Genomic DNA, 115,343 nt, shown 5'->3' with positions numbered 1-115,343 from the left:
TAGCAATAGCATATAAACAGACAACTGTACTCTGCAAACAATAAACACTATTAGCAGGGCCCCAAGTGAGAATAATAAATTAACACAGCCACTTGTCACCTTGGCAAATGTGAATATATATTTAGGAACATACGTTTTCTTTAGTAACGCTGCATTTCCTGTAATTGACCAAATAGCCTGATTTGTTGATTCAGATAGAAAGTTAAAACATACTTGTCCTGAAATTACATAAGCGGGGTAATTTTCTATAGTGTACCTGAACATATGTTGGAAAACCGCCACCATAATCACCATAATCATAAGCGGGTTTAACACACTCCACAAATACCCAAGAAAGCTTCTTCTATATTTTAATTTAATATCTTTCTCCACGAGCTGAATCAGCAAATCCTTATATTGAGTGAATGCTCTTAGCCTGACACTAAATTTTTTCATAATTTAAAATCCTTCTTTTTTCTTTTATAGCTGTCCTCATATATCGGAAAAGCTGTAATAAACTTATATTTAACCTATACCATAACCGTACTGGATATCTAATATAAGTAATTACGCCATATGGCCAAAATATATTATCTATAGGAGTATTATCCATATGAATCATTTTGCCAATGATTTTAGGTATAAGCATATAATTTTTCAGTTTTGACAACATGTCTTTTTGAATAAGAGTACTCATATTATCTTCGGAAACGTCATCACTAAACTTAAAAATACTAAATATCTCTATTTCATCTTTGGTCGGATATATCACTGCCCTTTTTAAAACTCTATATGTCCTTTTCACAGAGTCTGTACATTTAAGTTCTGAATGTTTTTCCACTTCCAGAGCGTATTTTATAGCACCCGAAATCTGACATTGAATAAAATCGGTTAAATCTGCATTCATATTACTCTTTAATATTGGCTGATATCTTTGACCATTGAATGAAAAACCAATAGTCATACCATGAGGAGCAGAAAGCAAGCACTCAAAAAAAGTATTATCAAAGTAAACCTTATGTTTCATATTGGTAAATGCATTAAAGTAATATGTTTCATATTCTCCGTCTGCCACTTCTTTTGGTTCATTATACATACCAAAGTAAAATCCAATAATTCTCCCTTGATATCCCTCCTTTTCAAGTAGTTGGCGCAATGATCGCTGCATGCTTCCCGACCATCCGCTATCTATTATTGCAATTTGTAAATCATCAAATAACCCCTCCTGTTTAAAATACCCTATAGTATTATCATAGGATTCAGTTGATTTACGATACATGAATTCTCTGTAGGTCTTGCTTTCTCTGACGCTTTCTATTAGTTTATTAAATTCCACCTGCGTTAATGGATTATGTTCTTTTATTACACCAATCTCTTTATATATCTGTACTCTTTCCTCTGAATTCAAATTCAAACGATTCATTAACGTATAAGGTGTAATATGATATCCTCCCTGTAAGAGTAAATCATATGCTTCATCTCCAATAAAATGGTATGTTGGCATTCTAAGAGCCATACGGGAACAATATAGATACTTACATTGAATATGATAACCATATTTTTCACATAAAGCTTCTGCCATCTGTTTTAACAAATATCCATCTCTTGCAAGAAAATATAATTTATTAAGATTTCTTTCCTGAGCCCGCTGCAAAATCCATGAAATATACTCATACATAATTGGACCAATCACTTTATTCCCATAATCTTCTGCATTTATCATACTATACTACATTTCCCTTCCAGCCCGGCTTGTAAACCTCATCGACACCTAAAATTCCATGTCTCGCATGATCAAACGCTCTTTTAGTCATTTCATTTAAAACTTTATTTTTATGATACTTTATATAATAATATAGTCTTTGAAAACCGGATTGTAATAAACCAAAATGAAGATAATAGCTATAAATTTTATTTCTTAATGCATAATATTTCTTCCATGTAATAATATCTTCTGCTGATTCTATAGAATCGTGAATAACTTTTGCCTCAGGTAAACACATTATTCTTCCTTGTTTCCTAACACGAATGCTATGTTCACTGTCGTCATAGGAAATAAAAAAATCTTTTAAAGGCAATCCAACTTTTAGTATTACTTCTTTTTGAATAAGTGTACCAACATAGGAAAATAAATCCAGTTCAAAAATATTTCTTTCATATTCTTTAACATCGATGCAATTCTCTACTCTAACTACTCCGCAACGTTTACCAAATCTGCGCCTATGCCATGTATCAATGCGTCCCTCTGTATATACAGCGCTGCACAATGCTGCTATGTCAGTTACACTACTGCGTTTCATAAAATTCACTAAGATCTGAAAACAATCTTTTGCTGGATACGCGTCATCATCCGCAACCCAGATCCAGTCCGAATTCATAGTTTCCGCAACATGCATTCCCTCATAAAAGCCACCGCTTCCTCCCGTATTTTCTCTCAGGTGCAGAACCCGGTGTTCTATTTCTGATGACTCTTTTTCCCACACTTCAAGATAATCTTTAGTTCCATCCATACTGTTATTATTAACCACCAGTATATATTGAGGCTTGAAAAGTTGATTTTCATATGCTTGAAGAGCTGTTTTTAACTTTTGTAACCTATTATAAGTAACTATGATTGCTCCAATGGTGCACATGGCGTCCCCTTCCGCTTTTTAAACACACATACATATCCCCTATTATGGATTTAACAGATATATACTTAATTTTACTAAATTCATAAGCTAACAATTTAAATAACCGTCTTTCCATTAATAACTTCTTTCTAACTGTTTGGAATAATATCATATTGTTAATATAATTAACTTTATCTAAATTCGGGCTGATTGATTTAAAGGCATCAATTAGTTCATTAATTAGCTTCAATCTATTTTTATGCATATCTTGTCTTCGCTGGTTTATTATTACTCCCGTTGTATTTGCTCCATGTTGTCTATAGAGAACAAGCTTATCACTTAAATAATACATTCCGCCTTTTTCAGCCGCATACTGATTTATCATCCAATCATGAGCTGCATTAAACTTCCAATCCATGGCATCTATATCTGACCAGATTTTCTTCTTAAATGCCATAGCCATGCCTGGATATTTGGGATGTCTTATAAATTTTTCCCAGGATATTTTTATCAACCGGCCCTCTTTATAACTATCAGATGCTTTCTTTTTTCTAAGCATATCATCCGCCAGATAGTAACCTGTTGAAAGTGCAAGAATATCATCATAATTTTCAAAAACGTTTATACAATTTTCTATTTTTTTTTCATGCCACACATCATCTTGATCACTCAAAAAAACAATGTCACCATGACATCTGCCTATTGCTTGTCTAAAATTCTTTGCATAACCCAATCGCACCTTATTAATTTGAATATCTATTGCAATATCTGATGAACATTTCAAAATCTCAATAATATTAACAGTATTGTCAATTGAATCATCATCGTTTATAATGATTTCGTCCGGTTTCCTGCTCTGTCTCAGTATGGATTCCAACTGTGCTTTTACATATTTTTCTCCATTATATGTTGCCATAACCACAGATACCATGACTCACTCCTTAATATTTCTCCTTAACAATCTGTACACTAAATTGCGCATTTTTGCAGGTTGCATAGTCATTGCAAAACTTAACAGTACACCAAGTGTATATTCTATAATGTTAGTATATCCGAGTTTCAGCTGAACATATCTAAGTTTTTTATACTGTTTAAAATATTTAAATCCGCCTCTCTTATTCGCAAAATTTTCACCTATTCTCGCCCATACCAATACCTTGGGAATATTAGCAATTTTGTAACCTGCCGCCAATAATCTGCTCCACAAATGATAATCCTCCAGCAATGGAAAATGCTCATATCCCCCGATCTGTACTATATCATCTTTTTTAAACATTACAGTCATATGATTAAGCGGATTTCTTAGTTTCCCATATTCTTGCAGCTTTCCATGAGTTGATGGCATTCGTTTGACTCTTTTAATTTTACCTTCTTCCGCAAACTCCGCTATATCTCCCCCCACAACACTAATCTCCGGATGGTTCCTTAGATACTCGTATTGCACTTTTAATCTATCAGGAGCGGCAATATCATCACTATCCATTCTTGCAACATATTTATATCTGCACTCACATAATCCAGTTTGCAAAGCTCTGCCTAACTGTAAATTTACAGGCAGGCGCACCCTTTTTAGTGTCGGGTACTTTTTAATTATTGATTCCAAGTCTGTACTAATTGGACCATCTTCTACAAGTACCACTTCATTCGGCTGCAACGATTGATGGTATATGCTTGCAAGTGCTTTATCCAGATATTCTGGATTTTCTCTATTGTAAACACTCATAAGAACTGATATCATTGGTCTGGTTATCACCCTCTCTTGTTTCAAAAGTGCTTATGTTCAGTTTTTTTAGAACAGATATTACTTAAGTACAGAATTCTGTTCATCTGCAATCCCTTCCGTGCTTTCTTTTATTAACATTATTTTGGGTGTCATAAAAATCAGTTTTAAATCCAAAAGTAACGAATAATTTCGTATATACGTCAAATCGAGTTTTAATTTATCATAAGAATTGGTATTATATTTACCATAAACCTGAGCATATCCAGTAAGACCGGCTTTGACTTTTAACCTGTATGAAAATTCAGGGATCTTATCTTCAATTTCATTAGCCAACATCGGTCTCTCTGGTCTAGGACCAACAAGCGACATTTCACCTTTCAATATATTCAATATCTGTGGTAATTCATCCATTCTTGTAGCTCTCAAGAACCTCCCTATGGGTAAAATCCTTGGATCCTTTTCAGATGCCAATACTGGACCAGACTTTTTCTCAGCATTAACAATCATTGTTCGAAACTTATATATCATAAATACTTTACCATCTTTTGTTAATCGTTCCTGCTTATAAAAAACTGGTCCCTGATCCGTTAGTTTAATTCCGATGCTAGCAACTAAAAATATAGGAAAAAAAAGAATAAGCATTATTGTTGAACCAATAATATCTTCACATCGTTTTATCCATTGCTGTTCTATTGACAAGCTTGAATTTCTCGAAAGCAATAATGGGGTGTCGAAGAGGTTCATTTCATCAGAACTTCTAAGCAAGATATCAGAAATCTTAGGTACACTATAAGAACGCTTACCAATACTAAAACAATATTTTATTATTTGATTTCTTTCATGAGATGGCATATCACCAACAATAACGCCATCATATTGAGAAATCATGTTTTGTATCTCATTCATACTTTTTCGATAAGATATTTCTGCACAAATTTCATATTTGTCTTCTCTGGAATTAATTTTATCCTTTAGATGATAATCCTTTCTATCGCCTGCTATTAAAAGCATTTTACGAGGTGGAAATATCTGCCTATAAGCAAAATGGAAAAGCAGTGTCCATACAAATACAAACAATAACTCAACTAAAGTCATAATAATAATGTAGATGGGTGTAACAAAGCGTTTATCAATAACCGCTATTTGAAAATAAACAAAAACATTAGTAAATATTATTGAAATTGCTTGAGAATAAATCAAATTAGTATTCTTTAAGTACCCTATTTTAAAACCACCATATGTATTCATAAAAAACATTAGTAAAACCGAATATAATAAGATTATTACCCAATTACCCCTTCTGAAAAATGGCATTTGTAACACATAGCGGTTATAATAGCCAATCCATACAAAGGAATATATACTTACCAATCCTAACATAATGACTGTCGAAAACAGCATCTTTATTAATCGTTTATAATTTTCTCTTGAATTATTCATAACACCTATCATCTACTTTTTATTTGTTAGTTATACTAGTTAATCTATAATATACTTATATTTTTATTTATTGTCGTTTCTGATTAATTAACCTCTGTACAGTATACCATCAAGTAGTGATTTACGCAACTTTACCGCATTCGAAAAAGTTTGGAATTTTTTTAATATTTTATTAAAAATAGGACATTTATCCATTTAAGGTGAAAAAGTGGTAATGTCGAGAAAAATACCAAAACCGATTATATCATTTAAGATTGCCAATGGTTTTGGTACGTATAATATTATTATTCTTTTTGAGTTACAGATGATCTTGCTGATCCAATGCCCATGAGTAACCACAGCAATGGTGTAACAATAGGAAGATTTAAATTAACAAATGCTTGAGCACTATAACAAATAATGCCAAATGCTATTGCTGCAATATAAACATTATTTTTCCTATCACTAAAGCAATTTCTTATAAATGCTAAAATAGAAATGATATAGGCAGTTAATCCTAATATCCCAACAGTTAATAATGTGTGCAAATATTCGTTATGAGCGCTGTCAAATATTTCTTTATAAGGATTATTAGCCGTTTTTTGTAATAGTAAAATACCAAATGTTTCAGGTCCATAACCAACCATCTTTTTCCAGTAAGGCAACTCTTTAAAACATTCTATAGCATTCCGCCAAATATACCCTCTATGTGTTCCCCATTCATCATTAAAAAGTAGATAATTACTTGCAAATCCATACCTATCGGCATTACCAGCAATATTACAATCAAACAAAATATATACTATGAATAATAAAGCAACAGCCATTAATATCAACCATATGCGTATTAACTTATTTCCATAAGATTTTTGTTCATTTTTTTTCTTACTATCATGCAAATGCCAAAGAAGTACTATAGTCCACAATAAAATCACTAAATAGTGCAATTTATCAAAACCAATTACTATATTAAAAGCGCTGTCAATTCCGAGGACATGGTTTTTAAAATAAATATTAATCCAATCTATACATTGTATTACAGTGAAAAAAATTGCCAAAATTATAAGATATTTTTTAGCACCGGAATTATTTTTAAAAAGATAAATTGGTAATAATCCAAACAACGCAGCTAATGATAAATAAGCATTATCGCTTACTCCCATTATTATAGCAAAGAAACCAATTATCATACACACGCAATAGAAATACATTTTAATACGTTTTTTTTCTGTCGCAAATAAAACCGTAGCTATAGCAGTAATAATTCCCACATACGCAGTATACGTATTTATATTTCCTAGTGTGGATGTAAAAATCGATCTCTGTTCCGGGAGCATTGGAGCCTTAAATTTAAATATATCTAAATTAAAATAATCAGTAATGCCAAACAAACACACTGATGCGCCTGCTACCAAAATAAGATCAATATACCAACTTTTGAATTCCCAGAAACGGCTTATGCAAAAGTAAGACACCACATACCACGTTATCAGAAAAAGACCTGTATAACGCCCTTCGTTACCCCAAAATGCCTCATACAAATAATCAGAAGTTAATGTCGATATTAATGCAATGAACCAATACAGTAATATAAAAAGATCTAATACTGAGCATTTACTAATAAAAGACTTTATACGAAATTTCTTTATTGCCGAAATAGTAAATTTGATTCTCCCTGTTAAATAATATCCCAGCAACATAGCAAACATAGTTATCGTACAAAAACAATAATAATAATATTTGAAAATAAGAATATCAAAGTATCGATCTCTAACCACCAAAGGAAAGCCAAACCCAATTGCTAATACATATATCCCAAGCACTGTTGATATTAGGTTATTTTTTTTATTGATTTCATTGTTAGTATTTGTTGACATACCTAAAAATTTCCTTTCTTCCGATTATGTTATTTCTTAGTATATCACTCTATGTCTAAACCTGCAACTAATTCACATATTACATAATCTGCAAAAAGATCCATTAAAAATCGGTGATAAGTTACCTTATCACCGATTCCTAATGGATTACTTAATCTTAATCCTGCAATTAGTCTTCTACATAGATGTAGTTGATCTTCTCGCCAGTTAAGTTATAGCAACGATCGTTACCATCTTTAGCTTTTGATTTGCTCTTCTGTACGCTACCGCTAGTATTTACTAACTTGTAGCTAATGTGAGCTGCTTCTGCAGCTGTATTATTAACTGTATAGTACTCTGTATAATCTTTTCCTGTCGGAATTGCAGCAGAGCTTACATAAGACTCATCCTTGAACTCGTCTGTAGTTAAGATTGAATATCTTGGTGCTGTACCAGTCTCATCAATCTTGATAACTGCATACTTGTCGTCCTTATCAGCGCTTAAAAGCATACCAGCCATATAGTACTTTTTGTTATCAACGCCATTCTTACCAGCGCCCTTATAGCTGCCAGACTTGTTGAACAGGAATCCTAAAGACTCACCATCAATAGAAACATTCTGCTTATTAGTCTTCATGGAACCATCATCGCCGCTTCCGAAATAATAGCATAAGTAGCCCATATCTAATAATTCATTAGCATTCTCTTTAAAGTTGTCTTCTGTATCAAACTTCTTATCGCTGAATGTATCATCAGATGCGATTGCTTCAACATTAGTCGTGCTACCGGTTTCAAACTTAACGAACTTCAGTCCATCTTTCATTCTTCCGTATTCATCAAAGAGGTACTTCTTACCATTAATTGTCTTGATTTCAGAAGCAACTAATTTACCATCTTTATCAGAATAGTACCAGGAATCTTCATCATCATTATACTTATCTTCATAAAGATTCTCATCCGGAACAACCTTGAACCAGCCCTTAGTTACTCTTGCGCCATCTTCTGGTGTACCATAATATCTCCAGTTTTTGGTGTAATCTGCAGAACCCTGTGTTGCTGTGATGCTACCTGAAGCAACCTTAGCTGTTGTAGGTGTAGCATCATAGATAACCCACTCTGCATTCATACGGCCATACTCATCAAAGCTGTATTTCTTACCATTGATGGTTTTGCCCTTCTCTTCGGTCATCTTCTTACCATTGCTCTTGAAGTAGAACCAACGAGTCTGGTTTTCATCATCAAATACGTTGCTGCTTGATTTCCAAGCTTCATCTTCTGTATAATCACTATCTACGATGTCAAGAGATGCCCAGCCAGCTGCCTGTGCTCCATCATTTTCATTTCCGCAGTAATAATCGCCTTCCTGCCAAGCTGTATCGCCAGTCTTTCTCTCGCCGTCAGAACCGATCCAGCCAAATAACATCTTTCCTTCATCATCGAAAAGATATTTTTTACCATTAATGGTTTTGAAAGAAGCTGTGCTGCTGGTGCTTGAGCTCTTATAAGCTTTACCATTAGCACCAAAATAGTACCAGTGATTTACAGGCTCATCTTCATTGTCTCCATCATAATTTTCATTCTCAATGGAAACCCACTTATTGGTTACCATGGAACCGTTATCATCTACATAATAGTAGTTGTCATTGTATTCAACAATAACATCGGTAGCCATTTCGCCATCATCATTTAAGTAGAACCAGTTGTCACCAGATTTTTCCCACTTCTCTGTCTCTTTGTCTCCGCTCTTGTCATAGTACACCCATGTACCATTTTCTTCCTGCCAGCCAGTAGCTGCGAAAGAGGACATGGAAGCGCCTAATGCCAGCAGTGCTGCTGTAGATAAAACAGCAACTAATTTAGTCTGCTTTCTCATAATTAATGCACTCTCCTTTTTTCTTTTTGAAATACTTTCTGAAATTCCTAATAGCATTACGAGGTAATTATACTTCCTATAATGGAAATTATCAATACTTTTTTTACTTTTTTTGCATATTTTGCAAATTCAAAAAAATATTTACAATTCCGGAAGAAGCTATCAATTCCTCCATCACATGGAACATTATAATACATATTTTGTAAAAATGCTATAACATTTATCTGTTCATTTTCTTACGTAAATATTACGAAATGGCTTTTTTTAGGAAAAATTGTTTTTTAAAAATACAAAGCTTCGTTTTTTTTGTAGAAAGTCTTATTTTATCGGCTTTTTTCACACCTTTTCCAATGCCAATCCTCTATTGATTTTTACCAGTTCAATGGTATAATGTTCATATAAATATGTACTAATATTTTTTTGAACGCATAATCAAACTCAATTTACTATATGTGGAGGTTTAACTAATATGAATCGTAATGTTATTATCTGCCGTCTTGTTTTGGAAAATCCAGCAGTCACACAAAGAGAGATCTCTCAGGAACTTATGGTTTCACTTGGAACTGCAAACAGCCTGGTAAAGGACTGTATAGAAAAAGAACTGATAGCACCTGGGAAAATGAATGAATCATATGAACTGCTTCCGGCCGGCAGGGCTCTTCTTGACCAGCATAAGGTTGATGGAGCGGTAATCATTGCTGCCGGCTTCGGGTCCCGTTTTGTTCCGCTGACCTTCGAGACCCCTAAAGGGCTTTTAGAAGTATTTGGTGAGCGCATGATCGAGCGCCAGATCCGGCAACTGCATGAGGCAGGTATTACTGACATCACAATCGTAGTTGGATATCTGAAAGAAAAGTTTGAATACCTTATAGATAAGTATAAGGTCAGGCTTCTTTACAATCCTGAATACTCTAAGAAGAATACTCTGGCTACTATTTACCATGCCAGGGAATTATTTAAAAACAGAAATATGTATCTTCTTTCCTCGGATAACTGGATGCGCCATAATATGTATCATACCTACGAAGGGGGCGCCTGGTACTCCTCCTCTTATATGGAAGGAGAAACTTCTGAATGGTGTTTTGATTATAATAAGAAGGGACGCATTTTAAACGTGACTGTTGGGGGGCAGGACAAATGGGTGATGTATGGACCTGTTTTCTTCTCTAAATCCTTCTCAGATCAGTTTCTGCCTGTTCTGGAAGCTTATTATGAAATTCCTGGAACAGAGCAGTTTTATTGGGAGAATGTCTTAATGGAGATGCTTTCAGGCGAAGCAGCAAAACGACTTCCGGAACTCTCTGAAGCAGGACGTGAGATCGAACTGTATATTAACCGGAGACCGGCTGATGAGGTTTATGAATTTGAAAATCTGGAAGAACTGCGGCGGTTCGATATCAAGTATCAGCACCGTTCTGACAATGAAGCTTTAGAGCTGGTTTCCAGGGTTTTTAATGTTCCGGAATCTGACATTACGGAAATCAGATGTTTAAAAGCTGGTATGACTAACAAATCTTTTCTGTTTAAGATTAAAGACCGGCATTATATCTGCAGGATTCCCGGACCTGGTACGGAACTGCTGATTAACAGACAGCAGGAGAAATCGGTTTACGATGCTCTCTCTCAATATGATATTACGGAAAAGGTTATTTATTTTAATGGAGAATCCGGATATAAGATTGCGGAGTTTTATGAGGGTGCCCACAATGCCAAGCCTGACAGCTTAGAGGAGATCAGCCGCTGCATGGCACTTGTACGGGAATTTCATAAATCGGGAATTGAAGTTTCCCACAGCTTTGATTTCCAGGAACGAATTGATTTCTATGAAAATCTCTGCAAGCGGTATGGAGCTGTTCCCTTTGAGGATTATTCTGAGGTTCGCAGCCAGATGGCTGAACTTTTACAGAATTTAGACAAGCTGGGGCATAAAAAGGTTCTGTCCCATCTGGATACGGTGGTGGACAACTTCCTTATGCTTCCGGATGGAACGGTCCGTCTGATCGACTGGGAATATGCCGGTATGTGTGATCCTCTTGTTGATATTTCCATGTGCGCAATTTATTCCTATTATAATGAAGAAGAAACTGACCGGCTCATTGAGATTTATCTTAAACGGAATCCAACCACTGAGGAACGGTTCACTGTTTATGCCTATATGGCTCTGGGTGGATTTTTATGGAGCCTTTGGGCTATTTATAAGGCTTTTCTGGGAGAGGAATTTGGCGAATACACCATAATCATGTACCGGTATGCCAAAACTTATTATAAAAAATGTAAGGGACTACCGAAATTTTGACATTTTTGGAAATTTGTCTGCAAATCGTAATAAAATGTTTAGGTATTATGAATCGCACTATGTTATAATGTCCCTATATGTAAAATAGAAATGGCTAAAGCAGGAGGAAGTAAACGGTATGCGATACGGAAAGAAAACAGCGGCTCTGCTGCTTGCAGGACTTGTAGGGACCGCAGCATTGATACCGGCTAATACAGCCTGGGCCGCAACGGGATGGGTGCAGGAAGGTTCACATTGGAAATATTTAGATGGGGACGGATCTGTTCATAAAGGCTGGGTGAAGACATCTGACGGTACGTTTTATTATCTTGATTTAACTACCGGTATCATGGCTACCGGGTGGAAGCAAATTAATGGAAACTGGTATTATTTCCATTCTAACGGTTCCATGGCTACCAAATGGATCAAGGACGGCGGAAAATATTATTATTTGATGGACGATACCGGAGTTCTTGTAAAAGGCTGGTTAAAGATAGGAAACAGTTACTACTATATGAAAGGTGACGGCGCTATGGCTACCGGCTGGAGAGAGATGGACAACGGCTGGTTCTATTTTAAAGAAGACGGCACCTGCACCATTGGATGGGGACAGGTTGGCAATGACTGGTTCTATTTCGGTTCTGACGGCAAGATGGTAACCGGCTGGAAACAGATTGACAATGCCTATTACTATCTGAATGCTGATTCCAAATCAGTATTAGGCAAGATGATGACGGGCTGGCTCAGTGACGGTACCAACAAGTACTATATGGATACCAGCAATGGAAAGATGGCTCATGGCTGGAAACAGATTGAAGGGTCCTACTACTACTTCAGCGATTCAGGACATATGACTACCGGTTGGATTCAGCTTTCGGGCGTTTACTATTACCTTGATCCATCAACTGGTAAGATGGCAGCGAATACCACACTCACCATTGATGGTAAGAGCTATAGCTTCGGTTCCAACGGGGCTTATCAGAACGGCTCTTCCGGAACTCCTACAGGTACGACAGGCAGCAACACTCCCGGAGGTACGAGCAGCAACAGCAATGCCCCTGGAAGCACCTCTACGACTAATTCCGGAGGTCCGGGCGGAACATCTACAGGAGCGGGTAATTTAAGCAGCCCTCCCACCAGTCAGTCCAACGACACGCCGGGCGGAACATCAAATACTTCCGGCAGCGGTACATATCAGTTAGCACCTGGATTAACCAATGGACCAGGTTGATCTTTGACGGGATTTTTCTGTGTGGGTATCTGCTCCTTTCCGCAGATGCCCGCACTTATTTTTTCGTCTTCTTGTGTACATAGGAACATTTTTCTCTAATAATACTTAAAGGAACAAAGGAGGATATAACTTTGAGATACACGAAAATCAGTATGCGTTTTGCTACTGCTGCACTCAGCGCTTTCATCGGCATGTCGGCAGGCTTCTACCCGGTTATGAACACTCAGGCAGCGCCCTATGAACGGGTAAATGGTTATTATCAGCTAAAAGACGGCACTGTCATAAAAGAGGCAATCGCCAGAGGAATTGATGTTTCCCGCTGGCAGGGGAATGTGGACTGGACGGCAGTTGCTGCCAATGATGTCAGTTTCGTTATGCTTGGAACCCGCTCCAAAGGTGTAATTGACCCTAATTTTCACACAAATGTACAGGGTGCCTCAGCAGCAGGACTGAAGGTAGGTGCCTATATCTATTCCCTGGCTACCACCACAGATATGGCCAGAGCTGAGGCGGACTTTGTTCTGGATCTTGTTAAGGACTATCCCATTTCTTTTCCCATTGCCTTTGATGCAGAGGACAGTTCCACACTGGGAACTCTCCCGCCCTATCAGGTAAGCCAGATCATCAACGCGTTCTGTGACCGTATAAGAGAAGCCGGGTATCATCCCCTTGTTTATGCTAACGACTATTGGCTGGCAAATAAGATTGATTTGTCTCAGATGAAATATGATATATGGGTTGCCCGCTATGAAGCAAAGCATACGTACCAGAACCCGGCTATGTGGCAGGTTAGCAGCACCGGACAGATTCAGGGAATTAACGGAAATGTGGATATTGATTTTCTGTATCAGGATCTGACTCCAAAGCTGCCAGGCAATCTATGGAGAAAAATCGGAGACAAGACTTACTATTATCAGAACTATGCTATGCAGAAGAACACCTGGATCAACGACGGAACCGGCTGGTTTTATATGAACAATGAGGGGCAGTTTTCTACCGGCTGGTTTGATAAAGACGGACAGCGCTACTATCTTGATGATACCAACGGGCGCATGTTTACCGGCTGGAAACAGCTTTCCGATAAATGGTATTTCTTCAATGCAGGCGGCTCTATGAATACCGGATGGCTGCTGGATAATGGTGCAAAATACTACTTAAATTCTGACGGTACCATGGCTACGGGCTGGGTTGATTTAAACGGCCAGCATTACTATATGAGCGATACCAATGGACAAATGAAAACCGGATGGCTGGATCTAAATGGAAAACGGTACTATTTACAGGATAGCGGTGTTATGGCAACCGGCTGGATTGACTTAAATAACAAACGCTATTATTTAAATAATGACGGTTCTATGGTAACTGGATGGCATACAGACGGAATGTCTAAATATTACATGGCTGATGATGGCAGTGCGTCTACTGGATGGAAGCAGCTGGATAACAGCTGGTATTATTTCAATACCAATGGTACCATGAGCACCGGTTGGGTAAATGCCGACGGAAGCTGGTATTACCTGGAAGGTGATGGTAAGATGCATTCCGGATGGCTGGATGACCGGGGGGCTAAATATTATTTAAGCAACTCCTCAGGTAAGATGACCGTTGGCTGGAGACAGGTAGACGGAAGCTGGTATTATTTCGGTGAAAGCGGTGCTATGGCTAAAGGTATGATAACGGTAAATGGCAAGCAGTATTACTTAAATCCTTCTGACGGTAAGATGAAAGTATCAGAAACTTTTACAGCAGACGGTGTCTCCTATACGGCAGATGCAGACGGTGTATGTACATTGACTCCTGCTGAAACAACTCAGGAAACCACTGGAGAAACACAACCTGCTGTACCTGGTACAACACCACAGAATAATTCTGGTGGAACAGGCAGTGCAAATTCCGGCAATTCGGGAACAGTAAGCGAAACCGCACCGGGCAGGGAGATCGGGCCTGGAATACATTAAACAACCAGATAGGAAAAGGCTTGGGATATAAAAATCCCAGGCCTTTCATATTTTAATTTCATCCTTACTTGGATAATTTATATTTCAGGTACATTTGTTCACGAAATTTTGTATCAGTAACGGATCTTTGTAAGTCATCTAGTTTTCCTTCCGACAACAGAATTTCAGTAAGTCGGGCAATTCGGATTTCACCTTCCAGTCTTCCTTCCGCCATTCCTTCCAGTTTCCCTTGCCGCAGTCCTTCTCTCCGACCTTCAGCTAATCCCTGTTGAAGACCTTCTGCTAATCCCTGTTGCAGTCCTTCTGCCAGAAGTTCATCAAACTTAGTCATCAGTGTCATATAGATCAACCTCCATTCTTCATTTCTGCGTCCTTCCTCCACGCCAACGATTGACTTCTTAACCAGATTACTATTCGCTCCTGCCTGAAATTCCCCAGGAGATATTAAAAACAATAGAAATTCCTTTAATTCGTCTGAAATTACTCCATGAGTTCCCTGGGCATTCACGAAAACTTTGTAAGCTCCATCATTGAGTACTTTTTCCGGCAACTCTGTGCATCTGTTCTGGAAACTGTAAATATACTGTCCAAATCCAAAGGGATCAAAGGTACAGAGAAATATAATGTAGCTGTTTCCAAGTTCTTTATACATCTGCCCTTTCTGAAGCATGGCAGTATCCAACTGGCTTTGATAATATCTGCTCCTCTGCGGCAGATCTCTTTTGTTTGATGTCTGCAATTCCACATCAAAACTCCTATTACCGCTTTTAGCAAAAACATCAAGCCTTACACCCTTAGCAGATGCATAAGTATCAATGGTTTCCTGTGAGCTGATAAAATCAATTCTGTCTATGGGGAAATTTAGTATGCTTTCCAACAGCTGTCTGCACAATTCCCCATTACTGCGCATCACATAAGAAAACATAAAATCGTCCGTAAGCTCAAGTTGCTCATACGGTTTATACTTTATCATTTGTTTCCTTTCCCTCTCCAGGGGAAATCAATAATCCTGAGTTTATTATATCATTCCAGGAAAAAGGAATCAATGAATGTTTTTGGTCTCCTCAACTATATAAATCGGCCTGTCCTTCAGTTCGGCAAACAGAATCGCAATATAATTTCCAATAATCCCTACAATTAAAAACAGAACTGCAAACATAAAACAAATCAGAACAATAATCGTGGCATACCCACTTGGTGTTCCCACTCTTGCCCAGCTCCATATGGTATAAATCATCATGATAATTCCAAGAATACCGGCACCGCAGCCGGCATAAATCCCAAGCTTCAGAGGGAGATTAGAAAAACACATAATGGTATTTACAGAAAATGCAATTAATTTCTTAATGCTGTACTTACTTTCTCCTGCAACCCGGGTTCTGGCTTCATATTCAATCGTAGTTCTGGGGTATCCGATGTTTTGTACGTATCCTCTCAGAAAGCGTACTTTTTCTCTGTAATTATCTTTAAGCACCTTTGCCGCTTTTCCGGATACTGCAAAAAAATCAGAAGCGTTTGGCTCGAATTTCACATCAGACAGCACATTGATCAGACGATAAAATGCGGAGGAAGCAAAATTTTTAAACCAGCCTGCTGATTCATTTCTGGTACGGACCATGTTGATCACATCGTAACCTTCTTCCAGCTTTTTTACAATCTCAGACAAATATTCCGGCGGGTGCTGCAAATCTGCATCCATACACACAATTCCGTCACCCTTACTATAATCCAGTCCGGCAATCATGGCTGCTTCATGACCAAAATTTCTGGAAAAGCTTATAACTTTTACCCGGTCATCGGACTCAGACAGACGGGTAAGTACAGAAAGAGTCTGATCCTGGCTTCCGTCGTTTACGAAGATAAGCTCATATTTCCAGCTTAGATTTTTCAAAATGCTGGCCGTTTCCTCATAGAACCGGTTAAGCGCCAATTCTTCATTGTAACATGATACAACGACCGATAATGTCTTTTTCATAAATTTACTCCTTAGCTACTGGTTACCCTCTCGAAATACACTGTAACCATTCTCTTTTAATATAGTCAGTGCACTTCTTACTTTCTGTCCGCTGTCTTCCCGACCCAGCCGGTATTCGAAATTGGCACGGAGCTCTTCATCCGTCACCTGTTCAAATCTAAGGGCCAGTTCTGCCCTCCGTTCATAAGCTGCTTTCCGGTGAGGCGCTTTTTTTACTTCAGTATAAGTGGTATAACAGTTTCCTGTCAGAAATACAAAACAGGTAATTCCCGCTGCCAGCTTCACACCTGAACCAATCCGGTATCTCCTCTTTCTGAAAAGTAAGGCAAAGGTAAGAATAATTCCAAGTATACCCGTCTGAAACTGAAGGGCATATCTGGAGCTGAGCCCGTAATTCTCCTTAAGAAAGATCCATCTGGCCAGCACGATCAGCACATGGTTCAATACTCCCGACATAATTAAAATAACAGGAAGAATGGTTTCCTCATAAAGGCGGTAATACCAGTTATACCACAGAGCCAGCACATATAAAGCGATCACAATGAGACCCATGATCAGGAAAGGAGCATTTGTACGAAAAATCTCTTCAGCTCTCTCCCCTTCAATTACCATGGAAGAAAAGGATTTTACAAAAAAACGGACAAAAAATCCAGGAGTATCCATGAGCTGGGTGAGGAGTGAGACCGTCGCAGACGCATCATGGTCTTCCACTGCATAGTGATTGCTCCATAGATATAAAAGAAACGGAACAAGAGTACAAATTCCGTAAATGATCGGCCAAATCCCCAATTTCCGTCTTTTAAGCAGAAACATCACAATGCAGGCCAGAAGCACGGTCACAGAATAGATGGCGCAATACGGTCCTGCCACAAGAAGGGTTGTAATAAACGGAAGTACAATCAGATAAATACGGTCACGAAAGCAGTCATCACCGTTCCATAACCGATCCAAAACTTCATAGTGATAGTAGAAAAGCGCAAATGAAAGAAAATGTGCAAATCCGCTTCCATTATTTAACATCTCCCATTTATTCAGACTGAAAAATACGGCCATCAGTACCAGAAACCAGCCATAGGAGAGCTTTTTACGAATACAGTATCCAGTTATCACCGCACCGGAAAGCCCAAGTGCCATAACGCCAAGTACCCGGTCAAACATGATGTTATAATCAAAAAAAGTTACATTAATAATTCTTGCCAGATAGTTGATTGGGATACGAGTCAGGATATCCGGTACGAAAAACAATCCTGGATCGAACACATTGGGAAGATAGCTGTTTACCAGACGGACATAGTCTGAGTATATCCCATCACAGGTTGCCGCAAAGATGTACCAGAGGCAGAAAATCGTTCCCAGGAAAGGGACTGTATAGTAAAGGTATTTTTGTTTCATCATTTCACCTCTGTCGCTTAATCGGCTGTAATCTCTGCAACGACTGCCAGATGCTTTTCGCTCCGCTGTTCCGCTGCTGCCTGGTAATAAAAGTTACTTTCAAACGTTATTTCCGAAACTTTATATGGGGGAACATCAATCTCTGCAGCCGCAGTGCTGGAATCGATGGAAACCACCGTTTTTTCTTTTCCTTCTACCATAACAGTGATATGTTCCAGTCCGGTTATCACACCCGGGTAATAGAATTTCAGTTTGATTACCCCTTCTTTTCCTGCCATAATTCTGATCTTTGCATCCTCATCCAGCCAGCCATCTTCATAGCTGCCGTAAACCCGCTGGAATTTTAGATCTTTTACAAATGAAGTAACGTCCTGAAATGCATTATGTGCGGGATCCTCACGCAAAATCAGCATGTTTGGCGCCACAAGACCAATATCTCTGATAGAATCAATTAATGTAACTTCTGTTCCTTCCGCCAGACGTTTGCTGTCAAAGGTCTTAAAAAAGGTCCGGGCTGTAAAATCACTCATTTCATAAGTATTTCCGATAATATAGATCTTTTTTCCGAATATATCATCTCCATACTTTCCATAGGTCTCTTCTGCAAGAGAATTATAACGCAGCTGAGAGGACCAATAGTAAAGATTATCGTATTTGTCCCGGTAAAAATTTTCAACAGGGAGCATGATAAGACCGTAAAGCACAAACAGACCGCAATATAAAAGGGGGCCGGCAGAAATAGTCTGTCCCTCTTTCAGCGGAACTGCTTCTCCGCATAAATATGCGGCAAACAGCCATGCAGCAGTCATGGATACGTAGATCCATCTGGTTTCTACACGGATGGTAACGCTTGAAGATCCAATGCACAGGGCTATGAAAATAATGAATAATGCAATAATCGGAAACCGTTCTTTTAATTTCCCCTTGTCTCTGAATAATATAAATAAAAATCTGATAACCATCATCAAAAGAGAAAAATTGGCGAGCATGACAAGAACCCGAATCCAGGAGGGAGACTGGCTCCAGCTTAATCCGCTTAAATAATCAGGTCCTGCATTAATTCCAAATATATAAAGCACCTGGCTGAGGGCATACTGAATGCTCTGGGATATGCTAAATGTATCGGCTACTGTCGTGCCTCCTGTCCCAGCAGGAGATATGCTTCCGATGGTGAGAAAACGTATGAGCTGAACTGCCAGGAAGGCCCCGGTTATACCAAGCCAATAGGAAATCTTCTTCTCTTTTTTTATAAGGAATGCAAAGTAAAATAAAGGAAGCAGAACCATATAGCGCTCATGAACAAAACATATAGAAAAATACAACCCCGCTGCTGCCCGGATATACCGGTCTGGCTGCTCTTCCCCGGATAAATAACGACACAGAAAGTAAAGAATCCCGATTGCCATCCAAAGAGCCATACTTTCCATAAGACCGTACACCTGACTGATCTGATAGTAAGACATTCTGGAAAGAAGATATAAGATTCCGCAGCCAAATCCCACAAGCCACCGATGGGAAAGACGTTTTCCGAACCGGTATATGGTATACGCAATACAGCTGTTCAGAAGAATATTAAACGGCACAAACCAATCCGTATGACTTCCAAGAATCATCATCTCAAGCCAGGCTGCCAGATAATAAACAAAACGGAACCGGGTGCTGCCTAATGGAAATACAAACTGGCGAAAGGTCTGTTCACCGTAACAGGACCAAAGATAGAGATCATCCATATACAGACCTTTTATTTTAATCCCTCTGTTAATGAAAAAAGCAAAGGAAATCAAAAGCAGAGCTGCAATGACTTCGTTCTTCCACAAAGCTTCCTTACCCATCCACTGTCTCTCTTCCATCTTTTCCTCCTGTTCATGTAAAATTAAAAAAACCGTTCCTCCAGCATCAGACATAATGCATGATATACCGGCAGATGAAGTTCCTGAATTTTATAGGTTTCCTTCTCCGGAACCACGATGGATACATCTGCAATCTCCTTTAGCTGTCCGCCATCCCTTCCTGTAAGGCCAATGGTTTTCATGCCAATCGCTCTGGCAGCCGTCATGGCATACATGATATTTTTAGAATTTCCGGATGTGGAAATGCCAAAAAGGACATCTCCCTCTTTTCCATAACCATATGTCTGCTGGGCATAGATTAAACTGCCATCCACATCATTTAAGTAGGCAGTGGAAAGTCCCGGGTGACCGGTTAAAGCAATGGCCGGAAGCCCTCCCTGAAGTTTATCTGCCAGTTCCTTGCCGCGGACCGGATCAGCCTCTAAAAGCTTTTGGGCAAATTCCCCGGAAACACTTCTGGGTTTTACAAAACCTTTCATCAGCTCACCGACGATATGTTCTGCATCCGCACAGCTTCCTCCGTTTCCGGCAATTAAAAGCTTTCCTCCGTTTTTATAACAGTTTTCCAGAATCTCATACGCTTCTTTTATCTCATCTTTCACACTGGTTAAAACCGGATAACGTGTAAGAAGCTCTTCCAAATAGTTCATGGGTTCCATCAAACTCACACTCCTTCTTTTTGTAAAATCCACTCTGCTGCTGCTGTCATGTCTTTCGCATAAGCATCAAAGGCTTCCTTTTTCTCCTCTTCGGTCAGGCTGTTATATAATTCTTTTCCATATCCTGTGCCTACCAGGACCGAGCTTACGCCAAAGTTATGTCCCGCTTCCGTATCCAGAAGTTTATCTCCAACCATATAGGAGTGGGACTTGTCCACATGAAAATATTTCTCGGCCATTTCAAACATTCCAATGTCGGGTTTGCGGCAATGGCAGGATTGTTTATAAACTCCGATTCCATGGACCGGGTGATGGGGGCAGTAAAAAAAACGGTCTATTTCTGCTCCGTCTTGCGCAAGAAGACGGTTCATATATTCATGAAGCTGATCTACATCCGACTCACTATAATATCCTCTTGCGACCCCTGCCTGATTGGTCACTACTACAAGACGAAATCCATGCTCTTTTAAACGTTTTAATGCAGCAGCGACACCGGGAAGGATCACTAAGTCCGAAGGCCTGTGTAAATACTCCACTTCTTCATTGATTGTCCCATCCCGATCTAAAAAAACAATTTTATCCATGTTCGTTTCTTCTCCTGCCGCCTGTTTTTCATTTTTATTATAAATGGAAATGATATTGTCCGTCTGGCATGGAAACTCTGACATCCTGATAATCCCAGCGGGATTCATCTGTAATCCAGCTTTGGGCACCTCTTAATTCAAAGTTCCAGTCTGTCAGCTGGCCTCCAGCCGCTTCCATTCTTGCAGCCACCTTATGGCGTACATTATAAGGACAGTAAACCAGTAAAAATCCGCCGCCGCCTGCTCCCAGAAGCTTTCCTCCAAGTGCTCCTGCTTTCAGAGCCTCTTCATAAAGCTCATCGATCTGGGGTGTGGTAATCTTGCTGCTCATTCTCTTTTTGCTTTTCCAGCCATAGTCCAGGAGCTTTCCAAAGCTGTATAAGTTGCCCTTTAAAAGCTCATCTTTCATGGCATATGCAAGTGCTTTCACTTCACACATGGCTTCAAACGGATCCTTTTTCTCATAATTTGAGACCTGATCCTTGATAATGTTGGCGGATACATGAACGTTTCCTGTATAGCAAAGAAGAAGGTTATACTGCAGTTCATGAATGATTTCCTTTTTAATTCTGAGGGGATTGACTACTACGTTATTACGTCCATGGAATTCAATAAAGTTAAAGCCTCCAAAGGTAGCGGCATACTGGTCCTGATACCCGCCGTCAATCTTTAAATCCTCCCGCTCCACCTGATAAGCAAGATCAGCCATGGCGTAGCTGTCAAGCTCCACGCCCTTCCATCTTGCCATGGCAGTTAAAAGCGCTACCATTACAGTAGAAGACGTTCCAAGACCGGATCCTGGAGGCGCGTCACACTGTAAATAAACTTCGCAGCCCTGTTTGATATCCATGGCTTTTAAAGCAGCAGTAACAAGATCAAGACGGCCGTCATATACATAGTTTTCTTTTGTATTATACTTCACTGTCATATCAAAATCCAGGGAATGGACGATGATCTGGTCATCTTGTCTGGGTACAATGGAGCAGTAAGCGTATTTATTGATGGTGCTGCCGATTATGGCTCCTCCCTGCTCGATGCAGAAGGGGGCAACGTCGGTCCCTCCTCCTCCAAAGCTGACACGCAGGGGAGCCCGTCCTCTGATTATCATATGATCACCCTTCCTTCCTTAACATCTTCCATGAAACGGTAATAATCTTCCGGAATACCGATATCAATGAAATATCCGTCATTTACCAGACCGCCAAGCTTTCTTCCTTCCGAGAGCCACTTTGGAATCATATCATGCTCAAGAGATACCTTTCCTTCCGGTATTGTATCTAAAAGAGCGCGTTTCATGAAATAAAATCCGCCGTTGATCGTTCCTTCTCTGGACTCTTCCACCTTTTCGTCAAAGGCTGTTAAACGGCCATTTTCCAAAATTGCCTGACCGTAACGGGATACATCAGGAACTTTCCGGAGAACCAGAGCCATTTCAAGGTCCGCTTCCTCCATCAGTTCCGTGAAGCTACTGCAGTCGATCTGATAGAAGGTGTCTGCGTTTAAAGCTAAAAATATATCTTCTGTCACCTGTTTACCAGCATTTTTTATGGCTCCGGCTGTTCCTAACAGTTCCTCTTCATAAGCATAAGAAACACGAATTCCCCATTTAGAACCATCTCCAAAATAATCTTCCACCATAGAACCTTTATATCCTACGGCGAAGATAATTTCTGTTACGCCATAACGGATGAGCTGTCTCACCACATATTCCATAAAAGGTTTCTCTTCTATCAGCGCCATGGGCTTTGGCCGGTCACTTACTACGGAACGCAGTCTGGTACCCAGCCCGCCTGCCAGCAAAACTGCCTGCATCTTCATGTCCTCCCTTATCTGTTATCATCGGTTCATACTTTATCTGTTCTAAAAATCCTCCCCAACCACGCTCCAGGCCGCATCAATGCTGTGATACGTCCGAATGTAGTTCTGGGTATTCTGGCTCATCTGCCTTAAGCTGTCCGTGTCATTGTAAAGAGTGATTACTTCCTCTGCAAATGTCTCCGGCTCATCTCTTACCACCATCACCTTTTCTGCCTCAGGAATTCCCTCTGCTCCAATGGAGGTAGTTACAACAGGGGCGCCATAATAAAGCGCTTCAATTACCTTTCCCTTAACGCCTGCTCCATAACGCAGCGGAACTACCACAATCCGGCAGCTGGCGTACAGACTTGCAAGTTCTTCTTCAGTCACAAAGCCTTTTACGATGATTCCGTTATCCGGCTGTTCCAGAGCCTTGATTTCATCAGTAACCTTGGAGCCGACAATGTAAAAATTAACCGGTATCTGTTCCCTGATTAACGGAAATATCTCCCTGGCAAACCATAATACTGCATCTGCATTGGGCGGATGGGCAAAACCGCCGACAAACAGCAGTCCTTCCCTCTTTTCAAAATCATTGGGAATGTGATTTAAAAACTTATCAAAAACGTAAGCTACGATTGCTTTTACCGGTACGGAAGGCTCGATTTCATGAATCGCTTCCCTCTCAACATAGGAGGGATAATAGGATACCGCCGCCTTTTTCATGAGACGCAGTTCCATGGATCTCCAGTATTCGGAAGCTTCCCGCTTTTTAGGATCTCCAGTAAGCTCATATTCCCTGCCTTCCCGCAGGAAATGAAGGTCATGGCCGTAATAAATCAGCTTCATGCTGGTATGTTCCCGAAGAAAATCAATATATTTCTGAGCGATATGGGGGCGGTTTAAATAAGCTGCCTTTATATCGTCTCCATGTGTCTTTAACCAGTCCCAGATACCTGCCTGATATTCCCTGCCGTAAAGAATCTCGATTCCCATCTGCTGCAAAGCGGTGGAGTAGGGTTCTTCATGAAGGAAATTGTCTCCCAGGAACTTGACCACATATCCTTTATCAATAAACATCTTTAAATACTGGAATGTAGTTTTGGAACCAGCATCCCGGTCATAGGTAGGTACATAATGATCTACCACAAGGATGATGTCCTTTCCCTGGCTTCTTTCTCTGGCACGGAATGGATCAGGGTTACCGTTGTTTTCGCTTTGCTGGCTGAATTCAACTGCCCATTTTTCTTTCAGCTTTTTACTGTTTTCCACCTGATAGCGTTTTAATCCGGAACCATTGACATCTGTGCCGTTTGAAACACCTTCGAAATGAATCACCTTGGAAAGGGGCTGATAAACCACCCGGTAACCGGCTTTACGCACCTCAAAGGCAAGATCGGAATCTTCACAATAAGCCGGTGCAAACCGTTCATCGAAGCCGCCAATCTGCTTCCATAAATCATTGGAAAGAAGAATTGCAGCACCGGAAATATAATCCACGTCTTTTACATAATTGTATTCAGGCTTTTCCGGATCGTCCAGACGTCCGTAATTCCAGCCGGACCCATCGCTCCATAAAATTCCTCCTGCTTCCTGAAGGCGTCCGTCAGGATAAACCAGCTTGGAACCCACCATTCCGATAGAGGAATCAGACTCGATTAAATTCACCAGGCTGTCCAGCCAGCCGTCGGTCACCTGAGTATCATTGTTTAAAAACATGATATATTTTCCTCTTGCCGACTTTGCCGCCTGATTGCAGTTTCTTAAAAAGCCCTGATTGGTCTCATTGCGGCAGATCACCACATTTTCTGTGAATTTGGACAGCTCTGCCGTGGCATCACTGGATACGTCATCTGCTATGATCACCTCATAATCCACATTCTTTGTATGCTCCAGTATGGACAGCAGACAGGCATAGGTATAATGGATCTGGTTGTAAACCGGAATGACAATGGATACCATGGGGTGCCCTTCTTTCACAAAACGAAGCTTTCCATGAATCCGGTATTCCTCACCGATTTTCATATCCCCTTCCATAAGATTCCTTCCCTTATCTGTTGTATAAAGGGAAATGGACTTTACGGGGTGGAGAATAGTCTCCTTCATATAAAACAGGATCTTCCGCTTTTTCGTACCTTTTGGGAATTTTTCATTAAAAATTCTTCCCAGCCTGCGCCATACCTTATAAAAGAAGGATTCATGCTTTCTTAACTGTTCGATGATCCCCTGCATGGTTTCGCAGTCCTTTCTAAGGGATGCAATAATCATCTCCTGATTGGTAACATGGTTATCCGTCAGGCGTTTTTCTTCCTGCTGTTTTGTAATGGTTAAATCCTTTTCTTTTAACTCTGCTTTCATCTGGGCAATGCGGTCCTTGGTATCATCAATGATCTGGGATACCTCAAACATGCTGTCAGGGAGTGCAAAGGTCTCATGCATATAGTTTAAGAGATAAATCTGCTGGTTCTCACCGTGGACATATTCCTGAAAATGACGCTCCATCTCTTCATAGATCCCGATTAGCTCCCTGTCTACTCCCTGTTCTTCCATAAATGCTTCCATGGAATCATAGCTCAGGATGCTTTTATACTGCTCATAAAAATAATAAAGCACGCGGAACTTTATGAAATTAACCGGAACTGGAAAAGAGAATACCCATTCGTAATCCAGACAGTAAGGACCGTCTTCTGTCATCATGATATTCTCAAAAAGGCAGTCAATATTTGAATGTTTAAATGCCCAGTCCCTCTTAATCTGCTCTCCAGTATCCGGCAGAACACCGAATACCTCTTCAAACTCCTCAGTAACATGGAAAGGCGTCATATAATCATCATGCACCTTTAAAATCATGGAAATGCCCTCTTCCAAAGAGGCTTCGGGTACCTTTCCATTCTGAATCTCTCGGCCCAGAAGCTCGGCATAAGTCTCACCTTTTAAGAAAGCGAACCGGGCTGTGGTTCCATCGGCACTGACAGTCACGTCTGCCACATTTAACCCCTGATTCTGTTCCTTTAAATTTCTGTATTTTTCTTCAAAGGAACGGATGTGAGGAATACCCTCTGCCGTCAGGGCAGACTTTTCCACAAACGGCAGTCCATTTTCTTCCACAAGACTGGTTCGTATCTGAAAAGCTTCTCTTCTTGTTTTATTATATTTTACAAAATTAATTTTCTTCATGACGGCTCCAAATGGTTAAAAATGAATTGGCAAATGTCTCAAACTGTTTTCCTTCACACACTTCATCAAACATCTTACCTAAATCGAATCGTAAATACTTCGGGTAATCATAGGCAAGGATGGCGTGGGTTAAATCTCCCTTTCCCGGAAGATACCCGTCGGAGTAAAGAGTTACCGGGAGGCGGTAATCCGGCATGGGATAATAAAACTCCACAGTTCCTTCCTCACCTTCACTTCCGCATAAAAGTTCTTTCAGCTCTGTTCTGGACAGACAAAACTGCTCCGCTTTTGCACCAGCCTGATACTTTAATCCCAGCCGGTTTGTAATTGCAGCAATCATGGTTCCGTCCGGTTTTAAAAGTTCTTTTGCCTTCTCTGTCATTTCCTGATACGGTTCACAAAGAGAACCTGCAAAAACGATATAATCAAAGCTCTCATTACTGATAAAAGAGTGTAAATCTCCGTTCACGTAGTGGATATTGTCCCGTTTCTGATGGCGAAGGCGGTTGAATGATAAATTGTTGTGACTGGGGTCTATTACGGTTACTTCTTTTACCCGTCTGCTGTATAAGCCTGTAAGCGCGCCGTAGTCGGATCCTACCTGCAAAAGAGTTCCTTCCGAATTAAATTCAAACCAGTCCAGCAGATTTTCTCTTATCTCTGATAAGGCATATAAGTAATCCAGCCTGGGATTTTCCTGCAGCAGCTTTTTGATGTCTCCATTGTAATTCTGATACAGCTTTTTAAGTTCAGGGCTGATATCATTCATGCTTATTCCTCCTTACTTTTCTGCACGCAAAAGTGTTAAGCTTACATCTGGTTCCATATCATAAACGCCAACCGTATTTTTATTGGATATAACGGTGATATTTACAATATCATACAGACGGTGGTAAACCACATGCTCCCCGTTTTCAAAACCGGTGCAGCTCATGGACAGTAAGTATTCTCCACCCTGAAGAGTCATCTTCTGGGTGAATTCCACGACGTATTCATCGCCCTTTTTCACAGCCTTTACATCGGAGGCTTCGTACATGGTATTGGTTCCGGTTAAATCGGCGCCCCGCTTGTCCTTGATGGTATAAGTAAAAATAGGTGTCTCAATTGCTCCATGGAAATGAATCCGTTCTTTTATGGTAAAACGCTCTCCCTTTAACAGGAGATTTGTGATGTTTCCTCTCTCGTCAAGAAGCCCGAAATCGACGATTTCCGCTCTCTTGTCTCCATACTCCGTACGATTTGGATTAATTGTCAGCTTTTCCTTCATCATGCCGCCTGCTGCCGCACTGTTTCTTTCAGAAAGTGCCCGATCTCCGGAAAAATCATTGTACAACCTGCTATCCGCATCTGCCAGTTCTTCCTCCAGATCATCCATCTGGTTTGCCAGAATCTTCTTATAGAGGTCGACCATTTTCCCAGGCTCACCCTCTGCGATGAAATTGCCTTTGTTTAATACGACCACACGGTCACAATACTTGATAATGGCACCCATATCATGAGTAACCATGAGAATGGTGGTGCCATTTTTACGGATTTCTTCCATGCGGCGGTAACATTTAGCCTGGAAGAACACGTCTCCTACGGAAAGCGCCTCATCAACAATCAGAATTTCCGGTTCCACATTAATGGCAAGGGCAAATGCGAGGCGGACGAACATACCGCTGGAATAGGTCTTTACAGGCTGATAGACAAAATCTCCAATGTCGGCAAAATCCAGAATGTCCTGGAGTTTTCCATCCATCTCTTTTCGGGAAAATCCCATCATGGTACCATTCATGTAGATGTTCTCGATTCCTGTATAATCCATGTTAAATCCCGCCCCCAGTTCCAGAAGAGCGGAAATCACCCCGTTTACCTCCACATCTCCTGTGGTAGGGGTCAGGACTCCGGTTATAATCTTTAAAATAGTAGATTTTCCAGATCCGTTGGTACCGATAATGCCTACGGTCTGTCCCTTTTCCACATCAAAAGAGATCCCGTTTAAGGCATAAAAATCCCGGTGGTAATTCTTATGAGTCAGACTCATGGCCTCTTTTAACCGGTCAATGGGCTTCTCATATAATCTATATATTTTGGTTACATTATTAACAGACAGTGCTTTGTTGTTCGATTCTACGGACATTGAATCCTCCATGGTAACTGCTTACAGCACATCGGAAAAATGCGGGCGCAGCTTTTTAAATACTTTTAGTCCTATCAAAAATAAGACAATGGTCACAAACCAGAAATAAAGGCCAAGAATTGGACGTTCAAAAATCCAGTTCCCAGTTAACATGCTGTCACGGTATCCAGCCACAATATAATAAACCGGATTTATTTTCAGCAGAGTGGGAAGCCACTCAGGAGCTTTGGGAAACATCTCCGGGGCCCACATAATCGGTACCATCCACATGCCAAACTGCAGACAAATACCTACAATCTGTGCCATATCCTTGAAAAACACATTGATGGCACTGGTAAAATAAGCGATGGACAAAGACAGCATGGATGCTGCAAAGGAATAGTAAATAATCTGAAACCAGCTGATCTTTGGTAAAAATCCATAACAGAAAAATACCACAATCATAATAACAGCAAATATACCGTGTACCATCAGACATGATAACATCTTAATAAACGGCAGAATCTCTACACGGAAAACCACTTTCTTTACCAGATAATTATATTCCTGCAGACAACCAGTCCCCATGTTTAAAACTTCACTGAGATAAAACCAGGGTACTATGCCGGGAATCAGCCACAATACATATGGATATTCCTTAATGGGAGGTACACTCTTAAACCCCATCTGAAACACAAAAAAATAAACAAGGACCGTCGCCATCGGCTGCAAAAACATCCAGGCAATACCGAAGTAGGAGCCTACAAACCGCTTCTTAAAATCTGCCTTTGACAAATCCAGAATCAGTTTTCTTTTTATATAAATTTCTTTTATTAAGGAAACCAGATAATTCATGGTTTTCTCCTCTCGTTAGAATTTAAACGTATCCCGGATACCGTTCCACTTCTGGTCTTTGTCGGAAATAGTAAGCTCCATTCCCTCTGAAACTGGCCATTCAATTCCGATCTCCGGATCACTCCAAAGAATTCCGCCTTCGTCGCCCGGATGGTAGAAATCTGTGCATTTGTATGCAAATTCCGCCTCATCAGAGAGAACTAAAAAGCCATGGGCAAAGCCTTCGGGAATATAGAACTGCTTTTTGTTTTCTGCAGACAGCTCCACGCCGAACCATTTTCCATAAGTTTTGGAAGAAGATCTTAAATCCACTGCCACATCAAAAACGGTTCCTCTCACTGCGCGGACCAGTTTCCCCTGGGGAAACTGCTTCTGAAAATGGAGTCCTCTTAATACCCCTTTTACGGACATGGACTGGTTATCCTGTACGAAATTCATATTCAGGCCCGCTTCTTTAAAATCATTCTGGTTGTAGGTTTCCATAAAATATCCTCTGGAATCCGGAAAAACCGTTGGTTCAATGACATAAAGCCCTTCTATCTCACATGATGTTACTTTTATCTTTCCCATATTTTTATGCTCCTTTACATTTCAAAACATTCTTTTACTTGTAGCATTCTACCACAACTCAGCCAAGATTTCTATATATAGGAAAATTTTTATTGGTTTCATCCCGATTAGCGGCTCATTTATGATACATATATGCAAAAAATGCCGCCCGACTGAAGATTTTCAGCCAGACGGCGACTTTCCTGTTTTATTTAACTGTAACAATTATAAAGTCAGACTCACGCACCGGTCCATGCACCGTCCGTTCCTACATAATACCCATCCGGTGTTTCAGCATTGATGTACATATCACCATTATCTCCGCAGTAATACCATTTGGAATTCCAGGATATCCAGCCTGTTGCCATATATCCATATTCGTTGAAATAGTACCAGTATCCATTAATATACTGCCAGTTGCTGACTGTATAGCTTTTGTCTGCATTGCAGTACCACCAGCCCTTGTCATCTTTTAACCATGCACCGCTGCCTACCGAAGCTCCGGGACCTGAGGAATTGATGGAATTGCTGGTGCTGTTGGAACTGATTTCCTGCGCCTCTGAAGAAGTTACGTACCAGGAATCGGATTCTTCCCAGCTCCCTTTATTGGACGAATTATAGACGCCTCTTACCTTAAACGTATAATAGCCGCTGGATGTAATATAACTGGAAAAGTCATAGCTGGAGCTGGTTGTTGTAAGTACAGAGGTTACGGTACTGCTTCCTCTGTAAAGTCTTATTTCATATTTTTTTGCATCTTCTGCTTCATCCCAGCTTGCTGTTCCATTGGATTCATTCCACGATAATTCACTGGCATCAAGTGCATAGTCGCTGCTGTCACTATCCAGTGCATCAAGAGTAATATAGACAATCAGTTCGGAACTGCTGCTTCTGCTTACAGAAGTAACTGTACCGTCAGATCCGCTGATGTTCACACCGCTTTTAGAAAATCCACTGGTAAAATAGTAGTCATCATCAGCATTCAGGTATACTTTCAGTTTTGGTTTATCTCCATCTTCCCATTCATCATCAGGAGTATTGGTTACGGTTATTTCTTCCACGCTATATTTACTGGTGTTGACAGTAACTGTTACATCACTCTCATCAGTTCCCACTTCTATATCTGAGTCAATTACCAATGAAACACTGCTTATTTGGGTTTGAGTGGATGCCATAGATGAGAACGAATATGCTGCAAAAAAAACTGCAGCACTCATTATGGCTATGGACTTTCTATAATGGAACATATCGGATCCCTCCTGCATTTTTTTGATCCGGGGACCAGATATCAGCCCCCGGAGTGTTTTTGTTTTCTCTTTATAATTGTATCACAGACTGCTTAAATCAGTCTTAAATATTACAAAGATTTCCAGAAACAATTATTCTATGCAGAAACAACCAGTTTTTTGATAGTCTTAGGCTTACTGCTTCACAATAAATGATTTTCTCTTACTTACCACATCAAATATAACTGCAGCCAGAAGAACGGTTCCTTTCACCACCTTCTGAAGGTTCTGATCCACGCCCATGATGCTCATTCCCAGGTTTAAGACACCCATCAGCGTAGCACCTACAATAACGCCAGGTACCGTTCCTGTTCCGCCGTATGCGGAAGCTCCTCCGATAAAGCAGGCTCCGATGGCATCCATTTCATAGTTGTTACCAGCCGTCGGATTGGCAGAATTTAAACGGGCCAGGGTAACCATGCCTGCCACTGCTGCCAGCAAGCCCATATTTAAATATGCAAGAAAATAAACTTTATTGGTATCAATACCGGAAAGTCTTGTTGCCTTCTCATTTCCGCCCACTGCATAGAAATAGCGGCCGGTGGTTGTTTTGGAAGATATGTAGCTGTAAATTCCGATGATTACCACAACCCAGATAAGTGCATTGGGGATTCCTTTGTACAGGGACAGTTTATACATAAAAGCGAGTATAACAGCAGTCATCAATACCATTTTTAAAATCGTACTATTTAAAGGATCTACCCGGTAACCCTTTTTCAATTTTCTTTTTCTGGTGAAGATTTCTGATACAATAAAGATGCAGCAGGCTGCAATTCCCACAAGGAAGCAGGTGAGGTTAAATCCCTTCATTCCAAATACATCGGGAACATAAGTATTAAACAGATTTAAAAAGCTGTCCGGTACAGGAGAGAGGGTCATTCCCTGAAGGACTACGTTTGAAAGTCCGCGGAAGATGAGCATTCCTGCAAGAGTTACGATAAATGGCGGAATCCGTACGTAGGCAATCCAAAAGCCCTGCCAGGCTCCAGCCAGTATGCCGATAATGATCATGGAAAGAAGAGAAAGATAGGGATTTATTCCCATCTTAATCATCATGCTTCCGCCTATGGCTCCTACGAAACAGACAACTGATCCAACAGATAAATCAATGTTACCGCCTGTCAGAATACAGAATAGCATTCCGGTCGCCAGAATAAATACATATGCGTTTTGTGCGATTAAGTTGTTTACATTCTGAGGTAGAAGCATTTTCCCTCCTGTATTCACCGTAAACAGGATAACGACTACTGCCAGAACGATAACCATTGTATATTTTTTAAGTCCTTCCGACATTTTTAATTTATTCTCCATCTTCTACTCTCCCTTCCTCTTCCATGCCCATGTGATCCGGGGTTAAAGGTATACCCGAAGGATGCTTATCTGATTTTAAAATGCATGCCATAATTTTTTCCTGTGTGGCTTCCTGTGCACTCATTTCTCCTGCAATATGCCCCTCGTTCATGATATAAATGCGGTCCGACATTCCAAGAATCTCCGGCAGCTCTGAGGATATCATGATAATTGATTTTCCGGCAGCAGCCAGGCGGTTTATAATACAATAAATCTCATATTTGGCACCTACATCAATTCCTCTGGTCGGTTCATCTAAAATCATAATATCAGGCTCTGTAAACATCCATTTGGATAAAAGAACCTTTTGCTGGTTTCCTCCGCTTAAATTTCCTACTGACTGTTCTACGGAAGGGCATTTTGTCTTCAGCTTATTAATGTAATCTTCGGCAGCCAGAACTTCCTTATCCTTATCAATAATAGTTCTGAAGCTGACTGCACGCAGATTGGCAAGTGTGGTATTGATTCGTATGGGGTTTCCAAGAATCAGACCATTTCCTTTCCGGTCTTCTGTTACGTAGGCTAACTTATGGCGGATCGCGTCCCGTACGGAACGCAGATGGACTTCCTGCCCATGAATTTTCAGAGTACCGGAGATATTTGCTCCATAGCTTTTTCCGAAAAGACTCATGGCAAGCTCTGTTCTTCCTGCCCCCATCAGTCCGCAGATTCCCACAACTTCACCTTTTCTTACATATAAGGATACGTCACTGACCACCTTACGTTCGGAATAAAGCGGATGGCTGGCATTCCAGTGCTCGACTTCCATGGATTTTTCTCCGATTTGAATGCCGGTACGCTTTGGGAAACGGTCCACCAGTTCTCTTCCAACCATTCCTTTTATAATCCGGTCCTCTGTAATATGATCTGTCTTACTGTTCAGTGTTTCTATGGTTGAGCCGTCGCGGATGATGGTGATTTTATCCGCTACATAGGCAATTTCATTCAGTTTATGTGATATGATGATAGAGGTCATACCCTCTGATTTGAATTTTTTCAAAAGATTGAGAAGCGCTTTTGAGTCTTCTTCATTTAATGATGCAGTGGGTTCATCAAGTATCAGCAGTTTTGCATTTTTGGCAAGAGCTTTCGCTATTTCTACCAGCTGCTGCTTTCCTACCCCGATATCCTTAATAAGCGTATGGGAGGATTCAGAAAGTCCTACTGTCTTTAAGTATTTGTCAGCCTCCCCAAAGGTTTCATTCCAGTTAATTGCGAATTTTTTTCCTTTTTCATTTCCAAGATACATGTTTTCGGCAATTGTCATGTAGGGAACCAGAGCCAGCTCCTGATGGATTATGACGATCCCCTTCTTTTCACTGTCGCTGATATGACTGAATTTACAGATTTCTCCGTTGTAGATAATGTCTCCCTCGTAAGATCCATAGGGATAGATACCGCTGAGTACATTCATCAGAGTGGACTTACCCGCTCCATTTTCGCCCACCAGAGCATGGATCTCCCCTTCTTCTACCTGAAGGTTCACTAAATCCAGGGCTTTCACACCCGGAAACGTCTTGGTGATGTTTTTCATTTCCAAAAGTATATTTGCCAAGAATATCCCTCCCTCTTTATATATTCAGAGGACGGCTTTCATTCATAAAAGCCGTCCCCCATAAGGAAATCCGCCTGATTACTTTAACTGATCCTCAGTATAATAACCGGAAGTGATCAGCATCTCTTTATAGTTGTCAACTGTAACAACTACCGGGTCACAAAGATAGGTAGGAATGATTCCGGTTCCGTTGTCATAGGACTTGGTATCATTGATTTCCGCTTTGCCGCCCTGCATAACGGAATCTACCATCTTAACTACCTGGGTAGCCAGAGTTCTGGTATCTTTGAATACGCTCATGGCCTGTTTTCCCTGAAGCATGTTCTTTACGTTGGCAATGTCGCAGTCCTGACCGGTTATAACAGGATATTTTCCGGTGTAGGAAGAAGCAAGTGCATTCTCAACACCAAGAGCAGTGGAATCGTTGGAGCAGAGAACTGCATCAAGTACGGTTCCGTCTGAATAATTGCCTGCGATAATGGTATCCATACGGTTCTGAGCTTTCTCTGAATCCCATTTTTCAGTTGCAACCTGTTCAAATGCTGTCTGGCCAGATTTGACTACCAGTCTGCCGTTGTCTACATATTTCTTTAAAACATCCATGGCTCCTCCGAAGAAGAACTTGCAGTTATTATCAGCAGGATCACCTGTGAAGAATTCGATATTCTTCGGGTCGCCGGCTTTGTCAAGCCCAAGAGACTTCTCTAAATATTCTCCCTGCTTCTGGCCTACTTTGTAATTATCAAAGGTGGCATAATAGGTAACTGCATCGGAGTTCATGATCAGACGGTCATAGGCGATAACCGGAATTCCCATGGATTTGGCCTGGGAAAGAGGCTCTCCCAAGGAGCTTCCGTCAATGGAAGCAATAACTAACATCTTGCAGCCATTGGAGATCATGTTTTCAATCTGGGATACCTGTGTCGCAACGTCGTTGCTGGCATACTGCAAATCTACCTTATAGCCTGCTGCCTCCAGTTCCTTTTTCATGTTGGCGCCATCCTGGTTCCATCTCTGTAAATCCTTGGTCGGCATGGCAACACCGATTAAAACTCCGTCTTTCTTGTCTGCTTTTGCTTCTGCTGCAGTGGTCTCCGCTGCTTTGGTTGTCTCAGCAGCTGCTGCCGTAGTGGTTTCAGGAGCCTTGGTCTCCGGTGCCTTGCTTCCCCCGCTGCACCCTGCCAGCATTCCTGCTGTCATGGCAAGTGTCATCGCCACTGCTAAAAGTTTTCTTTTCATTGAATATCCTCCTCCAATACTTGTTTTTGATATTCCTATATTAGCATGGGAGCATCAGGACTTGTTTGTTAACCGTTAGCACGGATTCATCCACATAAAAAAAGCCCTGAAAGAACAGGACTTTTTTATCAGACAAAAAAATGCTACTGCTGTATGACATTTAAATATACATCTTCCCGAGCATGAAAACCTCCCTGAATAATGACGGAATCCATATTTTCCCGGGTGACTGCCACCGGCTTCAGTTCCAGATACGGCACATCATAGGTACCGTCATGAATCGTCTGGTCAATTCCTTTTAAGGGTTCCCCCCTGCCAAGCATGACCGCATACTCTGCAGCCAGTCTGGCTTCCTCTTCCACCGATTTAAAAGCAGTCATATTCTGGGTTCCCTCCACAATCCGCTGACAGGCCATTAAATCTCCGTCCTGGCCCACAAGGCACACCTTTCCTGCCAGCCGGTCCTCGGATAGTGCTTTAAAAACCTGGGTGGCCAGATCATCATTTCCGCACATGATCCCCTTCACATCCGGATATTTTTCAAGGGCTTCCTTAGCATAGTCGTAAGCATGCTCCGCAAGCCAGCCCTCACAGTTGTTCTGATAGACCACATCTAAATTTTTACCTTCCAGAACGGAATAAAAGCCCTCACGGATCATCGCCACATTGTGATCGGATTCCGGTCCCTGTATCATGACAATTTTGCCTCCATCAGGAATATTCTTAACCAGATTCTCCGCCATCAGGCTCCCTACCCCCCTGTTGTCGAAGGATATATACATATCACTGTCGGCATTTAGTACCAGACGGTCATAGCTCATGGTCTTTATCCCTGCCGCTTTTGCCTTTTTCATCACGTCTGCCAGCGCTTCACAGTCACCTGCCACTACCACGATTACATCCATCTGCTTCTTGATAAAGTACTGGATCTGCTCAATCTGCTCATTCACATCTCCATTGGCGTTCTGTACATTGACTTCAGCCCCCATCTCTTTTGCAGCGGAAACAAAAACATCACGGTCTCTGATCCACCGCTCAATGACAAATGAGTCAATGCTCAGTCCGATCTGCAAAGGCCGGTCCCCCTCCTTTTCCTGCACCTGCACTGTAGTCTCAACTTCCGCCTGTCCGCATCCTGACGTCAGAATGCAGCAGGCTAATACCGTAAGTAATAACCTCCCGCCCCACATTTTCATAACACTTACCTCTCCCTGTATTCGGTTGGTGTCATCCCTTCATATTTCTTGAAAATTCTGCTGAAATAGTTGGGATCACTGTAGCCGGACATCACACAGATCTCTTTAATGCTGTATCTGGGATCCTCCAGCAGCCTTCTTGCATTCCTGATTCTGGTTCTGGTTACATATTCAATGAAATTCTCCCCTACTTCCTGCTTAAACAGCTTGCTGAAATAATAGGGACTGATATCCACCATTCGTGATACGTCATCAAGAGAAATGTCCCTGGCATAATTCTCGTCAATATATCCCTTGACTCTGGATACCACATTTTCATATTCCCGTTCTCTGGATGTGCTGATCTTGTCGCAGATATCTCTGGTTTTGTTTAAGAACCAGCGCCGCATCCCCTCCCCGTCAGCTGCTTCCTTCAGCTCATCCATATAATTTTCCCGGTAACGGAACCCGTAGCGGACATTGCCGGCTTCAAAAGCCCTTCGCTCCAGTCTCATCACCAGTTCCAGAATCTTGATTTCAATATTGGATCTTACATTTCCGTCATGGACCAGCATCCAGTCAAAAAATTCATTGGCGCAGGATAATGCACCTTCCCGGTCTGCTTTTATGCCTCTTTGAAGGTACTGGTTCTCCAGATCCAGAGGGTATTCCCCATCGTATTCCGCCACCGCCGGAATATCGGTGATATGCACCACATGGCTGTCGCTTTCCCGCAGGGATTTTAAGGCTTCCGTATAGGAGTCCCGGACTCCCGCAAGAACCTTTACAGAACCGATTCCACCCCTGCATTTCATGTCCATGCTGTTTTCCAGCTTATGAATCATATTTCTGGTTCTGGTAATCACTTCCACCCGCTTCTCATACTGCATCTTTTCCTGATCAAAGGAAAGGAACAGAACCAGGCGGTTTCCCATGGCTGGACCAATGACACATTCAAAATAGTCTTTGACAATTTCCCTGATCGTACTGTAATATTTATTGACCTTTACCCCCACCCCGATGGCATTGGTCATGGTTCCTCCCTCCATGCTGTCCCCAAATTCCAGAACCACGATGAATCCGTAGGGTTTTCGGATATCAAGCATCTCCGGATATCCACTGTGAAGAGGGTCCGAATCTTCCTGAAGGATGGTGTAAATGAAGCCGCTTTCGATCATGGGAATGACGATTTCCAGCCGTTCCCTTATTTTTAAATCGTCACTTATCTTTTGTCTTGCTTCCTCAACCTGATGCATGGCTTTTACGCATACATCGAGAATTTTTTTCTTGTTAACCGGTTTCATAATGAATTCCATCACGCCAAGGTTTACCGCTTCCTGTGCATAAGAGAACTTATCAAAGGCTGTCATTATAATAAAAACCATGGTCTGATTAAATTTACGTATCTCCCTGATTGCCTGGATTCCGCTTAATCCAGGCATCTGGATATCCACAAAAGCAATATCCGGGCGGAACAGCCCGGCCTGCTCAATCACCGCTCTTCCAGTCTTCACACAGACGATTTCACATTCGCTTTTGAAGTTTGATTCAATAATACTCCGTATGGATTCCAGCATAATTCCTTCATCATCTGCAACCAGTATCCGAAACATGTACCTCTTCCCCCTTTTTAGGAATCCTTAAAATTACTGAAGTCCCCTGATCTTCCCCCTCACTGACAATAGAAAACAAATCCTTTTTATTATAGTAAAGTTCCAGACGGGAGATCACATTGTAAATACCGATTCCTGTGGATGCCGAGTCTTCCTGGATTCTCACGCCTTCCTGAATGTGCTTTAATTTTTCTTTATCGATTCCTTTTCCATTATCATCAATCCGGATCTCTATGGTATCTTCCAGATTTTTAACAGAAAGACGGATATTTCCCTGCCAGTTGATATTGCGTATGCCATGGGTTACTGCATTTTCAACCAGAGGCTGCAAAGTCATGCTTGGTATGGAATAATCCAGGGCTTCCTCTTCCACTCTGGATTCGTAATGAATATCTCCCGCGAACCGGACATTTAATATATAAATATAGTTCTCAACCGTATCCACCTCTTCCCGAATGGTGGCATCCTCAGAGCTCTTTTTTACATTGTACCGGAAGAAATCCGCCATCTTTTCCATGAATACCGAGGTTTTTTCCGCATCCTCCATCATTGCAAGCTGTACGCCTGCATTTAAGGAATTAAAAAGAAAATGGGGATTAATCTGGGACTGTAAATATCTTAAGCGGGCCTCCTTTAGATGGTTTTCCATCAGAAGCTCCCGTTCCTTCATCTCCTGCTCTTTCTCCGCACTCTCTTTAATTTTATTCACATAATCAGCCAAACTGTCCACCATCTGGTTAAATGTCTTCGTCACGATTCCCAGTTCGTCCCCCGACCGGATATAGGGCACCTTTACATGAAAATTTCCCTGACCCACCAGCTTGGCTGTATGTGCCAGACTGGTGAGTGGTGTAACAATGTCCCTGGTCATCATCATCATTACCGTCAGGCTGATAATCATGACGATAACCAGTATGACAGAGCTGATGACCTCCAGGTACTGGAGTGCCGCCTGAAGTGTCTGATAGCTTGCGGAGTTGTTCTTAAACTGCCTGCTGTTTAACACAGAGATATCGTGATTAATGAACTGATAAAGTTTTAAGGCGGATTCATAGGAACTTTTATACTTCTCTACATTCTGGCCCCGTTTTGCCTGTACTGTCTCATCTGTGACCGCCAGATAGCTGTCAGACATATTCCGTATGTTTTTCTCCAGAATCTGAACCGGATTGTCTGTAACCACAACATTCAGCCCTTCTAAAAGCTTTCTGTAGTCCTGTTCTGCACGATAGTAATCCGTTAATGATTCCGAGTCTTTTACCTGCAGGTATTTGTACATGAAATTCTGTACATCAGTCAGGGCATCGGACAATTCATTTAAATTCACATTGCTCATATAAACAGAATTCATCCGTTCCACCATCTGGTTAATCTGGGCATAGATAAATAAATTGCTGGCGAAGAGGACCACTGCAGTCACCGCTATTTCCAGAAAGAGCTTTCTGGTGATGGGTAAATTCTCCCAGATTGTATTACGCTTAATTTCCATGGGATTTCCGCTCCTGCTTCATGTATTCAGGCGCCTGCTCCTCTGTTACAAACTGTAAATCCACGCTGTAAAAGGAGTTGGTCCGTCCGTCCTTTATGGATTCCGTCAGTGCCTGTACGCTGTATTTGCCCATCTGGCTGGTATCAATGCACAGAGTCATTGCCATGGTTCCCTTCTCCACTGCCTCCAGTGCCGCTTTGGATTTATAATAACCAATCACCTGGGTTTTTCCCACTCTGTTATAATCGATCACCGCCTGATAAACAGCTTCCGTATCCACCTCATCCATACATACAATGATGTCCGGCGGTCCCTGGGCGTTCTGGAACAGATTGCGGACAACCTCCTCTGATTCAAAGGCTCTTCCCGATGGAATTCTGATTTCTTCCACCTTGATTCTGTCCGCATTTTCCTTAGACGTAACCATGCGGTTATTAATCTGATTAAATATCTGGGCCTGATTGCTGTCTATGGAATTATCATGAAGAAGCATCATAACCCGTGTGATTCCCCCATGGTCAGGCAGAATCTTTAAAATCTGATTGCCGTATTCCTGTCCAAGCTGGTAGGAATTGATTCCTACATAGCTTTTCCGCTGTGTATTGGGAGCATCATTTAAAATTGTGACGACCGGAATCCCGTTTCTGGCCGCTTCATTGATCCGTTCCTCCAGCATACGCTCTCCGGTGTATTCCAGCAAAATCCCGTCAACCCTGGCTGCTATGCTCATATCCATAAAATCCAGAGTAGAGTATTCCGATGACTGGTTCTTTCCCTTGAGTTCTACAAAGGCATCATATTGCGCCGCCTCTTCCTTCACACTCTGGTATACATCATTCCAGAACTGGGAATCCAGGTTATCGATTATCATTACATAATGATATCGGTATGCAACGGTATTTTCCGCATGCTCCACCCCGATCTTTTTCAGCACGTACCCATAAAAGGAGGAGGTTAAAAGTGTGAGAAATACAATTCCGGCCAAACCGGCAAGCATTAATAAAAGCAGGCCCTTTTTCCCGTTTTCCATAATTGTGTCCTCCTTGTCTTTCCACTAAGTTTATTATACTAAATGACCGGGCAAAACAAAAGCAGGAGAAAATTGTTAAAAGGTAGCATTTTTTCGTAAAATGCTACCTTTTAACAATATCCAGGACACACCTGCCTGCTGCCATGTCCCCGTTTTAATCATTTCATAATCCTGGCATAACGGATCAGCAGAAGTAACAGAGCCAGCCCCCATGCAAGTGGAGTGGATAAGCATGCTCCCGCGTATCCGGCATATGGAATGAAAAGAATACATCCTGCCCATCTTGCAATCAGTTCAATTACCCCTCCAGCCAAAGGTACTAATGCTTCCTCCATTCCCTGCAGGGCGCTTCTTAATATCTGAAGCGAACACAGCAGCCAGAAAAAAACTGCAATAATTAAAAGATAATGGTATCCATATTCTACCACCCGGTCATCATAATGATCCAGAAAAAGTCCGATAAATTGTCTCCCCAGAAACACACTTATGAAGGATGCGAAAGCTGCCGTCCCCAGTCCCATTAAAATGCTGCTTCGTATTCCCTGCCGAAGCCTGGCTTTATTTCCCGCACCATAATTCTGACCGCAATAGACCTCCATGGTTATGGCCAGAGTGGTAAAAGGAAGCGTCACCAGATTCTCCACTTTGCTTGCCGCCACATATCCGGCAATCACAAGAGAGCCAAAACGGTTTAAATAAGCCTGCAGTATCATAATTCCCACTGCTGTTACAGAAAACTGCAGTGCCATGGGAAGACCAATTCTGATATGTCTCCACGCCTCTAAGAAAAAAACGCTGAAATGCCGCTTCTCCAGTCTGATCTGGGGATATTTTCCATGAGCATAAAGATGACAGACTGCAGCCGAAAAAAACTGGGCAAAAACTGTACTCACCGCCACCCCGGTCACTCCGGCGTGAAGCCATATTACCGCAGCCAGATCCAGGATTATATTTAAAACAGAAGATAAAACCAGAAAATAAAGGGGAGTCCGGCTGTCACCGATCGCCCTTAGTATTCCGACGATCAAATTGTAATAAACAGCCGCTCCCAGACCTGCATAAACAATCAGCATATATCGTAACGCATATGGAAAAATATCTTCCGGTGTGTTCATTCTCTCCAAAAGAGGCCTTGCAGTCACCACTCCTAAAAAAGTTAAAAGAAGAGTTATGATAGCACACAGGCAAAAGGAAGCCGCAATAGAGGATTTTGTTCTTTCTGTATCTCCTGCTCCAACCCTCTGAGCTGTTATCACCGAAAATCCTCCTGTGATGCCGGTGGCAAATCCAATAATCAGAAAATTTATGGCTCCCGCAGCTCCGACTCCTGCCAGTTCCTTAATACCAACCAGGCGGCCTATGATCACAGCATCCGTCATGCTGTAAAGCTGCTGAAACAAATTTCCCAAGAAAGAAGGAACAGAAAACAGCACAATCACTTTCCACGGTTCCTGTACTGTCATTCTGTCCATACCTTGTTCCCTGATTCCATTCATAGCATTATTTCCTCCATCAGCCGTTTCCCTTTTCCCATTCACTTTTTTTCATATTTGTATATACGTAGACAACAGCAGAAAGCAGGGAAAGTAAAAACATAATCACGGAAAGAGCAGCTGCCCTCTCATAATGACCGTTATTAAACTGGCTGTATAGAGAAATACCAAGCATCTGAGGATTGTTCCCTCCCATCAGATAAGGGGTGGTAAACGATCCTAAATTGCTCATGAATACAAAGGTTGCAGTGATAAAAATATCCCTGTAGGTCAGCGGTAAAATCATGGTTTTCAAAATCTGAAGTTTTCCTGCCCCTGAGTCTCTTGCCGCCTCAATGGCAGAATTCTGGATCTTTGACAGGGCGGCTGCCAAAAGCATGGTTGCAAAGGGTATGTTAAACCATAAATTCATCAGAACAATCCCTTTGCTGTTATACATAAGTCCCAGTTTTATCTCAAGTCCAAACAGCCGGGAAATACGGTTGATCAGACCGGAATCACGGATTACCGTTATCATTCCGTTGACTGCTACCAGACCCGGAATAAACCGGGGGAGAAGATAAAGCCGCCCGATCAGCCTGCTGGTCCAGGTATTGGAAAACCGTAAATATAAGGCTAAAAAATAGGCAATTCCAACTGCCAGAAGCACCGTTATCATAACCACCTGAAGCGTGTAGATTATATTATCCCGCTGAATTTTGTCTGTAAAAAAATACAGGTAATTATCCAGACCCAGTCCGCCCTCTTCCAGCTCAAAGCTGCGAAGAAGGCTTGCTGCGATCGGATAAAATACAACTCCAGCCAGAATGATCAGGGAAGGAAGGATCAGAAGATATGGGAGGATTTTCCCGAACACTCTCTCTTTCAACATGTTCTTAATCTCCCGGCTCTTATTCTAATGTACCAATCTCTTTGTCCCACTGCTCATAAAGCTGAGTTCCTAAATCTCCCAGACTGCTGATACGGAATTTATCTATTTTTAAATCCGCAATGGATTTTATCAGTTCCGGATCCAGAAGGCTGAAATCGATAACCGGTATGGCAGCCATAGTATCCAGAGCAGTATTCTGTGCCTCCGGACTTATCATGTAATTGATAAATGCATATGCTCCATCCTGATTTGAGCCGATAGATGGAATTCCAAGTGTTACTGCACTTCCTGTAAAGGAGGGACTGAGCTGGGTAATCTTAATGGAGTCCGGTAACGTTCCATTTTTGATCTGTGTAATTGTCATGTCCGCCCACGCAGGAATCATATCCACTTCCTTATTTGCCAGAAGATCCAGGGTTCCCTGATTCTTGTTTGGATAAACTACTTTTCCGGATGACTTGTACATAAAGGGATGAAGCTCTTTTAGGAGGTCGAAACCTTTACTCCACTTTTCCTTATTGGCAGGATCTGTGGAAGTGAGTGCAGACTCATCCATTAGATTGTACACACTGGTTGTTACAAAGGAACCGCCGGCTCCGCCTGATCCCGGAGTATTATAAGCAAAGCGGCCCGGATGATCCTTAATCCATTTATATAGCTCTTCTGTGGTCTTTGGAGGCTCCGGTACTGTGTCTGAATTATAAGCCAGTACAACCGTTGTTCCACGGTAAGGGACCACCAGATCATTACGGAAAGAAGATTCAACCTTAAGATTTTTAATATTTTCTATTTTAGACTTGTCAAGAGCAACAAAAAAGTCTTCTCCGCCTTCTTCCACATAACGGCTGATCTCATCTCCTCCCAACTCAATGACATCGTAATCCGTATTTGACTGTCCTGCCTTCTTGGCTGCCACAACCCGTTCAAACAGGCCCTGTGCTCCGGTTCCGGAGGTAATGAACTGAAGCTCTGCCGTATATTTATCCTGGGAAGCATTAAACTGCTCAATCTGTTTTTCAAACTGTATTCTTACGTTATCAGAACCGCCGGCCCATACGGTAACTTTCTTTTCTCCATCCGCTTTTGCTGTTGTTTTTGAAGCGCAGCCTCCAAGCAGCATAGCTCCAAGAGAAACTGACAATATAATTGTCGCAGTCTTTTTTGCATTTCCAATAATTCTGTTCATCATTTTAAGTCTCCTCATATTTGGTGTTTTATTCTCAGGCACAATATTTACAGGTTTTTATAAACAACAGGGATACCACATCCCTTGGCTTGATTTCTTCAGCAGCAGCGCGGGTCACATAGGCTTTCATTACCTGATCCCCAACCTCTACGTTGATTTCAGCATAGTGGCCCAGTACCATGACAGTTCTCACTCTGCCCCAAATCTGTCCTTCTGCTTCTCCTTTGGTAATCATAATGTCCTCCGGACGCACTGCCATGGCGCTTCCGTCATGTTCCTTAAAGAAATTCATCTCTCCAATAAAAGATGCTACAAATTGTGTTGCAGGACGGTCATAAATTTCCTCCGGAGTTCCAATCTGCTCAATAACGCCTTTGTTCATTACCACGATTCTGTGAGACAGAGCCATTGCTTCCTCCTGGTCGTGAGTTACAAATACCACGGTAATGTTTAATTCTTGCTGAATCCTTTTCAGTTCCTCTCTCATCTGGCTCCGGATCTTTGCATCCAGAGCAGAAAACGGCTCATCAAGGAGGAGAACGGATGGCTTCAGCAGAAGCGCCCTTGCAATGGCTACTCTCTGCTGCTGTCCGCCGGAGAGCTGGCCGGGGTATTTCTTTTCAAACCCGCTCATATTTACCAGTGCAAGTCCCCTATCGACTTCCGCCTTTATTTCATTTTTCGGAATCTTCTTTATCTCCAGTCCGAAAGCCAGGTTTTCATAAACCGTCATATGCGGCCACAGATTATAACTTTGAAATACCATAGCAGTCGGTCTTTTTTCCGGAGGAAGACTTTTCACAGAGATGCCATCTATAAGAATATCTCCGGAATCTACGGATAAAAAGCCTCCAAGAGTCCGTAAAATAGTAGATTTTCCACAGCCGGATGGTCCTAACATTGTTACAAATTCTCCCTCATGAACCTCAATATTGATTTCATCAACACCATCACCATTTTTATAGTGCTTTTTCATATCGGTAATTTTCAGCTTTATCTTTTTATCCATAATTTCACCTTTCTACTTCACCCCATATCCGCCGGACAGACTGTCCGCATTGATGTATTTGCGCATGAAGAACAGAACCAGCACCGTAGGAATTATAAGAATCAGAGACAGGACGGGACCTGCAGTCAGCGGATACTCCATAATCACGCCGTAAAGCTCCACCGGCATTGTTTTAATCTGGGGAAATCCTACTAAAAGCGTCCCCTGGGCCTCCTCTAAAGAACTTAAAAATGTAAAAACACTTGCTACTGCAATTCCCGGTGTGGCTAAAGGCAGTGTGACTTTAAAAAATGTTCTTATGGGACCTGCCCCTGCATCCCTTGCCGATTCCTCCTGCTGCCTGTAAACACTTCTGAACGCACCGGAAGGAATCCAGGTCATAAACATCATGGAATTCAAAAAATGGATAATAACAACCCCTGCAAGAGTGCCCATTAAACCGAGCTTATAAAATAAAATCCCTATTGATATGTAAAGCCCCATCCTGGGATATGCATTGCTGAGCAGAAAGGAAAGGAGGAAAATACGTTTTCCAAAAAACTCATACCTGGCAAGGGCGTAGGCTGCGGGTATACAGACAGCCAATGAGACAAAAGTTACGATTATGGCCAGAATAAATGAGACTGAAATAGAGCTGACAAGACTTTTCTGCCCCAAAACAAATCCCCACCATTTAAAACCAAACTCCTGTGGAATAATTGCCGGGACTTCATATTTGTCCGCAAATGCCAGCATACATAAGTTCATAAGCGGAAGATAAAAAAAGATGAGGAACCCCGCAAACAGCAGATACTGAAAAAAACCTTTTTTCCCCAATATATAATAAAATGCTCTAGGCGACAAAAGTTTCATCCTTCTGCTTCTCCCTTCAGTTCCAGTGCAGTTGTTAAGTTTCTGGTTGTAATATTAAAAAGTCCTTTTTTTAACAGACGACGAATATCGTCCGGTTCGTTCACGGTCCATGCGGATCCCATTACCTGCATTTCTGCCAGCAGCTCCATGATTTCATCTGTATATGTATGATATTCCATATTGATACAGGAAACAGGATAGCCTTTCACAGCTGCCAGAAGTTCTTTAAGATTTTTTAAGGCTCCCTCCTGTGCCATCATCTCATAAAAATCCGCCTGCAGATTTTCCGGGTTTATATATACTTGTACTTCCGGATACCATTTTTCTTTTTCAGCCAGCAGATTTAAATCAATCTCTCCTGAATAAATCAGCTGACGCCTGACTCCGTTCTCTCCTGCAAGCTGGTAAACGGAAACTTCAAGTCCTTCTTCCTTTAAATCACAGTTCATCTTTTTTTCAGGAAACTGTTTTAAAATACGAAATGCCTCCTGAATTGTCACACATTCTTCCTCTGTTTTATTATGAGATAAAATCAAAGCTCCTGCCTGATTTCTCCTTACATCTGCTTCCATACAATCCGCATCTGAATTTAAGGCATATTTTATAAACTCAATAGAATTGTCTTTGGTTCCATCGCAGCCGGAATGTGCTGTAATAACCGCCATGATGTTTTCTCCTTCCCATGATCGCGATTTGACCATATTTTTGATTGTAGCAAACCAATGTAAATTAAAGACCATCATTTCGAAAATTTTCAGTAAAATTTTCAGTTTTTTTTGCTCTTTTTATCTATGTCTCAGATATTACATGGAATTTACAATAATTATATTGACTTGTTACCCGCCTTTTTCTATCATAGTCTGGTTAAGCTATCTGGAAATCGTACAACTTTATATTTCAACTGAAAGGATATTAATAATGAAAATAATTCAAAGCTTTAGCGGAACTGTAAACCGGGGCTTCCAGGGAAATGTAACTTACCGATTTCAACTTCCTTCCGGCTGCCGGGCACTTTCCATACGGCTGACCTATACAAAGGAATATCCTTCCAAAGAAACTAATCCTGAACAGTTCCGGCCAGCATATGAAGCTTACAAAGGCAGACCGGTCTCCGAAAAAGAGCTTTTAAATGCAGTTGACTCCATGAAAACTGAAATTCAGCTGGCCTTATTTATTGGTAATAAATTTGCAGGAAATGTACATATGCCTGGGACAATAAAGGAACTTTACCTGTCAGAACGCATTTCTTCCAGAGGCTGCCTGCCAGTTTATCCCCTGGAAGGCGCGGGTAAAGTGATTGTTAATGTATTCCAGTGCATGGAAAATGAAACTTCTTATCAATTAGAAATAAAGGGAGATTTTGAAGATGTGGAAAAGAATTGAACTGCATAATCACACCATAGAATCCGATGGCGCCATGACGGCAGCAGAGCTTGTGGATTATCTTGAAAAACAGGGGATCAGTGCCTTTTCATTAACGGATCACAATACAATATCCGGTTTTCCAAAGGTGGAAGAGAAGCTTGCTTCCCATTCCTCACCCGTTGAATTTGTTAAAGGATTTGAGCTGACTTCTTATTACGGACATCTGCTCTGTCAGAATGTATCTGCTTATATTCCCTGGGATGATATTGATGAAGAGAATGGAGATCTGCTGTTTGTACGGGTTCATGAAGCAGGGGGACTGGCAGGACCTGCCCACCCTTTTTCTATTCCCTCGCCTTTTTCCAACGGAATGCGCTGGTCCATGAAGATACATGACTTAAGACTGATTGATTTTATTGAGGTAGTAAACAACGCCCACCCAATGGATCCGGACAACCATGCGGCTATCCTGTGGTGGGAAGATTTGATTTTTTCCGGTTTCAATATCTGTCCGGTGTCAGGCATGGATCTTCATCGTCCGATACATATGGAAGGATTTTTCACCACCTATATATTGGTTAAAGAGGAAGATTCATCTCTTCCCCTTTCTATTAAGCTGGACAGGGCCATACGAACCTGCTCTGCCTGTGTTACAAGAGGTCCTGTACTTGACTGGGAACTGACACCTCATGGACTTAAAATATTTCTTGAAGACAATCCCAGTCATCAGGAACGTTCTTACTTATGCCAGCTTCGCACAAGAGATCATGTCCTCACCTTTTCACTTAAAGAAGAAATCTTATTAAAAGACGTTCCAGAATGTCTTTTGTCCTGCAGGGCCGCCACACTCATGCTTTTTGAGGATAAAACCGAGATGTCTTATTTAACAGCTATTGCCCGCCCACTTTTATTAAGGTAAGACTATTACACTGATATTAAAGCTTTACATCTCTATTGCAGTCTTTGGAATAGAGATAGGTCAGATCCTCTTCACGCCCTACTGCATAACAAGCCTGAGGACAATATGCATCCATAAAGACATAATCACCCTTTTTCACAGGCACCCAGTCATTATCCAGTCTGTACATCGCACTTCCGGTAAGGAAATACATGCCATGCTCTTGTATATGAGTTTCTATATAACCGTGGGATGCCCCTAAATGGAACTTAAGAATATGCATATTCATATCAAATCCAAAGTTCTCTGCTGCAGGCAGGAAATTCCGGATATAACAGTTTTCCATACCTTCATACGGGATCCATGGAAGGCCGTTTGCATTGCCTGTAACTGTATAAGCGCTGTAGCCATCCAGCTCCTCATATCTGCGCTTATAGGCAAAAAGCCTGGCCTCCTCTTTTCCCTCATTTATAAAAGATACTGTCTTACTGGCAGGAGAATAAATATACCCGCCTTCTGTGAGTATCTCTTCTTTGTCCGCATTTTTCACTTTAATGGAGCCTTCCATTACATAAATGAATGATTCCAGCCCTTCACCGCCAAATGCAGAATTATTTCCGCCTTCATGGACGGTTACTAAATAATCCGCAAAAGAAGCTCCCATATGAGGAGAACCAAGAATGGTAACATCACACTTTTCATATCCAGGAATCGAGTTTTTTACAATTCCATCCGGATCAATTAAAACATAGTTTTCCTTCTTAACGACGGATCTGGTGGCTAATAAGTCATCACGGTATCCTGTCTGTCCGTTTAAATAACTCATAATAAATTTACTCACTTTCCATTGACTCACATTCAACCATATTATTCAGTTTTATGTTTCCCCCAGTAAGACCGGTTCATTGTACAGCTTAATATCAGCCGCCTGGGCAGGGTGCGGTACCGTTTTCCCATAAGATACCCCATATATTTAAAACCACTCTTTATAATCACCCCGGGAATCAGAAAGGGTTTCTTCTGTTTTACCAGCCAGGTGCAGGTATTTTTCACCAGCCGTATTCCCTCGCTTTCGGAACGGATTCCACCAAACACCTCGGGGTGGTCTGCCTGAGACACCGCCAGATCAAAATTCCGTTTAAACTGGGCAATGCATCCGTAATTATGGGAATGAATCACCTTAGCATCAGCAGCATATGCCACAGCCTCACCTCTATAACGCACTGCATTTCCTGCATAAATCATATCCTCATTAAAAATGGTAGTTTTTGTAAATCCTCCTGCTTCCAGAAAGACACTTCTGTCATAAGCGCAGCAGACATTGGATGCAAAAAACGTTTTGATTCCCAGTTCCTTCAAATCAGCCTCTGTCTTAACCCGGCTCTCAGAAGGATAATTAAAGGAACGGGTATACTGCTCTGCCATGGCACAGTCCGGATTGGGCAGCTGTCTTGCATAAGCCATGATGACCTTTTCCCCCCCTTTTCCGGTCTGATGAAACGCATTTACAAGAGCACTGACTAAATTTTTATCAGCGGGAACTGCATCGTCAGTCATAAACACCATGATATCCGCCTTAGAATAACCGGCTCCTCTGTTTCTTGTGCCGCCATGGTCAAATTCTTCTTTCGTCACATGATGAATTTCTAAATTCTTCACATGCTCATAATCAGAATCCTTCCAGTAGGATTTTTCCGTATTCATCACAATAATTTTCCGTATGGGATAAGACTGCTCTTCCAGCCTGTGAAAAAGCCGCATAAGCGTTTCGTCCGGCTTATAAACCGGAATAATCACATCAACGGTCTTTTGCTCCCCTCTTATTTCTTCCATTAACTTTCCTTCTTTCCTGTCAATAACGCAGACATGATGTGGAGCAGATACGGATCAGGGCATAAATGCTTACAAAGCATTCCAGATACCAGGCGCTTTTTCTTAAATCCACACCGATTACCAGACGCCGGTCATACAGAGTCAGCAGGGGCAGGGGCAGAAGAGGAATAAAATAACGCCCCTGAACTCCGGTAATATACGTTAAATTTCTGGGAGTCCACCCCAAAAACATAGAGGTCAGAACCAGCACTGCACTGGTAAATACAAGAAATAATATCCACAGCTTCTGTCCGTCCCTCATTTTCACCACTTCCCCCTCTCTCTTTATTACGCTGATAAACAGGGCGTACCAAAGAAGGGTAAGGCAGACCGGCGGAATCGTTAGATTCGGATCTAAATTCCCCAGAAATCCTCCCAGCATAGTCACCAGATAATAGTCGTACTGGGTCACCAGGGTTTCATAATAAACCGTAAAGACGCAAAATGGTCTCTGCCACACATCAGACAAGTTATATCCTGCCGCCTCACTCCAGCCCACGTAGCTTTCCGTAGCCCCGGCCCATGCAGAAAGTACCAGGCGGTTTACCAGGAATACCGCAAGCAGCATTACTGCAATGACACCAAAAACGGAGATCCAGTAATGTCTTTCAGACCTGAATTTAGATTTTGGAATCAGCAGACAGATTCCGGCTGCAGGCAGGTATACGATTTTTCCAGGTTCTAACAGGATAAGCAGGAGAGTCAGCACCAGGAGGTCTTTTGTTTTTACCTCTTTCTTCTCATAAGCCAGATGAAAACACCAGGAAAGCAAAAGCATGGAAAGACCGATAAATGCAGTATCATAGGAGTAGGAAGCCGCCAGATGAAGAGTCATGGGAAGACAGGATACTGCCATGATAACTTCTTTTTTAAACGGCATCAGCCGGACTGAAACCGCTGCCATGGCTGCAAATGCCAGAAGATTCATAAACCGTCCCAGATATACCAGGGGAATATAGCCAAGGTGTAACAGTCTGGCAATCGTAATTCCCACTGCCTGAGGCAGATAAACCACAGGTGTTGTATTCACCGGAACTTCCTCCCGGACTGTCACCGACTGGCTGTGATCCAGGGAAAACAGCTCTGTCAGGACACGGTTGTACGTTCTCTGTCCCGGCTCTGTATAAAGACCGGAGACATCATCCCCGCTTCGAACCAGAACATTGGCACCTTTTTTCATGCGCTCCTGTTCTTCTGATGAAGCATGCTTTAAAAAATCTTCTCCTGCCACTGCCTGTCTCCCCAAAATCTGACTGGAAAGACGATAGGCACTGACAAAGTGGGCAGCTTCATCGGGTGCAGAAAAAGGTGTTAAAGCGAACAGATAAAAAACACCCAGTCCAATAACAACCAGCGGGAACAGCCACTGGTTAAAAATATTCTTTATCCACAAAAGAAAGGAAAACGCAGCAAGAAATCCACAACCGAAGATAATAAACCACCAGTAAAACCGCCGGACCGGCTCAAACTCCGGAGAAGGAATCCCCACTATAGTTTTTATATAGGTTCTGGCAAACAGGAACATTAAAAGCAGAATGCTTCCCGCTGCAAGCCATAAGCCCTTCGTCTTTAACAAACGCTTCACAGTTTATGTTCCTCCTTATCTATGGCTTCCTCCTTATCTAACGCCAGCATCTGGATTAACTCCGTCACTCTGCGCTCTAACTGAGATATTTTAATCGACTGAAAAAAGACCTTGGTGAGCAGAATAAAGATCATCAGAGTGAAAATGAAATTAGCTGTAGAATAGGTACCCACCAGGCTTGATATAAAATCTGCCACTTTGGGAAAGATGCTGAAAACTACCAAAAGCAGGGAAAACATTACCCAGAAAATGGAATCCTCTATCTTCATTTTTGAGTGGCGTATTCTTCCCAGTACATAAAAGGTAAGTACCAGGGAAACACATATCAGCACGCAGCGAAGTAAAACCGTCATATCACGTACTCCCTTCCTTTATCTTCTGTCCCGAACGCGAAAGCTTTGTACCAGTAAAATGGAAAACAGCATCTTTCCCATATACCGGGCCGCATTTAAGGGATTTAAGTAACTCTCTCCCAGTATCCGTTCATCCATCACAACCGGTATTTCGGCAACCCTGGCACCGTGGCGGATCAGATAAGAGATGGTATCCGGTTCCGGACCGTAATTGAGTCCGTCTGCAAATTCCTTGATCATCTTACGACTGAACATACGCATTCCCGATGTAGGATCCTTCACCTTTACTCCTGTCGTAAACCAGATGGCGCCGCTTAACATCCGGCTGCCAAGCATACGGAGAGAACGGGGTTTTTTCTCTGTTACAAACCGGGAGCCAATAACGATGTCATATCCCTGATCCATCTTTTCCTTCATGGGAAGAATGAACTCCGGCCGGTGCTGTCCGTCCCCGTCAAACTGTATGGCATAGCCATAGCCCTTTCTGTGTGCATACTTAAGCCCGGTCTGGAAGGCGCCTGCCAGACCTAAATTCATGGGAAGATCAATGATCTTCCAGCCATGCTTCCTGCAGATCTTAGCGGTGTTGTCCGTAGAACCGTCATTAATTATCACATAGTCGTACATGGGATAATTCTCTATAACCTCTCCCACTACCCGCTCAATATTTAAGGCTTCATTGTATGCAGGTATCACTACCAGTACCCGGTCTGTCATATCCTCTGTTCTCTCCTTTCTTTTTCTTTTGTATGAATAATCCGGATTGCCTGTCCCATAAAACAAAACATGAGAATCAGCATTTCAAGCATGTAGGAATACGCACCGCCGTTGATTCCGCCTGTTTTCACAAACTGGTAGGAAAGGACAAACGAAAGAATGCAGACCGGAACATATCCAAAAAATATCAGTCTCTGTTTTTTCATGATCACCAGGACATAATAAAACAGGTTCATTACTGCAAAGAAACCGCCACCCAGAATAATAGCAAGAAGTCCAGAGAGGTAAGGCGCCAGTTCCACATTAAAGACAGCGGAAAGCACAGGAACCCCGATTACCCAGGCCCCAGCCAGAGCAATTACGGTGAGAAGCAGGATAATTCCCGACAGCTTTCTCAAAACCATAAGAAACTCTGAAGTCCTATCTTCCTCCCAAAGAATGGAAAGTCTGGTGAGGAAAGGACGGATTACAAAATTAGCCGCAAGGTTAATCACAGATGTAGGCATAAATATTGCCACAAAAATGGCATTATCCCCGGAAGTCATCTGGGAATCAACGGCGTACTTTGCCATTGCAAAGATGAGACCGTCTAAAAATACAGACAAAAACAAAAGGAAGCTGTCCTGTAAAAGCTGTCTGTGTCTTCCCTTTGCATGTACATAAGTAATATCCGGTATCCGGTCCGCAGTCCTTTTATCAAACAGCCAGATTCCCACTGCCTGAGAAGCGGCGGCTACCGCCGAAGCGGTAATTAAATCCCTTGTAAAAGCCAGAGTGCCTAAAAATAAACACACGGAAAACAATGTCCTCCATGTCATGGCCTGTCCGGTCAGATAAAGCTTTCCTTTTCTTTGAAATTCCGACTCGTATACATCAGCAAAACCATCAAGCACCTTATAAAGAACCATAAAAAACACTACCAGGGTTTTCTCATACGTGTAGTCAGAAGAAGAAAAGAAAACCTTCCATATAATATAGCAGATGCCTAAAATCAGGGCCATACCGCAGGTGACCATACGGGCCAGCCGGTATTCCCCAAATGTATAGTTCTCTCTCACATCCGTGCTCTGAATCGGTCTCATTCCAAAATAAGCCACAAGAAACATCTGCTGGCCGAATGTGCTGAAAGCAAAACCGAAGATGCCTCCCTGATCCGTTCCCACCAGATGATTGACCAAAGCCGTCAGCAGCATGCTGGAACCCGCATAAACCAGGCTTCCGATCATATTCCATGCCACATTTTTACGTTCCATTTTTATTCCTCTATTTCATTTCATTTAAGAAGTTCCTTTTATTCTACATGATCCGCCTAAAAAAGTAAACCGCCAACCGGCTGCTTACCTTCTCATGTTCTTTACTGTCCTGCATAAATAAAAGAAGCTTTCGATGCGGAACAGCCAGGAAAGACCTGCATAAAACAGAACTCCTGTGATAATCTGCAAAGTCAGAGTCAGAAGTGTACCTTTCACCAGAAACTGAACACTGTACACCAGAGCGCACATGAGCGCGGACAGAATCAGAGAAGGAAATACATCCCTCCACTGCTGGAGAAAGCTGTAATGAAGAAGCTTCTTATTGGGGTATGCATTGATAAATGTACATATGAAATCCGTTACTGCTCTTAATGCCACCATGGTATAAATCCCAAACGGAATACTGATGATTAAAGCCGCCACACTGACTGCTTTTTTAATGATCTCCAGCTTTAAGAAAATCTCACTTCTTCCAAGGGCATTGATCGCCTGTAAATTCGCCACATGAAGAGGCCAGGTGGCATAGGCGATGCACAAAAGACGAAGCATGGGAACACATGGTAAATACTGATCTGTGAGTAAAAGCTTCACCATGGGTTCTGCTATTGCAATTAATCCCGCCATCATGGGAAAGACAAGATAGGAGCTTGTAACAATGGACCTTCTTACCATGTTTTTCACCCTTTCCCGGTCATCCTGACATGAAGAAAAAGCAGGGAGCATCACTGACTGTATGGCAGCCCCTAAATTATTGGCAATAAGGGCTGGAAACTGGTTTCCTCTTGAGTATTGCCCCATCATAGCCGAATTATATAGTTTCCCGATTACAAGCCCATAAACATTGGTAAAAACTGTGTCAATGAGACCGGACATCAGAATTTTCCAGCCATATGAGAACAACTCCCCAGCTTTCTGAAAAGAAAACTTCAGGCTGGGTTTCCAGGTTTTTAAAACATGCAGCACAATCATGAGAAAAAAACTGTAAAAAAACTGCTGCATGGCAAGAGACCATAATCCAAATCCGTTTAATGCCATCAGCACGCCGATCATGCCGGAACCTGCCGCAGCAAAAAGACTTGCCATACAAAGCTTTCTAAATTCCATATTTCTGGAAACAGACGCGGACTGAACCGATACGACTGCACCGAAAAATAAGGTCAGGGATAAAATCCTTAATACCGGAACGAACACCGGTTGTCCATAAAAATCCCCGATTGCAGGTGCAGAAAAGAACAGAATTACATACAGAACAAAGGCAATCAGGAAGCTCACGCAAAAAGCAGAAGAATAATCCCTTTCATCCACTTCCTGCTTCTGGATCAGAGAAGTGTTAAAACCGCTCTGGACAAATACATTGCCGATGGTAATAAATATCATGATCAGCATGACTTCCCCGGATTCAGACGGTGTTAAAAGTCTGGCTAAAAGAACGGATACAAGGAACTGAATTCCCTGTGTTCCCCCGTTTTCCATGACTTTCCAAAACAGTCCGGAAAGCACTCTCTCTTTCATATTTTCCTGGTACATACTGGCTTTTCTCCTCAATTATCCAATTTACATTTTCGCCTTATTGTACTATATTGACCAATAAATGTAAATCTTTTATAGCATTTTCCAGTTAGTTATGTTAAAGTATTATGGAATCACCATAAAATTTTTAATGATTTACAGGAGGTTTTATCATGCGTAAACTGACACGCGGCCTGGCGGCAATCTGCCTGACAGCTGCTCTTGTCCTGGGACAGGCTGCCCTTACGCGGGCGGATGAGGCATATGGACCAGGCTACAGGAATGGCGCCAGCATCAGCGATACCAGTAAGTCTGAAAAACAGACTACGGCTGAAACTGCGGAAGGCGTAACTACAGAGGAAGCAGAAACCGCTTTGGCAAATGCAGGAATAGATATCGGACAGGAAGGGGATGGAAGCGGAGAAAACGGTGTTGTTGATGAAGCGACGAAAGCCGCCCAGGAAGCATTAAAAGCCAACTTTCCCCGTCTTCAGACCACTGTTATGACTGGTGACGGCAACTGGACACAGCCTTTTGTCAATGATGCCTGGATCACCAACGACGGACAGGGCTTTCATGGTTTGTCTACATTTCTCACAAATATTGTAGGGAACGTGCTTTACCGGACCTACACCTCAGGCACTGGCTGGTCCCCATGGGTCATGAACGGTCAGCAGACAACCAATTACCCTAATGACGTAAACATTGAAGCCATACAGATGAGGTTTTCCGGTTATGTAAACAACCAGTTCAATCTTTATTATTCAGCAAAATTAGAGGACGGTACCACCACTGACTGGGCAAAGAACGGAACCAGTGCGGGAACCATGGGAACCGGACATTATATCACAGGTTTTCGTATGGCATTCTATGCAAAGAACTCTGCCTTTCCATATAAGACAGATAAACCGCTGATTTCCGCCACAAAAGACGGAATGCAGATTGTTGACGGCGGACTGCGCTACTTTAACGGAGACGGCACACCTTTTACCGGCTGGGCATGGATTGAAAATGACCGGTACTATTTTAAGGACTCTCTTCCGGTTGTAGGCTGGCAGTACATCGATGGCTTCAAATACTATTTTGATTTAAATTCTGGCAAGATGCTTACCAATTTAGAACCTATTATTGGAAGCAACGGACCATTTTTTATCAGCATCAACAAACAGATGAACTGCATGACGGTCTTTGCAAAAGATGGTGAAAACGGTTTTATCATTCCGGTAAAGTCATTCCTTACCTCTACAGGTCCGGATACTCCCCTGGGAACATTCCAGACACCTGAAAAATACCGCTGGCGGGATATGAATCACGGAATCTTCACTCAGTATGCAACCCGCATCTGGAAGGGCTTTTTGATCCACTCGATTCTTTACAGCCGCCCCAACAAGATGACTCTTGATCCCACTACATATAATTATTTAAGCATTGCCGAATCGGCCGGCTGTGTCCGTCTCCTCTCCGGCGATGCCAAATGGATCTACGATCATTGTGCGCTTGGAACTACCGTAACCATTTACGAATCTCCGGTTCCCGGACCATATGAACGGCCGGCCATTGAACAGATCATTCCGGAGACACAGACCTGGGATCCAACTGATCCCAACATGTGATAGCAGCGTGTTATTTTAATCACTGCTTCCGGTAACTATTCTTCGAAGTAAATGATATATGCCGGGAGTACGGTATTGAAACTGAATAAAGAACCGGGTCAGGGGCGTAAGTTCCTTATAATACCTTAGGTATAAGGGATTTAATATTTCCTTGAAATCCCTTGTATTGACCTTCGTCTGATAATAGGTTCTATTGGATGCACTCATGGCGGCCGCCCTAAAACGGCCGCCTGTTGCTTTGTCAAATTCATCATAAACTATTTTCATTCGTTCATAATATGCCTGCTGCTTCTTAGCATAATCCCCTTTTTTGCCCTCAGCAGTCCAGGACCCGGAAACCCCCACCCGGTATACGCTCATGGGTTCATCCATATAATACCCGTATCCACTAGCTGCAGCCATCAGCTGCAGGGGGGTATCTCCCACCGGACAGTCCGTATAGTAATCGGGAAGTTCTTTCACAAGCCTTGCGGGAAATACCATGGAAGACATGGCGTAACCGGAAGCTTTATCTATAATCTCTTCCGGCGTAATAACTGTAGTTTTCCGGTAAGGCCTCATCTGGCGTTCAGTCACTGCTTTTCCCATCAGCTGGATTTTTGCACTGTGGATACAAAGGGTACAGTCCGGATGGGACTCCATATAGTCCACCTGTTTTTGAAGCTTGTCCGGAGAATCAAAGTAGTCATCCCCATCACACATAAATATATATTTTCCTCTTGCACGGGGAAAGTTAAAAGCACCGCTTATATTGTCAATTCCCTGGGAATACTGGTTCTCCGTCTGAATCAGAGGCCGAATCTTATCGGGATACTTTTTCGCATATTCCCTGATTATGTCTCCAGTCCCGTCCGTGGATGCATCATCATGAACCAGAATCTCATACTCAAAGTCTGTCTTCTGCATCAGAAAACTGTCAAGAGCCTGGCGGATGAACGCACCATGGTTATAGGTGACACAGTTGATACTTGCCATGATTTCGCTGTTTAATCCGTTTCTCATACCTCAGTTCCTGCCTTTTTAAGTACCTTTGTCACGTATTCCTCATATTTTCTTGCAATAAACATCTCTGTTACAGGGTGTAACGGTTCAATGTCCTCTCCTGTAAAACATTTCACATGATTTGAGACACAGTCGTATCCCGCCATACAGGAAAATTCCACACCGCCTGAAAAACGGGGATTGCATTCCAGCATGGAGAAGGTTCCGTCTTCCCCTTCTATAAATTCGAAATTAACACACCCCGTGATCCCCAAAGCCCTGGCAGTCTCCTTGCATAAAGCTTCCAGAGCCGGATTTGAAAATACCAGAACAGAAGTGCCTGCACCGTTAGGGGTCCGCAGCAATTCCTTACGGCAGACAGCTGCCGACTGCCCAGTGTCCGCCTGCCGCACCACATCCACCGTGATAATACTTCCCTTAAAACAGGGCTGTACCACATAATCGTCCAGCTCACAGCCAGCAAGGAAGCGCTCCATCTCCTCCTTATCATAAAGATAGCACAGCCCCTGACTGCTTCTTCCGTTATACGGTTTTACAACTGCCGGATAGGTAACAGACTCCGGAGAAATACAGTTAAGCATTTTGGTAGGTATGGGATTTCCAATGCCATTTTCAGAGAGAAACTCATAAAGCTTCATTTTATTCCTGCAGATCGTTATGGTTTCTTCCGGCGATAAGCATAAAGTCACTCCGGCATCCTTCAGTTTTTTTCTGTTGCGGTTCCACACATCCACCTCTGCATCCGTAAGGACAATCAGCCCATCGGCAGCTTCCTTTTTACAGATGGTTAGAATCGCTTCTGTGTACTGCTCTTCCCTCGTTGCAAGAGGCACCTGATAAAATGCAGAAACATTGGAAGAATCAACAATCCATTCTGCCGGATATATATCGCAGCCGATCACCTTAAGCCCCATTTTTTTTAAATTTTTAAGCACAATGTCAGCCGAAAATGATCCGATTGCGGTTACAACTGCAGTTTTCATACTCTTTATTTTCCTCCCTGTGCGGCACTTAAAATTATTTCGCATATCCGGTCTACATCTTCAAGACACAGGTCTGCGTAAAGGGGCAAAGTCAGCACACTGTCTGCTGCTCTTTTTGCAATGGGAAGGTTAACACCTAAAAAGCGCTCCCTGTAACAGTCAAAATCAGTAATCAGCGGGTAGAAATATTTTCTCGCAAATATCTGATGGGATGCCAGCAGATCATATACCTGATTTCTGGATAGTACGAACCCTTCAAATGACACAGGAAAATATGCATAATTCTGACTGATCCCCTGTTTTACCGGATTGAGACGGATACCGGAGACACCTTCTAGATGTTCCCTGTACCGTTCCGACACCAGCCTGCGCTTTTCAATGTTTTCATCCACATGACGCAGATTGCAGATTCCCATGGCTGCCTGAAATTCATTCATTTTTGCGTTGCCGCCTATGTATTCAACAGATTCTTTTCCGGTTATACCAAAATTTTTTAAGTAATTGAATAAAATCTCCAGCGAAGGATCTTTAAAAGTGACCGCTCCCCCCTCGATGGTGTTATACACCTTGGTAGCATGAAAGCTGAACATGGAAGCGTCTCCATAGGTTCCGATTCCGCGGTGATTCACCTCTACCCCGAATGCATGAGCCGCATCGTAAATCACCTTTAAGTTGTGTTTTTTTGCAATGGACTCTATTTTTTCCACATCACAGACATTTCCGTATACGTGCACAGGGAGAATGGCTGTGGTTTTTTCCGTAATCAGCGCTTCTATCTGATCTGCATCTATGGTATAGTCATCCTCTCTGATATCACAGAATACAGGAGTCAGATTATTTCTTACGATTGCATGGGTGGTGGAAGCAAAGGAAAAGGGGGTGGTAATTACCTCTCCGGTTAAGTTCATCGCCTGCAGCGCCATCTCAAGAGCCATATGTCCGTTCACAAACAGCAAAAGATTTTCCGCTTTTAAATATTCCTTCAGCTGATCCTTTAATCTGTCGTGAAATTCTCCCATATTGGTCATCCAGGCAGTTTCCCAGATCGGTTTGATCTCAGTAATAAATTCTTCGTAAGAAGGCATGGAAGCCCTCGTTACCAGTATTTCTTTTTCATTTGGTATCATTCTACCATTCTCCTCATTTTCCCATGATTTGCTTCCGGTCAGATGGAAAACATCTGACCAAGCGTTCTGACACGGGTACTTTTAAATAATTTGTATTTTAAAATGGTCTTTATTTTTCCCGCTCTGCTTCTTTTGCAAAGTTTTAAAAATTCTTCAAACAATTCTCTCTGGTCAGGAGTCATGTACTGTCTGTAAATCGAAAGAAACGCTTTTGCCTGTCCAAATAAGCCTCGGTAGTTCTCCCTGACTTTTTCCCGGCTGTTCCTTCTCTCCGACAGCTGTTTCATTCCGCTCTTTGCTCCTACCTGATTGCTTCCATGCTGCCGGTAGAGTACCAGCGGACGGTCAATGTAGGTGATTTTCCCAAAACAGCTTGCCATGAGACCAAGCCACCAGTCGTGCATGACACATGTTTTTGGAATATCTACCATCAGATCTTTTAAGGACCTGTTAATCATCATGGTATTGCCTGTGATATTATTTTCAACCAGATAATGACTGGTGCGGTTATCATAAACTCCGATCTTCTGATATCTGGCCATGGAAGGGTAAACCACTGTTCCTGCCTGATCTGTAACCGAAAGATCCGTATGGACCAGTAATGGCATATCCCTGCCCCATACGTTCTCCATTTTCTTCATCTCTTTGATTGTCACTTCTACTTTATCCGGCAGCCAGATATCATCCTGATCGCAAAACATCAGATACTCATCGGAAGCTGCTTTTAAAAGACGGAAAAAATTATCCCTGGCACTGCCAGACGGTTTTAAGTTCTTTAAACTTTTTACCCGGTCCGGAAACCGGCTTTCATATTCTGAAATTATTTCAGGAGTCCGGTCCGTGGAACAGTCATCTGAAATTAAAATGGTAAACTCCTGATTCGTCTGTCCCAACAGCGATTCCATCTGTTCTCTTAGATATTTTTCTCCATTCCAGGCAGCCAAAAGTACTGTTATCATTCTATCCCTTCTTTCAACGCCATTTACCATGACATTCCCAGAATCTTTGTTAAAAACCAGATCTCAAACATGAGAAATTCCAGGAATCCCTTCGCAGCCAATTCCTGAAACCGGTTTATTTTTAAATATTTTTTATAGTAATGAAGCTTGCTTTTATGGAGCAGCGCCTGCTTTTTCAAGATCGAGCTTACGGATTTGTCAATGGATACGGAATGAAGATGAACATAGGTACGGTCAAGAAGAAGGAGTGTACGGTACCCCTTTGCCTTTAACTTATATCCAAGGATCTTCTCTTCGTAATAAAGAAATACTTCCTCATCATAAAGCCCGCATGCCATCAGCGCATCTGTATCAGCCAGCAAAAGAGATCCCGGAACAGCATCTGCCCACGCACAGCGTTCTGTTCCCCCAGGTGTAGTTATGTGAAATGCACGCTTTCCCGGATTGTCACTGAGCCACCGTTTAAACAAACGCCGTGTTACCAGTCCCGTATCCAGTAAATCCGGAAACAGACCGGTAAGCTTCCAGCCTGACAGCCCTGCCCTGCCTTTTTGATCGACTGGGACTGCAGCCGTCACTGCAACAGCTTTATCGGTCAGAAATGAGGCCTTCATGGCAACAATCGTCTCCTCTGAAACCAGGACATCGGGATTGGCAATCAGAACATGGGTAGCACCAAGTTCCCTGTAAGCATAGCGGATACCCAGATTATTCCCATAGCCATATCCGCCGTTCTTTAAGGAGCTGACCACATGGATTCTGCCGCCACTTAATTCCTTCAATCGAGCATAAGAATCATCTGTGGAATGGTTATCCACAATGACAATAGAGTCCAGAGAAGAATAATCTTTAATCGAATGAACCAGCCTCATGGTAGTATCGGCATCATTATAGTTCAGGATGATACAGCTTACATTCATATCTTCTCCTTTTAAGATCCTTTTCTGGAATTTACAAGCTTCATTCCAAACCGGCTGCTGATAAAATCACGAAGCGGCGGACACAAATAGGTACCGTAATTCATGAGATGATAAGCTGCCATATAAAGTCGGTTCCCCTTCTCCTTTGGAGTTCCTGCCCAGGGGGTTTTTGCCAGATACTTCTCATAAGCTCTGCGGTAGTGGTTTAAATTTCCTTCCTTCCAGGGCCTTTCATCTCCCATAAAATGAAGAATCGCCGGATGTCTTCCTGCCTCTTTAAAGCCATTCTCAGTTATGAGTGCGTACACCGGAGACAGCCGGACTAAATGCCGGTAATGGAAATACCGGTAATTCGTAAAGTAATTATATCGGGGAGATAACGGCCTGATTCTGCCCTTTAAGCTTCCGTTAATCGTATCCTGATCTCCGGCAAACAGTTTTCCGCCCCTGGAACGGTAAAAATCAAGAAGCAGCTTTTGAGCGTTCTCCTCTCTCCACCGGTTTAAATCAATCAGAAGCACCCCGGAATTAAAATAAGGTTCTTCCGGCCTTAATCCGATCTCTTCCTTAATACATGGATAAATGGTGGGCTCCATGACAGCGCCCAGCAGAAACGGACCAAGATCCGCTTTCCACAGCTTTTCCAGAGAAGACAGAACTACGGTATCGCAGTCTAAATAAAGAACCCGTTCCACATGCTCAGGAAGCACCTCTCCCAGAAACAGGCGTGCCATAATGCTTAAATCAAAACCTCCTGTATCCACCTCATGGGAAAACCGTTCCTTTAAATTTCCCAGTTCTATCATAGAAAGTTCCCGGTCAAATTCCTGTGCGATACCGGATAAACGGTCTTTGCTTTCCCTTGACAGTCCCATGGACAATACCCAGATATCAAGCGTTTCTATCTTTTTATTACGATCCAGAAGAGAATAGAGAGAAACTGCCAGGTGCCTGGCAAACTTATCGTTGGAAGCGTAAACTACATTCATAATAACCTCCCCGCATACCGATTTTTCCGTAGTATTGTACTATATCTGATTAGAAAAGTAAACAGCCGGGGAGCTAGGGAAGAAGTGCGAGCTGGGATTGTGCCAAATTGAAAGCAGACTCAATCACTTTGTCCATGTCGTAATATTTATATTCTCCCAGCCTGCCTCCAAAGATAACCAGATCCTCTTTCCGGGCAAGTTGTGCATATGCCTGATACAGCTTCTGATTTTTTTCATCATTAACCGGATAATAGGGTTCCATCCCTTCACTCCAGTCAACAGGGTATTCTCTGGTTATAACCGTCTTTTCCTGGGTTCCGAACTCAAAATGCTTATGCTCAATAATTCTCGTATAGGGAGTTTCACGATCTGTATAGTTCACAACAGCCACCCCCTGATAATTGTCTGTATCAAGTGTCTCAGTCTCAAATTTCAGACTGCGGTATTCCAGCTTTCCAAACCTGTATCCGTAAAAAGCATCGATCATTCCGGTATACACGATCTTCTCTCCCAGGCTGTCATACTTTTCCTTATGCTCCAGATAATCGACGGAAAGCTCCACATCACAGCCCTCAAAAAGCTTGTCTGTGATCACGTTATAACCGCCAATTGGAATTCCCTGATATAAATCATTGAAATAATTATTGTCATAGGTAAAGCGTACCGGCAGCCGCTTAATGATAAAAGCTGGAAGCTCTTTACAGTCCCTGCCCCACTGCTTTTCCGTATAACCCTTTACCAGTTTCTCATAGATATCCGTTCCTACAAGACTGATTGCCTGCTCTTCCAGGTTCTGCGGCTCGCCTGTAACCACCTTTCTCTGTTCATTGATCTTTTCCCTCGCCTGTTCTGGAGTTGACACGCCCCACATCTTGCTGAAGGTATTCATATTGAAAGGAAGGTTGTACATCTCACCTAAGTAATTGGCAACCGGGCTGTTGGTATACCGGTTAAATTCCGCCAGTTCATTTACAAACTGCCATACCCTGCGGTTGCTGGTGTGGAAAATATGGGCGCCATACCGGTGTACATGGATTCCTTCTTTCTCCTCACAATACAGATTTCCTCCCAAATGCCCCCTTTTTTCAAGGACCAGGCACTTCTTTCCCTGCTTTCCGGCCAGATAGGCAAATACGCCGGAGTAAAGACCGCCTCCGACAAGCACATAATCATATTTCTTCATTCTACTCTCCCGTCATTTTATAAACTGCATTAATTATACTAAAGTCTGTCACAAAAGTAAACGCCGGTTCCATTTATGAAATTCTAAATAATGATTGTCCGGGGACATCATCTGTTTTATAATTGAAATCAATTCATGAGAAGGAGGCACAAATGACAATATGAGTGAGAAGATTGAAAATAATATTAAGGTTATGGAAGCCGATATTCACAGCGACGAGTCTGTTTCACTGCTGAGTGAGTTATCCCGCAGCCTTAATCTCATAACAGGAAACAGTGGAGAAGCCTCATTTTCAGTCAATGATATGGAAGATGAAAAATCCACTTTTGTGATTGCAAAGAATGGAAATAAACCTGCAGGCTGTGGTGCCATAAGGAGAATCGATGATTCCACGGCAGAATTAAAACGGATGTACGCAAAAGAAAAAGGGAAGGGCATTGGTTCTTTTATATTAAATTTTCTTGAAAATAAAGCAGGAGAATTCGGATACAGCAGACTGATCTGCGAGACCAGAAAAATCAATACGGGTGCCTGCAGCTTCTACATGAGAAACGGATTTTGCATCATCCCCAATTATGGAAAATATCAGGGGCGCGTGGATGCAGTCTGCTTTGAGAAACGAATAAAATAACAGAAAAAAGGGATCCCGCCTCTGCAAAAGAAGACAGGATCCCTTTCATTATCTGATCTTAATAAAATAACCGGTTTACCGCACTGAAGATACCCCGAATAGACGCTCTGGTGATATTGGAACTGATTCCCACACCGTAAGTTGCCTTTCCGGTTTTCACATCAAGCAGATGGATATAGGATGCAGCCTGCGCTCCGGATCCGGATGTAAGTGCATGTTCGTAGTAATCCAGCACCCGAATCTCGATACCAAGCTCCTTCTCCAGACCCTTCTGTACAGCATCGATCGGTCCGTTTCCCACACCCTCGAAGACTTTTTCCACACCATGGTCTGTGTAACGGACTTTGGCAAGAGTTGAGAACTCCACATCTTCTTCTGCCTCTGTAATCTGGCTTTTTCTGAAATGGATTGGTTCCTTTCTCTCTGTGTAGCAGCTTTTAAACTCTTCCAGGATCTGCTCAGGCGCAACCTCACCCTGCTTCTCGGAAATTGCCTGAATGACATCAGCAAACTCCTTGTGCATACCCTTAGGAAGCTTGAAGCCATAGAACGTATCCATAACAAATGCTACGCCGCCCTTGCCGGACTGGCTGTTGATCCTGACAATGGGCTCATACTGCCTGCCAATATCGGAAGGATCGATGGGAAGGTAAGGTACCTCCCAGAACGGATTCTTCCTTTCATGCATCGCCTGCATGCCTTTATTAATGGCATCCTGGTGAGAGCCTGAAAATGCAGTGAAAACAAGTTTGCCGGCATATGGGTGTCTGGGTTCCACTTCCATCTTGGTACAGCGCTCGTAAACATCCACGATCTCCCGGATATTCTCAAGATGAAGTTCCGGATTAATGCCTTGAGAAAACATATTATAGGCAACTGTTAAAATATCCACGTTGCCGGTACGTTCTCCATTCCCAAGCAGAGTTCCTTCCACACGGTCTGCACCTGCAAGAAGAGCCAGCTCAGTCGCCGCAATTCCTGTTCCCCTGTCATTGTGGGGATGAACGCTTAAAATAATGCTGTCACGGTTTTTAAACCGGGAATTCATCCATTCAATCTGATCTGCATATACGTTGGGAGTTGTCATCTCCACAGTGGAAGGAAGATTGAAGATGATCTTCTTTTCCGGAGTTGCTTCCCAGGTTTCCTGCACAGCCGTACAGATATCAAGGGCAAATTGAAGCTCTGTTCCGGTAAAGCTTTCAGGAGAATACTCAAGCATAACCTCTCCCTTAAAATCCTGCATATACTGTTTCACCCACTGGGTTCCCTGTATCGCAATCTCTTTAATCTCATCCATCTCTTTGCGGAATACCACATCACGCTGTAATGTAGATGTGGAATTGTAGATATGAACGATTGACTTCTTTACTCCTTCCAAGGCCTCAAATGTTCTCTTAATCAAATGCTCTCTGCACTGGACCAGAACCTGAATTACCACATCATCTGGAATCAGCTTCCGTTCAACAAGCTGCCTTAAGAAATCAAACTCAATCTGGGAAGCAGCAGGAAATCCCACTTCAATCTCCTTAAAACCAAGTTTAATCAGAAGGTTAAACATCTCAATCTTTTCTTCCACCACCATAGGCTCAATAAGAGCCTGGTTTCCGTCTCTCAAATCCACACTGCACCAGATCGGCGCTTTCTTAATCTCCCTGCACGGCCATTGTCTTTCCGGATAGCTCACTACCGGTACCCGCTTATATCTTTCATAATTCAACATGTCTGATCTCCTCCATATTCCTTTTTGTCTGTATTTCCTTCATAAAAAATCAATTCAGGCTTTGGAGTCGATAAATCACGCTGTATTTCTTGACAATGAACAACGTGGGTTTTAAAGGTCTAACCCCATCTGTCATCATTCCTTTGCATTAAAATCACATGCCGTGCTCTGACAAACCACCACGGTAAAGTGTTATGCTATTATAGCACGAGTAAAAATGACTTACAACAAAAACTTTTCAAACCCGTAAATTCTTTTATCGGCTCATCTGTAAAAGCTTGGTCTTTAATTCCCCTTCCATACGGGCAAGCTCTGCTTCTGCTATTTTTCGTTTCTCTCTTCCCTCAGCCTGAATGCGCACCACTTCATCAAGAGTTGTTATCAGAGATTCATTGGTCTTTTTCAGTGTTTCCATGTCAACGATACCACGCTCTGACTCTTTTGCTGTCTCGATGGTTGCTGTCTTTAAGACTTCTGCATTCTTGCGCAGCAGCTCGTTGGTCATATCGGTTACTTCCCTTTGTGCCTTTGCCGCCTGCTCGGAATGATTGATTCCGATGGCAAGAACCATCTGACTCTTCCAGAGAGGGATGGTATTGACAAGGGTAGACTGGATTTTCTCTGTCATTAAGGTATCGTTATTTTGAACCAGCCTGATCTGAGGGGCCATCTGAATGGAAATCATACGGGTCAGTTCCAGGTCATGGATTTTCTTTTCAAAACGTCCGCACATGGCAGACAAATCGTTGGCTGCCTGGGCGTCTTCCGGAAGACCGCTTCTTGCTGCCCGGTCCATTAAAAGAGGGAGTTCTTCCTGCTGAACCTTTAAAAGCTTTCTCTTGCCTGCCAGAATATACATGGTGAGTTCTTTAAAATAAGTGGTGTTTAACTCATACATCTTATCTAACAGGGCAATGTCCTTTAAAAGCTGAATCTGGTGATTCTGCAGAATCTTGCAGATCTGGTTGACATTAGTCTCTGCAGAGGCATACCTGGCCTTCATGCTGTCAAGGCGGTTGGCACTCTTTTTAAAGAAACCGAAAAAGCCTTTTTCCTCTTCTTCGTTTTCAAAACTTTTTAACTCCGTCACTACATTGGTGAGCATCTGGCCAACTTCCCCCAGATCCTTAGACTTTACATTATCAAGTGCAGACTCGGAAAAGTCAGCAATCTTTTTTTGAGCTCCGGCACCATACTGAAGTACCATATTGGAATCTTTTAAATTAATTTTTTCTGCAAAATCAGAAACCAGACGCTCTTCTTCCGGAGTAAGTTCCGGAACCGGAGCAGTCTCAGCGATTGTTTCATTGCTTTTTAAAAGCTCATTTCCCTCTATCACACCTTCTGTCTGTTCAAATGGTGTCAGCGTGAGCTGGGGCGCTTCTTTTATCATCTCTTCCATATCCTTACTCATTCTTTGTTCCTCCTGTAAAATCGCTTCCGGTCCAGCCATCCTTCTTTAACATGGTCTGTAGCACCGATGCATCCGTGGTAATGTCCATAGCCGCGTCCTGGTAAAGATCGTCAAGCAGCCTTTCAAATGCCTGATTGATGGTGTCAAGAGTTCCCTCTATCTCCTTTTTTGCACTGACAATATTATTCCCCTCTATCCCCGTGCTTTCAAAATCCCTGTAGGCATTGACCAGCTTTACAGTTGTGGGAAGGTAATATTCCATAAACTGTTCCATCTCACCCATCTGCTCCGGATGCTTTAAAACGGTATCAAAAATTCTCTGTATTACATCCTCCAGCATGGATATCTTCCGGGAAATGACTTCTCCCGGAATGGCATCATTCGCTTCTCTTAATATTCTTAAATAATCTCTTCCCTGGGTCATCATCTCCTGCAAAGCCTTATTTTCCTGAACGGCATTCTGAGAAATCTGATTCAGTTCTGCTTCTTTTTCCCGCTCCCTTAATGCCTTCTGGCATTCCAGATACTGGCTATATGTGGCTTCACTTAAGATCAGGCAGGTTTTCTGCTCGTCTAAATATGCATGGGGAAAAATACCCAGCTTCATCATTTTCTCCACGTCTTTCAGTACATATTCACGGGATTTTCCAACACTTGCCGCCAGTTCTTCCAAATTGGAATACATACGCTTTTCTGACTGTTTGGCATAGATCCGGGCTCTTTTTAATCTTCCGCTTACGGACAGTCCGGCAAAAAGCATGCACCCGGAAGCGATTCCTGCCGCCATAAGAAATGTAAAAGCGCTGGCTGCCGCCCATGCAACAGGCCTTAAGATCAGGGAAATAAAAAGAGAAGCAAGTACCGCAATAAAATCCAAGCCCAGAAAGATACTTCCGAAAATGGTTAAAAGTATTCCGGATACACGCCCCTGCTGGTTGACTTTGATCTCCTGCCTGCCTGTTCCGGCTAAAGAACTGCCTGTCCGCTCCTTTACGGAACGGCTGGTCTGAAACGCCCTGTATCCAGGTCCGTCATCTGTCTCTTCCCCCGCCTCACTGCTTTCGCCCCTGTTAGTCCGCCCTGTCGTCTGGGTCCAGCCTTTCGTTCCTTTCACCAACTGGTTTCTTGCTTCATCAAGCGCAAAATTTACGGAATCGGATATGATTCGGTTCAGCTGGTTAAAATCTCTGGAATCAATGGCGCTTTGCACCGTACTGCGGATTTGTTCTCCTAAGTTTGATTTATCTTTTTTATCCATATTTCCGATCTCCCAAAATAAATTTGCAGATACGTACAATCATACCATGAATTGTTATCATTTACAATCAGACACCTTTATAAATACTGAAAAAGTCATTGAAAAACCGGCTTTTACTCACGGTTTTCAATGACTTATATTTACAATCAGGAAATGACGTGTCCCCTTGCTTTCATGACATCAATCACCTGTTCCACATACTTCTCGCAGGTTTTCAAATCCGCGGCTTCTACCATTACACGGACAACCGGTTCCGTACCAGACTGACGGAGAAGAATCCTTCCGCTGTCTCCAAGGCCTTGTGCTGCTTTTTCCACTTCTGCCTTCACCGCTTCATCATCCTGGGCAGCTGTCTTGTCATGAACACGGACGTTCTTTAATACCTGGGGATAAATTTCCAGCTCAGATACCAGCTTTCCCAGGCTTTCTTTCTTTTCAAGGATCACTTCCATCACTTTTAAGGAGGTTAAGATTCCGTCGCCGGTAGTGGCATGTTTGCTGAATATAATATGACCTGACTGTTCGCCGCCCAGACAATTTCCATAGGTAACCATGTTCTCATAGACATATTTGTCTCCAACAGCTGTTTTCTCATACTCAATGCCTTCACGGTCCAAAGCTTTATATAATCCGAAATTAGACATCACGGTCGTTACTACTTTGTTATTTTTAAGGAGTCCCTGCTCTTTCATATATTTGCCGCAGATATATAAGATGCCGTCTCCGTCAACCACATTTCCGTTCTCATCCACTGCGAGACAGCGGTCCGCATCTCCATCATAGGCAAATCCCACATCTGCTCCCACTTCCTTAACAAACTTTACAAGCTGATCCATATGAGTGGAACCGCAGCCGGTATTAATATTCAATCCGTTGGGTTCGCTGCTGATTACATGGGTTTCTGCACCAAGAGCATCAAATACATTCTTGGCAATAGCGGAGGCACTTCCGTTGGCACAGTCTAACGCCACCTTTTTATTTTTAAAGGATCTGGTTGCTGTAGAAATTAAATATCCTATATAGCGGTTTCTGCCTGCAGCAAAATCCACGGTTCTGCCGATCTTATCCTGTGTGGCAAACGGAAGCTCTTCCATCTCTCCATCTAAATATCTCTCTATCTCTGTAATGACTGACTCTTCTAATTTTTCTCCCTTTTCATTGATCACTTTGATTCCGTTATCATAGTATGGATTATGGCTGGCGGAGATCATGATTCCGCAGGAAAAGCCTTCTGTACGGACAACGTAGGAAACGCTGGGAGTCGTGGTTACATGAAGCAGATACGCATCAGCTCCGGATGCAGTAAGACCTGCCACAAGAGAATATTCAAACATATAGCTGCTGCGCCTTGTATCTTTTCCGATTACGATCCTGCATACCTCAGCCGGTTTTTTCTGTCCATAGTACCAGCCTAAAAAGCGGCCTACCTTAAAAGCATCCTCAACGGTCAGCGTAACATTTGCTTCTCCTCTAAAACCGTCGGTTCCAAAATATTTTCCCATTTTATTATTCTCCTTTAAAATCTTCGGTGATACAAAGTGATATGTACTATACCATATTCCTGCCCTGTTTTCAATTTAAGGGACTAAAGCTGCATAAAGAATGGTTCTTGCATCATCAAATTCATAGCTGCAGGTGACAAACGACCAAAGAGTCTCAACCGGCTCCTGAGGCGCCTGATAGAACATACCGCTCTTTGTCATCTCGTCAACATACAACCGAAAGCTCTCATCAGTTTCAAATTTCGTTTTTCTGCGGATTCCGGAGGCATCTGTATAAAGCACAGTGACTGGCCGCAGATGAAATTCCCGCTGCGGTGTATAGATTACAATGTCCTGATGGGCGCGGTAAAAAGACTCTTCCTTATATTTTATGATATCCTTAAACATGGATCCATTTTTCATATGATGCCCATAAATTATGTTATGTCTTCCGGAAAAATCAGGTTCACTGTCACAGTCAAGAAATATGGCTCCTGACGGATTCTTTTTCCCTTCAAAATCTGTATCCAGGTAAGTATCATTATTATCAGTACGGACAATCGGGTAATCGATACTGGTATCTGCAATGCGGATCCAGCCAACAATATCCGGATTGATCTTTCGCAGTTCATCAAAAGAAATGGGGGATACATAAGGCTCTTCTTTTTTTATCTCTGTATCTGAACCAGCAGTAACGCTCTCTTTTTGTCCCCCGGCCAGCTCAGCCAGGCTTTCATAAAGATGGTCAGAATCCTGCTTTTCCCGGTAATCAGAATAAAGTACTCCCGCCCCGGCTGCCAGAAGCAGGAAAGCAAATATGAGAATTCCTGTTGACATTTTTTTTCTATTCATGGCACTCTCCTGCTTTCTTTTTTATATTCTTCTGCTTCAGTATAGCTTATTTTAATAAAAATCTCAATCTTTTATAAGCTGCGCTAGACTTTTAGCGTTTTTTTCTATATACTAAGGAAAGAAAATGTTACTTTGGAGAATATTATGAAAAATCAAGAGACGATCATTTATGTGAACATGCTAGGCGGGTTCTCCGTTACCATTGGAGACAAAATAATAGTTGATCAGAATAATCAGGCAAAAAAACCTTGGAGTCTTTTGGAGTATTTAATCACTTTTCGGGGAAGGGATATTCCTGTTGAGGAATTGATCGACCTGTTTTGGAAAGATGAAGCCAGCAACAATCCTGCCGGCGCTTTAAAGACGCTGATGTTCCGCGTCCGAAAGCTTCTTGAGCCTCTTGGGCTTCCAACTCAGGAACTGGTATTTCAAAACAGAAAAGCTTACGGCTGGACAAGGGAGCTTACTACCGTGTGTGACACGGACAAGTTTGAAGAGCTTTGTCTTCAGGCTGAAAGCAAGGAATTTCCGGAAGAGATACGCCTGAAACTGTCAATGGAAGCATTTAATCTTTATAAGGGAAACTTCCTTCCAAAATCTGAATGGGAATCCTGGGTGATTCCGATTCACACCTATTATCATACCCTTTATCAGAAATTAGTGAAAAAAATCCTTTTGATGTTAGATGACCGGAAGGATTATCCAACGATGATTGATGTCTGCCAGCAGACAATCTCCATTGATCCATATGGAGAAGATGCCCATTATTATCTGATTTATGCCCTGTACCAGAGCGGCAACCAGATGATGTCCCTGGAGCATTATAAACGGGTAAACGACATGTTCTACAACGAGTTTGCCATCACCCCCTCCATTCGCTTTAAAGAGCTGTATAAGATGATCAGCGACAAAAAGCATGGTATTACCATGGATTTAAGCACTATCAGGGAGATCCTTTTAGAGGGCGGAACCAATAAAGGAGCATTCTGCTGTGAGCCTTCCGTATTCAGGGATATCTATCAGCTGGAGGCCAGAGCTATTGAACGAACGGGAGATTCCATCTTTTTATGTCTGCTTACCATCAGCAATTTAAAGGGGGATTTATTAAAGCCGGCGGTTCAGACCCGTGCCATGGATGAGCTGGGCAGTTCCATCCGTAATTCCCTGCGCAGAGGAGACGTATACAGCAGGTACAGTGTAAGCCAGTATTTAATGCTTCTTCCTACTGCAACCTATGAAAACGGAGAGATGGTTTTAAAACGGATAATCCAGAATTTTAAAAAGGAATACTCCCGGAAAGATTTGTCCATTACCTATTCTCTTCAAAGTGTTCTGCCTTTTAAATGAGGTGATACCTCTCTATTAATACCTACTACAGGAGGAATATGATGTTACAGGATGATTTTATTACACTTACGCTTCAAAAGCAAAAAAACATTGCTCTGATCGCCCATGACAACGAGAAACATGCATTAATCGAATGGTGCACCGAGCATAAGGAGATCTTAAAAAACCACACGCTGTGCGGTACCGGTACGACTGCCCGCATGATTACAGACCAGACAGGCCTTCCGGTAAAAGGCTACAACAGCGGTCCTTTAGGCGGTGACCAGCAGATTGGTGCAAAGATTGTGGAAGGCCGCATTGATCTGGTTATCTTCTTTTCCGATCCCCTGACTGCACAGCCTCATGACCCGGACGTAAAGGCACTGCTTCGAATTGCCCAGGTTTATGATATTCCCATTGCCAATACCAGAGCAACCGCTGATTTCATCATTACTTCTCCTCTCATGGAAAATACTTATGAGCATCAGGTAATTAATTTTAATAAGAATATATCAGACAGAGCAAAAACGTTATAAGTTTTTATTAATAGTACAGACTTTACATGTTTCCTGTGCAGAGTCTGTACTATTTATTTATCTTTCTGCCCGAGTAAAATATCCGCAATTCTTCTGCTGGCTTCTCCATCTCCATATGGATTGCCTGCGTTGCTCATCCTGTTATATAAATTGTTATCATTCAGCAAACCGGATACCGAATTATATATCCGCTCTTCTTCAATCCCAGTCAAAAGCAGCGCTCCTGAATCAACGCCCTCCGGACGTTCCGTTGATTTGCGCAGAACCAGCACCGGTTTTCCTAAGCTTGGTGCCTCTTCCTGTATCCCTCCGCTGTCTGTCAGAATCAGCGCTGCTCTTGCAAGAAAATTATGAAAATCTATTACATCTAAAGGTTCAACCAGACGGATCCTTTCCTCTCCGGCGAATACAGAGCCGGCAATTTCCCTGACAAGCGGGTTTAAGTGAATGGGATATATGACCTTAACATCAGGATACGCATCTGTTATCCGTTTCACAGCACGAAAAATCTGCCTCATCGGCTCCCCTAAATTTTCCCTTCTGTGAGCAGTCAGCAAAATCAGCCTGCTTCCGGATGCCCATTCTAAAAGTTCATGGCTGTAATCCGCTCTGACTGTAGTTTTCAGCGCATCGATCCCTGTATTGCCCGTGACAAATATGGTGGAAGGATTCTTTCCCTCACAAATCAGATTCTGCCTGGCTTTTTCTGTTGGGGCAAAATGATAGTTGGCTATGATACCAATTGCCTGTCTGTTAAATTCTTCAGGGTAAGGCGAATAAATATCATGGGTCCTTAACCCGGCCTCTACATGTCCTACCGGAATCTGTAAATAAAAACAGGCAAGTGCACAGGCAAATGCTGTTGAGGTATCTCCATGGACCAGAACCACATCCGGTTTTTCTTTTTCCAAAACACCGCTGATTCTATTTAAAATATTGACGGTGATTTCAAAAAGTGTCTGCTTTTCCTTCATTATGGAAAGATCATAGTCCGGTTCAATTAAAAACGCGTCCAGAACCTGCTTTAACATGGATTTATGCTGTCCGGTTACACAGACACATACCCTGGCTTCTTCCCTGCCTCTCAGTTCCAGTACCAAAGGACACATCTTTATGGCCTCCGGTCTTGTCCCAAATACAAGCATGATATTCTTCACGGTACATAGCTCCTTCCCAGTCATTCAGCGGATTTACCTGTATACTCATAGGCCAGCATTGCCATAACCTGATCAAATGATGTAATCCCGCTTCCGTCTTCCATACCAAAAGCTCCGTAATAAGGAGATGCAGTATCTATTATTCTCATTTTTTCCATTTTTTTAAGAGCTTTCCCCTGGAGTTTTTTATCCCCCTTAACCTCCCCAATCATTGCTATCAGAGCATAAACAGCTGTTGAATCATAGTTATAACCTTCCACTACCGTTCCATCTGTTTTATAACGTGCTTTCACCCCTCCTGCGTCCATTTGTGCCTTTAACCAGGACATCGAATCATCCGGCAGCAGCCCGGCTTCCGCTAAATGAAGCAGCGTAATCATGGCTTCTGCAGCATTTAAATCATCGGGAGCATAGGAATTTGTACTATAATGATACCAGCTGTAATACAGAGGAAAACCATCGCTTATTTTTCCTCCAAGAATCAGCTTTTTTGCCGATTCATAAGGTTCTGCGAACCTGTCATCCCGGTCTGCCAGCCAGGACATCGTCTGTAAGTCACCATAACACAGTGTAAAGCGGTCTGCATACTTTTTATAACGGACATCATAGAAATCTACGTAATTTCTGTTGTGAAGTCCGTATTTTGCTATTTCTCGGGAATAATCGTTTATCAGCTGGTCATAACCGCCCCATAAATTATTTGCAGAAAGAAGTGCACCCAAAATCCGAAAATCATCCAAAAGCGAATTCACCTCCGACGGCTTATCTCCGTTTACTTTCCACGCAGTTAATCCGTTTACGCGCATCACTCCTGTGATGTAAGATAGGATTTTTTCAAATAACTGCTGATCCTTTCGCAAGAGCGCATATTCCAGCATCACTCCCTGTGTTTCGCTTAAAATATCGCTGTTCATGGCATTACCCTGAGAAGGATCATAGGTAGTATGAACGCCTCCCCTGTCATCCATCAGACTGCCCAGGACAAAATCACCGGTCACTTTTGCGCTTCCTTCTGTCAGATCTTTCAGATATCCTTCAAACACAGAATTTTTTACGATCGGCTTTGTGCTCCATGCCCGTATCACCCCATGCTCATCCAGAAACAATGTGGTTGGGATGGCATGAATACCAAGCCCTTTATAGGCAGACAGCCCCTCATCATAGTAAGTATCCATACTGATCTTCTGATCTGATAAATACTTTTTTACCGTTTCTTTTGTCTCCTTTTTGTTATCTGTTTTATTCACCAGGATATAATTGAAGTCTCCATATTTTTTTGCCGTGCTTACAAATTCATTCATATGAGAAAGCTCGTTCCGGCAATCCGGGCACCAGCTGGCCCAAAAAGTCAATATGGACGGCTTACCTTCAAATTCTTTCATGGATATTTTTTTCCCCGACTCACTGGTAAAGCTGATATCAGGAATTTTCTCATTTAAATTGCAGTATTCCGGCAGGATCGCCGTAATATCGTCAAGAGAGGTTTCTTCTGCGCTCTCCTTTCGCCTCCTTTGCAGCTCTTCTTCCTCATTGAAATAATGAGACAGTAAAAGCAGACCTCCTGCAGTGAATACCGTCAGCATGCAAAGAATGATGATTAATGCCTTTTCCGTTCTGCTCCCCGACAGAGCCTTTTTCATATGGTATGTCCCCTTTCGTTATGTGCATCCTCTGCATGGACCAGTTTAATCTGTTCCATCTCTTCCTTCAGTTTTGTATATCCCTCCATAAGATCATTCTGGTTTTTCTCAAGTTTTTTAATTTTATCCAGTATTTCTTCCAGTTCAGATATCTTTCTTTCCTCCTGCAAAGAGACCTCATCCTGCTCAGTAACCTCATCCTGCAGACTGGGGGGAGTGGGTTGTATCTCAACATTCTTATGCGGTACCCTGCCGGTTTCTGCAATTTCTTCCAGCTCCAGGATTAATTCCTCAAGATCTGTGTTACCTGATTTCGTCTTATCTTCCTGAAGTATCACCGGTGCCTGATTATGCCCTGCACACTCTCTAATATGAATTTCGTCAGCTGCTGAGGCTGTATCCCTTTCAGGGATAGTTTCAGCAGCAGTAACCACACTTTTATCTTTTTTTAACATATCAGGTCCCATATAGCCTTCCGAAACAGTGACAGTTACATTGCCATTCAGTATGGCAGACTGCATATCAAATGAATTGGTCATACTTTTATAACGCTGCTCAATGGCTTTATGTTCTTCGATTTCAAATTGTTTTAATACGGCCGCTTCTCTCGTCTGCTGGTTTTCCTTCTGCTGCCGTTCTGAATCAGATGTTTTTACAAATGTCACAGCATTCTCAAAAATATATTTTATTCCAACAGATGCAATAATTATAAAAACCGGCAGTACATGAAAATGATACCTGTTCTGACTTTCAACCATAAGATGCATGGCTGCCGTTCCAAGATAAACCAGAACCAGAATATAGAGAGGGGAAGCCCTTCTTTGCAGCAGATAAATTAAAGTCAGAAAAGAAAAGAGCACAGCCACCAGATAAGCAATCTGGTTAGCACTTTTCATTTGATTAAGAAATATTGTCCGGTCCGGGGTCAGCTCATTTTGCTCTTTTAAAAAGGCAAGATTCCAGTCAGCACCATAATTATCGTTTCCCCAAAGTAATTCGTATTTCTTTATAAGAAGATTAAATAACCCGCCCGGATCAGCAGCAAGCCGTTGGTACGCTTTCTCCCGGCACGCAAGCTGTGCCTCGATTGGAGAACCGGTCCGTTCCAGATTTTCATATAAAAATTTGGAATCTTCTTCATTCCACACGCCATTGGAATCCGCATTAAGTCCCACCAGCAAATTGTAGCCAAAGGACTGGCTGAAGGAAGGTATTGTCTGATTAATGGTAAGCTCTATATCTGTATTAATAATACCTGATACAGCCATATAAGCTGCCAGGATCAGGGCTGCCCGCAGCCAGCCCTTAGCCAAAAATCTCACCCATATGGAAATGCTGTTGACTGGTATTCCCGGTAACTTCGTCTTAACAGGAATCAGGAACAAAAAGACTGCTATCAAAAGAATCAGAGCCATAGGGCGGATCGCAGCAGTCACTGCAATCATACAGCCAAGCAGAATATGAAGGAGAACCCCTCTGACCGCATGCTTTGTGGCACCATCATAATCCATGACCAGATGTAGAAAAAGCAGGACACATGAATAAAAGAAAAAAGTAAACGAATACTCGGAAGCCAGCATATTGATATTGAGGATTTGGGAAGGCCAGAATGCCGAAGCTGTAAGCGCAGCCACGCCTGCCATTCTGCCTCCCAGCCGTCTGGCAATCCGGTAAATCAAAAAAACCGTTCCTATGGAAAACACAGCATTTGCAGCCTGTCCATTCCAGACACTTGTCCCAAATATAACAAAAACAGTTTTTAAAATATAACAATACCCCAATATATGGGGAAACATCCCAATATAATTGCAATAGCCCTCTCCCTTTTCCTGAAGAACTCCTTCCTTTAGCATTTTGGCAATCTCATAGTAAGTCTTATAATCAGATGCCGGTTCCATGGGCAGTTCCCGTATCACAAAAACTCTGGCGGCGAATGCAAGAGTCAGAACCAGGAAAACATAGATCACCTCCATACCAGATAAGTATTTATGGTACTTCCGAAGCTTTGCAGTAATTCCTATCCTTGCAGACAGCAGTGCAAAGAAATTTACTCCAGACCAGGTCAGGAAAAAGATAAGAATGAGCATTCCTTTCATTGCATAAGGATACTCCTGATTACCCTGTACATCAGAAACGCCGGTAATCAGGATATATGCCATGCCTGCAATTGATAATGCAATACAAAAACTATAAAACCAGTTTTTCTCTAATTTCACCCTTCTCTTCATCCCTTCCCCAAAGTATCCGTTTATTCTTCATTCTTTTTTCTGTATGACCGCATCCGCAGCAATATTATGATTACTGCAAGAAGCATGAAAAACATTGTTGATGTTGCAATTGCTGTAAATACAAGGGATCTCTTATTCCGTACCAGCTTTTCGGCAAGAGTTGGTCCCTCTTTTACCTCCTCAGCCTTTATAAACTTAAGAGCTGTAATATTCTGACTGGCATCTACAATGACACAGTCCTTTTTCAGCTCTTCTCTCTTACTGCTGTCTCTAAGAAAATCAAGAAGATTCATTAGCGTATTATCACTGCTTCCAGTCAGAACCAGCAGGCCCCTGTTAAGGGAATAAGGAGATTTTAACAGCTGCATAATCCCGATCTTCCCCGCATATTCCCTGGACAAAACCAACTGCTCATTGCTCTCAAAGGAGGCACCGTCCTGTGTAAACTTAAATGCCAGATTATTATTAATCTGGGAAATAAAAGCATTGCCTTTCAGTGTACCCGCAGTAATTATATTGTAATCTCCATCCTCCCCATTAAATTCTCCCGCTCTTTTCACAAGAAGGGTTCCATAGGGTTTTGCCTCCCCACCATACATTGCCAGAGTCTGTCCAAGCAGATTCAGTTCAACAGAAGTCGGTTCATCACTAAGAATGAGCAGCACATCATTGAATTTTCCATTTCTGCTAAACGGAGATACTCTGGAATCAAAAGACAACGTAATATCAGCAGCAGGCGGCAAAAATATGGCAGATTCCCTGGAGACATAAGCCCATGGCATGTCACTCTGTCTGGGGGTGCAGAGCAAATCAGGAATTTCTAAATCAAATGCTATTTTTAAACTGGACGCAGATGTTCCTGTCACATCCCCTGGCATCTCAAATGTCAGCTCATCTCCGGAAGCCTTTTCCTGGCTGAGGCGCTTACTGGCGCAAGGCACATCTCCCCAAAATACAGTGACCAGAGAACGTTTAAAATCCAGATTTTCACTGTAGCGGAACTTTAAAACTGCTTTACCGCCCTGTGCCAGTACAAAATCTTTTGAAACAGGAAGGTAGATATATTTTTCCTGATGAAACGGTCCTGTATAGGAAAGTCCGCTTCCCATTATATCCTCAAGAGTATAGTTCCACGCAGTCATATCACTTTGTTTTGCCGCATTCACCGCCAGCTCCCCGCTTCCCTTTTCTATGACTGCAAGATTTCCAGTCTCCTGCTTCCGGCGGTTTTCATCCATGAGCATGTCAGCTGCCTCCATAAGGCTTGAATCATCATTTGAAGTAATTATGAGCAGCGGTTTTGAATTGGAATCATCGATAAAATTTACAATTGCATTTCCTGATGAATCCGGGGCCTTTGTCATTTTATCTTTATATTCGGATGGCAGATTGTTATAATCCGATATCAGTAAGGTCTCTGATGGATGATAGTTTTTTAAATCAGAAATCCGGCATAGTTCAATATCATTACTTTTCCCGGTATGCTTACTCAAATCAGCCATCAGGCTCATGGCGGCAGCGACTTCTCCTGATGCGGCTTCATCAGATACGGCAATCACCAGTCCTTTACCAGTGGGCTCATAAGCTGCCATGAACGGATAGGGATAATATGAAATCCTGTGTTCAGGATCTCTGCTTTCATACCCACATCGGATATAGGATGTATCTGCAATGTTCAGCCAGTTGGCATCCGAATAATCGTCCACACAGCCCTGTTCATCAAAAAGTCTTGCATAAGCAGATACAGAAAGCGAATTAAAACCAGTATGAACCTGATCCATGGGAATCTTCACATAGAGAATCTGGGAATTACCATCTTTGTACTCCAGTTTATAAGATTGAACAGGCACATCATTGACAGCAAAGGTAACCGATGATGCCGCACTCTCAATGAGCTGACTGACATCATACTGTATTTTTACATATACATACTTTGTATCCCAGTAATCTTCCACATAAAAATACAGATCTGTGGAAGAATAAATTCCTTTCAACGTTTTCCTGTAGAAAAAGGTATCCTGGGTATGACTGACAGGCTCGTACACTGGTTCATTCTGGTCTGGTATCTGTGCTGAATCAGGATCCGCTGCAGGCAGAACGTGTAACTGGTCCTCTTTTTGAACGGCGGGCGTCATAAGCTGGCTTTCCTGCTGTGCACTCTCCTGTGGTGTTTCCTGAGCAGGTTCAGGAACATTGGCATTGGAGCCGTATGAAGCCAGAGGGTTTGTTATCACGATAAACAGCAGCATAAGAAAGGCGGCGGATATTTTTCGCTGCCCCGCTGTTTTTTTCTTATGTTTATCCGTCAGTATTGTCATATTCGTCTCCTTACTTCCACACCTGCTTCGTATTTTTTGTGACTGTCTCTGCCAATTCCTCAAAACGTTCCGTCTTGTCCCAGACTGTCTCCCTTTGATAAAGTGCATCCCGGATTCCCTGAATAATACCATTAGCTACAACCAGAACCCACATTTTTGCATAAGTAAACAGCATGACAAACGTGAGCAGTATATTATTCAAATTGAATTCATTTCTTTCTACAGATAATGTTATTGATACATTTAATACAAAAAGTAAAATTGCCATCTCCCACAACAGGGAAGAAAATCCGCCTAAGGTAACATGACCAAGCCCGAGAATTCCAATGACAAATATCATGTCCGAGAAAATAAGAGAGCTGAACATCATCAGATAAACCAGGGCGTAATAGATCACATCCAGTCTCATAATGCCTGCCTCAGGATCAAAGGCGTATTTAAAATTACTTTTTAAGACATATAAATTGCCTTTTACCCATCGTGTTCTCTGCTTAAACCATTGTTTCAGTTTCTGTGGTTCCTGCTCCCAGGTGACTGCCTGAGGTATAAATTTGATATAATAACCCATTCTGTATAGACGGAAGCTGATCTCGGTATCCTCTGCAAGTGCGTTTACATCCCAGCCGCCCATCCGGTCAATCAATTCCCGGCGTATCACGTAATTCGTTCCAGGTATGGTACACAATTTAAAAAAGAAATACCGCCCTGCCTGGTTCATGCACTGATAAGCCAGAGTTTCTATGTTTACAAACCTGGTCAGCAGAGATGCATATTTATTTCTGGTGCGGAATTTGCCAATTACGGCTCCCAGCCTGTCGTCTGACATAAGATTTTCCACCAGAATCTTAAGAGCCTGTTTTTCCGGTGTATTATCCGCATCATAGATGGCTATTACGGAACCAGCGGCCATAGAGAGTGCAATATTTAACGCATTGGATTTTCCTTTTCCTCCCACTACATGATCCGTATTGATAACAATAATTCTGGCAGACGGATTCTTTTGCTGAATGGTCTTTAAAACCTGGGCTGAATCATCGTCAGAATTGTCATTCACCACTATGATCTCATACCGGTCCTTTGGATAATCAAATTTTAATAAAGCTTCCATTGTTTTCCTCAGCACGATACTCTCATTGTGGGCAGGAACCATTACCGTTACCATGGGATACTCTAAAACCGGCTGATGTCCGTCCGTACGGTACATTCTCATAATATAGATATAACCCCCTATGGAAAGTACAATATTTAAAAACAGCAGACCCCAAATGGCAAAGATTGAATAGATTGCGAGAACATCAATAAATGACATGGCCCCTCCCTAATCATGAAAGAAGTAGTTTTTCCTGTTTCTATACCTGGCCCAGAGAATCAGGAACAAAAAAAGTACTGAAGTAAGTCCCACTGCAATGACCAGTCTTCTGCTCTGGGACGTTAAATCCCTGGAAAACCGCTGAAGCATATTACGGCGGTAATTATAATGGTCCGGGTAAACAGCAGGAGTAAATTTTAAATCCATTTTTTTATCATTCAGAATCAAATCCCCGTTTTTATAGGTCATCAGCTGCTTATCCATCCAATAACCTTGTTCCATATCCCAGAGACTTTTAAACGGTACAAACGAGTCCCTGCAGGCTTTTACTTTTCTTTCAATTTCTTCATAATCCTCCTGCAGGCTGATGGGTACTGAAGTGGAATAAACTGATACATAGCTGACTTTTGTATCATCTATGGGAATTGATGTTCCCACCCATTGATGTCCGTCTTTGTAAACCTCATTGCTGTTCCTGTTATCAGGCTTTAAATAAGAATCCGTCTCGCTGGAAGTAAAAATTGTTTTAAAATGACTCATGATCTCGATCGTATCCTTTTGAAACATCCAGTTACGGGGCACTTCTAATGCCAGAGGATAAACTCCCTGCTTATTGTATATGATCATCGCCCGGTTGAGATAGTCAAGCATTACGTCTTTATCCAGCCGGTTCATCTGATTAATGGGGGCATTGATGATCACAGCGCCTCCACCTGCCTGTGCGAAACGCAATACTTCACAAAAATGTATCATGGAAGGATAGTCCCCATTTACATACATTGGCATCACAGAGATTACAAACGGAGTTTTTTTCTCGATCAGCAGTTTTACTGTCTTAAGCAGCTTCTCCGGATCTTCATAGGGATAAACCCTGTCTATTAAAATGTACTGTGCATATACGTGAGGACTTCCGTTATACGGCCATTTCCATTGGGATACCTCTTTTATCATGGCAGCCCGTATTAACTGATTGCTTATATCCGCTGCGGATATATGGGTTAATCTTCCGTTTTCAGCGCAAAAATATCCGTTTTTATCATTGACAGTTAACGTTCCGCTGCGATAGGAAGACTTTTTTAAAAATACAAAACAGCTCTCCCTCACCAGGCCGGTCATGCTGTCTAAACCATGAAAGGAATATTTTAACTGTCCCACAGTGCTGCTTAACAGCTCATACTGATCCGATCTCTTTGTATGATCAAGATAGTATTTAAAATACTTATTGCCTGTAAATAAGATATGGGGTGATTCCATTCCTCCGGCTGTAATACCGCTGTTTTCATACTGCTCCAGCCTTTCAGTAAAACCAGCCGGACTCTGATCTAAATCATAACAGATAATATAGGAATACCGGTCCATATACTGCATTTCAAAAGACGCCGGACCATAGCTGATTTTAAAGCTCTGATAGGTCAGAAGCTCCACAAGATCATTTACTGCGGCCATTGTATCTTCACCAGCATTATCACTGTAGATAATCAGGATATCACCCTGGCTTATTTCCTCTGCATAAGCAGTGAAAACACCACCCATGCTGACGAAAGAAAAAACCAGAAACCCGCCCATACATGCCAAAAACTTTCTATACATCATATTGCAGCTCATTCTCAACCCTCTGCTTGAACAGAATCATATTGTTCTCATATATCTCTTTGTTATATTCCAGGCTGGCCATCTTTACTTCGATCTTAATAGCAGCATCAGTAATACCATGAAAGGCTTCCCGATTGGAAATCCGGCTTCTGATCCTTCTCATTGCAATTTCGCTTCCCTCTTTGCCGCAGGTCAGTATGACTGCAAGAGATCCTTTATTATCAATGGAATAAGTTTTGTCTTCCACCCGCACCGTATCCACCACAAGTTCAGCCAGTCTCTGTATGACAAGCTCATAGTTTTGTCTTGATAAAATGCTTTTTAACTCTGCCTCATATTTCAGAACTATGATCATTAAGGAAAGTGACATCTGGTTTCTTTCCGCATAAGCTGCCAGAACATTTAAATCATTGTACAGGCTTCTTAGATTATACAGCTTAGTGAGCGGATTAAGCACGACCAGTTCTTCCACCTGCCTCTTTAAAATATCGTTTTCAAGCTCCAGTCTGTGGGTTCCGGATACAAACATATACATGGCAGCTGCGGAAATAAGCGGTATGATAATCCAGAAATAGCTGTAAGGCGGAATCTCAACATCATAGGAAAGGAATAGATACAACCGGTAAGCTGTATAAAAAGTAATTTCTATTCCTGCCAGAACCAGTGACAGAGAAAACAGCTTAAATCCGGAAATCAGAATTACAAAAAAGGTCCCAAGCAGCATAATAACCGCTTCAGGCATCATGTTTTTTTCCGAATAACTGACTATCATTGCTCCGGCAAACAGACAAAACAGCAAAATCACAAGTCCGAAATCCTGCAGCAGATAACCAAACGAATTTTTACTTGTCATCAGATTTATCTCCTCACATTCCAACACGTAAAGCGGATACTAAACAATTCTCAGCTTATGAAGTAATTCCGCAAAAACACAGTAGGTCATAATATCAATCGACAGCCCTACAAGAAACAGCCTCTGCACCATCTGTGCATCACCGCTGTTAACAATTACCACAATGGACTGGGAAAGCAAAGAAGCCAGGACCATGAAAAGCATATCTAAAAACACCGTATTCCTTCTGTCTTCCAGTGGACGTATGGAAAATCCTCTGAAAAACAAAAAAATAATGGAACCTGTAAGCAAAAATAAATACCCCACAGTTTTGGGTGCAGACAATTCCTTAAAACTGCTCCAGCCTGACCAGAACAGACTCTTTGCTTTCTCCGGGAAGCCTGCCTCTTTCTCATAGTTTCCGCAATTACTTCGTCTCATATCCATCCCCTGTCTGACGGAAACATCAATCATACCAATCAGACTTCCGGGGTGTCTTAAATAATAAACACCAATATCGCGAATCGAATACTGGTCCATAAAGCCATGGTATAAGGAACCGTCACCTGATCTTACAAAAGGCAGATAATCATAGGCAGAAGCATCCGCCAGCAGTTCATAGGAAGGATCAATACCAAACTCCGAAAGAGTCTTTGCAGGATCAGCAGAACTAAACAAAACGCCCCTCGTCATGGCATGTAATTTACTGGTCTCATTAAAATCAGATGGATAACCCAGAATGCAAATAAACGATAGCAGACTCAGCATAAAAGCTCCTGCGACGCAGCCTCCTCCCCAGATAAAGCTTCTGCGGACAGAGATCAGACGAATAACCGGGACTGCAAGGATAAAACCCATTACAGCACATTGCCGTCGGGAACTGACCAGTACACTTCCTGATACCAGAATCAGAATCAGGGCAGATAAATCTTTGTACACAGAACACTTATTCTGAAAAGACATAAATCCTCCCACACAATATAGCATGGCAAGAAACCATAATGCCTCCGGATAAAAAGAATTAAAATAAGTCACATACCCTACATCTGAAAAAATGATCAGTCCCGCTCCTGCGATCAGAAATCCTTCCGAGAAGCTCTTCACTCGTTCACAAGTCTGCCGGACAATGAGATACAAAGCAGGAAGATACAGCAGAAAATAGATCAAACCCAAAAAACGGATATCAAAAATACTGTCTCTTGTAAACAGGTAATCAAGTGCCTTTGCTGTCTTTAAAAAGATTAGCTGGCTATTCCATACCTTCCCCGGAACCTCCGCTCCAGATGCAACTTCTGTATAAGTTTTATTAAAATAATTCCCGTAATTCTGTTCCGGATCTTTTTCCATATAATAAATTCCGGCAGATCTCATCACTTCATCTGTGGAACCGTCATTTGCCACACCAAGATAATTAGGCAGAAAAAGAATCAAAATTGTTGTCATCGCTGCAATGACTGTAACAGCAAAAGCAAGAAACGCAGGAGAATATTTTCCTTCCATAACGGTATTAATCTTCTTTATCCTGCTTCTTACTCTCTGCAAAAATTTTATTAAAAATGTAATATAGGAAGCAGCTCCTTTATCCTCACGCTTCTTCATGCTCTATCTCCGCCAGATCATTTACCTCAATCGCATATCTGGGTCTCTCCTTTACCTCAACATAGATCTTTCCCACATACGTGCCAATGAGTCCCACCGATAAAAGCTGCACTCCACCGATAAACCAGATGGATAAGATGGTAGAAGTCCATCCTGCAACCACTCTCCCCGTAATAAAGGAATAAAATGCATACACAGCTGCACAGATACTGCAAAGAACAATGATCAGACCTAAATCCGTTATCATACGGATGGGCTGTATACTGAATGAAGTAATTCCTTCAAAAGCCATGGTAAGCATCTTGCCCAGTGAATATTTTGACTCACCTGCAACACGGGATTTTCGATCATACGTTACTGTAGCTGACGGATATCCAATCAAAGGAACAATTCCTCTTAAAAACAGGTTTCGTTCCTTATACTGGGAAAACTGCTCCAGCGCTCTTTTGGACATAAGACGATAGTCCGCATGATTATAAACAATATGAATCTTCATCAGCTGCATCAGTCTGTAAAAACCAAGGGCAGTGAACTTTTTAAATAAGGTATCTGTGTCACGCCTTTTTCGTACACCATATACGATATCATTTCCCTGAAGATATAAGTCCACCATTTCTTCAATAACAGAGACATCATCCTGTAAGTCGGCATCTATTGAAATAACCATATCCGCATAATACATGGCTGTTAAAAGACCAGCTGTCAAAGCGTTCTGGTGCCCTGTATTTCTGGCAAGTTTTAAACCAAAGACAAGGGGAGACTGCTTTCGGAAATTCTCAATCATATTCCAGGTGCTGTCTTTGCTGCCGTCATCCACATAAAGAAGAAAACTGGATTTATCAATTTTATCTGACTTCACGAGCCGGGCCACAACCCCGGTCAATTCCGCATTGGTGTACAAAAGCGCCTGTTCCTCGTTATAGCATGGTACAACAATACAAAGTTTGTTCATACGACCTACTCCTTTCGGTCACACTTCATACAATAAAGCATTTATCTGGTAGTTTACGTGAAAGTGAAGGTTTCTAACCAATCCATTCATAATTTTACTTTATCCATGAATTAAGAACAGCAACATAAGAATTCAAAAATGTCTGTCAGCAGGTTAGTTAAGGTTAGGGAAAATATTAGTAAAAGAAGTAACGTTAAGACTACCGAAAGATCATCGGCAGTTTTTTCTTTCGCAGTATAATCATTTAATAAAACAGTATTTGAATTGAATTTAACCAGATAAAAAATATAGAATGAATCTATATCATGATATGGAGAGTCGGGAAAAGTTAATGTTGTTTCTCACTCACAGCTCTTACCAAATACATGTTCACATAATGTCTTGTATTCCTGATAAGCACCAAACTTTTCTAATTCACTTAAGAGTCTGGCTATATTTAAATAATACCAGGCATGCTGGGATTTATCTTTTTCATTAAAGCGCTGCCAGATCTCATCACCCATAAGAAGGTAATCTCTTGCAGTTGTTCTCAGATTGCTAAGCTTGTCCGCCAATACAAGAATCTTAATCTCCTCTGAGGCTTGTTCCAGGTGCTTTAATGTCGCACTTTTGCGTTCTTTCCAGCTTTTGGTCTTATCTTCTGTCTCTTCCATGACAAGCCGTGCAACCCGGCATCCGAATTCCTTTTCCAGCTGTGATTTCGTAACGCCTGCATCCTCAATCACATCATGCAGCAGCGCAGCGCAGATTATTTCCTGGTCTGAAGTCATTAATGATGCAATCACTGCCGTCTCCAAAGGATGGACAATATAAGGGATATGAGTTCCCTTCCGCCAGGTCCCCTCATGGCATTTGCTCGCAAATGCAACAGCTTTCTCCACCATACCTGATCTCCTTATCTTTTTTTTTATACTAACACAAATTGTGACAATTTAACAGTCCGTATTGTAAAATAACTTAATTATTTATACTATTAATGAAAATAAGATTAGCACACATGCAGCAAATAGTATATAATATAACTATACATTAAAATACTTATTTGTACAAAGGAGAAAAGTGATGAAAAAAATAAAATTGCTGATATCAACTATAGTAATCATGACAGCAATGAACATTACGGTTTTCGCAGGTCAGTGGAAACAGGATAACACAGGCTGGTGGTATCAAAACGATGACGGCAGTTATCCCGTTAATGCATGGTTTCAGGATACAGATTATAAATGGTATTATTTCAATAATTCCGGTTATATGCAGACTTCCCCTATCACACTTGCAGAAGGTGTAACTTACACATTTGACGCTGACGGCAGCTGCCCGAGCCGCTGGTCCGGAGCTGCAAATCAGTCTTATTACGATCCTAACAGCGGAACTGTTAAAAATGTAGGTGCAGAACTTGCTATGAGAGATTATATCAATCGTATCAATGAAATGGAGAATTGGGAGACTGAAGAGGACGATTAAAACAGCCTCAGGCTTTTTAATAATACAAAAGAAAAAAGAGGAAAAAGTATGAAAAAAAAATGGTTAATTCCTGCATTATGTTTGGCAGCTATCAGCCTGTCCGCCTGCGGCAGTAAGGCTTCCACTGCTTCAGCCGATAATTCCCAGGTAGAAAGTTTAAAGGCCCAGGTAGAAGAATTGAAGCAGGAAAATGCTGATTTAAAGGCTCAGCTTGAGACAGTACCCGAAACCACAGTGGAAGAAACAAAGGCCGTTCAAAACGGAACACCTATAGCAGTTGGCGGAGTAATTACGACCGATGCCATGGAGATCACAATTAATAAAGCAGAACTATCATACGATGTTCTTCCAGATGATACTTCCGGATTCTACACCCATTATGCAGCTGACCCAGGCAATGTTTATATTCATTTGGATGTTGATGTTAAGAATCTTGGTAAGCAAAATTTACCGTGTGATGAGATCATGAAAACAACAGCAGATTATAACGGCGGATATACCTATGGCGGACAGGCCGTACCAGAAGACGGGAATACCGGATTTACCTATGCCAACATTACATCTATAAGCCCCCTTCAGACGTTAGGAGTACATTTCCTGTTTCAATGTCCGCAAGAGGTGGCAGAATCTCAAAATCCGCTCTCTATTATACTGGAGCCATCTGGCACCAAAGACAGCTATGTTCTGACTATAAGATAAGTATAAAAACCGCCCAGAGATGGGCGTGTTTTTTTAATTAGTCAAAAGCTTTTAAACACGCATAAAAACGGCGTTTCGTAAGAATAAATTAAATTATTACAATTTCCCGTATAAACTTGTAAGATCCCCCAATTTCTGCTATGCTAGGTAACGGAATAATTATCAGGAGGAATTTGAATTCATATGAATCAGTATAACAATCAACCCAGACCGGACCGCCGCAGGACAAGCTCCGGATACCGGCGTGACAGCGGAAAAAGCGGTTTTCTTTCGGTCCTTCTGTTTTATGTGCTTCCTTTCATCGTAATTAACGGACTCATCTTTTTACTTGTAACCTCCAGTCCGAAAGCGGAGATTACCATTGGTGAAAGCAGCGATTATATCACAACTACGATGGAATTAAAGGTCAAATCCCTTCTTCCCATAAAAACCATGGAAGTCGCCCTGGACAGCACTCCTATTGAGTTAACTAAAACAGGGGGAAAAACCTACAAAGCCACATTAACCAATAATGGCATGCTGGAAGTGAAATTAACCGGATTTAACAAAATGAAAACAGCTATGTATGAACAGGTCAGTGTACTGGATGATACCCCTCCTGCCGTTAAAGATAATGTACTGGAGAATGGCATTCTTTCATTCCGCCTGGAAGATACCCAGTCCGGCGTGGATTATTCCTCCATTGCAGCCTCTGACGAGGAGAACACCGATATTCTTCCCCTTTCTATTGACCGCAGTACCGGACTTGTGACATTTGAAATTAAGAAAGAGAATATCACCATTACCGCCAGGGACAAGATCGGCAATGAACTTCATGTTACCTTCACACCTCAGGGAGAAAGCTTTGAGGATGCTGAGATGGAAAACGAGGAAGCCGAAGAAAATGGGGACGCTGTGGAAACTGAAGCCACCGGGGAAACAACGGCAACGAAAGATACCAAAGCCGCTAAAGATACCACGACTGCTAAAGATGCCAAGGCTGCTAAAGATACCACAGCTGCCAAAGTAACGAAAGAAACCGTTAAAAATACAGACACTTCTAAATCTCAGTCGAAATCAAACACTGTTAAAAAGAAAAATTAATTTATAAAGGCAAAAAAACAGATCCGTGCTTATAACAGGCACGGATCCGTTTTTTATTTTCGTCCATAAAGTAATGCCAAATCTCTGCATTTATTAATAAGGTCCTCCGTTATCTCCCCCTGTTTCAAACGCCACTTCCAATTGTTCCCCAGCGTAGACGGTTCATTCATTCTTCCTTCTCTGCCAGTACCTAAATAGTCCTGAACCGGTATCACAGCAAGGTCTGCCACACTTGCAAGGGCAAGCCTGATAAAATCCCAGTGAACCTCGTCATCAGGAGTATTCCAGTTGTTTAGATATCTGCGGCTGAAATTCCGGTCCGCCCCGGAAAGGTCCTCATACCAGCTTCTTAAGGTCTGGTTATCATGGGTGCCGGTGTAAACAACACAATTTTTCGAATAATTATGGGGAAGATAAATGCTTTCACCATTGGCATCAAAAGCAAATTCCAGAACCTTCATGCCTGGCAGACCTGTTTCTGAAAGCAGATTCAGTACTGACGGAGTCAGAAACCCAAGGTCTTCCGCAATAATATCAAGTTTTCCGAATTTCTCCTCTAAACGCTGAAACAGCTGGATGCCTGGTCCCTTTTCCCATGTCCCTACCATGGCATCTTCTCTGTCTGCAGGAACACGGTAATATTCATCAAAGCCCCGGAAGTGATCCACCCTTACCGTATCATACAGACGAAAACTGTATTCCAGACGTTTCATCCACCACTCATACCCCGTCTCCTTATGATAGTCCCAGCGGTAAAGGGGATTGCCCCACAGCTGGCCTGCAGCGGCGAACGCATCCGGCGGACAGCCGGCAACTGCCTCCGGATATCCGCTTTCATCAAACTGAAAAAGCTCCGGGTGCCCCCAGGCATCTGCGCTGTCAAACGCCACGTAAATAGGCAGATCACCGATGATCCGGATCCTCTGTTCACCGGCATAGGTCTTTAATTTCTTCCATTGTTCCCAAAATTTGACCTGAAGAAATATATAAAAACCTGTTTCATCCGCAAGAGCCTTCTTATAATATTCCACAGCCGCTTCTTCTTTTAAGCGGATATCCTCATCCCATTCTATCCAGCTTTTTCCCTGAAAATGATCCTTCAACGCCATATATAAACAATACCATACCGTTTCCTCACCCAGAGTTTCCTGAAAGTTTACGGCAGAATTCCCTTTATCTTTCCATGACGCATATGCCTGCCTCAATAAAGGATAACGGTTTTCATATATCTTTTCATAATCTACAGATGAGGCATTATCTCCAAAGTCCTGTAAATCACACTGCTCCCCCGAAATCAATTCCTCCCTGACCAGTTCTTCCAGATCAATAAAATATGGATTCCCTGCAAAGGAAGAAAAGGACTGGTAGGGAGAATCCCCATACCCCGTAGGCCCCAGGGGCAGAATCTGCCAGTAATGCTGTCCCGCCTTTTTTAACAGATCAATCCATTCATATGCCTCTTTTGAAAACGCTCCGATTCCGTACTTGGACGGAAGGCTTGAAACCGGAAGCAACATACCGCATTTCCGCATAAACCAGTCTCCTTTATCCACACATTTTTCCAATGTTTCAACAATCTTATGGGTTAACAATAGCATAAAGCCACAGGAATGGCAACCATTGCCTTCCCAGGATATTTCTGTAAAAAAATCATAGGAATTTCGACCCGGAATGTTAAGAGAAAAGAAATACTAATTCCTCTGTTTTCCTGTAGAATAAAGATGTCACAACAACGCGGAAACTACTATAAAATCAGGAGGATTTAATTATGAGAAGAATGAATAAAACACTGGCAGCAGCAGCTGCTGCAGCCACAGTTCTCGGCTTAACTGCCTGCGCTCAGACAGCCGGTGCTTCTGCCCCCGCCCCTCAAGCGGTTGTAAACGCTCAGAACCAGAACAATATACAGGTACAAAGTCAGGAAGAAGTAAAAGTCGTTCCTGACAAAGCAGAAGTCAGTTTTGCAGTTTCCTCCCAGGCTGCAGATCCAAAATCAGTTCAGGATTTAAACAGCACTGATGTGAATAAAGTAATCGGCTTTTTGAAAAGCTCCGGTATTGATGAAAAATCCATTCAGACCTCCAATTTCGGTCTTCAGCCCATTTATGACTGGAATGATGGACAAAAGATAACCGGATACGAGATGCGAACAGGCATTGTTGTATCAGATATTCCTATGGATCAGGTAGGTACGCTCCTCACCTCTTCCATCGATGCAGGTATCAACAACATTGACCGTATATCTTACCTGTCCAGCAAATATGATGAGTCCTATCAGGAAGCCTTAAAAAAGGCAGTTGAGTCCTCAAAAGTAAAAGCTGAGGCTATGGCAGCTGCAAGCGGAAAATCCCTTGGCGAAGTTACAAATGTACAGGAAATCAGTTCTTACAATGAGAACCGGTATACAACTTATGCTGCAGACTCCGCCACTGGTTCCCTGGAGGCAGGCGCCAAACAAATAGCAATTGAACCTGGTCAGATCAGCATTACAGCGCAGGTTACCGTAACCTATAGTATTAAATAATAAAAGCTGCTGCTGCACGCTCAGAGATATCTCCTGGAACATGCTGCAGCAGCTTTCTTTTTATCTTCCCCCGTCTTTAATATGAACATCCAGCTGGCTGTAAGGGATCTCAATCCCCGCTTCATCAAACTCCAGCTTAATCCTCTCTAAAATCTTCCACCTTGCAGTCCAGTAGTCTTCCACTGAAGTCCAGCCTCGTCCCCCGATGGTTACCGAATTGGAGGATAAATCATTGACGAAGATATCAACCGGTTCTTCCTTTTTCACCTCAGGCTGACTGTTAAAAATGGATTCCAGCAGCTCTTTCGCTTTCTTTAAATCCGCCCCATAACCGATCTCTACAAGAATATCCAGTCTGCGCTTATCCATGGCTGTCACATTGGTAAGGGGTGAGTTGGAAAGAGTTCCGTTTGGTATTACCACCTGTTTATTATCTGCCGTGTTGAGAACAGTGTAGACCAGACCGATGGTACGGACGGTTCCTTCCCCTGATTGTGATACAATGTAATCACCCACCCGAAATGGCTTCATAAGAAGGATCAGTACTCCTCCCGCAAAATTTGCCAGACTTCCCTGAACAGCCAGACCAATGGCAATACTGGCAGAACCCAGAAGCGCCACGATGGAAGCGGAATTCACTCCAATCTGACCTGCAATGATAAATGCCAGAAGGCAATACATGACCGCATTTAAAACAGAAAGAAGGAATTTTCTTACACTTACCTCCATATCCACTCTTTTAAAAGAACGGTTCAGCATACCATGCAAAACCTTAATCACTCTGGATCCGATGAAAAAAATCAAAAGTGCCAGTAAGAGTTTAATGCCAAATGCAATGATTGCCGGCAGCCAGCCTTTTATCGTATCCATCAAAACATTGGGTTTTAATTGTTCTAAATTTTCCTGTACTTCCTGCTGCAGTGCTGCAAGGGACTCCTGAGACGCTGTAGCGGCAATCCAATGATCTATCATGTCAGATTCTCCTGTTTCACTTTCTTATCCTTTTTAATTGCAACTCTTTTTGTTGTTTTTACTTTTACGGGCGTGCAGGAAAAAACAGCCACACTAAGAGGGGCCACGGTAATCTCTATGGAATTCTCCCGTTCGTTGGCTTCTTTCTTTTTAGAGATCTTTACTCTCTTATTCTGGTATCCCTCTCCGCCAAACGAGGTATCACTGCTGTTGATCAGTTCCTTATATTTTCCCTCAAACGGGACGCCCACCGGATATTTTTCATGCAGCATGGTATCAAAATTGCAGACAAAGAGCAGCGTTTCTCCCTTCTTTTTTGTCTTTCTTAAGAAAACGATGATGCTGTCCCCGGAATTTGTACATTCCACCCATTCAAAACCCTCCGGATCATAATCTAACGCATACAGGGCCGGCTGGCTTATATAGAGATGATTCAGGGCTTTTACATAATCCTTTATCTGACTATGGATAGTCTCGTCTAATAGCTCCCAGTCTAAACTTCTGTTTTCATCCCATTCCCGGACATGGCCGAATTCCTGACCCATAAATAAAAGCTTCTTACCCGGATGGCCTGTCATAAATCCATAAGCAGCCCTTAAATTGGCCGCTTTCTTCTCCATCGTATCTCCCGGCATCTTACCAATCATAGATCCCTTTAAATGAACTACCTCATCATGGGAAAACACCAGAATAAAATCTTCACTGTAGGCATACAGCAGACTAAAGGTCAGTTCTCCATAATGATTTTTCCTGAAATAAGGATCGCACTGCATATAACCCGTAAAATCATTCATCCAGCCCATATTCCATTTAAAATCAAATCCCAGTCCGTCTTCCTTCACATCACCTGTAACTCTGGGCCAGGCAGTCGATTCCTCTGCAATCAGAACCGCACCATCTTTCCTGTTTTTAAAAATGGAATTTAAGTGCTTTAAAAATTCCACTGCTTCCAGATTCTCATTCCCCCCATATATATTAGGGATCCACTCTCCAGTATTTTTCCCGTAATCCAGATAGAGCATGGAGGCCACCGCATCCATACGAATTCCGTCTGCATGGTATTTTTCCACCCAGTACAGGGCATTGGCAATTAAAAAGTTGGTCACCTGGGGGCGTCCATAATTATAAATCAGCGTTCCCCAGTGGGGATGAGCTCCCTGCCTCGGATCCTTATGCTCATAGACACAGGTGCCGTCAAAACAGGCAAGACCAAAACTGTCCCTTGGGAAATGTGCCGGAACCCAGTCCAAAATCACACCAATACCTTCCTGGTGCAGAAGTTCCACGAAATATTTAAAATCATCAGGTGTTCCAAAACGGCTGGTAGGCGCATAATAACCGGTTACCTGATATCCCCACGAAGCATCAAGGGGATGTTCCATAACAGGAAGCAGCTCCACATGGGTGTATCCCGTTTCTTTCACATACGGAACAAGCTTCTCTCCAATTTCCCGGTAATTGAGGAATTCTGAGCCATTCACGGGAGAACCTTCCTCATCATATTCTGCCTCTTTGCGAAGCCATGATCCCAGATGGACTTCATAGATGGAAAACGGTTCCCTGGTAAGATTTACAGAAGCTCTTCTTTTCATCCACGCATCATCATTCCAGGAATAGCCTTCCATATCCCAGATAACAGAAGCATTGCCCGGTCGCAGTTCACAAAAGCCCGCATAGGGATCACTTTTTAGCTGAATAGCCCCATCCTTTGCCTTTATCTCATATTTATATATCATTCCAGTATATAAGCCGGGAATGAATAATTCAAAAATTCCGGAATCACCCAGCCTTCGCATCGGGTGCCGCCTGCCATCCCACAGGTTAAAATCACCCACGACGCTGACTCTCATGGCACAGGGTGCCCAGACAGAAAAATAAACGCCATTCGTGTCCTTTATGGTCATAGGATGCGCTCCCATTTTCTCGAAAATGCTGTAGTGAATTCCGGAACTGAACTTTTTAATGTCTGTTTCCGTATAGCAGGGGTCAAAGCAGTAAGGATCAACAAGTTCCCCGGTGGTACCATTATCATAAGTAACCTGAAAGATATAGGAGATTCTCTTCTTCTCCGGTAAAAGCACCGCAAAAAACCCGGCATCGTCTGCCCGTTCCATCGGATAGAGCCTGCCGTTATTCATTCCTTTCACCACGATATCTGCGGCCGTAGGAATAAATGTCTGAATCAAAAGCCCTGCCTCTGTCACATGAGGTCCCAATAACCGGTGGGGATCTGCTGCTTCCGAATATACGATTTCCTCGATACCTGCCCAATCCATTAACTCATATAAAGTTTTATCCATATCTGGCTCCTCCCGCTTCTTTGATTCTGTACCGTAATTTTATCAAAGCAGAAAGTATTTTTCAATAGTTCCAATGGCTTTCCTTTACTTTGTTCTGGCGTAAGCAAGCATTAAATCCACCATTCTGCCGTAGCTTTTTACTCCGTCAGACTGGCTGTTCATTTTTAAATACGTATTATTCATCTGGTTTGCAACTTCTGCCGTTTTACCCTCATATCGTCTCCAGAATTCATTATTATCTCTTAAATCCTCCCATGCTCTCTGGTCGAGAAGATGGCAGATCTCCCTGTAAGAGACAGTATCTGTCTTTGACAGCGCATTGGTCGCATAGACCCAGCCGGTTAAATACCCGCTGTAGCGGAAGGCTTCATTATCTGAACCAATGCAGGCTAAATATCCAATGAAATTCGCTTCATCTTCTCTCATAAACCCTCTTAAATGGGACAGTTCATGGCAGACTGTATGGGGAATATTATAATCGGGCATGGAACGGTTATAGGTTGCTTCCACGGTAAAAGGAGAGTACTGTCCGCAAAGCTGCTGAACAGAAAAAAACTGAGATAAGAGAAGCGGCTTGGGCTGCGGATAATATCCGGATAATTCAGGATAAGTCTCTCCCAGCTTTCCCATAGCTTTCACACTCTCTCTTTTCATAACCTCTGAATCAACATGTTCGGTTACTCCTTCTTCACACAGCCCATTGACAATCTGAGTAAGCTGAAGACAGAGATTCCTTAGTTCTTCTTCTGTAGATTTTTTCACTTCTAATCCCGATTTCTTAGAAAATGGCGTCCTGTAATAATTAATCCCGCAGTTAAAGGTGAAGAGGAAAAACAGACACGCAATCACAAACAATACCCGGACAAGAAGGCGCTTTCCTTCTCTGATGTGCCTGATTCCATATATAACGCAATACAGGATCAGCGCATAAGAAAGCAGTTCAACCACTGCAAAGGGAAATAAACCTGAAAATCTGCCGATGCTTCCTACAATTACCGGATAAACAAGTTTCGCGTACCGGTCACCGGTTCCTGGAACGGATCTGGCCAGGATCTGAAATGCAAACGACAGTATAAGCAAAACTGCAGAACTGGTAATCAATCTTTTATCTGTAATCTTCCCTCTTTTTCCCATATCCTGTGTCCCCCGGATGTGAATGATTTTATGGAGTAAACTTTACCACATGATTATGGACAAACCGTGAATGATTGTGAATATTTTCTTACCATTTTGTGAAACCCCTTGCACAATTTTCCATTCTCATTTAAACTTTGATTCAGAACCATGAAGAAAGCAAAGAAGAGAAACCATATGAAAAGAGAAGAAAACATGCCACAGGAACCATTTAACTGGAAGGAAGAAGTGATCAGCTGGATTAAAATTATTATTACAGCTGCCGTTATTGCATTTCTGCTGAACAATTTTATCATCGCAAACAGCAGAGTTCCCAGCGGTTCCATGGAAAAGACCATCATGACCGGCGACCGGGTTATCGGCTCCAGACTATCCTATTACTTTGAAGAGCCGGAACGGGGCGACATTGTCATCTTCCATTTTCCTGACGATCCCACTGGTAAGACTTACTATGTGAAGCGTGTCATCGGACTTCCGGGCGATATCATTGATATCAGAGACGGAAAGGTTTATATTAACAATTCCGATACCCCCCTTGAGGAGCCGTATCTGCCGGAACCCATGGAGCCGGAACCGGACGCCCACTATGAGGTGCCTGAAGATTCTTACTTCATGCTCGGCGATAACCGTAATTATTCGGCTGATGCAAGAAGGTGGAAAAATAAGTATGTGAAAAAGGACAAGATTATTGCCAAAGTGTTGTTCCGCTATTTCCCATCAATCAAACAGCTTCAATAAAAAACTGGCTGAAAGAATCCGGGATCAATTCCCGTTTTCTTTCAGCCAGTTTTGTTATTCCATATATCCCCCCTTCATGGGCGATACCGCATGCTGGGAAAAGATTTTAAGGACACCGGACTTCATTCTGCTTTCTTTGGGCTTCCAGACTTTTTTCCGCTCTTCTAAAATCCGGTCTGCCTCCTCCGCACTCACCGATTTCCCTTTTATTCCCGTAATGCGGAGACTTCTCCCCGGTATATCAATCTCTATAAGATCATCTTCTTCAATCAGCGCAATGGGACCTCCCTGGGCCGCCTCCGGCGAAATGTGTCCGATAGCAGGACCTTTTGTGGCGCCGGAGAATCTTCCGTCTGTAAGAAGAGCGATGGATTTTGATAAAACGGGATCGGAAGAGATTGCCTCGGTGGTATAAAACATCTCTGGCATCCCGCTTCCCTTTGGACCTTCATAACGGATTATCACTGCTTCTCCCGGGTGGATATTCCCCTGAAGTACCGCTTCCAGGGCCTCTTCTTCGCTGTCAAAAGGTTTTGCCTTCAGCACTGCCTGATGCATTTCCTTTGCTACGGCACTATGCTTGACGACCGCACCAAGAGGTGCTAAATTCCCTTTTAAAATGGCAACGGTACCGTTCTTTCCAATAGGATCTTCAAAGGATCGGATTACATCGGTCCGCTTAATTCCAATTTTTCGCAAGTAGTCGTCACACGTCTCATAAAAATCCTTCTTCTTTAAATCCTCCAGATTCTCTCCCACCGTCTTTCCGGTTACTGTCATGCACTCTAAGTGAAGCATGGATTTTATCTCTTCCATGATTCTGGGTACGCCTCCTGCATAATAGAAATACTGTGCGGGCCACTTTCCTGCGGGACGGATATCAAGAAGATAATGGGCATTCTTATGGATCCGGTCGAAGGTATCCGCATCAATGGTGAGTCCCAGTTCATGGGCGATGGCAGGGATATGTAGCAGGGAATTGGTGGAGCCGGATATGGCTGCATGAACCATAATCGCATTTTCAAAAGATTCCATGGTTATCATTTCCCTGGGAGTAAGACCGTTCTTTGCAAGCCATACTGCCTGTGCACCTGCTTCTTTTGCCACAATTTTCAATTCTTTTGAGGTAGCAGGCATAAGTGCAGTTCCAGGTAGCATCAGCCCCAGCGCTTCTGCCATGATCTGCATGGTGGAGGCAGTCCCCATAAAGGAACAGGCACCGCAGGAAGGACATGCATGATGCTTATACCAGGTAAGCTTCTCTTCAGAAATTTCCCCTCTCTTACACATGGCACTGTACATGCCGATCTGCTCCAGAGTTAAAAGATCCGGACCGGCATCCATCACACCTCCTGTTATAACGATGGAGGGAATGTTAATTCTGCCGATTCCCATTAAATGGGCAGGTACTGCCTTGTCGCAGCTGGCTATGAATACCCCCGCATCGTAAGGGGTTGCGTTATTGTGTATTTCAATCATGTTGCAGATCATATCTCTGGATACCAGGGAATAGTTACCTCCGTCATGCCCCTGACTCATGCCGTCACATGTATCTGTGGCAAAGTAACGCGCTCCCCTGCCGCCGGACTCATAGATTCCTTCTGCTGCCTGATCCACCAGCTTAAGAAGATGGGCACTTCCCGGATGGCTCTCTCCAAATGTACTTTCAATTATAATCTGGGGTTTCTCCAAATCCCCGGCAGACCAGCCCATTCCCATTTTAAGCGGGTCCATTTCAGGAGCAATCTTTCTAACCTGCTGACTTCTTAATTCCATTGCGGCCACTTCCTTTTTTCTTAGTCGTAATACGTATTATGTATTTATAATTAAAAAATATCATTTTTCTACTTTAAAGTCAATATCAGAGTTAATTTCAAACCATTATTTCAGTTTTCAGCAGGTTATGAGTTAAAATTGTATAAATACATACGACGAATAAATGCACTATATTTTTCTGCACTTTTTTGCTACTATAAAGATAAAATTATCAGTAACAGGAGAGGGGCTTTTTATATGAATATCGAAAAGATAATTCCAACTGACTTTAGAGGCTGTGTATCCATTTCTAAAAAAGAAGAGATACTTTTCCAGAGAGCATACGGATATGCAGATCTGTCCAATAAAGTTCTCAATGATTTTGAAACCAGATTTGCAACAGCTTCTGCAGGAAAGATATTCGTTGCTGTGGCAATCCTACAGCTGGTTGAGAAAGGGAAGCTTCATCTGGAAGATAAAATCGGAACACTGTTTGATTTTGACTGGAAGCAGATTGACCCGGGAATCACAGTTGAGCAGTTCCTCACCCACACTTCCGGGATCCCCGACTATTTCGATGAATCTGTAATGACGGAATATGAAGATTTGTGGTATGACTTTCCCAACTACAGAATACGTTCCAACAAAGATCTGTTTCCGTTTTTCATTAACAAAGAGATGATGTATCCAAAAGGGAGCAGATTTCAATACAATAATACTGGTTTTGTTGTATTAGCAATGATTCTGGAGCAGATTACAGGAATGGAATTTGACCAATATCTGGAAAAATCAATATTTGCGCCCTGCAATATGACACATACCGGATATTACGAACTGGACAGACTGCCGGCCAAATGCGCTTTTAATTACATATTTGACAGGGAAAGAAACAACTACCGGACGAATATATATAGTGTGGATGCCAAAGGCACCGGTGCAGGAGGTGCTTTTACTACAGTTGGTGATGTCCGCTTGTTCTGGGAGAACCTTCTGTCATACAAGCTGCTCTCTCCTGCCATGACGAAAAATATGTTATCCAATCATAGCGGTGAAAACCGGTGTTATGGCTATGGAGTCTGGTTAACAGAAGCAGGAAATGATTTTAACCCCCATTTCGAGGGCTGTGATCCGGGTGTTAGCTTTATTTCTGCCTTTGATAAAGAAAATCAGATATTGGTAACCTTAGTAAGTAACTATGGAGACAATGTCTGGAAGCCTCGGCGGGATATAGCTGCCAGCCTGCTTCTTTCAGTCAGTAAAAAAGGAGGCGATCCAATTGAATCCTGAATTCTGGGCTGCTCTGGACCAGCTTGTGAATAATTCCGAAATCGTTATTGACAGACCTAAGGGATCTGCTCATCCTAAGTATCCTGATTTTATATACAAAGTTGATTATGGATACTTAAAGAACACATCTTCCATGGATGGACAGGGAATAGACGTCTGGGCAGGAACTGACAAAAATAAAAGAATTGACGCAGTCATGTGTATTGTGGATTTAATGAAACGGGATTCGGAAATTAAGATTCTGATAGGTTGTACAGAAGAAGAAAAAGAACTGGTCTTTCAGACGCATAATGAAACAGAATACATGAAGGGAATTTTAATCCGACGGGAAATACAGGAATAATGAGGAGGATCATAATGAAGATTGAACATATTGCCATGTATGTAAATGATTTGGAAAAAGCGAAGGAATTCTTCACCATTTATTTTAATGGAAAAGCAAATGGCGGGTACCACAATCAAAAAACAGGTTTTCGCTCCTATTTTTTAACTTTTGAAGACAGCAGCCGGCTGGAAATCATGAGCAAGCCGGTTATGGAAGATCCACAAAAAACACTGACACGCACCGGTTTCATCCACATCGCCTTCAGCACAGGGAGCAAAGAGAACGTTGACAGGCTCACCAGTAAACTAATGCAGGATGGATATGAAGTGACCAGCGGTCCGCGTATGACCGGTGACGGCTATTACGAAAGCTGTATCGTAGGTCTGGAAGGGAACCAGATTGAAATAACCATCTAATTCCCCTCAAGAGATTTAATCACTCTCCGGTTCACTGTCAGATGCATATACATGGCGCATCTGGCACCCTCCGGGTCTTTTCTGACAATGCAGTCCGTTATTTCCCTGTGCGTATCAATGGTCTCCTGCCTAAGTCTGGCATTGGTTAAATCCACAAACAGGGAAATAGAAGAATGAATCACAGGAATCAGCTTTTCCATCACCAGATTGCCGCTGCATGCGGCAATCTGTCGGTGAAAAAGAATATCTGCATGGGTGTGGTCCTCCCCCCGGTTAATCAGTTCCTCCACCTGGTCTCTTAACTTTTCCAGCTCCTTTTGCTGCTCCGGTCTGGCATTGGCCGCAGCAAGCGCAGCGATCTCCGGTTCCAGCATCAGACGGATGCTTAACAGATCAAGTGCAAGATGGGTTTTGTCCTTTAAAAGGGAAAGTCCAAGCGGGTCATCTAAAAGGCCCTGGCGTTCAGAGACAAAGGTTCCTGCTCCCCTTCGTATGGTAAGAATCTCTCTGGAAACCAGAATCTTCACAGCTTCCCTGATCGTTCCCCTGCCTACTCCGATTTTTTCAGCCAGCTCGAATTCATTGGGAATCTTTGCGCCGACCTCCAGACCTTTTTCCACTATATCATTCAGGATTTGCTCTGCAACCTGTTCCGCCAGGGTCTGCTTTGTCCTGTTTTCCGGTTCGTAACTCATAGGCCCCCCTTTCACACGTCTAATTTCTCTTTTCGATGTCCATTACCATATCTACGCGGCGCTGATGTCTTCCGCCTTCATATTTGGCGTCAAGCCATTCTTCCGTGATCATCTTGGCCATCTCCACGCCAATAACTCTGGCACCAAAGCAGAGGACATTGGAATCATTGTGCATTCTGGAAAGCTTCGCTGTATATGGCTCACTGCAGACACAGGCACGGATTCCTTTAACTTTGTTACAGGCAAGAGAAATACCAACTCCTGTTCCGCAGATTGCGATTCCCAAATCTGCCTTTCCATCTGCTACCGCGCGGCTTACCTTCTCTCCATATTCCGGATAATCGCAGCTTTCCGTGGAATTGGTACCAAAATCAATCACTTCATAGCCTTTGCTTTCCACAAATTCTTTAATCGCTTCTTTCATCTCTATCGCTGTATGATCATTACCCATTGCAATCTTCATTGTTATTCTCCTCGTATCCATAAAAATATTCAGTAATATATCCGGCATTTAACATAGCATAAATACCGGATATAATCAAGTTATTCAGTTTCTTTGCCATAAAAGGAAACAATACGATCCATTCTGGCAGATAAATTGGCAAGCAGTAAATCAACGGTTGTAAGAGCTGCCATCGCCTCCACCACCACAACTGCCCGGGGCACTACGATAGGATCATGGCGGCCTTTGATTTCGATCTCCGTTTCTTCTCCCTGCCTGGTAACCGACTTCTGGGGCTGTGCGATTGAGGGAGTGGGTTTAAAAGCGGCACGGAAAACGACTCTGGACCCATCACTGATTCCTCCAAGCACGCCTCCGGCATGGTTGCTTACCTTCTTCGCCCTGCCTTCTGTATCCATACAAAAACCATCATTATTCTGAGAGCCTAAAGCGCGGGACGCCATAAAACCATCACCGATCTCAAAACCTTTCACTGCCCCAATGGACATAACTGCTTTTGCCAGAGAGGCATCATATTTGTCAAAAACAGGATCTCCGATTCCGGCAGGTACTCCGTCGATGACGCATTCCACAACGCCGCCAACAGAATCTTTTCTTCCCATCATCTCTTCCAAATACTGTTCTGCAAGGAGACATGTCTCCTTATCAGGCATATAGAGACGGTTTTGGTCCCTCTCATTTAAATCAAAACTTTCTTCTTTTACTTCAAACGGTCCCACAGATCTGGTATATGCCGTCACAGTAATCCCCAGGCTTTTTAAAAAACAGGCAGCTATGGCACCAGCCGCAACTCTGCCGATGGTTTCCCTTCCGGAGGAACGCCCGCCTCCCCGGTAATCCCTGAAACCATATTTTTCATCGAAGGTGTAATCAGCATGGCCAGGACGGTAAACTTCCATAATATTCCCGTAATCTTTAGAGCGCTGGTCTGTATTCCAGACAATCATCGAGATGGGTGTTCCGGTTGTTCTTCCCTCAAATACGCCGGATAAGATCTCCACCTGATCTCCTTCACTGCGCATCGTAGTAAATTTACTCTGCCCCGGTTTTCTGCGGTCAAGAAAACACTGAATATCCTTTTCTTCCAGCGAAAGACCGGCAGGACAGCCGTCTACTACCACACCGATTCCTTTTCCGTGGGATTCTCCCCATGTTGTGATTTTAAATATTGTGCCAAGTGTCGATCCCGCCATAGTTGTCTCTCCTTTTATTTGCTGACTTGTACAATTACGCAGCTATTGGGCTCATTAACCTTCAGTTCTTTGCCGTTCATAATTAAAAGTCCTTTTTCGTAATCCACCGTAAAGAAGGTAATGCTTCCGGTCTCGTGGTTAATGGAAGCGATATGCCTGTCATCCGGGAATACGCAGATATCTTTTGGATAGCTTCCGCTGATCGGCAGGCAGCATAAATAGGTCAACAGACCTGTCCGGGTATCACGGTCATATACCGTAACCGTATTATCTCCTGCATTTCCGCAAAACATGTGCTTTTCATCATTAGAGAAACGAAGGGCACTTGCTGCAGTCAGTTGTGTCAGAGGCTTGGGACCAGTCGTCTTTATGGTCTGGATCTTTTCAATCTTTGGCTGATGGTCCCCCGTTTCATAGGTAAATACATCAATGACATTCTTAAGCTCATGTACCAGATAAAAGAACTTTCCATCTTCGCTGAACCGGAAACATCTTGGGGCAGACTCTAAATCGCTTCTTATGGCATCTACCAGAAGCATCTCTTCGTCCTTTTCATCAAAATGGTAGATCTTCACCTGATCAATTCCCAGATCAGCGACCATAATAAACTTTCCATCCGGAGTCCGTCTGGAACAGCTTACATGGGGCCGGAAATTTCTTTCTGCCACACTGCCCAGTCCCTTGTGGAACACTCCGGTCACAATCTCTCCTACGGAACCATCGTCATTTAAACGGAGCACCGTGCATTTTCCGTCATGATAACCGGATACAAAAATATATCTGTCATCTTTATCCGTAGATAAATGACAGCCTCTCATCCCTTTAATATTCGCAGAATTTAATCTTGTTATGGAACCATTCTGATGGATACGGAAGGATACCACGCCTTCATCTGCTATGGAATAAAGTGTCCTGCCATTGTTGGAAGCAATAACATAAGAAGAATTGTCTACTTCCACTTCACATCTTGGGATAAAACGGCCCTTTTCCACATCGACATCATACACAGTGATACCCTTGGCCTGTCCATTGTAGGAATAGGAACCTACATACGCCATATATTTACCTGTCATAACACTTTTCCTCCTCGAATCTTCCTTGTATAAACTAGAAATATCATATCATAAGTTTCCCTGTTTGTTAAGGAAAAACTTCCTTAAAAACTATTGACATACATGGAAAAACAAGTATAATGTATCTTGCTGCGTGTTTATTATTACTAAACTTTATAGTTATATTTATCGTCAGTTAGTATTAGTAAACTTTCAGCTTAACATAATAAGAAGGAGGAGCACATGGATATCGGTACAAAATTAAAGGAACTGCGCGTTTTAAAAGGGCTGACTCAGGAAGAACTGGCTGACCGCGCGGAGCTCTCAAAGGGATTTATATCTCAGCTGGAAAGGGACTTAACCTCCCCCTCCATTGCGACTCTTATGGATATTTTACAGTGTCTTGGAACCTCCATCGGAGAGTTTTTTAACGAAAGCCGGGAAGAGCAGATCGTGTTCGGCAAAACCGATTATTTTGAAAAACACGACGCAGATCTAAAGAATGAAATCAAATGGATCATTCCAAACGCACAGAAAAATATGATGGAGCCCATTTTGCTGACCCTGGAATCAGGGGGACAGACTTATCCGGACAATCCTCATGAAGGAGAAGAATTCGGATATGTGCTGCAGGGAAGCATCTCCATTCATATAGGAAACAAAACATATAAAGCGAAAAAAGGGGAATCCTTTTACTTTATACCAGATAAAAAACATTACTTAAGCAGCAAGGCAGGTGCTTCCTTAATCTGGGTAAGTTCACCTCCAAGCTTTTAACAGGAGGATAAAGCTCATGGGTCAGCCACTCATTGATTTAAGAAATATATCAAAAAGCTTTGACGGGACTATGGTTCTTGATGATTTAAATCTCTCCGTAAAGGAGAACACCTTTGTTACATTACTTGGCCCAAGCGGCTGCGGAAAGACCACTACCCTGCGGATCATCGGAGGTTTTGAGAGTCCCAGCAAAGGCGAAGTCATCTTTGACGGGCAGAATATCACCAATCTGCCTCCTAATAAAAGGCAGCTGAACACGGTATTTCAGAAGTATGCCCTTTTCAATCATATGTCCATTGCGGAAAATATTGCATTCGGTTTGAAAATTAAGAATAAATCCAGATCCTATATTCAGGATAAGATCAAATACGCCTTAAAGCTGGTAAACTTAGATGGTTTTGAAAACCGCAGCGTCAGTTCCTTAAGCGGCGGGCAGCAGCAAAGAATCGCTATTGCAAGAGCCATCGTTAACGAACCCCGGGTTCTTCTGCTGGATGAACCTTTGGGCGCACTGGATTTAAAACTGCGTCAGGATATGCAGTATGAGTTGATCCGTTTAAAAAATGAGCTTGGCATTACTTTTATTTATGTAACCCATGACCAGGAAGAGGCACTGACGATGTCAGACACCATCGTTGTCATGAATCAGGGCTACATTCAGCAGATGGGAACTCCGGAAAATATCTACAATGAACCGGAGAATGCATTTGTGGCTGACTTCATTGGAGAAAGCAACATCGTGCCTGGAATTATGCTAAGAGATGAGCTGGTGGAAATATTCGGCGCTAAATTTACCTGTGTGGATAAGGGATTCGGATTCAACACCCCTGTCGATGTGGTAATCAGACCGGAAGACATCGACCTGGTTGCTCCGGAGAACGGCAGCCTTCAGGGAGTGGTAACGCATTTAATTTTTAAAGGTGTTCACTATGAAATGGAAGTGACTTCACCGGATGGCTTTGAATGGCTGGTACACAGTACGGACTTATTCCCGGTTGGGCAAAAGGTGGGCATTCATGTCGATCCTTTTGATATCCAGATCATGAATAAGCCGGCTTCAGAGGATGAGGAGGCCGTGGGAGTCAATGAATAAGAAATTGTTGTCCGGACCGTATCTTTTGTGGATGATCGGCTTTATCCTGATTCCTCTTGCACTGATTGTATTTTACGGACTGACTGACAAGAGCGGAGCTTTCACGCTTTCCAATGTTCTTTCTATCACCACGGAAGAACACGCAAAAGCACTGTGGCTTTCCCTGGGACTATCCCTTTTAAGCACGGTCTTATGCCTGCTTTTGGCCTATCCCCTGGCAATTGTCCTCCGTTCAAGAGGCATGGGACAGGGAAGCTTTATCGTATTTATCTTTATCCTTCCCATGTGGATGAATTTTCTTCTCCGCACGCTTGCATGGCAGACGCTTCTGGAAAAGAATGGTGTGATTAACGGAATCTTATCCACACTTCATCTGCCAAACCAGGGACTTATCAACACTCCGGGAGCTATTATTCTTGGTATGGTTTATAACTTCCTTCCATTTATGGTTCTTCCTATTTACAACGTGCTGATGAAAATTGATGACAATGTGATCAATGCTGCCAGGGATTTAGGCGCTAATTCTGCTCAGGTGCTCATTCGGATTCTTCTTCCTTTAAGCATACCTGGTATCGTAAGCGGCATCACCATGGTTTTTGTTCCTGCCCTTACAACCTTCGTAATCTCTAATATATTAGGGGGAAGCAAGATACTTTTAATCGGCAATGTAATCGAGCAGGAATTTACGAAAGGGAGCAACTGGAACTTAGGCTCCGGCCTTTCTCTGGTCCTTATGGTATTTATTTTAATCAGCATGGCGTTCATTGCCAAGTATGATAAAAATGGGGAGGGAACGGTACTGTGATGAATCGAAAAACAGCTTTTCTCAAACGTTTTATCCAGGATTTTTACCTGGTACTTATGGTAGTGTTTTTGTATGCACCGATTGCTACCATGACAGTGCTGTCCTTTAATAATTCAAAATCACGCACCCAGTGGGGCGGTTTTACTACCAGATGGTATACAGAGCTGTTCTCAAGCAGCACAATTATGGATGCACTTTATACAACACTGCTGATTGCATTTGTCTCGTCTCTGATTGCAGTAATTATCGGCACAGCAGCAGCCATTGCAATTAACAGCATGAAGCAGTTTCCCCGCTCTCTTGTCATGGGCATCACCAACATTCCCATGCTGAATGCGGATATTGTGACCGGAATTTCCTTAATGCTGGCATTCATCGCTTTCGGAATTTCCCTGGGATTTAATACCATACTGATCGCACATATTACCTTTAACATTCCGTATGTCATATTAAGTGTCATGCCGAAGTTAAAGCAGACAGATAAAAGTACCTACGAGGCAGCCATGGACCTGGGAGCCACCCCGGTTTTGGCCTTTTTCAAAGTAGTATTCCCGGACATTCTTCCAGGTGTACTTTCCGGATTCCTGCTGGCATTTACCATGTCTCTTGATGATTTTATTATCACTCACTTTACAAAGGGCGCCGGCATTAATACATTATCGACTTTAATTTACAGTGAAGTGCGCAGAGGAATCAAACCTTCCATGTATGCACTTTCCACGATTATCTTTTTAACGGTGCTGGTTCTTCTTTTAATCACCAACTTTGCACCAAAGCGAAAAAAATAACAGGAGATCACGTATATGAAAAAAAGAGTACAAACGGTTATGACGATCGGCACCCTTGCCCTGCTTTCCATTTCCCTGTTAAGCGGCTGCGGAAAATCCCAGGCTAAGGCAGGAAGCAACGGAGAGGTTTACGTTTACAACTGGGGAGAATACATTGACGAATCAGTCATTCAGGAATTCGAAAAAGAAACGGGCATTAAGGTTGTGTACGACTTATTTGAGACCAATGAAGAGATGTATCCTGTCATAGAAGCAGGCGGTGTCAAATATGATGCAGTCTGCCCATCTGACTATATGATTCAGAAGATGGCACAGAACAACCTTCTTTCAGAAATTAATTTTGACAACATTCCAAACCTGAAGGAAATCGATCCCAAGTACTTAGAGATGTCAAAGAGCTTCGACCCGGAAAACAAATATTCCGTCCCCTACTGCTGGGGAACTGTAGGAATTCTTTACAATACCAGCATGGTGGCGAAAGAAGACGCTCCTACCAAATGGTCCGATCTGTGGGATGAAAAATTCAAAGACAACATCCTGATGCAGGACAGTGTCCGGGATGCATTTATGGTGGCGTTAAAATCACTGGGATATTCCATGAATACCACCAATGAAAAAGAAATCAATGAAGCGAAAGAGCTTTTAATTAAGCAGAAACCGCTGGTACAGGCTTATGTGATCGATCAGGTCCGTGACAAGATGATCGGGGGCGAAGCAGCTGTGGGCGTTATCTACTCCGGTGAGATGCTTTATATCCAGAACGAAGTAAAGGAGCTTGGTCTTGATTATTCTCTGGAATACGTAATCCCGGAAGAGGGAACCAATCTATGGCTTGATTCCTGGGTAATTCCAGCCAATGCTCCCAATAAGGAAAATGCTGAAAAGTGGATCAACTTCTTATGCCGTCCGGATATTGCAAAGAAGAACTTTGAATACATCACTTACCCCACACCAAATAAAGGGGCTTTTGACCTTCTTGATCCGGAACTGAAAAATAACAAGGCTTTATTCCCAGATGACAGCGTGTTAAAGAACAGCGAAGTATATCAGTACCTGGGAGATCAGCCAGACAGCCTTTATAACGAAGCCTGGAAGGAAGTTAAATCCAATTAATAATGCCAGACGGAGGGGAAACACATGGTAGAAAATCTGGAACTTTTGTTGAGGCAGGTAGTCGATGTGGCAATTCTTCTCTTTGAATTCATGGGAGTAATTGTTATCATTGTATCGGGCGTAAAAGGTATTATCAACTATGTGAAACATAATCCTGCCATACGTTTGCATCTTGCCCAGGGCATGGCACTGGGTCTGGAATTTAAGCTTGGAAGTGAGATTCTAAGAACTGTAGTTGTACGGGAGCTTTCTGAGGTGGTTCTGGTTGCTGCCATCATTGTTCTTCGTGCTGCGCTCACCTTTCTGATTCATTGGGAAATTAAGGTAGAGAAGGATCAGCCCTGAATTTATTATTATGGGGCTGCTGCAAAACGTAAAATTTCAACAAGCTATGCATTCCATCTGCCTGGAAGGAATGCATAGCTTGTATACTCTTTAATTAAATTTGTATTTTGATATTATTTCTAATCGCTCTTTTGTTTCTCTAATCACTCCATCGATGATTTCTTTAACCGGCTTTATCGATGTAATAAGCGGCACTATCTGACCCACCATAACGGCGCCCATTTCCATATCTCCATCCATCATAGCTTTTTTCAATGAGCTTTCTGCTACTGGTCTTAACTTTTCTGCTGCTACCGCTTTTGTATTCAGAGCTTCAATCTCAGTCATCTCATCTGCTAATTTATTTTTAATCTGACGGCAAGGTTCATCTGTTGAATACCCCGTTATGATAGTTGACATATCTCCAGCCTTAATCACACTTTCCTTTACGTTCAGGTGAATAGATGCCTCACTTGCTGCCATAAATACAGTCCCCATCTCTACACCCTCCGCACCCAAAGCAATTGCTGCTGCCATACCGCGTCCATCCGCGATTCCACCGGCTGCTACAACAGGAACATGCAATTGATCCACAGCCTGCGGTACCAAAACAGTAGTAGCCTCAAAAGTAACATGTCCGCCGCCTTCCCAGCCTTTTACAATGATAATATCCGCACCGCCTTGTTCCGCATTGATAGCATCCTCTATGCAGGAAGCCTTCACTATTACCTTACAGTCAAATGAGTGCCATAACGAAAAATACTTGCTGCACAAATCACTTTTTAATCCTTGTAAACTATCAGCATAAATAACTGGTGGTAGCATTTCCCTGATAACCTCTGTTATAGCCTCCAGATTCTCTGGTATCATTATTGTATTTATGGCAAATGGTTTATCTGTCAATTGTCTTGTCTGCATAATCTGCTGTTTAACAAAATCTAATGGTGCAAAGCCAACACCGAGTACGCCAAGTCCCCCGGCATTGGATACAGCAGCTGCCAAAGGTGCGGTAGAAATCCAGGCCATTGGTCCTTGAATAATAGGTTTTTCAATATCTAACACATCACATATTCTGTTGTTCATTATCTGTCTCCTATCATAATATAAATTTTTATGATATGATGTTAAAATAAAAACAGAAATATATCAAGACACTCTCCAATCTATGTGTCGACCAATATAAAGGAAGTAAATTATGAATAAACATTTAACTTCGGAAAATGGTGTCAATAAGCTTCATACAGCCTTTATCTTTCTTCTCGGGCAGCAGGATTATAATTCCATAACCATAAAACAAATAACGAAGGCTGCAGGTATGAACCGTACTACTTACTACCTTTTTTATAATAATAAGTTAGAATTAGCCAGAGATATCTGCAACACTTTCTTAGATGATTACATAGAAATTTTTATGAAATCATTTGGGGGTTACGACATCAACACTAAAGTTTTAATAAAAGACGCTTTCTATAATTTAAGAAAAAACAAAAAAATGCTGTTAGGTTTGTGGAGCATTCAGGAAAGTTCATTTTCACCTTATGTACAGATGCAGGAATCAATTAAAAATAGTATCTATGATTACCTTGTTAACCATCACATAAAAATGTTATATGAAGGTTCTGAACTTTTTTTTGCAGAACTCTATGCAGCCAATGTAATGGCAACTGTTAAGTGGTGGATAACAAATGAAGATTATTCTTTTGAATCTATCTATCAGACAATCTATGTATGTACAGAAAAAGGAGTTCTGCAGTTATTAAAAAAATAAACTGACTATGATTAAAATGAGATGAGTAAAGCTATGAAAAATGACCACTCCATAAAAAAACGGCTCCTCTGCAAACAAATCAGAGGTTCCGCTTTTATTAATAATTTGTTATAAGCACTTCAACCGTAACTGCATCCCGTTCTTTAAACTGATAATTACAGTTAGAATAAGTTTTATCTATATAATGGATCCGGTACTTCCGGCTCCATTCAATCAAAAGTTCATTGGAAAGTCCCTTATGATAAAATACATTGGACAGAGCAAACCGGATTCCATTCTGATTCAGTCTGTCAAGCAAGTCCAGCAGCGCCCGTTCTTCCTTTTCCTTCCAGTCCTTGAACCCCCGGTTACCATCATTATAATTCCCAGTGGAAATCAGATATGGCGGATCGCAGTACACCAGATCTTCCGGTCCTAGTTTCGAATATTCCAGCTCTGTAAAATCCCTGTTGGTAAACTGAATATTCTTTTTCTGAAGCGCCAGACAAAACCGGATCAGATTCTTTTCAATATTGCTGTTAAAAGAACTACGATTTCTCCCAAAAGGAGAGTTGAATTCATGGCTGTTATTAAACCTGATCTGGTGATTGAACGCATAACAGGTCAGAACAAAAAGCTTTGTTAAATCACCGGTTCGATTGTAATCAGACCGAAGTGCATAGTACCCGTCTTTATTCTGCTGGGTCAGCTTATAGGTACTGATAATGTTTCTAATCCGTTCCAGCAGCTCATCGATATCCGTAGACTGAAAGATCTGAAACATCTCAATCAAATAATTAATCTGATCATTGCAGATAATCGTCTCAGCCTCTACATTAATCCCTACATTAAACCCTCCTGCAAACACGTCCACAAATGTGCGGATATCAGCCGGAAATGCCTGAATAACAGGTTCCAGAATCTTAAACTTTCCTCCTGTATAGTTAAGAGGACTTTTTATGTACATGGCGGCACCTGCTTTTCTATGTAAACCAAAAGCTCCTTTAAACGTTCCGTTTCTTTCACTTTCCGGCTCTTGTATCTGCGGTAAGGGATCTCATAAACCTGATAAGTCTCCGGCTTTCCATATTTTTTCATGGCCGCTTCTATCTCTTCCATTGACATCAGTCCATCTGTACTGTAACTCAGTATGATGTGGCGGTACCTGGCGTTAGAAAGCAATTCCTCAAAGGCAGGAACTGCCTTGTTTTTCATACAGAACTCTGATTTCTGCCCTTCTGCTTCCGGTCTTTGTCCGGTGACTCCCCGCACATCTGGATAATCATATCTGGCAGCTGTCTCCAGAACATGATAATTAGAAAAATACTGTCTGGAATTATAAGGGGGATCGATATAGAGTATATCACCTTCCAGCCGTTTTAATAAATCCGAACCATTTTCATTATAGCAGCGGTTTTCCTTCCCATTGTGAGTGACAGGAAGCCGATAAAGCTCATAATGCTTATAGCTTCTTCTCTCCCAGGACTTATGAAAAGCGCCATAGGTTCCTGATGTATTGGAAACAAAAGGGATTCCCTCTACAATACATGCAACCAGATAAAAATACTCATCTTCGCTTAACAATCCGGAGGTCCTCCAGTCCTCTGCGGTACAGCGTGCAAAGTCGATGCGAAGTGCATTGTCATCATTTAAATACATACGGCCGCCCACAGGTGCATATGTATTCTGAAAAAAGCGCCGTTCCACAGGCAGCTCTTCCAATTCCTTCTTTTGTAACCCGTTAAAATAGTCCAGTGGATCTGCAATCCCTGTCTCTGCCTGCAAACGGGTAAACTCCGGCATCTGATCGTTCTCAACGGTTGCCCGCTGAAGCACATAAGAAAAGTACAGCAGGTCATTGGAACAGACCTGGTACCACTGTTTAAAATATCTGGCAACCGCAGCGGTTCCAGAAAATATATCACAAAAGCTTTCCGCTTCCGGTGCTTTCTCGTCAATTACACTCTTAATCTGATCCAGCAGCAGTGTCTTGCTTCCAATAAATCTCATTCTTTTCTTGCTCCCATTTCATTTTACCTGCCTATCATTATAATGTAAAATCATAAAAAACACAAGAAAAGATACACCTGCCGGTTACTGCTTTCTTAAGACTTCTTTTTTTCTGCTTTCTTAGTCTTTTTAACCTGTACATTTTTTCATCCGCTATCTTTAAGGCAGTCTCAGGCAGCAGATTCATTTCTTTTTTAATACAGATGATTCCATAGCTGACAGACATAGGGTAGCCTGCCAAAATGCCGGAAAGATTCCGGTTTATTCCAGCCAGCCTTTCCTCAGCCTCACCTTCCGTTAGTCCCCGGTAAAGGACTACAAATTCATCTCCGCCGAATCGGCAGACAAAATCACCCTTTCCGGCAGACTCTTTTAATTCCTGAGATACACATTTTAAATATTGATCTCCGTTTAAATGACCAAACTGATCATTGATTGTTTTTAATCCATCTAAATCCACCATACACAAGGCAAATGATGATTCCGCCTTAATATACTCATCAATGGTACTGATACAGCATCTCCGGTTATTAAGCCCCGTCAGTTCATCTTTATATGCCATCACTTCCAGATAGGCTTCTGTTTCTTTCTGATAAGTCACATCTGTGATCAGATGAATGACCGCTTTCGTATTTTCCCACTTCAGAGGATGGGATTCTACCTGAAAGAATTTCTCTCTGCTGCATTTAAACTCGTATTTATGTTTATCTGTTATTTCTTCAGATGACTGAAGCCGTTCCATCAGCCCGCACGTCTCTCCGCAGAAAAAATGCCCGTTTTCCTGATTATAGAGACGCTTTCTAACCAGATTATTGGTATAAAGGATTTTACCTGTCTTCTCCTCCGTTACAACAACCCAGTCCTTTAAGCTGTTAATTATGGACAAAAGCAGGGAACTGAATCCCCTGCTTCTAACCGCCTGCTCTATCAGCTTGTGCTCTCTTACTTTCATTTCATTCATGCATCTGGAAAGACAGGAAATTGTCTCCTGCAGCTCCTTATATACTGGCGCTTCTCCTTCCAGGTCTCCCACCGGCGGTTTATTTAAAATAATACTCCGAATCTGCTCCAGAAGAACATAAGCATCTTTTTCCGTCATTTACTACACCTTCTATCATGAGTTGACTCTTGTTTTAAGCTTAAAGTGGCTGATCAGCCCCATTATTGCCTCTGCCTGGCTGTTTAACTCTTCACTTGCAGCTGCACTCTCCTCTGAAGTTGCGGAGATTCTCCCATTTACTTCATTGACAGACTTAAAACTGGCAGTTACAGGTACCGGTTTTAGACCGGCCCCCTTCCATTATTACTTAATATAGTTATAATTGTCTTATTTTCGATTAAAATAACCGATTTTTCATAAATTTTCTTATTTTTAGTGTCAAAAAGGTGTACCTTT

General features: G+C 42.4%; 100 protein-coding genes and 1 pseudogene (1 of these 101 running past the window's edge). 24 read left to right on the top strand and 77 right to left on the bottom strand.

Features of this window, described 5'->3' with window-relative positions; genetic code table 11:
- The 8 genes from V7D18_RS04465 to V7D18_RS04430 form a co-directional block, all read right to left on the bottom strand.
- A protein-coding gene (locus tag V7D18_RS04465) for an ABC transporter permease (RefSeq protein WP_314463421.1) crosses the window boundary here: on the bottom strand, positions 1–435 show its 5' portion. Its footprint begins 354 nt before the window's first position; only the first 435 of its 789 coding nucleotides appear in the window; the start codon lies at positions 433–435; its stop codon lies off the left edge, out of view.
- Positions 422–1,702 carry a hypothetical protein gene (locus V7D18_RS04460; RefSeq protein WP_426151848.1) on the bottom strand — a complete coding sequence of 427 codons (1,281 nt, stop codon included), beginning with the start codon at positions 1,700–1,702 and terminating at the stop codon, positions 422–424. Before V7D18_RS04460 ends, V7D18_RS04465 begins: the two co-directional genes overlap by 14 nt.
- A gap of 1 nt (position 1,703) precedes the next feature.
- Positions 1,704–2,612 carry a glycosyltransferase family 2 protein gene (locus V7D18_RS04455; protein ID WP_426151846.1) on the bottom strand — a complete coding sequence of 303 codons (909 nt, stop codon included), beginning with the start codon at positions 2,610–2,612 and terminating at the stop codon, positions 1,704–1,706.
- The gene (locus tag V7D18_RS04450) at positions 2,578–3,522 is read right to left on the bottom strand and encodes a glycosyltransferase (RefSeq protein WP_426151844.1); all 945 of its coding nucleotides are present in this window, start codon (positions 3,520–3,522) and stop codon (positions 2,578–2,580) included. Before V7D18_RS04450 ends, V7D18_RS04455 begins: the two co-directional genes overlap by 35 nt.
- Positions 3,523–3,525: 3 nt before the next feature.
- Positions 3,526–4,329: a glycosyltransferase gene (locus V7D18_RS04445; protein ID WP_426151842.1), complete on the bottom strand. Its 804-nt coding sequence runs from the start codon at positions 4,327–4,329 to the stop codon at positions 3,526–3,528.
- A gap of 63 nt (positions 4,330–4,392) precedes the next feature.
- A complete protein-coding gene (locus V7D18_RS04440; RefSeq protein ID WP_426151840.1) occupies positions 4,393–5,754 on the bottom strand; it encodes a sugar transferase in 1,362 nt (453 codons plus the stop codon).
- Between the two features lie 284 nt (positions 5,755–6,038).
- Positions 6,039–7,610 (bottom strand): O-antigen ligase family protein, encoded by a 1,572-nt coding sequence (locus V7D18_RS04435; protein WP_426151838.1) that lies wholly within the window; start codon positions 7,608–7,610, stop codon positions 6,039–6,041.
- 169 nt (positions 7,611–7,779) lie between these two features.
- On the bottom strand, positions 7,780–9,462 hold the full coding sequence (locus tag V7D18_RS04430) for a cell wall-binding protein (protein WP_426151836.1): 1,683 nt from the start codon (positions 9,460–9,462) through the stop codon (positions 7,780–7,782).
- 469 nt (positions 9,463–9,931) lie between these two features.
- On the opposite strand from V7D18_RS04430, the gene V7D18_RS04425 reads away from it, so the two are divergent.
- The 3 genes from V7D18_RS04425 (at position 9,932) to V7D18_RS04415 (ending at position 14,926) form a co-directional block, all read left to right on the top strand.
- Complete coding sequence (locus V7D18_RS04425) at positions 9,932–11,758, top strand: phosphotransferase (RefSeq protein WP_426151834.1); 1,827 nt, start codon at positions 9,932–9,934, stop codon at positions 11,756–11,758.
- A 118-nt stretch (positions 11,759–11,876) separates the two neighbouring features.
- Positions 11,877–12,968 carry a cell wall-binding protein gene (locus V7D18_RS04420; protein WP_426151832.1) on the top strand — a complete coding sequence of 364 codons (1,092 nt, stop codon included), beginning with the start codon at positions 11,877–11,879 and terminating at the stop codon, positions 12,966–12,968.
- 131 nt (positions 12,969–13,099) lie between these two features.
- Positions 13,100–14,926: a GH25 family lysozyme gene (locus V7D18_RS04415; RefSeq protein WP_426151831.1), complete on the top strand. Its 1,827-nt coding sequence runs from the start codon at positions 13,100–13,102 to the stop codon at positions 14,924–14,926.
- A gap of 64 nt (positions 14,927–14,990) precedes the next feature.
- Here the strand turns inward: V7D18_RS04415 and V7D18_RS04410 are convergent, their stop codons facing one another.
- From V7D18_RS04410 to V7D18_RS04280, 27 genes are all read right to left on the bottom strand, one after another.
- On the bottom strand, positions 14,991–15,899 hold the full coding sequence (locus V7D18_RS04410) for an Rpn family recombination-promoting nuclease/putative transposase (RefSeq protein ID WP_426151829.1): 909 nt from the start codon (positions 15,897–15,899) through the stop codon (positions 14,991–14,993).
- Positions 15,900–15,968: 69 nt separating this feature from the next.
- Positions 15,969–16,901 (bottom strand): glycosyltransferase family 2 protein, encoded by a 933-nt coding sequence (locus V7D18_RS04405; RefSeq protein WP_426151827.1) that lies wholly within the window; start codon positions 16,899–16,901, stop codon positions 15,969–15,971.
- A gap of 15 nt (positions 16,902–16,916) precedes the next feature.
- Positions 16,917–18,293 carry a hypothetical protein gene (locus V7D18_RS04400; protein ID WP_426151933.1) on the bottom strand — a complete coding sequence of 459 codons (1,377 nt, stop codon included), beginning with the start codon at positions 18,291–18,293 and terminating at the stop codon, positions 16,917–16,919.
- Between the two features lie 17 nt (positions 18,294–18,310).
- Positions 18,311–20,143 carry a hypothetical protein gene (locus V7D18_RS04395; RefSeq protein ID WP_426151825.1) on the bottom strand — a complete coding sequence of 611 codons (1,833 nt, stop codon included), beginning with the start codon at positions 20,141–20,143 and terminating at the stop codon, positions 18,311–18,313.
- A 23-nt stretch (positions 20,144–20,166) separates the two neighbouring features.
- Positions 20,167–20,802, bottom strand: a complete 636-nt coding sequence (locus V7D18_RS04390; protein WP_426151823.1) for a D-sedoheptulose-7-phosphate isomerase — start codon at positions 20,800–20,802, stop codon at positions 20,167–20,169.
- A gap of 5 nt (positions 20,803–20,807) precedes the next feature.
- Positions 20,808–21,386: a D-glycero-beta-D-manno-heptose 1,7-bisphosphate 7-phosphatase gene (gene gmhB / locus V7D18_RS04385; RefSeq protein ID WP_426151822.1), complete on the bottom strand. Its 579-nt coding sequence runs from the start codon at positions 21,384–21,386 to the stop codon at positions 20,808–20,810.
- Between the two features lie 37 nt (positions 21,387–21,423).
- The gene (locus V7D18_RS04380; protein ID WP_426151821.1) at positions 21,424–22,494 is read right to left on the bottom strand and encodes a GHMP kinase; all 1,071 of its coding nucleotides are present in this window, start codon (positions 22,492–22,494) and stop codon (positions 21,424–21,426) included.
- Positions 22,491–23,198, bottom strand: coding sequence for a nucleotidyltransferase family protein (locus V7D18_RS04375; protein ID WP_426151819.1), 708 nt, complete (start codon positions 23,196–23,198; stop codon positions 22,491–22,493). Before V7D18_RS04375 ends, V7D18_RS04380 begins: the two co-directional genes overlap by 4 nt.
- Before the next feature lie 48 nt (positions 23,199–23,246).
- Positions 23,247–26,360 carry a glycosyltransferase gene (locus V7D18_RS04370; RefSeq protein ID WP_426151817.1) on the bottom strand — a complete coding sequence of 1,038 codons (3,114 nt, stop codon included), beginning with the start codon at positions 26,358–26,360 and terminating at the stop codon, positions 23,247–23,249.
- Positions 26,347–27,129: a class I SAM-dependent methyltransferase gene (locus V7D18_RS04365; RefSeq protein ID WP_426151815.1), complete on the bottom strand. Its 783-nt coding sequence runs from the start codon at positions 27,127–27,129 to the stop codon at positions 26,347–26,349. Before V7D18_RS04365 ends, V7D18_RS04370 begins: the two co-directional genes overlap by 14 nt.
- A 12-nt stretch (positions 27,130–27,141) precedes the next feature.
- Positions 27,142–28,482, bottom strand: a complete 1,341-nt coding sequence (locus V7D18_RS04360) for an ABC transporter ATP-binding protein (protein WP_426151813.1) — start codon at positions 28,480–28,482, stop codon at positions 27,142–27,144.
- Positions 28,483–28,503: 21 nt separating this feature from the next.
- Positions 28,504–29,316: an ABC transporter permease gene (locus V7D18_RS04355; RefSeq protein WP_426151811.1), complete on the bottom strand. Its 813-nt coding sequence runs from the start codon at positions 29,314–29,316 to the stop codon at positions 28,504–28,506.
- Positions 29,317–29,331: 15 nt separating this feature from the next.
- Positions 29,332–29,886, bottom strand: coding sequence for a dTDP-4-dehydrorhamnose 3,5-epimerase (rfbC, locus tag V7D18_RS04350; RefSeq protein WP_426151809.1), 555 nt, complete (start codon positions 29,884–29,886; stop codon positions 29,332–29,334).
- A 218-nt stretch (positions 29,887–30,104) separates the two neighbouring features.
- Entirely contained in the window at positions 30,105–31,082 is a 978-nt protein-coding gene (locus V7D18_RS04345) for a hypothetical protein (RefSeq protein WP_426151932.1), read from the bottom strand.
- 204 nt (positions 31,083–31,286) lie between these two features.
- The gene (mmsB, locus tag V7D18_RS04340) at positions 31,287–32,462 is read right to left on the bottom strand and encodes a multiple monosaccharide ABC transporter permease (RefSeq protein ID WP_426151808.1); all 1,176 of its coding nucleotides are present in this window, start codon (positions 32,460–32,462) and stop codon (positions 31,287–31,289) included.
- The gene (mmsA, locus tag V7D18_RS04335) at positions 32,452–34,056 is read right to left on the bottom strand and encodes a multiple monosaccharide ABC transporter ATP-binding protein (RefSeq protein ID WP_426151806.1); all 1,605 of its coding nucleotides are present in this window, start codon (positions 34,054–34,056) and stop codon (positions 32,452–32,454) included. Before mmsA ends, mmsB begins: the two co-directional genes overlap by 11 nt.
- Before the next feature lie 78 nt (positions 34,057–34,134).
- Entirely contained in the window at positions 34,135–35,244 is a 1,110-nt protein-coding gene (gene chvE, locus V7D18_RS04330; RefSeq protein WP_426151930.1) for a multiple monosaccharide ABC transporter substrate-binding protein, read from the bottom strand.
- Between the two features lie 194 nt (positions 35,245–35,438).
- The gene (locus V7D18_RS04325; RefSeq protein ID WP_426151804.1) at positions 35,439–36,491 is read right to left on the bottom strand and encodes a substrate-binding domain-containing protein; all 1,053 of its coding nucleotides are present in this window, start codon (positions 36,489–36,491) and stop codon (positions 35,439–35,441) included.
- A gap of 5 nt (positions 36,492–36,496) precedes the next feature.
- Positions 36,497–38,083: a helix-turn-helix domain-containing protein gene (locus V7D18_RS04320; RefSeq protein ID WP_426151802.1), complete on the bottom strand. Its 1,587-nt coding sequence runs from the start codon at positions 38,081–38,083 to the stop codon at positions 36,497–36,499.
- Positions 38,058–39,572, bottom strand: coding sequence for a sensor histidine kinase (locus tag V7D18_RS04315; RefSeq protein ID WP_426151800.1), 1,515 nt, complete (start codon positions 39,570–39,572; stop codon positions 38,058–38,060). The genes V7D18_RS04320 and V7D18_RS04315 overlap by 26 nt, the downstream gene beginning before the upstream one ends.
- Entirely contained in the window at positions 39,562–40,602 is a 1,041-nt protein-coding gene (locus V7D18_RS04310) for a substrate-binding domain-containing protein (protein WP_426151798.1), read from the bottom strand. Before V7D18_RS04310 ends, V7D18_RS04315 begins: the two co-directional genes overlap by 11 nt.
- A gap of 158 nt (positions 40,603–40,760) precedes the next feature.
- Positions 40,761–42,098: an MATE family efflux transporter gene (locus tag V7D18_RS04305; RefSeq protein WP_426151796.1), complete on the bottom strand. Its 1,338-nt coding sequence runs from the start codon at positions 42,096–42,098 to the stop codon at positions 40,761–40,763.
- A gap of 16 nt (positions 42,099–42,114) precedes the next feature.
- Complete coding sequence (locus tag V7D18_RS04300) at positions 42,115–42,966, bottom strand: ABC transporter permease (protein WP_426151794.1); 852 nt, start codon at positions 42,964–42,966, stop codon at positions 42,115–42,117.
- 19 nt (positions 42,967–42,985) lie between these two features.
- Entirely contained in the window at positions 42,986–44,155 is a 1,170-nt protein-coding gene (locus V7D18_RS04295; RefSeq protein ID WP_426151792.1) for an extracellular solute-binding protein, read from the bottom strand.
- 31 nt (positions 44,156–44,186) lie between these two features.
- The gene (locus tag V7D18_RS04290; protein WP_426151790.1) at positions 44,187–45,161 is read right to left on the bottom strand and encodes an ABC transporter ATP-binding protein; all 975 of its coding nucleotides are present in this window, start codon (positions 45,159–45,161) and stop codon (positions 44,187–44,189) included.
- A gap of 12 nt (positions 45,162–45,173) precedes the next feature.
- A complete protein-coding gene (locus tag V7D18_RS04285) occupies positions 45,174–46,013 on the bottom strand; it encodes an ABC transporter permease (protein WP_426151788.1) in 840 nt (279 codons plus the stop codon).
- Positions 46,010–46,678: a glycerophosphodiester phosphodiesterase gene (locus tag V7D18_RS04280; protein ID WP_426151786.1), complete on the bottom strand. Its 669-nt coding sequence runs from the start codon at positions 46,676–46,678 to the stop codon at positions 46,010–46,012. Before V7D18_RS04280 ends, V7D18_RS04285 begins: the two co-directional genes overlap by 4 nt.
- A 253-nt stretch (positions 46,679–46,931) precedes the next feature.
- Between V7D18_RS04280 and V7D18_RS04275 the strand changes: the two genes are divergently transcribed.
- Complete coding sequence (locus V7D18_RS04275) at positions 46,932–47,396, top strand: DUF6669 family protein (protein WP_426151784.1); 465 nt, start codon at positions 46,932–46,934, stop codon at positions 47,394–47,396.
- Entirely contained in the window at positions 47,380–48,297 is a 918-nt protein-coding gene (locus V7D18_RS04270; protein WP_426151782.1) for a CehA/McbA family metallohydrolase, read from the top strand. The genes V7D18_RS04275 and V7D18_RS04270 overlap by 17 nt, the downstream gene beginning before the upstream one ends.
- 16 nt (positions 48,298–48,313) lie before the next feature.
- Here V7D18_RS04270 and allE read toward each other — a convergent pair whose 3' ends face one another.
- The 7 genes from allE to V7D18_RS04235 form a co-directional block, all read right to left on the bottom strand.
- On the bottom strand, positions 48,314–49,102 hold the full coding sequence (gene allE / locus V7D18_RS04265) for a (S)-ureidoglycine aminohydrolase (RefSeq protein WP_426151780.1): 789 nt from the start codon (positions 49,100–49,102) through the stop codon (positions 48,314–48,316).
- A 41-nt stretch (positions 49,103–49,143) separates the two neighbouring features.
- The gene (locus V7D18_RS04260) at positions 49,144–50,109 is read right to left on the bottom strand and encodes a glycosyltransferase family 2 protein (protein ID WP_426151778.1); all 966 of its coding nucleotides are present in this window, start codon (positions 50,107–50,109) and stop codon (positions 49,144–49,146) included.
- 19 nt (positions 50,110–50,128) lie between these two features.
- Entirely contained in the window at positions 50,129–51,733 is a 1,605-nt protein-coding gene (locus V7D18_RS04255; protein WP_426151776.1) for a DUF2142 domain-containing protein, read from the bottom strand.
- Positions 51,730–52,086 (bottom strand): DUF2304 domain-containing protein, encoded by a 357-nt coding sequence (locus tag V7D18_RS04250; RefSeq protein ID WP_426151774.1) that lies wholly within the window; start codon positions 52,084–52,086, stop codon positions 51,730–51,732. The genes V7D18_RS04255 and V7D18_RS04250 overlap by 4 nt, the downstream gene beginning before the upstream one ends.
- 18 nt (positions 52,087–52,104) lie before the next feature.
- Positions 52,105–52,803 carry a glycosyltransferase family 2 protein gene (locus V7D18_RS04245; RefSeq protein ID WP_426151772.1) on the bottom strand — a complete coding sequence of 233 codons (699 nt, stop codon included), beginning with the start codon at positions 52,801–52,803 and terminating at the stop codon, positions 52,105–52,107.
- Positions 52,800–54,056 carry a lipopolysaccharide biosynthesis protein gene (locus V7D18_RS04240; RefSeq protein WP_426151770.1) on the bottom strand — a complete coding sequence of 419 codons (1,257 nt, stop codon included), beginning with the start codon at positions 54,054–54,056 and terminating at the stop codon, positions 52,800–52,802. Before V7D18_RS04240 ends, V7D18_RS04245 begins: the two co-directional genes overlap by 4 nt.
- An 84-nt stretch (positions 54,057–54,140) precedes the next feature.
- Entirely contained in the window at positions 54,141–55,583 is a 1,443-nt protein-coding gene (locus V7D18_RS04235; RefSeq protein WP_426151768.1) for a lipopolysaccharide biosynthesis protein, read from the bottom strand.
- A 155-nt stretch (positions 55,584–55,738) separates the two neighbouring features.
- Between V7D18_RS04235 and V7D18_RS04230 the strand changes: the two genes are divergently transcribed.
- Positions 55,739–57,178 (top strand): L,D-transpeptidase family protein, encoded by a 1,440-nt coding sequence (locus tag V7D18_RS04230; RefSeq protein WP_426151766.1) that lies wholly within the window; start codon positions 55,739–55,741, stop codon positions 57,176–57,178.
- 15 nt (positions 57,179–57,193) lie between these two features.
- Here V7D18_RS04230 and V7D18_RS04225 read toward each other — a convergent pair whose 3' ends face one another.
- The 7 genes from V7D18_RS04225 to glf form a co-directional block, all read right to left on the bottom strand.
- Positions 57,194–58,180 (bottom strand): glycosyltransferase family 2 protein, encoded by a 987-nt coding sequence (locus V7D18_RS04225; RefSeq protein WP_426151764.1) that lies wholly within the window; start codon positions 58,178–58,180, stop codon positions 57,194–57,196.
- Positions 58,177–59,163, bottom strand: coding sequence for an ATP-grasp domain-containing protein (locus V7D18_RS04220; protein ID WP_426151762.1), 987 nt, complete (start codon positions 59,161–59,163; stop codon positions 58,177–58,179). Before V7D18_RS04220 ends, V7D18_RS04225 begins: the two co-directional genes overlap by 4 nt.
- A 5-nt stretch (positions 59,164–59,168) precedes the next feature.
- Positions 59,169–60,290, bottom strand: coding sequence for a DegT/DnrJ/EryC1/StrS family aminotransferase (locus V7D18_RS04215; RefSeq protein ID WP_426151760.1), 1,122 nt, complete (start codon positions 60,288–60,290; stop codon positions 59,169–59,171).
- A gap of 38 nt (positions 60,291–60,328) precedes the next feature.
- Positions 60,329–61,249: a glycosyltransferase family 2 protein gene (locus V7D18_RS04210; protein WP_426151758.1), complete on the bottom strand. Its 921-nt coding sequence runs from the start codon at positions 61,247–61,249 to the stop codon at positions 60,329–60,331.
- Between the two features lie 23 nt (positions 61,250–61,272).
- A complete protein-coding gene (locus tag V7D18_RS04205) occupies positions 61,273–62,169 on the bottom strand; it encodes a glycosyltransferase family 2 protein (protein ID WP_426151756.1) in 897 nt (298 codons plus the stop codon).
- An 11-nt stretch (positions 62,170–62,180) separates the two neighbouring features.
- Positions 62,181–63,158 carry a glycosyltransferase family 8 protein gene (locus V7D18_RS04200; protein ID WP_426151754.1) on the bottom strand — a complete coding sequence of 326 codons (978 nt, stop codon included), beginning with the start codon at positions 63,156–63,158 and terminating at the stop codon, positions 62,181–62,183.
- 73 nt (positions 63,159–63,231) lie between these two features.
- Positions 63,232–64,341, bottom strand: coding sequence for a UDP-galactopyranose mutase (gene glf, locus V7D18_RS04195; protein WP_426151752.1), 1,110 nt, complete (start codon positions 64,339–64,341; stop codon positions 63,232–63,234).
- Between the two features lie 160 nt (positions 64,342–64,501).
- Here glf and V7D18_RS04190 point away from each other — a divergent pair, with 160 nt between their 5' ends.
- Positions 64,502–64,972, top strand: coding sequence for a GNAT family N-acetyltransferase (locus V7D18_RS04190; RefSeq protein ID WP_426151750.1), 471 nt, complete (start codon positions 64,502–64,504; stop codon positions 64,970–64,972).
- Between the two features lie 58 nt (positions 64,973–65,030).
- On the opposite strand, the gene leuA is transcribed toward V7D18_RS04190, so the two are convergent.
- From leuA to srtB, 5 genes are all read right to left on the bottom strand, one after another.
- Positions 65,031–66,695 carry a 2-isopropylmalate synthase gene (leuA, locus tag V7D18_RS04185; protein WP_426151748.1) on the bottom strand — a complete coding sequence of 555 codons (1,665 nt, stop codon included), beginning with the start codon at positions 66,693–66,695 and terminating at the stop codon, positions 65,031–65,033.
- Between the two features lie 256 nt (positions 66,696–66,951).
- A complete protein-coding gene (locus V7D18_RS04180; RefSeq protein ID WP_426151746.1) occupies positions 66,952–68,109 on the bottom strand; it encodes a toxic anion resistance protein in 1,158 nt (385 codons plus the stop codon).
- Positions 68,102–69,367, bottom strand: a complete 1,266-nt coding sequence (locus V7D18_RS04175; RefSeq protein ID WP_426151744.1) for a 5-bromo-4-chloroindolyl phosphate hydrolysis family protein — start codon at positions 69,365–69,367, stop codon at positions 68,102–68,104. The genes V7D18_RS04180 and V7D18_RS04175 overlap by 8 nt, the downstream gene beginning before the upstream one ends.
- A gap of 146 nt (positions 69,368–69,513) precedes the next feature.
- Positions 69,514–70,869, bottom strand: coding sequence for a phosphoglucosamine mutase (gene glmM / locus V7D18_RS04170; RefSeq protein WP_426151742.1), 1,356 nt, complete (start codon positions 70,867–70,869; stop codon positions 69,514–69,516).
- A gap of 75 nt (positions 70,870–70,944) precedes the next feature.
- Entirely contained in the window at positions 70,945–71,700 is a 756-nt protein-coding gene (gene srtB, locus V7D18_RS04165; protein ID WP_426151740.1) for a class B sortase, read from the bottom strand.
- Between the two features lie 144 nt (positions 71,701–71,844).
- On the opposite strand from srtB, the gene V7D18_RS04160 reads away from it, so the two are divergent.
- Positions 71,845–73,047, top strand: coding sequence for a BTAD domain-containing putative transcriptional regulator (locus tag V7D18_RS04160; protein WP_426151738.1), 1,203 nt, complete (start codon positions 71,845–71,847; stop codon positions 73,045–73,047).
- Between the two features lie 41 nt (positions 73,048–73,088).
- Complete coding sequence (locus V7D18_RS04155) at positions 73,089–73,562, top strand: methylglyoxal synthase (protein WP_426151928.1); 474 nt, start codon at positions 73,089–73,091, stop codon at positions 73,560–73,562.
- 53 nt (positions 73,563–73,615) lie between these two features.
- On the opposite strand, the gene wecB is transcribed toward V7D18_RS04155, so the two are convergent.
- The 10 genes from wecB to V7D18_RS04105 all read right to left on the bottom strand — a co-directional run bounded on the left by wecB (position 73,616) and on the right by V7D18_RS04105 (position 88,074).
- Positions 73,616–74,719 (bottom strand): non-hydrolyzing UDP-N-acetylglucosamine 2-epimerase, encoded by a 1,104-nt coding sequence (wecB, locus tag V7D18_RS04150; protein WP_426151736.1) that lies wholly within the window; start codon positions 74,717–74,719, stop codon positions 73,616–73,618.
- A 20-nt stretch (positions 74,720–74,739) separates the two neighbouring features.
- Positions 74,740–76,359 (bottom strand): TlpA family protein disulfide reductase, encoded by a 1,620-nt coding sequence (locus V7D18_RS04145; protein ID WP_426151734.1) that lies wholly within the window; start codon positions 76,357–76,359, stop codon positions 74,740–74,742.
- Complete coding sequence (locus V7D18_RS04140; RefSeq protein ID WP_426151732.1) at positions 76,356–78,575, bottom strand: hypothetical protein; 2,220 nt, start codon at positions 78,573–78,575, stop codon at positions 76,356–76,358. Before V7D18_RS04140 ends, V7D18_RS04145 begins: the two co-directional genes overlap by 4 nt.
- 32 nt (positions 78,576–78,607) lie before the next feature.
- Entirely contained in the window at positions 78,608–80,905 is a 2,298-nt protein-coding gene (locus V7D18_RS04135; RefSeq protein ID WP_426151730.1) for a cellulose biosynthesis cyclic di-GMP-binding regulatory protein BcsB, read from the bottom strand.
- A 10-nt stretch (positions 80,906–80,915) separates the two neighbouring features.
- The gene (locus V7D18_RS04130; RefSeq protein ID WP_426151728.1) at positions 80,916–82,214 is read right to left on the bottom strand and encodes a glycosyltransferase; all 1,299 of its coding nucleotides are present in this window, start codon (positions 82,212–82,214) and stop codon (positions 80,916–80,918) included.
- A gap of 9 nt (positions 82,215–82,223) precedes the next feature.
- The gene (locus V7D18_RS04125) at positions 82,224–83,807 is read right to left on the bottom strand and encodes a DUF2334 domain-containing protein (protein WP_426151726.1); all 1,584 of its coding nucleotides are present in this window, start codon (positions 83,805–83,807) and stop codon (positions 82,224–82,226) included.
- Positions 83,797–84,660, bottom strand: coding sequence for a diguanylate cyclase domain-containing protein (locus tag V7D18_RS04120; protein ID WP_426151724.1), 864 nt, complete (start codon positions 84,658–84,660; stop codon positions 83,797–83,799). The genes V7D18_RS04125 and V7D18_RS04120 overlap by 11 nt, the downstream gene beginning before the upstream one ends.
- A 39-nt stretch (positions 84,661–84,699) precedes the next feature.
- Entirely contained in the window at positions 84,700–86,238 is a 1,539-nt protein-coding gene (locus tag V7D18_RS04115; protein WP_426151722.1) for a hypothetical protein, read from the bottom strand.
- Positions 86,225–87,190, bottom strand: coding sequence for a glycosyltransferase family 2 protein (locus V7D18_RS04110; protein WP_426151720.1), 966 nt, complete (start codon positions 87,188–87,190; stop codon positions 86,225–86,227). The genes V7D18_RS04115 and V7D18_RS04110 overlap by 14 nt, the downstream gene beginning before the upstream one ends.
- A 341-nt stretch (positions 87,191–87,531) precedes the next feature.
- Entirely contained in the window at positions 87,532–88,074 is a 543-nt protein-coding gene (locus V7D18_RS04105; RefSeq protein WP_426151719.1) for an HD domain-containing protein, read from the bottom strand.
- A 178-nt stretch (positions 88,075–88,252) separates the two neighbouring features.
- Here V7D18_RS04105 and V7D18_RS04100 point away from each other — a divergent pair, with 178 nt between their 5' ends.
- The 3 genes from V7D18_RS04100 (at position 88,253) to V7D18_RS04090 (ending at position 90,436) form a co-directional block, all read left to right on the top strand.
- A complete protein-coding gene (locus V7D18_RS04100; RefSeq protein ID WP_426151717.1) occupies positions 88,253–88,654 on the top strand; it encodes a hypothetical protein in 402 nt (133 codons plus the stop codon).
- Between the two features lie 48 nt (positions 88,655–88,702).
- Entirely contained in the window at positions 88,703–89,353 is a 651-nt protein-coding gene (locus V7D18_RS04095; protein WP_426151716.1) for a hypothetical protein, read from the top strand.
- Between the two features lie 183 nt (positions 89,354–89,536).
- Complete coding sequence (locus V7D18_RS04090; RefSeq protein WP_426151714.1) at positions 89,537–90,436, top strand: hypothetical protein; 900 nt, start codon at positions 89,537–89,539, stop codon at positions 90,434–90,436.
- Between the two features lie 53 nt (positions 90,437–90,489).
- Here the strand turns inward: V7D18_RS04090 and malQ are convergent, their stop codons facing one another.
- Positions 90,490–91,968 carry a 4-alpha-glucanotransferase gene (gene malQ / locus V7D18_RS04085; protein ID WP_426151712.1) on the bottom strand — a complete coding sequence of 493 codons (1,479 nt, stop codon included), beginning with the start codon at positions 91,966–91,968 and terminating at the stop codon, positions 90,490–90,492.
- 236 nt (positions 91,969–92,204) lie between these two features.
- On the opposite strand from malQ, the gene V7D18_RS04080 reads away from it, so the two are divergent.
- Positions 92,205–92,960 carry an SIMPL domain-containing protein gene (locus V7D18_RS04080; RefSeq protein ID WP_426151710.1) on the top strand — a complete coding sequence of 252 codons (756 nt, stop codon included), beginning with the start codon at positions 92,205–92,207 and terminating at the stop codon, positions 92,958–92,960.
- Between the two features lie 60 nt (positions 92,961–93,020).
- On the opposite strand, the gene V7D18_RS04075 is transcribed toward V7D18_RS04080, so the two are convergent.
- The 3 genes and pseudogenes from V7D18_RS04075 to V7D18_RS04065 form a co-directional block, all read right to left on the bottom strand.
- Positions 93,021–93,932 (bottom strand): mechanosensitive ion channel family protein, encoded by a 912-nt coding sequence (locus V7D18_RS04075; protein WP_426151708.1) that lies wholly within the window; start codon positions 93,930–93,932, stop codon positions 93,021–93,023.
- A gap of 20 nt (positions 93,933–93,952) precedes the next feature.
- Positions 93,953–96,232 (bottom strand): annotated as a pseudogene (gene glgB / locus V7D18_RS04070) (1,4-alpha-glucan branching protein GlgB); the annotation flags it as partial.
- 84 nt (positions 96,233–96,316) lie between these two features.
- Complete coding sequence (locus V7D18_RS04065; RefSeq protein ID WP_426151706.1) at positions 96,317–97,366, bottom strand: DUF3810 domain-containing protein; 1,050 nt, start codon at positions 97,364–97,366, stop codon at positions 96,317–96,319.
- Positions 97,367–97,543: 177 nt separating this feature from the next.
- Here V7D18_RS04065 and lepB point away from each other — a divergent pair, with 177 nt between their 5' ends.
- Entirely contained in the window at positions 97,544–98,104 is a 561-nt protein-coding gene (gene lepB / locus V7D18_RS04060; RefSeq protein ID WP_426151704.1) for a signal peptidase I, read from the top strand.
- Positions 98,105–98,158: 54 nt separating this feature from the next.
- Here the strand turns inward: lepB and ilvD are convergent, their stop codons facing one another.
- Entirely contained in the window at positions 98,159–99,880 is a 1,722-nt protein-coding gene (ilvD, locus tag V7D18_RS04055) for a dihydroxy-acid dehydratase (RefSeq protein WP_426151702.1), read from the bottom strand.
- 237 nt (positions 99,881–100,117) lie between these two features.
- Here ilvD and V7D18_RS04050 point away from each other — a divergent pair, with 237 nt between their 5' ends.
- From V7D18_RS04050 to V7D18_RS04040, 3 genes are read left to right on the top strand one after another with little or no spacing between them, the layout of a single operon-like run.
- Positions 100,118–101,146 (top strand): serine hydrolase domain-containing protein, encoded by a 1,029-nt coding sequence (locus V7D18_RS04050; RefSeq protein ID WP_426151700.1) that lies wholly within the window; start codon positions 100,118–100,120, stop codon positions 101,144–101,146.
- Positions 101,136–101,489 carry an inorganic pyrophosphatase gene (locus V7D18_RS04045; protein ID WP_426151698.1) on the top strand — a complete coding sequence of 118 codons (354 nt, stop codon included), beginning with the start codon at positions 101,136–101,138 and terminating at the stop codon, positions 101,487–101,489. The genes V7D18_RS04050 and V7D18_RS04045 overlap by 11 nt, the downstream gene beginning before the upstream one ends.
- Positions 101,490–101,503: 14 nt before the next feature.
- A complete protein-coding gene (locus V7D18_RS04040; RefSeq protein WP_426151696.1) occupies positions 101,504–101,887 on the top strand; it encodes a VOC family protein in 384 nt (127 codons plus the stop codon).
- On the opposite strand, the gene V7D18_RS04035 is transcribed toward V7D18_RS04040, so the two are convergent.
- From V7D18_RS04035 to V7D18_RS04020, 4 genes are all read right to left on the bottom strand, one after another.
- On the bottom strand, positions 101,884–102,582 hold the full coding sequence (locus V7D18_RS04035) for a FadR/GntR family transcriptional regulator (RefSeq protein WP_426151694.1): 699 nt from the start codon (positions 102,580–102,582) through the stop codon (positions 101,884–101,886). The genes V7D18_RS04040 and V7D18_RS04035 overlap by 4 nt on opposite strands.
- Before the next feature lie 19 nt (positions 102,583–102,601).
- Complete coding sequence (gene rpiB / locus V7D18_RS04030; RefSeq protein ID WP_426151692.1) at positions 102,602–103,045, bottom strand: ribose 5-phosphate isomerase B; 444 nt, start codon at positions 103,043–103,045, stop codon at positions 102,602–102,604.
- 80 nt (positions 103,046–103,125) lie between these two features.
- Positions 103,126–104,238, bottom strand: coding sequence for a chorismate synthase (gene aroC, locus V7D18_RS04025; protein WP_426151690.1), 1,113 nt, complete (start codon positions 104,236–104,238; stop codon positions 103,126–103,128).
- 14 nt (positions 104,239–104,252) lie between these two features.
- Positions 104,253–105,311: a lactonase family protein gene (locus V7D18_RS04020; protein WP_426151688.1), complete on the bottom strand. Its 1,059-nt coding sequence runs from the start codon at positions 105,309–105,311 to the stop codon at positions 104,253–104,255.
- Positions 105,312–105,533: 222 nt separating this feature from the next.
- On the opposite strand from V7D18_RS04020, the gene V7D18_RS04015 reads away from it, so the two are divergent.
- The 6 genes from V7D18_RS04015 to V7D18_RS03990 are packed head-to-tail and all read left to right on the top strand — an operon-like array spanning position 105,534 to position 110,211.
- Entirely contained in the window at positions 105,534–106,067 is a 534-nt protein-coding gene (locus tag V7D18_RS04015; RefSeq protein WP_277409320.1) for a helix-turn-helix domain-containing protein, read from the top strand.
- Positions 106,068–106,083: 16 nt separating this feature from the next.
- On the top strand, positions 106,084–107,160 hold the full coding sequence (locus V7D18_RS04010; protein WP_426151686.1) for an ABC transporter ATP-binding protein: 1,077 nt from the start codon (positions 106,084–106,086) through the stop codon (positions 107,158–107,160).
- Positions 107,153–107,965 carry an ABC transporter permease gene (locus tag V7D18_RS04005; protein ID WP_426151684.1) on the top strand — a complete coding sequence of 271 codons (813 nt, stop codon included), beginning with the start codon at positions 107,153–107,155 and terminating at the stop codon, positions 107,963–107,965. The genes V7D18_RS04010 and V7D18_RS04005 overlap by 8 nt, the downstream gene beginning before the upstream one ends.
- Entirely contained in the window at positions 107,965–108,753 is a 789-nt protein-coding gene (locus V7D18_RS04000) for an ABC transporter permease (RefSeq protein WP_426151682.1), read from the top strand. The genes V7D18_RS04005 and V7D18_RS04000 overlap by 1 nt, the downstream gene beginning before the upstream one ends.
- A gap of 15 nt (positions 108,754–108,768) precedes the next feature.
- Positions 108,769–109,866: an ABC transporter substrate-binding protein gene (locus tag V7D18_RS03995; protein ID WP_426151680.1), complete on the top strand. Its 1,098-nt coding sequence runs from the start codon at positions 108,769–108,771 to the stop codon at positions 109,864–109,866.
- A gap of 24 nt (positions 109,867–109,890) precedes the next feature.
- Positions 109,891–110,211, top strand: a complete 321-nt coding sequence (locus V7D18_RS03990) for a DUF1622 domain-containing protein (protein ID WP_426151678.1) — start codon at positions 109,891–109,893, stop codon at positions 110,209–110,211.
- A 90-nt stretch (positions 110,212–110,301) separates the two neighbouring features.
- Here V7D18_RS03990 and V7D18_RS03985 read toward each other — a convergent pair whose 3' ends face one another.
- A complete protein-coding gene (locus tag V7D18_RS03985; protein ID WP_426151676.1) occupies positions 110,302–111,273 on the bottom strand; it encodes a nitronate monooxygenase in 972 nt (323 codons plus the stop codon).
- A 112-nt stretch (positions 111,274–111,385) separates the two neighbouring features.
- Here V7D18_RS03985 and V7D18_RS03980 point away from each other — a divergent pair, with 112 nt between their 5' ends.
- Complete coding sequence (locus V7D18_RS03980) at positions 111,386–111,958, top strand: hypothetical protein (protein WP_426151674.1); 573 nt, start codon at positions 111,386–111,388, stop codon at positions 111,956–111,958.
- 97 nt (positions 111,959–112,055) lie between these two features.
- On the opposite strand, the gene V7D18_RS03975 is transcribed toward V7D18_RS03980, so the two are convergent.
- The 3 genes from V7D18_RS03975 to V7D18_RS03965 are packed head-to-tail and all read right to left on the bottom strand — an operon-like array spanning position 112,056 to position 115,046.
- A complete protein-coding gene (locus tag V7D18_RS03975; protein WP_426151672.1) occupies positions 112,056–112,904 on the bottom strand; it encodes a DNA adenine methylase in 849 nt (282 codons plus the stop codon).
- Positions 112,895–113,947, bottom strand: a complete 1,053-nt coding sequence (locus V7D18_RS03970) for a DNA adenine methylase (protein ID WP_426151670.1) — start codon at positions 113,945–113,947, stop codon at positions 112,895–112,897. Before V7D18_RS03970 ends, V7D18_RS03975 begins: the two co-directional genes overlap by 10 nt.
- Positions 113,948–113,984: 37 nt before the next feature.
- A complete protein-coding gene (locus tag V7D18_RS03965; protein WP_426151668.1) occupies positions 113,985–115,046 on the bottom strand; it encodes a GGDEF domain-containing protein in 1,062 nt (353 codons plus the stop codon).
- Positions 115,047–115,343 lie beyond the last annotated feature (297 nt).

This window comes from Lacrimispora sp. 38-1 (assembly GCF_049890855.1).
GTDB lineage: Bacteria > Bacillota > Clostridia > Lachnospirales > Lachnospiraceae > Lacrimispora.
This window is presented reverse-complemented; position numbering and strand designations above follow the sequence as displayed.

Excerpts from the sequence above, each read along its gene's own strand:
- V7D18_RS04375 (WP_426151819.1), bottom strand. The coding sequence starts at position 23,198 with ATGCAGGCAGTTTTGCTGGCAGGCGGGCTGGGTACCAGACTGCGTTCC.
- V7D18_RS04035 (WP_426151694.1), bottom strand. The coding sequence starts at position 102,582 with ATGAGTTACGAACCGGAAAACAGGACAAAGCAGACCCTGGCGGAACAG.
- V7D18_RS04105 (WP_426151719.1), bottom strand. The coding sequence starts at position 88,074 with ATGGTGGAGAAAGCTGTTGCATTTGCGAGCAAATGCCATGAGGGGACC.
- V7D18_RS04320 (WP_426151802.1), bottom strand. The coding sequence starts at position 38,083 with ATGTTTCGGATACTGGTTGCAGATGATGAAGGAATTATGCTGGAATCC.
- V7D18_RS04355 (WP_426151811.1), bottom strand. The coding sequence starts at position 29,316 with ATGAATTATCTGGTTTCCTTAATAAAAGAAATTTATATAAAAAGAAAA.
- V7D18_RS04315 (WP_426151800.1), bottom strand. The coding sequence starts at position 39,572 with ATGGAAATTAAGCGTAATACAATCTGGGAGAATTTACCCATCACCAGA.
- V7D18_RS03995 (WP_426151680.1), top strand. The coding sequence starts at position 108,769 with ATGAAAAAAAGAGTACAAACGGTTATGACGATCGGCACCCTTGCCCTG.
- V7D18_RS04345 (WP_426151932.1), bottom strand. The coding sequence starts at position 31,082 with ATGAGTGCTGCAGTTTTTTTTGCAGCATATTCGTTCTCATCTATGGCA.
- V7D18_RS04290 (WP_426151790.1), bottom strand. The coding sequence starts at position 45,161 with ATGGATAAAAAGATAAAGCTGAAAATTACCGATATGAAAAAGCACTAT.
- gmhB (WP_426151822.1), bottom strand. The coding sequence starts at position 21,386 with ATGGATAAAATTGTTTTTTTAGATCGGGATGGGACAATCAATGAAGAA.
- rfbC (WP_426151809.1), bottom strand. The coding sequence starts at position 29,886 with ATGGGAAAGATAAAAGTAACATCATGTGAGATAGAAGGGCTTTATGTC.
- V7D18_RS04450 (WP_426151844.1), bottom strand. The coding sequence starts at position 3,522 with ATGGTATCTGTGGTTATGGCAACATATAATGGAGAAAAATATGTAAAA.
- V7D18_RS04000 (WP_426151682.1), top strand. The coding sequence starts at position 107,965 with ATGAATCGAAAAACAGCTTTTCTCAAACGTTTTATCCAGGATTTTTAC.
- V7D18_RS04365 (WP_426151815.1), bottom strand. The coding sequence starts at position 27,129 with ATGAATGATATCAGCCCTGAACTTAAAAAGCTGTATCAGAATTACAAT.
- V7D18_RS04020 (WP_426151688.1), bottom strand. The coding sequence starts at position 105,311 with ATGACAGGTAAATATATGGCGTATGTAGGTTCCTATTCCTACAATGGA.
- V7D18_RS04235 (WP_426151768.1), bottom strand. The coding sequence starts at position 55,583 with ATGTACCAGGAAAATATGAAAGAGAGAGTGCTTTCCGGACTGTTTTGG.
- V7D18_RS04145 (WP_426151734.1), bottom strand. The coding sequence starts at position 76,359 with ATGAAAAAGGCTCTGTCGGGGAGCAGAACGGAAAAGGCATTAATCATC.
- V7D18_RS04155 (WP_426151928.1), top strand. The coding sequence starts at position 73,089 with ATGTTACAGGATGATTTTATTACACTTACGCTTCAAAAGCAAAAAAAC.
- leuA (WP_426151748.1), bottom strand. The coding sequence starts at position 66,695 with ATGTTGAATTATGAAAGATATAAGCGGGTACCGGTAGTGAGCTATCCG.
- V7D18_RS04280 (WP_426151786.1), bottom strand. The coding sequence starts at position 46,678 with ATGGCGGTTATTACAGCACATTCCGGCTGCGATGGAACCAAAGACAAT.
- V7D18_RS04200 (WP_426151754.1), bottom strand. The coding sequence starts at position 63,158 with ATGAATGTAGTTTACGCTTCCAACGATAAGTTTGCCAGGCACCTGGCA.
- V7D18_RS04175 (WP_426151744.1), bottom strand. The coding sequence starts at position 69,367 with ATGGATAAAAAAGATAAATCAAACTTAGGAGAACAAATCCGCAGTACG.
- V7D18_RS04405 (WP_426151827.1), bottom strand. The coding sequence starts at position 16,901 with ATGAAAAAGACATTATCGGTCGTTGTATCATGTTACAATGAAGAATTG.
- V7D18_RS04260 (WP_426151778.1), bottom strand. The coding sequence starts at position 50,109 with ATGGAAGAAATAAGAGGGGAGCAAAAGACCGTTGATGTGATTATTCCG.
- V7D18_RS04285 (WP_426151788.1), bottom strand. The coding sequence starts at position 46,013 with ATGAAACTTTTGTCGCCTAGAGCATTTTATTATATATTGGGGAAAAAA.
- V7D18_RS04230 (WP_426151766.1), top strand. The coding sequence starts at position 55,739 with ATGCGTAAACTGACACGCGGCCTGGCGGCAATCTGCCTGACAGCTGCT.
- V7D18_RS04445 (WP_426151842.1), bottom strand. The coding sequence starts at position 4,329 with ATGATATCAGTTCTTATGAGTGTTTACAATAGAGAAAATCCAGAATAT.
- V7D18_RS04205 (WP_426151756.1), bottom strand. The coding sequence starts at position 62,169 with ATGAATGTAAGCTGTATCATCCTGAACTATAATGATGCCGATACTACC.
- V7D18_RS04040 (WP_426151696.1), top strand. The coding sequence starts at position 101,504 with ATGAAGATTGAACATATTGCCATGTATGTAAATGATTTGGAAAAAGCG.
- V7D18_RS04125 (WP_426151726.1), bottom strand. The coding sequence starts at position 83,807 with ATGATGTATAGAAAGTTTTTGGCATGTATGGGCGGGTTTCTGGTTTTT.
- V7D18_RS03990 (WP_426151678.1), top strand. The coding sequence starts at position 109,891 with ATGGTAGAAAATCTGGAACTTTTGTTGAGGCAGGTAGTCGATGTGGCA.
- V7D18_RS04180 (WP_426151746.1), bottom strand. The coding sequence starts at position 68,109 with ATGAGTAAGGATATGGAAGAGATGATAAAAGAAGCGCCCCAGCTCACG.
- V7D18_RS04295 (WP_426151792.1), bottom strand. The coding sequence starts at position 44,155 with ATGATGAACAGAATTATTGGAAATGCAAAAAAGACTGCGACAATTATA.
- V7D18_RS04225 (WP_426151764.1), bottom strand. The coding sequence starts at position 58,180 with ATGAGAAACGGATTAAACAGCGAAATCATGGCAAGTATCAACTGTGTC.
- V7D18_RS04120 (WP_426151724.1), bottom strand. The coding sequence starts at position 84,660 with ATGACAAGTAAAAATTCGTTTGGTTATCTGCTGCAGGATTTCGGACTT.
- V7D18_RS04135 (WP_426151730.1), bottom strand. The coding sequence starts at position 80,905 with ATGACAATACTGACGGATAAACATAAGAAAAAAACAGCGGGGCAGCGA.
- V7D18_RS04435 (WP_426151838.1), bottom strand. The coding sequence starts at position 7,610 with ATGTCAACAAATACTAACAATGAAATCAATAAAAAAAATAACCTAATA.
- aroC (WP_426151690.1), bottom strand. The coding sequence starts at position 104,238 with ATGGCGGGATCGACACTTGGCACAATATTTAAAATCACAACATGGGGA.
- V7D18_RS04080 (WP_426151710.1), top strand. The coding sequence starts at position 92,205 with ATGAGAAGAATGAATAAAACACTGGCAGCAGCAGCTGCTGCAGCCACA.
- glmM (WP_426151742.1), bottom strand. The coding sequence starts at position 70,869 with ATGGGAAAATATTTTGGAACCGACGGTTTTAGAGGAGAAGCAAATGTT.
- V7D18_RS04240 (WP_426151770.1), bottom strand. The coding sequence starts at position 54,056 with ATGGAACGTAAAAATGTGGCATGGAATATGATCGGAAGCCTGGTTTAT.
- ilvD (WP_426151702.1), bottom strand. The coding sequence starts at position 99,880 with ATGGAATTAAGAAGTCAGCAGGTTAGAAAGATTGCTCCTGAAATGGAC.
- V7D18_RS04110 (WP_426151720.1), bottom strand. The coding sequence starts at position 87,190 with ATGAACAAACTTTGTATTGTTGTACCATGCTATAACGAGGAACAGGCG.
- V7D18_RS04425 (WP_426151834.1), top strand. The coding sequence starts at position 9,932 with ATGAATCGTAATGTTATTATCTGCCGTCTTGTTTTGGAAAATCCAGCA.
- V7D18_RS03980 (WP_426151674.1), top strand. The coding sequence starts at position 111,386 with ATGAATAAACATTTAACTTCGGAAAATGGTGTCAATAAGCTTCATACA.
- V7D18_RS04005 (WP_426151684.1), top strand. The coding sequence starts at position 107,153 with ATGAATAAGAAATTGTTGTCCGGACCGTATCTTTTGTGGATGATCGGC.
- V7D18_RS03965 (WP_426151668.1), bottom strand. The coding sequence starts at position 115,046 with ATGACGGAAAAAGATGCTTATGTTCTTCTGGAGCAGATTCGGAGTATT.
- V7D18_RS04400 (WP_426151933.1), bottom strand. The coding sequence starts at position 18,293 with ATGAAACAAAAATACCTTTACTATACAGTCCCTTTCCTGGGAACGATT.
- V7D18_RS04390 (WP_426151823.1), bottom strand. The coding sequence starts at position 20,802 with ATGGAACCCATGAACTATTTGGAAGAGCTTCTTACACGTTATCCGGTT.
- chvE (WP_426151930.1), bottom strand. The coding sequence starts at position 35,244 with ATGCTGGCAGGGTGCAGCGGGGGAAGCAAGGCACCGGAGACCAAGGCT.
- V7D18_RS04220 (WP_426151762.1), bottom strand. The coding sequence starts at position 59,163 with ATGAAAACTGCAGTTGTAACCGCAATCGGATCATTTTCGGCTGACATT.
- V7D18_RS04130 (WP_426151728.1), bottom strand. The coding sequence starts at position 82,214 with ATGTCATTTATTGATGTTCTCGCAATCTATTCAATCTTTGCCATTTGG.
- V7D18_RS03970 (WP_426151670.1), bottom strand. The coding sequence starts at position 113,947 with ATGAGATTTATTGGAAGCAAGACACTGCTGCTGGATCAGATTAAGAGT.
- V7D18_RS04160 (WP_426151738.1), top strand. The coding sequence starts at position 71,845 with ATGAAAAATCAAGAGACGATCATTTATGTGAACATGCTAGGCGGGTTC.
- V7D18_RS04360 (WP_426151813.1), bottom strand. The coding sequence starts at position 28,482 with ATGTCCGTAGAATCGAACAACAAAGCACTGTCTGTTAATAATGTAACC.
- allE (WP_426151780.1), bottom strand. The coding sequence starts at position 49,102 with ATGAGTTATTTAAACGGACAGACAGGATACCGTGATGACTTATTAGCC.
- V7D18_RS04460 (WP_426151848.1), bottom strand. The coding sequence starts at position 1,702 with ATGATAAATGCAGAAGATTATGGGAATAAAGTGATTGGTCCAATTATG.
- V7D18_RS04370 (WP_426151817.1), bottom strand. The coding sequence starts at position 26,360 with ATGAAGAAAATTAATTTTGTAAAATATAATAAAACAAGAAGAGAAGCT.
- rpiB (WP_426151692.1), bottom strand. The coding sequence starts at position 103,045 with ATGAAGATTGCAATGGGTAATGATCATACAGCGATAGAGATGAAAGAA.
- lepB (WP_426151704.1), top strand. The coding sequence starts at position 97,544 with ATGAAAAGAGAAGAAAACATGCCACAGGAACCATTTAACTGGAAGGAA.
- V7D18_RS04305 (WP_426151796.1), bottom strand. The coding sequence starts at position 42,098 with ATGAATGGAATCAGGGAACAAGGTATGGACAGAATGACAGTACAGGAA.
- V7D18_RS04010 (WP_426151686.1), top strand. The coding sequence starts at position 106,084 with ATGGGTCAGCCACTCATTGATTTAAGAAATATATCAAAAAGCTTTGAC.
- V7D18_RS04210 (WP_426151758.1), bottom strand. The coding sequence starts at position 61,249 with ATGATAACAGTACTTTTGGCTGCCTGGAATGGAGAAAAATATCTAAGA.
- malQ (WP_426151712.1), bottom strand. The coding sequence starts at position 91,968 with ATGCGGAAATGCGGTATGTTGCTTCCGGTTTCAAGCCTTCCGTCCAAG.
- V7D18_RS04410 (WP_426151829.1), bottom strand. The coding sequence starts at position 15,899 with ATGATAAAGTATAAACCGTATGAGCAACTTGAGCTTACGGACGATTTT.
- V7D18_RS04250 (WP_426151774.1), bottom strand. The coding sequence starts at position 52,086 with ATGACGGTTTTACTTCGCTGCGTGCTGATATGTGTTTCCCTGGTACTT.
- V7D18_RS04065 (WP_426151706.1), bottom strand. The coding sequence starts at position 97,366 with ATGGGAAAAAGAGGGAAGATTACAGATAAAAGATTGATTACCAGTTCT.
- V7D18_RS04100 (WP_426151717.1), top strand. The coding sequence starts at position 88,253 with ATGAAAAAAATAAAATTGCTGATATCAACTATAGTAATCATGACAGCA.
- V7D18_RS04090 (WP_426151714.1), top strand. The coding sequence starts at position 89,537 with ATGAATCAGTATAACAATCAACCCAGACCGGACCGCCGCAGGACAAGC.
- V7D18_RS04430 (WP_426151836.1), bottom strand. The coding sequence starts at position 9,462 with ATGAGAAAGCAGACTAAATTAGTTGCTGTTTTATCTACAGCAGCACTG.
- V7D18_RS03985 (WP_426151676.1), bottom strand. The coding sequence starts at position 111,273 with ATGAACAACAGAATATGTGATGTGTTAGATATTGAAAAACCTATTATT.
- V7D18_RS04275 (WP_426151784.1), top strand. The coding sequence starts at position 46,932 with ATGAAAATAATTCAAAGCTTTAGCGGAACTGTAAACCGGGGCTTCCAG.
- V7D18_RS04190 (WP_426151750.1), top strand. The coding sequence starts at position 64,502 with ATGAGTGAGAAGATTGAAAATAATATTAAGGTTATGGAAGCCGATATT.
- V7D18_RS04395 (WP_426151825.1), bottom strand. The coding sequence starts at position 20,143 with ATGGAAGAGAGACAGTGGATGGGTAAGGAAGCTTTGTGGAAGAACGAA.
- V7D18_RS04380 (WP_426151821.1), bottom strand. The coding sequence starts at position 22,494 with ATGATAATCAGAGGACGGGCTCCCCTGCGTGTCAGCTTTGGAGGAGGA.
- mmsB (WP_426151808.1), bottom strand. The coding sequence starts at position 32,462 with ATGGAGAATAAATTAAAAATGTCGGAAGGACTTAAAAAATATACAATG.
- V7D18_RS03975 (WP_426151672.1), bottom strand. The coding sequence starts at position 112,904 with ATGTACATAAAAAGTCCTCTTAACTATACAGGAGGAAAGTTTAAGATT.
- V7D18_RS04455 (WP_426151846.1), bottom strand. The coding sequence starts at position 2,612 with ATGTGCACCATTGGAGCAATCATAGTTACTTATAATAGGTTACAAAAG.
- V7D18_RS04050 (WP_426151700.1), top strand. The coding sequence starts at position 100,118 with ATGAATATCGAAAAGATAATTCCAACTGACTTTAGAGGCTGTGTATCC.
- V7D18_RS04115 (WP_426151722.1), bottom strand. The coding sequence starts at position 86,238 with ATGAAGAAGCGTGAGGATAAAGGAGCTGCTTCCTATATTACATTTTTA.
- glf (WP_426151752.1), bottom strand. The coding sequence starts at position 64,341 with ATGAAGAAATATGATTATGTGCTTGTCGGAGGCGGTCTTTACTCCGGC.
- V7D18_RS04310 (WP_426151798.1), bottom strand. The coding sequence starts at position 40,602 with ATGGAAAACGGGAAAAAGGGCCTGCTTTTATTAATGCTTGCCGGTTTG.
- V7D18_RS04245 (WP_426151772.1), bottom strand. The coding sequence starts at position 52,803 with ATGACAGACCGGGTACTGGTAGTGATACCTGCATACAATGAAGCCTTA.
- V7D18_RS04015 (WP_277409320.1), top strand. The coding sequence starts at position 105,534 with ATGGATATCGGTACAAAATTAAAGGAACTGCGCGTTTTAAAAGGGCTG.
- V7D18_RS04440 (WP_426151840.1), bottom strand. The coding sequence starts at position 5,754 with ATGAATAATTCAAGAGAAAATTATAAACGATTAATAAAGATGCTGTTT.
- V7D18_RS04325 (WP_426151804.1), bottom strand. The coding sequence starts at position 36,491 with ATGAAAATGTGGGGCGGGAGGTTATTACTTACGGTATTAGCCTGCTGC.
- V7D18_RS04095 (WP_426151716.1), top strand. The coding sequence starts at position 88,703 with ATGAAAAAAAAATGGTTAATTCCTGCATTATGTTTGGCAGCTATCAGC.
- V7D18_RS04075 (WP_426151708.1), bottom strand. The coding sequence starts at position 93,932 with ATGATAGATCATTGGATTGCCGCTACAGCGTCTCAGGAGTCCCTTGCA.
- V7D18_RS04300 (WP_426151794.1), bottom strand. The coding sequence starts at position 42,966 with ATGTTGAAAGAGAGAGTGTTCGGGAAAATCCTCCCATATCTTCTGATC.
- V7D18_RS04420 (WP_426151832.1), top strand. The coding sequence starts at position 11,877 with ATGCGATACGGAAAGAAAACAGCGGCTCTGCTGCTTGCAGGACTTGTA.
- V7D18_RS04215 (WP_426151760.1), bottom strand. The coding sequence starts at position 60,290 with ATGATACCAAATGAAAAAGAAATACTGGTAACGAGGGCTTCCATGCCT.
- srtB (WP_426151740.1), bottom strand. The coding sequence starts at position 71,700 with ATGAATAGAAAAAAAATGTCAACAGGAATTCTCATATTTGCTTTCCTG.
- V7D18_RS04270 (WP_426151782.1), top strand. The coding sequence starts at position 47,380 with ATGTGGAAAAGAATTGAACTGCATAATCACACCATAGAATCCGATGGC.